The sequence below is a fragment of the Achromobacter aegrifaciens genome (assembly GCF_902859965.1).
Taxonomy (GTDB): domain Bacteria; phylum Pseudomonadota; class Gammaproteobacteria; order Burkholderiales; family Burkholderiaceae_B; genus Achromobacter; species Achromobacter aegrifaciens.
Map to the genome: position 1 here is coordinate 965,233 of NZ_CADIKO010000001.1, position 111,930 is coordinate 1,077,162.

The following is a 111,930-nucleotide window of genomic DNA, read 5'->3' on the forward strand; positions in this document are numbered from 1 at the left end:
AGACAACTCCAGCCGCGTAGGCAAACTCCCGTCCGGATGCCGCGCCGCCAACGGCGGCAGGAACACCACTTCGACGGCCAGTCCGGTCACCCCCAGCACCCGCCAGAGATTCGCAACCAAGGACTCTTCCCCCACGAACGCCGCGTAACCGCTGCGCTTGCCATGCTGCAGGAAGCGCAAGGCCACGGGCTGGATCTCGACGGCGGCCGAACGCGCCGGTTCGAACAGGCTGGCGTGGAAGGGCAATAACTCGAAACCCTCGCTCGTCGTGCCTTCGGGGAACAGCCCCACCGCGTCGCCCTGCTTGAAGCGGGCTTGCATGGATTCACCCATGGCGTGCACCGCGTGGCGCTGGCCGCGTTCGATGAAGAGCGTACCGGCGCCGGCCACCAGCCAGCCGATGATCGGCCAACTGCGGATTTCGCTTTTGGCGACGAAGGACGTGGCGCGCGCCGAGTTCAGCACGAAGATGTCGATCCAGGACACGTGGTTGGCCACCAGCAGCACCGGACCGGTCAGGCGCGGCTCGCCCTTGAGGACGACCCGCAGGCCACAGAAAGCCATCAGGCAGCGCGACCAGCGGCGGTTCAGCCAGGCACGTGATTTGGGGCCGATCAGGGGATATACCAGGCCTACACACAAGAGGCCGAAGAGAATCCAGGGCACCACGAGGAACAGCCTAAGGACAAAGCGCAGCAGCTTCAAACCGGAGTCTCCCAGGCCAGGCTGCCACCTACCACGGTGGCGCGTACGCGGCCGGGCAGCATCATACCCGCGAACGGGGTATGGCCGCTGCGGCTTTGCAGCGCGCCGGGCATCACCAGCCATTCGGCTTCCAGATCGGCCAGGCACAGGTCCGCTGACGCTCCCACGCCCAGATGGCCGGCGGATGCGGCCAGCGGAGAAACGCTGGCCAGCACCGCGGCGGGGCCGCAAGTGACCCGCGCCAGTGCTTCGGGCAGAGGTCGGCGGTGGTCGCGCGCCCACTTCAGGGCCAGGGACAGCAGCAGCTCCAGTCCGGTAGCGCCGGGCTCGGCCAACGGGAACGGCACGGCTTTGGCGGCGTCGTCGATCGGATTGTGATCGGAGCACAGCGCATCGACAGTGCCGTCGGCCAACGCGGCCTGGATCGCGTCGCGATCGCGCTGGCCGCGCAGCGGCGGGTTCAGGCGGAAGTCCGTGTTGAAGAAGCCGATGTCCACGTCAGTCAGGTGCAGACTGTGGACGGACACGTCGGCCGTGACCGGCAGGCCCTCGCGCCGGGCGGCGCGCAGCAGTTCCAGGCCAGCGGCCGAGGACAGCCGCGTCAGGTGCACGCGCGCGCCGGTGGCGCGCTGCAGTTCAAAAATGGTGTGCAGGGCCACGGTTTCCGCCTGCGGCGGCAGCCCTTCGAGGCCCAGGCGCTCGGCGTAGGCGCCGCTTGCGGCGACCGCGCCGCGCGCAAGCCACGGATCCTGTGGTCGCAGCCACAGCGCCAGGCCCATGCCGCTGGCGTAGCGCATCGCGCCCCAGAACACGCGCGTATCGGCGATGCCTTGTTCGCCGTGCGTATAGGCGAGGCAGCCCGCCTGCGCCAGCAGGCCCATCTCGGCCAGCGTTTCGCCGGCCAGTCCCACCGTCATCGCGCCCAAGGGATGGACCCGGCATTGCCCGGCCTCGGCGTGGCGCATCAAGGCCTCGGCCTTGCCGGGTTCATCCAGCGGCGCGCCAGGGTCCGGTGGCAGCACCAGCCGGGTGACGCCACCGGCAAGCGCCGCGCGCAGTTCGGCAGCGGCGAAGGCCGCCGCGCCCGGTTGCGTGACGCGCGCGGACAAATCGATCAGGCCCGGCAACACCGCCAGCCCGCTGGCGTCCAGCGAGCGATCCGCTTGAAAACCGTCGGGCGCGCGGCCCACGGCGACGACGTGGCCGTCGGCGATGTAGAGGTCGTGCTGTCCGTCCACCGCGTTGGCGGGATCGATCAGCCGGCCATTGGCGATATGCAGCCTCACGACGCGTCTCCGGTCAGCAATTCCAAGGCGGCCAGACGCAGATGCTGCTCGATATCCTCCAGCCGCGCCTCGATGGGCGCCAGGCTGGCCGACACATCGCCGTCGACCTCGATGCCGGGCGTCAACACGCCCGCCGGCAGCAGCAGGGCATCGGAGCGGGCCGCGGCCAGGGCATCCGGCGTCAGGCCGTAGGCCTGCGCGTATTCGCGTGCGGAAGGGAGTTGCGCGCCGCTGATGCCTTCCACTTGCAAGGGCAGCGCGATGATGACGTCTGCATCCTGCAAGCCCTCGCGCAGCGAGGCGCAGGCGCGCACGCCGAGCTGCGGCAGTCCGTCGGGCAACAGGGTGCGCGGCGCGGCGGCGCGGACTTCGGGCACGCCCAGCGTGGTCATGGCATGGATGACGGGACGCGCCACGCGCGAGTGGCGGATGTCGCCCACCAGCGTCACGGCCAGGTTGGTCAGGTCCTGCCGCGCGTCGAGCATGGCTTGCACCAGCGCCAGCGCGGGCAAGGGATCGGCGTGGCAGCCGTCGCCTGCGTTGAGGATGCGCAGGCCCGGCGCCGCGTGCGCGGCCGCGCAATGCGCCGCGCCGCTGGCGCCATGGCGCAGCACCAGCAGGCCCGGGGCCAGGCGCGAGACGGTTGCGGCCAGCGCGTCGCCAGCCTGCGGATCCAGCATGACCGCAGACAGCGACACGCGCTGCGCGGCGGCGGCAAAGGCATCGCGGTCTTGCGTGGACTCATCGGGCAGGCACAGGAATACCGGCATCGCGGACGACGGGCCGGCTGGCGCCTCTCCCGTTGTATCGCCGCGCGCCGCCCAGGCGCGCGCCGCGTCCAGCAGCCGTTCGACGTGCCTGCGGGGCAGCCCTTCGGTGGTCAACAGGTGTATCAGTTCGCCGCGGCGATCGAGTTGCGGATTGAGCATAGGCAGTCCGGACCGCGTGCATCAAGCCGCAGGCAGGGTGTCCAGGTATCGTTGCAGGATAACAGCCGCCGCCATCGCGTCGTCCGCCGCATGGGTGCCCAGCAGGCGCTGCGCCTCCATGCTGGAACCGCGTTCGTCGACCAGTTCGACGGCGAGGCCGAAGCGGCCGTGCAATTGATTGGCAAAGCGGCGGCAGCGCGCGGTGGCGGGTTGCTCGCCGCCGTCGGCGTCCAGGGCCAGACCCACGACGACACGGTGGGGCTGCCACTCCTGCAAGAGCGCCGCGATGCGGCCGAAGCGCGCCTCGCGGACTTCGCTGAAGATGATTTCCAGCGGACGCGCCTGGCGCGTCAGCGTATTGCCGATGGCGATGCCGATCTTCTTCTCGCCGAAATCGAAGGCAAGCAGGGTCTCTTCAGGCATGTCCGGCATCGCCCGCCAGCATCACCGGATCGATGCCCAGCAGCTTCAGCGCGGCCGGATAGCGTTCCTCGGGGGGCACGTCGAAAATGATGTCGTCGTCAGCGCCCACGCTGAGCCAGGCGTTCTGCGCCATCTCGCTCTCGAGCTGGCCCGCGCCCCAACCGGCATAACCCAGCGTGACCAGCATGCGGGCCGGCCCCTTGCCGTCGGCCACGGCCTGCAGCACGTCGCGCGAGGTGGTCAGCGCCATGTCGCCCAGCTTGATGCTGGAGCTGTAGTCGCCGGCCGGCGCGTGCAGCACGAAACCGCGGTCGGTCTGCACCGGACCGCCAAAGAAGACCAGGGTGTCCTTCACGGGACCGATCTCGAGCGTCAGGTCGATGCGCTCGAACAAGGTGCCCAGCGTCAGGTCGGTGGGCCGGTTGATGACCAGGCCCAGCGCGCCACGTTCGGTGTGTTCGCAGACATAGATGACCGAACCCGCCAGGCTGCCTTCCACCATGCCGGGCATGGCGATCAGGAACTGGTTGGCAAAATTGGCTGCCTGCGTCGCGGCGTCTTCGTGATGTTTTTCCGTCATGGCAACCCCTACATGGGTAATCTGAAAGAACCGTGGGGAGGCCGCGCGTATCCAGCAAGCATCATGCCTGGCGGCAGTCGGGTCCACGGTTGCGAGGGATGGGGCCTAGCCCCATCTTACGAGCCTTGGCGGAATATGTCGGCGCTATGGCCTCAGATTTCCATCAATTCGAAGTCCTCTTTGCGGGCGCCGCATTCAGGACAGACCCAGTTCGGGGGCACGTCTTCCCAGCGGGTGCCGGGCGCAATGCCTTCGTCGGGCAGGCCGGCCTCTTCGTCATAGACCCAGCCGCAAATCAAACACATCCAAGTACGCATAGTTCTCTCTTACATCAATCCAGGCCCTTGCCCGGCATCAGGGCAAAGGTGAGGGGCTTCCATTAGAATGGGGACAATCTTACCGAAACCCAATAGGGGTTCCCCTGATTCACCGCAAATGAGTCCGGGCGCCCCCCCACTCTAACGCTGTCCAAGTGGCCCCCGTTACTCCCCCTCTCGTTTTGGTCTTCGGTCCGCTCGATCCCTCGGGTTCCGACGGCTTGCCGGCAGATGCCGTCACTTGTGCCGGCCTGGGTTGCCATGGCCTCGCGGCCGTGACCGCGCTGACCGTGCGGGATACCGCCGGCATCGAAGAAATCCATCCCGTTACACCCGACCTGCTGGACGATCAGGCGCGCTGCCTGCTCGAAGACATGTCCGTGCAGGCCATCAAGGTGGGCGGACTATACACCGCGGAAACCGCCAGCGTCGCAGCGCAGATCGCCGCCGATTACAGCCAGGTGCCGCTGGTCCTGCATCTGGGCCAGCGCGCCCAGCCGCCGGCCGACGCCGCCGACGAGGACGATGCCGACGACCTGCTGGCCGCCACCCTGGAGCTGGTGCTGCCGCAGACGGACCTGCTGATCATCGAGCACCTGCGTCTGGCGCAGTGGCACGCCGACGGCGACATTGATATCGGGGACGCACCGACACCCATGCACGCCCTGCTGGCGGCGGGCGCGGAATGGGTTCTGGTTCTGGGCAGCCCGCAGCGGCCCGGCCACTACGCCAACATGCTGCTAGGCCCCAACGGTCAGACCGCCACCCTGCCCTGGCAGGCGCCCCCGGACCGCAACGGCGACGCCGGCGGCGTGGCCGCCACTGCCATCGCGGCCATGCTGGCTCGCGGCCTGGAAATGCCGGAAGCCGTGCGCCAGGGGCTGGCGCACGCCGACGCGGCAGTCGCCGCCAGCTTCCTGCCGGGCATGGGCCGGCGCATTCCCAACCGGATTCCCTCCCAATGAAAGCGCTGCGCTTCCCCACTGGCCTGTATGGCGTCACCCCCGAATGGGACGACACCGATCGCCTGCTGCTGGCGGTGCGCCAGGCCGCCGCGGGCGGCATGCGCTCGCTGCAGCTGCGCCGCAAGAACGTGCCTGACGCCGTGCGCGCCGCCCAGGCCCGCGCGCTGGCGCCGCTGTGCCGCGAGCTGGGCGTAGTCTTCCTGATCAACGACGACTGGCGCCTGGCGCTGGAAGTGGGCGCCGACGGCGCGCACGTCGGCCGCGAGGACGAAAGCCTGGCGCGAATCCGCGCCGAGGCCGGTCCCGACCTGATCCTGGGCGGCTCCAGCTACGACGACCTGGGCCGCGCGCAGGAACTGCTGGCCGCGGGCGCCGATTACATCGCCTTCGGCGCCATGTATGCCTCCACCGTCAAGCCCGACACCGTGCGCGCGCCGCTGTCGGTGCTGACCGAAGCCCGCCGCCTGACGGACACCTGCGACGCCCCCCGGCCCGCGGTCGTCGCCATCGGCGGCATCACGCCCGACAACGCGCCGTTGGTGGCCCAAGCGGGCGCCGACGCCATTGCCGTCATCACCGCGCTATTCGAAGCGCCCAGCATCCGCGCCGCCGCGGCCGCATGCTCCGCGCCCTATTCCGCAAACCCCAACCGCAAGCCTTGAACGCCATGTCCAGTAACGCTCAGCTTTTCGAACGCGCCTGCCGCAGCATCCCCGGCGGCGTCAACTCGCCCGTTCGCGCCTTCCGCTCCGTGGGCGGCACGCCGCGCTTCATCAAGCGCGCGCAGGGCCCGTACGTGTGGGACGCGGAAGACAAGCAGTACATCGACTACGTCGGTTCCTGGGGCCCGGCCATCCTCGGCCATTCGCATCCTGAAGTGGTGCGCGCCGTGCAGGACGCGGCGGTCAACGGCCTGTCCTTCGGCGCTCCCACCGAAGCGGAAATCGAGCTGGCCGAAGTGCTGATCTCGCGCCTGCCCTCGCTGGAGCAGGTGCGCCTGGTCAGCTCGGGCACCGAAGCGACCATGACGGCCATCCGCCTGGCCCGCGGCGCCACCGGCCGCGCCAAGATCGTGAAGTTCGAAGGCTGCTACCACGGCCATTCGGACAGCCTGCTGGTGAAGGCGGGCTCGGGCCTGCTGACCTTCGGCAACCCCAGCTCGGCCGGCGTGCCGCCGGAATTCGTTTCGCACACGCTGACCCTGGAATACAACAACCTGGACGCCGTGCGCGAGGCTTTCGCCCAGCATGGCGCCGACATCGCCTGCATCATCGTCGAGCCGGTCGCCGGCAACATGAACCTGATCAAGCCGGCCCCTGGCTTCCTGGAAGGCCTGCGCGAGGTCTGCACGCAGCACGGCGCGCTGCTGATCTTCGACGAAGTCATGACCGGTTTCCGCGTCGGCCCGCAAGGCGTGCAAGGCCTGACCGGCGTCAAGCCCGACATCACCACGCTGGCCAAGGTGATCGGCGGCGGCATGCCGGTGGGCGCCTTCGGCGGCAGCGCCGAGATCATGAAGCACATCGCCCCGCTGGGCGGCGTCTATCAGGCCGGCACGCTGTCGGGCAACCCGGTGGCCGTGGCCGCGGGCCTGGCCACGATGCGCCTGATCGCCGCTCCGGGCTTCTACGACAAGCTGTCGGCCCAGACCGCCAAGCTGGCCCAGGGCCTGCAGGAACGCGCCCGCACCGCGGGCCTGGCCTTCTCGGCCGACTCGGTGGGCGGCATGTTCGGCATCTACTTCAGCGATAAGGTCCCGACCTCGTTCGCCGAAGTCTCGGCCTGCGACACGGCGGCGTTCAATCGCTTCTTCCATGCCATGCTGGACCACGGCGTGCACTTCGCGCCGTCCGCCTTCGAAGCGGGCTTTGTCTCGGCCACGCACGACGACGCGGTGATCAAGTCCACCCTGGACATCGCCGAAAAGGTCTTCGCGTCCATGTAACGACGCCGGGGAGCCGGCCCGCGGCCGCTCCCCTTCAAGGCGCCTTGTAGTGCTCGTACAAGGCGGTCACATCCCGCACGTACGCCTGGGTCTCCGCATAGGGCGGCACGGCGTCATATTTGCGCACCGCCCCTTCCCCCGCGTTATAGGCCGCCAGCGCCAGATCCAGCCGGCCCGGATACTGGTCGATCAGCCGGCGCAGATGGCGCGAGCCCGCGTTCACATTGGTCGCCGGATCCACCAGCGCCGTCTCCACGTCAGCCACTGAAAGCAGCGGCGCCGCGGTGGCAGGCATCAACTGCATCAGGCCCAACGCCCCCTTGGGCGAACGCGCATCGCTGCGAAAGCCCGATTCGATTGCGATCACGGCCCTGAGCAAGGCCTGGTCCACGCCCGACTCCCGGGCCGCCCGGGCAATCAGCCCGTCATGCGCCTGCGGCACCTTCAGGTCTTCCCAACGCTGCGCGCGCGAGGCAGAGGCCAGCGTCACCAGGCGCGCGCCATCGCCGGACTTGGGCTCGCAGTCCAGACAGACCTTCATGCTGCTGCCGCGCCAGGCGGTCCTGGCCTGCGCCCGCTTGTAATACTTGGCGTAACCCGTGGGCACCTTCATCGACCGCCACACGCCATACGGATCTTTGTAGCGATAGATGTCGGCCGCCTGGGCGGAACCGGCGGGCGCCAGGGCCAGAACGCCGCTCACCAGGGCCGCCAGCGCCGCCATGCCCGCGGCGCGCGCCGCGAAGGCGCGCAGGGCCGGCAGGACGGGACAGGGATGGCGGTGCATGGGCGGCTCCGGCGGCGTCCGAAGACGCGGAATCGAGCTCCTATGCTGCTGCGGCAACGCCCTTTTGTCGCTAGTACCGACGCCCTAGTCCTGCCCGGACGGTCGCCATCCCGGGCAAACAGGGGCAGAACTAGGGCATGCGGCGGAATTTGCCCCACCTACTTTCCAGTAGCCTATAACGCTTGGGATAGAATATGACTTAATATTTCCTATGATTACCAAATAATTTCACCTGGCAGAAACACCAGGCTGGAGAGAGGCAAGATGGACGCAGAAAACACGCTCCGGCTGACGCTGGACGCCACGACCAACGTCCTGACGGCGGTCTACACGCCGCCCGCGCGTCCCGACTCGGCGGATTCCGCCCTGGCGCCCGCCTCGCCAGCCGAGACAGACGGCGCAACCGCCCTGGACACCGAGGTCAGCGTCGCGGTCGACGACGACGAACCGCGTCCCAACGTCAATGCCGACCTGCCCAGCTGGGACACCCTGGCAGCGGCGGCCGTCGCTCAGGGCTGGGGTGCCGAGGCGCTGGACAGCCAGGCCGTCCTGACCTTCATCGACCTGTGCCGCCACGCCAACGAAACCGTGAAGGCCCCGGTCGGCCAGGTCATCGACGGCTCACTAGAGCTGGAACTGGACGCCGAGCGCATGTCTGCCCTGCTGACCCTGCTCCCGCCCAAGGGCGGCAAGCCCGTCACGTTGGAAGCCGTGCGCCAGGTGCTGGCCGAACGCGGCATTGTCCACGGGATCCTGGAACAGGAGCTGATCGACGCCGTCACGCAGGGCCGCCGCGAAACCACGCAGATCGCCCGCGGCACGCCGCCCACCCGCGGCACCCCGACGCGCTTCGAAAGCCTGCTGGACCGCCTCAAGCCCCGCGGCCAGGATATCGACGAACTGGCCCAGGTCGACTACCGCGACCTCGGCAGCCTGCTGCTGGTCACGCCCGGCATGCCACTGATGCGGCGCACGCCGCCCCTGCCCGGCGTGGACGGCAGCACCGTGCTGGGCGAACCGATCCTGCCCAACGAACTGCCTGACACGCCGTTCGCCAGCGACCTGTCCGGCGCCGCCGTCGACCCGGAAGATCCGCTGCTGCTGCGCGCCACCATCGCCGGCACGCCCACCCTGGTCAGCCACGGCGTGCAGGTGAATCCGCTGGTCGAAGTCGACGCCGTCAACCTCAGCACCGGCAACATCCATTTCGAAGGCTCGCTGCTGGTGCGCGGCGACATCGCCGCCACCATGGAAGTCCACGTGACGGGCGACGTGATGGTCAACGGCACCATGGAAGCTGCGCTGGTCGAGGCCGGCGGCAACGTCACGGTCAAGGGTGGCATCATCGGCCTGGCCGAAGCCCTGCAAGACGCCACCGCCGCCGCGCGCACCGCGCGCGTCGTCTGTGGCGGCGCACTGCGCGCCAAGTTCATCGAAAACGCCGTCATCAGTGCAGGCAAGGACGTAGACGTGGAGCGCGAAATCCGCCAGAGCAGCATCGCGGCCGGCGGCAGCGTCAACGTCGGCCCGCCCAACACCCAGCAAAGCGCCATCACCGGCGGCCAGACCCGCGCCATGCAGGCCGTACGCGCCGGCACCATTGGTTCGCCCTCGGGCATCCCGACGCTGGTGCAGGCCGGCCTGGATCCGCATGCCGACATCAAGCGTTCGGCATTGGCGCGCAAGCGCCAGAAGATGCACGAGGAAAAATCCAAGCTGGAGCAACTGCTGATGTTCCTGAAGGCCAATCCTCAACGCGCCCCGGGCGACGTAGCCGACCGCGCCCGCAACACCCACGTCAAGCTCAGCCAGGACCTGCTGGCGCTGGACGCGGAGGAAGCCCAGCTGGTGCTGGACCTGCAGCCCCTGGCCAGCGCCACCATCCAGGCCGCGCGCCGCTTCTGCGGCGGCGCGACGATTCAGGTGGGCAACAAGGTGCAGGAATTCCTGGAAGACCAGATCGGCGGCAAGGCCGCCGTCGAAGAAGGGCAGATCGTCATCCGCTGACCCTGCCCGCTGGCGCCCTCAGGGCGCCAGTTCCTTGAACCAGGCGCGCGGCGAAATGCCGCGGTCCGGCCCCAGGATGGAAAAGCCGCCGTCCACGGGTATGTCCACACCCGTCATCCACGAAGCCGCGTCGGAGCAGGCGAAGCACACCGCCGCGGCGATCTCCTCGCCCGACCCTACCCGCCCCAGCGGATGGAAATGCGCTCCCACCGCGTCCGCCGCTGGACGCGAACCGCCCGACAACTGTTCCACCGACGGCGACCAGGTCCAGGCCGGCGACACCGCCAGCACGCGCACGCCGGCCGGCGCCAGCTCCACCGCGAAGTTCTTGGTGATCTGCAGCAGCGCCGCTTTGGACGCCGGATAAAGCGCGCGCCCGGCCGCGCCGAACTTGCCGCCGGTGCTGCCCATGTTCACCACCACGCCGCCGCGCGGCAGCAGCGGCGCAGCCAGTTGCGTGAAGATGGCCGCCGACACCAGGTTGGTGTCCAGCGTGTTGTGCCATTCCTCGCGCGACGAGGCCAGGCCCCGGTCCGCGTACTGGCAAGCGTTGTTGACCAGGATATCCAGCCGTCCGAAACGCGCCACGGCAGCATCGATGCAGCGCTGTATCTGCGCGTCCTGCCCGATGTCGGTTTCGCAATACAGCGCACGGCCGTCCAGCTCGTCTTCGAGCTTGCGGCCGGCCTCGGCGTTGCGCCCGACCAGCACCACGTTGACGCCAGCCGCGGCCAGGCCGCGCGCGATGTCCGCGCCCAGTCCCTGGGTGCTGCCAGTGACGATGGCGGTCTTGCCGGCCAGCCCGGGAAAGCCTGTGAAATCCATGATGAATCCTTGATCAATGAGGCGCGGCGGCCCAGCGCACAGCTTCCGCCACCGGCCCGGTTTGCGCAATCAGGCGCATGCTGGCCAGCGACGCGTCATGCACCGCCGGGTCGGCGGACGCGCAGGCGTCCTGCGCCACCATGACCTCGAAGCCGATGTCGGCCGCATGGCGCACCGTGCCCTCCACCACCGAATGCGTGGCGACGCCTGCCACCACCAGCCGACGCGCGCCCAAGAGCCGCAGGGTCTCTTCCAGCGGCGTGCCGTAGAAGGCGCTGATGCGGGTGTGCTTCACCACGAACTCGCGCGCGCTGCCGGCCAGCGGCTGCAGCCCCTCGTAAAACGCGCTGCCCCACTGCCCCTCCGGCACCGCGCCGATGGCGGCCACGTTGCGGAAGATGGGGCAATTGGCCATCAGGTCGGCGTAATCCGGCCGGAATGCGATGCGCACGTGCACGATGGGCAGATCATGCGCCCGCGCCCCCGCCAGCAGGGCCGCCGCGTTGTCCAGCAGGCGCTGGCGCGCCCCGCTGTCCGCATCCAGGCCGACACGGATCTTGCCCTCGGGGTGCAGCACGTCGTTCTGGAAGTGCAGCGCCAGCACCGCGGCGTCGGTCGCAGTCACACGAACACCTCGAACACGTCGTGCACGTCGTCGCAATTGACCAGATCCACCCGCTTCATGCGGATACGCCAGCTGTCGCCCTCGGCGGCCAGCTTGTGGGTATAGCGGCCCGCCAATTGGCGCGGCTGGCGCTTGCGCCATTCGGTCATCTGGAAGGTGGAATGCACCACCAGATTACCGCCGGCGTCCACGCCCTCGATCTCCACCGCGCCCACCAGCCGCGCGCTGCGTGTGGGCGGCTGCTGCGACCAGTTGCGCGGATGCTCCAGCCGGCGGATGCGCACGTCGCGCAGCATGCGGTCTTCCCAGAACAGCGAGATGTGGTCGTAGGGGCTCTGCTGGCCCGCCGTGCGCGGCATCCAGTACATGCCGTCGGCGGTCCACAGCGCCTGCCAGTCGTCGTAGCGGCGTTCGTCCAGCAGGCGGGCCTCGCGGTACAGGAACTGCGCGATGCGGTGATAGGCGTCGGCCGGGACCTCGGCCGGCGACAGGCCTTCCGTGCTCACGTCGAAATCAAGGTCTAGCAGCATGAGCGGTCTCCGGTGGCGGCTTCGGCGGCGGCGGGGCCGGCTTCCATATAGGTCTTCCAGGCGTCGAACTGGTTGCGCATGGGCAGCTCGCTGGTGCCGTTGACCGACACCAGGCCTTCGCTATCGCTGCGGTCGCTGCCGTGGTAGCGGTGCATGCTGACCCATTCGCCGCCTCGCGTGGCGTTGCCTTCCTGGCAGCGGTTGTAGAGTTCGATGTCGTCTGGCATGACGTTGGACGAAGGCGAGTTGATGACGTTGGCGTACAGCATGGCGCGCTTGAAAACGCCGTCCGGCGCGCCCTTGCAGCGGAAGGTCTGAATCTCGATCATGGTGCGGTCGACGGCGATGGGTCGGATCACGCGGAACTGCTGGAACACCGTGTGGGGCGAGCCGCTGCCGTAGATCACCGTGTTGTGGCGGTTCATGCCCAGGATCTCGCGGGCGCGCGCCTCGCCGTAGGCGGCGGTCAGGGTTTCGAAATGCGCGCGCGACACCGGGTCGCGCTCGGCCGCGCCCGGATTGAAGATGCCTTCCATGTAGCCGTGGCCGTTGGGATAGGCGCGCAGCTCCAGCTTTTCCCAGAATTCGTAGGGTTCGCCGTTGCCGTCCATGATGTGCAGCTCCAGCGGCATCTCGCCCATTTCCTTGGCTTCGTCGCGGGCCGCGGCATACGACGATTCATGCGTGACGCGGGCATGCATGGTGTCGTGCAGGTTCTCGTAGAACACCTTCCAGTTGGAACGCTGCATGACGCGGAAGATGCCACCGGCCACTTCCACCTCGCCCACCGGCGAACGGTCGCAGAGATTGTCGATCGACGAGCGCACGCCGCCCAGGAAGTCTTCCAGCGCCGGGCCGTCCTTGGCCTGGCTGGCGAACACGAAGCCGCGATAGCTTTCCACGCGCGCCACCCGGCGCATCGAAAAGGACGGATCGGCGGGATCGTAGGCCGTACCCTCCAGCCCCTGCTTCAACGGCACGCCCAGATGGCTGCCATCCAGCTTGAAGGTCCAGGCGTGGTAGGGGCAGCGGAAGAACTTGCCGACGCAGCCCTCGCCGTCGGCCACTACCTTGGCGCCCTTGTGCGGGCAGCGGTTGTACAGCACATGCACGCGGCCGTCGGTGGCGCGCACCATCAGCACGTCCTGGTCGCCCAGGCGCGTGGTGTGGTAGTCGCCCGTCTTGGGCACCTGGCTTTCGTGCCCCACGTAGATCCAGGCGCGGCCATAGATCCGCTGCATCTCCAGGTCGAAGATGGCGGGGTCGGTGTAGACGCCGCGGTGCACGCTGTCGCCGCGCACCATCGCGGCCAATTGCTCTTCGGTGTATGACATGTCCGGCTCCTACTTGTTCTCGCTTTCTTTCCAGCGCGCCATCAACGTGTTCGACGGCAGGGTCTCGTCCAGCAGCTTGGCAGCGGTCTCGCGACCGGCCACGGGCAGGCCCTTGGGGTCCAGCAGGCCCACCTGCACCAGCACGCTGGCCTGGTCCCAATAGATGTGCTCGTGATAGAGCTTGTCGCCGCGGAACTTGACGATGGCGATCAGCGGAATCTCCACGTACTTGCCCGTGGGCTTCACGCCCGGCAGCAGCCAGTCGATCTCGGTGGTGTGCGTGAAGCAGAACAGCAGCTCGTCCACGATCTGCGTCGCGCCCACCGTGCGCGACAGCGGCACCAGGCGCGTATCCGGCGGATTGCTGTTGACGAAGTGATGCTGGTAGAAGCGGCTCAGCTCTTTGTGGCCCACGCCCCCGGTCATGGTGGGAATGTGGTTAACGTAGGGTTCGGCCACCATGGTCGCCATGGTCGCCGCCACATCGCGCGTGCCGAATTCGTACTCGCAGTGCTTGTCCCACAAGTACGAATAGTCGAACTCCGGCCCGATGGCGCGCTGCAAGGCCGCCATGCTGCGCTGATGCGCCATCAGCGCCGAAGGCTTGTCGTAATGGTCCCCGCCCGTGCGCGCGAACGCATGGTCCATGCCCGGGTAGACGTAGATCTGCACCCCGGGCTTGTTGCCCAGCGCTTCCAGGATGCGCTGACGCGCCTCGGGCGGACAGAAGCCGTCCTGCTCGGCGATGTGCAGCACCAGCCGGCCGCGCAGTTGCGCCGCTTCGTCCAGGCTGTTCTCGATGCCTACGCCGTAGTAGCCGATGGCCACGTCCACGTCGGTGCGGCAGGCGGCCAGGTAGGCCAGCTTGCCGCCCAGGCAGTAGCCCAGCACGCCCACCCCGCCCTGCTGTTCAGGCAGCCCGCGCAGCGCGGCGATGGTGGACGCGATGTCCTTCAGGCCCAGCTCTACGTCGAATTTCTGGTAAAGCTCGAAGGCGCGCGGCATGTCGGCCGGGCCATCGGTCAGCTGGATGCCCGGCTGCTGGCGCCAGAACAGGTCCGGCACCAGCACCACATAACCTTCCTCGGCCAACAGCTGCGCCGCGCGGCGCATGAAATCGTTCACGCCGAAGATCTCCTGGCACAGCACCAGACCCGGGCCATGCCCGGACGCCGGCACGGCCAGATAGGCGCCGAAGGACTTGCCGTCATGCGAGGCCACCGTCACTTCGCGCGTCGTAATGTTCTGGGTCATACGTATCTCCTTGTTGCGGATGTCCGCCCTACTTCATCTGGCAGGCTGCGGCGAAAGGGTCCTGATACTGGGTCAGCACCGTGCCCGACAGCTTATTGGACAACTTGCCCCCCGCCCCGGCCTCGACGATGCGCAGGTAATAGTTCTGCACCGGATATTGGTTGCGGTTGAACTTGAAATCGCCGCGCACCGACTTGAAGTCCGCGCGCCGCAGCGCCGGACGCAGCGCGTCCGCCTCCAGCTTGCCGCCGGTCTGGCGCACCGCGCTGTCCAGCAACATGGCCGCGTCATAGCCCTGCGAGGCATACAGCGTGGGGCTGCGGTTGTAGGTCTTCCGGAAGTCCTCGACGAACTTGCGGTTGGCGGGGTTGTCCAGGTCCGAGGCCCACTGCGAGGTATTGCGCATGCCCTCGATGGGCGCGCCCACCGCCGCGATGGTGTCCTCGTCGCCCGAGAAGCCCGGCGCCAGCAACGCGATCTCCTTGGACAGGCCGGCGCCGTTGAACTGCTTGATGAAATTCACGCCCATGCCGCCGGGCAGGAAGAAGAACACCGCGTCCGGCTTGCTGGCGCGCAGGCGCGTGATCTCCACGCCATAATCCAACTGCCCCAGCTGGGTGTAGATCTCTTCGGACAGCCCGCCCTTGTACAGGCGCTTGAAACCGTTGAGCGATTCGCGTCCGCCCGGATAATCCGGCGCGATCAGCGCCACGCTCTTGTAGCCCTGGTCTGTGGCGTACTTGCCCATCGCGGCCGGGATGTCCTCGTTCTGCCATGCCACCGCGAAGAAATTCGGATTACAGCCTGCGCCCGCATAGTTCTCCGGGCCAGTATTGGTGCTCAGGTAGATGGTGCCCGACTGCAGGATGGCCGGCATCACCGGCAGCAGCACATTCGAGAACACGATGCCCGTCATGACGTTCACGCGGTCGCGCTTCAACAGCCGCTCCACTGCCTGGCGGCCCGTGTCCGCCTTCTGCTGGTCGTCCGCCACCACGACTTCCGCTGGCAAGCCGCCGAGCTTGCCGCCCGTATGTTGCAGCGCCAGGTTGAAGCCGTCGCGGATCTCGTTGCCCAGCGCCGCGCCCGGCCCCGACAGCGTGGTCAGCAAGCCGACCTTGACCTTGTCCGCCGCCGTCGCGCCCGCCGCCGCCGTCATGCACACCAGCGCAGCCAGCGCGCGCCGGCTCCATAGATTCCGATTCATGAGCCACCCCGTTATCCCCGCCTGGCCATGCCGGCGGAAAGCTGACAGAACCCGTCTGCCGTCGGTTAACGCATGCTGCCGAACAACGCCGCCAGCTTACGCGCCGCGGCGGCGCCCTCCAACCTGCACGCGAAGGGCCTGCCGGCTAGATTAGGCCGCGCCAGGGGGCCGCTCTATCCGGATTCCGTCAACCTTATCCGGGAATCACTTAATTCCAAGTCCTTGACGTTTAAATTACCCTCGGCAGTGACACGGGAGCGTTCCCGTCCCGGAGGCATCCATGCACGGCTGGTCCCGACTTACGCTTGCGCCGCTGTTCAAGCGGCGCGTCTTCAGCTCCACCCAGCAGGACGAGACGCGCACCCTCGTATCTGAAGCCCTGAAGGAACACCGTCTCACCTGGAAGGGTGGCCGCGTCGATGCCGAACTGAACCGGGGCCGCTTCGGGTCGCTGACGGTCTGTACGCTGCGCTACGGCGCCGAAGTCCACATCGAACCCGACCGCCTGCAGGATTTCATGCTGGTCCAGGTCCCCCTGAGCGGCCGCGCCTGTATCGAATGCGGCAACGACCGCGTCGACGCCGACCCCGACTGCGCCGCGGTCATCGCCCCCAACCGCCCGCTCAAGCTGCACTGGGAAGCCGGCTGCGAACAGCTGCTGCTCAAGATCCCCCGCGGCAAGCTCGAAGCCATCGGGCAGCGCGCATTCGGCGAGGCCGCCACCAGGCCGCTGGATTTCAGCCCCGCCCTGCGCCTGGACAATCCCGTGGGCGCCGTCTGGCGCAGCATGGTCGAAAGCCTGATCCACCTGTTGCCCACCCTGGATGACGGCGCCCCCCGTCCGCCCGCGGCCTGGCTGGAGCACCTGGAAGACACGCTGGTGCTGCACCTGCTCTACAACCAGCCCAACAGCTGGCAGGCGCACGCCGGCATCGCCCCCGCCGTCCCGCGCCGCCTGAGCGCCGCCGAAGCCTATATGCGCGACCGCCTCGCTGCTCCGCTCACCCTGGCCGACATCGCCCGTCACGCCGGCGCCAGCGCCAGCGCGCTGACGCGCCTGTTCCAGGAACACCGCAACACCACGCCCATGAATGCGCTGCGGGCGCTGCGGCTGGACGAAGCCAGAAACCGGTTGCGCACGCAGACAGGCGCCAGCGTCACCGAAGTGGCGCTGGGCGTAGGGTTCGGACATCTGGGGAGGTTCTCGGAGTATTACCGGGAACGTTTCGGGGAACTGCCGCGCGAGACGCGGCGGGTCATGGAGTAACTCAAGCCACCCGCGCTCCTCCGATGGAAACCACCGTCGCGCTGAAGTCCTTCAGCAACGTCTCCCTGCGCGCCGCCACGCTCTCCATCGCGGCCTCCTTCACATGCCCGTACCCCCGGATGTCCTCGGGCAAGCTCGCCAGCGCCACTGCACGATCCAGATTCCCGCGATTCAATTTCGACAGGATCGCCGTGATCGTCTCCCGGTACTCGCGGATCAGTTCGCGTTCGGCGCGGCGCTCGGCCGTGTAACCGAACGGGTCCAGTTTCGTGCCGCGCAATCTCCGCATCCGCGCCAGCACCCGGAACACGCGCAACATCCCCGGGCCATAGCTGCGCTTGATCAGGCGGCCTTCCTGGTCGCGCCGCGCGAACAGCGGCGGCGCCAGGTGGAAACGCAGCTTCCAGTCGCCTTCGAACTGCGATTGCACCCGTTTGAGGAACTCTCCGTCCGAATACAGCCGCGCGACTTCGTATTCGTCCTTGTAGGCCATCAGCTTGAAGTAGTAGCGTGCCACCGCCAGCGCCAGCCGGTTGGTGCCCGTAGCCTCGCGCTCCGCGCGCGCCACCTTGTCCACCAGTTCGGTGTATTGCAGGGCGTAAGCCTGGTTCTGGTAGTCGGTCAGGAAAGCCTTGCGCACCGCCACCACCCGCTCCAGTTCGCCGGTCGGCTTCTTCAGTTCCATCACCGGACTGACGGCGCGCGGGCGCTTGAGTTCGATGATGCCTTCCGGCCGCGACGGCGCGCCGCCGTTGGCGATCAGGCGCTTCACGTCCGCCAGGTCGTGCGCGGCGCGGCGGCCCCAGGCAAAGGCTGCCAGGTTGTTCGGCACCTGCTGGCCGTTCAGTTCGATGGCGCGCAAGAGCGCCTGCTGCGACAGCGGGATCCAGCCCTTCTGGTAGGCGTAGCCCATCATCAGCGGATTCGAGTAGATCGCGTCGCCCAGCAAGCCCAGGGCCAATGCGGCGGCATCGACGGTGGCCAGGTGCTCCTTGCCGCAGGCGGACGCCAGGTCTGCGGTCAGGTTGGCGCCCGGCAGCGTCCAGTCCGGATTGCCGACGAAGGCCGCGGTCGGCGCGGTGTCGCTGTTGAGCAGCACGCGGGTGCGCTCCGGATTCACCCGCGCCATGGATTCGGCGCTGGTGGCCACGACCAGATCGCCTGCCAGCAGCAGGTCGGCCTCGCCCATGGCGACCCGCGTATTCAGCAGGCGGTCCGGCGTCTGCGCCAGCACCACGTGCGAGTACACCGCGCCGCCCTTTTGCGCCAGGCCCGCCATGTCCAGCACCGAACAGCCCTTGCCTTCCAGGTGCGCGGCCATGCCCAGCAACTGGCCTATGGTGACCACGCCCGTGCCGCCCACGCCGGCGATGAAGACGCCGTAGGGCTGATGCAGTTCGCGCGCCGCCGGATGCGGCACGTCGTCGTCGATGGCGCCGTCCTGCGTCAGGGCGTCCGGCTTCTTGAGCTTGCCGCCTTCCACCGTCACGAAGCTGGGGCAAAAGCCCTTCAGACAGGAGAAATCCTTGTTGCAGCTGGACTGGTTGATCGTGCGCTTGCGGCCGAACTCGGTGTCCAGCGGTTCCACCGACAGGCAGTGCGATTTCTGTGAACAATCGCCGCAGCCTTCGCACACGCGCTCGTTGATGAGCACGCGGCGGGCCGGATCCGGGTAGGCATTGCGCTTGCGGCGGCGGCGCTTCTCGGTGGCGCAGGTCTGGTCATAGATCAGCACCGATACCGCGGGATGCTCGCGCAGTTCGCGCATGACCGCGTCGAGTTCGTCGCGATGCCGCACCGGCACGCCTGGGGCCAGTCCCTCGACATGCTTGTACTTGTCGGGATCGTCGGTGACGACAATGATTTTCTCGATGCCCTCGGCCGCCACCTGGCTGCTGATCATGGGCACGTTCAAGGGGCCGTCCACCGGCTGCCCGCCCGTCATCGCCACCGCGTCGTTGAACAGGATCTTGTAGGTAATGGGCACCTTGGCCGCCACCGCCGCGCGTATGGCCAGCAAGCCCGAATGGAAATAGGTACCGTCGCCCAGGTTGGCGAACACGTGCTTTTCCTCGGTGAACGGAGCCTGTCCCACCCAGGGCACGCCCTCGCCGCCCATCTGTGTAAAGACATCGGTGCTGCGGTCCATCCAGCGGACCATGTAGTGGCAGCCTATGCCTGCCATCCCGCGCGAACCTTCCGGCAGGCGGGTCGAGGTGTTGTGCGGACAGCCCGAACAGAACCAGGGCTTGCGCTCTTCGACCACGCGCGGGCGCGCCAGCGCCTGTTCGCGGCCGCTGATGAAGGCCAGGCGCGCCTCGATGCCGGCGCGCACGTCCTCGGGCAGTTCAAAGCGCAGCAGGCGCGCGGCGATGGCGCGCGCGACCATCGCGGGCGAGAACTCGTAGTGCGCCGGCAGCAGCCAGTTGCCCTGCGGCACCGACCATTCGCCGCCGTCCTTGTCGTCGAACTTGCCGACCACGCGCGGAATCTTCTTGCCGCTGCCGATCCAGCTGAACAGTTCTTCCTTCAGCTGGTACTCCAGCACCTGGCGCTTTTCCTCGACCACCAGGATCTCGTCCAGGCCTTCGGCGAAATGCTGCATGCCGGTGGATTCCAGCGGCCAGACCATGCCGACCTTGAACAACCGCAGGCCGATGCGCTGGCATACGGACTCGGACAGCCCCAGGTCGGACAGCGCCTGGCGCGTGTCCAGATAAGCCTTGCCCGAGGTCATGATGCCGAAGCGCGCATCGCGCTGCGGCACGTGCCAGAGTTCGCGGTTGAGCTTGTTGGCGCGGGCATAGGCCAGCGCGGCATAGAGCTTGTAGTCCAGCAGGCGGGCTTCCTGCTGTAGCGGCGTGTCGGGCAGCCGGATGTTCAGGCCGTCGGCCGGCAGCAAAAAGTCCTGCGGCAGCAGGATCTCCACGCGATGGGGATCCACGTCCACGGAAGCCGAGACTTCGACGATGTCGGTGATGCACTTCATGCCCACCCAGACGCCCGCGTAGCGGCTCATCGCCCATCCATGCAGGCCGTAGTCCAGCACTTCCTGCACGCTGGACGGAAACAGCGCGGGAATCATGCAGGCCTTGAGGATGTGGTCGCTCTGGTGCGGCAGGGTCGAAGACTTTGCGGGGTGGTCATCGCCCGCCACCACCAGCACGCCGCCGTGGCGCGAGGTGCCGGCCGCGTTCGCGTGCTTGAAGACATCGCCGCAGCGGTCCACGCCAGGTCCCTTGCCGTACCACATGCCAAACACGCCGTCGTACTTGGCGCCGGGGAACAGGTTGACCTGCTGCGAACCCCACACAGCGGTGGCGGCCAGGTCTTCGTTGATGCCGGGCTGGAACTCGACGTGATGCGCCTTCAGGTACTTGGCCGCCTTCCACATGTTCTGGTCCACGCCGCCCAGCGGAGAGCCGCGATAACCCGACACGAAGCCCGCCGTGTTCAGGCCGGCGCGCGCATCGCGCACGCGTTGCATCATGGGCAGGCGGACCAGGGCATGGATGCCGCTCATCCAGGCGCGCCCGGATTCCAGGGTGTACTTGTCGTCCAGCTGGACGGATTCAAGCGCGGCACGCAAGGCGGGCGAAACAGGAGCGTTCATGTCGACTCCAAGGGATCCAGGAACCCCGGCCGGCTACGCGCGACACCCTCTTGAAGCGCACGCGGGCGAGCAAGGGACGTGAATTGCGGGCGCTGGCGCGCTTCTGTTTCCATTGTTTGTAACCGCTAGCCCCAACCCGGGCAATAGGGCGATGCGATAATTGCCGCCATGGACTTCGCCCCTCGTATCGTCGACTGGCAGCGCCGCCACGGCCGCCACGATCTCCCCTGGCAAAACACCCGGGATCCTTACCGCATCTGGCTCTCCGAGATCATGCTGCAGCAGACGCAGGTGGCGACGGTCATTCCCTATTACGAACGCTTCCTGCAGCGCTTTCCGGACGTCGCCGCGCTGGCGGCGGCCGCGCAGGAAGACGTGATGCCCTACTGGGCCGGACTGGGCTACTACGCCCGCGCCCGCAACCTGCACCGCTGCGCGCAAGAAATCGCGCGCGACTGGGGCGGAAGTTTCCCGCCCACGGCCGAAGCCATCGCCACGCTGCCCGGCATCGGCCGCTCCACCGCCGCCGCCATCGCCGCGTTCGCCTACGGCGAGCGCTCGCCCATCCTGGACGGCAACGTCAAACGCGTATTCACGCGGCACTTCGGGATCGCCGGCGATCCCGCCAAGCGTGAAGTCGAACAGAAGCTATGGGCGCTGGCCGATGCGCAGGTCGAGGCCGCGCCCGGCCTGGACATGGCCGCCTACACGCAGGGGCTGATGGATCTGGGCGCCACGCTATGCACGCGCGGCAAGCCCGCGTGCGAGGCCTGCCCCGTGGCGGACAGCTGCGTGGCCAAGCGCGAAGGCCGCCAGGCCGAACTGCCCACGCCCAAGGCGCGCAAGGCGATCCCCGAACGCGAGACCTGTATGCTGGTCCTGCGGCACCAAGGTGCCTTCCTGCTGCAGCAGCGGCCCGAACCCGGCATCTGGGGCGGACTGTGGAGCCTGCCCGAATTCGACGTGTCGCAAGACCCCGACAGCGCTTCCCGCGCGCTGGGCCTGGAGCCCGAACACCGCTTCGAGCTGGCGGCCTTCGCCCACACCTTTACGCACTACCGCCTGCACATCCGGCCCTGGCTGGTGCCGGTGCGCGCAGCCGGGCTGCGCGAGTCCGCAAGGCCGGAGCGCTGGGTGCCGGCGGATGAACTGCCGTCGATGGCGCTGCCGGCGCCGGTGAAAAAACTGCTGCAAGGACTGGTCGACGCCGGGATGCAGGACAGCCTGTTCAAGGGCTGATCTTTCAGGGCTGCGCGCCTCCGCCCAACAAGATCACCAGCTTCAGGTCCGGATGCGTCGCCAGCCGGAACGTGATCTGCTGGTAAGCCAGCTTGCCGCGGCCCGGATGCTGGAACTCACGCAGGCCGCCTTCGCGCTCGACCACCGCGTGGCGCGTCCACCAGTGGGCGAACACCGGGCTTTGCCGGTTCAGGTTGTCCAAGAGCGCCAGCACGGCCGGCTCGTCCAGATGCGCGCCGGCGTCGGCGCGGAATTCCGCCACCACGCGGCGAGCGCGCTGGTCCCAATCCACCACCAGCTCGCGGGCGGCGGGGTCCAGGAAGATATAGCGCAGCAGGTTGGGCTCGGCATCGCGCGCCGGCCAGTTGTCGAACAGGTCGCGCAGCGGCTCGTTGTAGGCCAGCACATTCCAGGCGCGGTCCAGCACGTAGGCCGGGGCGTTGATCGCGTTCACGCATTCCTGCAAGGGACCCGGCGCGCCGGCGTCGTCGCGGGCATGCTGAGGGTCGGCGCAGTCGGCCAGGTCGAACAGATACGCGCGTTCGGCGCGGGCCAGTTGCAGCACGCCCGCGATGCGCGACCAGACCGAGGGCGATACCGACACTTCCCGCCCCTGTTCGATCCAGGTGTACCAGGTGACGCTGATGCCGCAAAGCTGGGCGACTTCCTCGCGCCGCAGTCCGGGGGTGCGGCGGCGCATGCCTTCGGGCAGGCCGGCCATCTGGGGCGTGATGCGGGAGCGGGCGCTGCGCACGAATTCGCCCAGCGCCTGGCGGCGCAGGGGGGAGCCTTCGTGACCGGCGGCGCCGGCTTGGGGGGAAGTAGTCATACCAGGATGAGCAATGGACTTGTACGTGTATGGGCGGCCGCCTATCTTAGCGCCTGGGCCGCCGCTTCCAAATGCTTTCCGCCCCTGTACCGGCCCCAGCCACCCAAGGATTCCCATGACCGCCAGTACCCATGACGCCGCCGTCGACCGCCAATTCAGCCCGCGCGCGACCGCCTATCTGACCAGCGCCGTACACGCGCAGGGCGAAGACCTGCTGCAGATGGCCGACATCGCCGCGCAGCATCCCGAAGCCCGGCTGCTGGACCTGGGCTGTGGCGGCGGCCACGTGAGCTTTCACGTGGCGCCGCAGGTCAAACACGTCACCGCCTATGACCTGTCGCAGCAGATGCTGGACGTGGTCGCCGGCGAGGCCGCCAAGCGCGGGCTGGCCAATCTGGCCACCCGCCAGGGCAAGGCGGAGTACCTGCCCTTCGGCGACGGCGAGTTCGACCTGGTGATGTCGCGCTACTCCACCCACCACTGGCAGGACGCCGGGCGCGGCCTGCGGGAAGCCTTCCGCGTGCTGAAGCCGGGCGGCATCGCCGTGTTCGCCGACGTGGTGTCGCCGGGCGAGCCGCTCCTGGACACCTGGCTGCAAACCATCGAGGTGCTGCGCGACACCTCGCACGTGCGCGACTACTCGGTCGCCGAGTGGACCCGCATGCTGACCGAGGCCGGCTTCACCCTGCAGGGTCTGACACCGCGCCGCCTGCCGCTGGAGTTCCAGTCCTGGGTTGTGCGCATGCGCACCCCGGAGACGCTGGTGGCGGCGCTGCGCCACATGTTCGGCATCGCGCCGGACGTGGTGCGCGCGCACTTCGAGGTGCAGGACGACGCATCCTTCACCAGCGACACGGCGACCATCGTGGTGAGAAAGCCGGGCTGATTCCTGCTGCGGCGGCGGGACCTGCTCGACAGCGCCCGCTTCCCCCTGTATAGGTACGGATTCGACAGAATCCCGCACAGGTAAGGAAGCGTCATGTCCGATACGTCCAAACAGTCATTGCCCGCCGCGTCCCCTGCGGACCTGACCGTCACCGAGGCCGCGGCCCTGATCCGGCAGGGCCGCCTCACCAGCGTTGCGCTGACCCAGGCCTGCCTGGACCGCATCGAGGCGCGCGCCGATCTCAACGCCTTCATCACCGTGGACCGCGCAGGCGCGCTGGCCCAGGCCCGCGCCCGGGATGCCGCCCGCGGCCAGGCGGACCAGGCCGCGCTGCCACTGGCGGGCGTGCCCATCGCCATCAAGGACAACATCCACGTTGCCGGCCTGCCCAACACGGCCGGCACGCCCGCTTTGAAGAATTTCCGTCCGGCCGAGGACGCGCCGGTGGTGCGCCGCCTGCGCGAGGCGGGCGCCGTCATCGTGGGCAAGACCAACATGCATGAACTGGCCTTCGGCGTGTCGGGGTACAACACCGCCTTTCCCGGCGCGCACGGCGAGGGCACGCGCAATGCCTATGACGCGCGCCTGATCGCTGGCGGCTCGTCCTCGGGCAGCGGCGCGGCAGTGGGCGCGCGCCTGACGCCGGCCGCGCTGGGTACGGACACGGGCGCCTCGGTGCGCCTGCCTGCGGCGGTGAACGGCGCGGTGGGCTTTCGCCCGTCGGTGGGCCGCTACGACGGCGCCGGCATCACGCCGATCTCGCACACCCGCGATACGCCGGGGCCCATCGCCAACAGCATGGACGACATCGTGCTGCTGGACGCGGTGCTGACGGGCGACCGCCAGCCCTTGTCCGCCCTGCCGCCTGCCGGCATGCGCCTGGGCCTGTGCGACTACTTCTGGAAGGACCTGGATCCGCAGGTGCAGGCCGTCACGGATGCCGCGCTGGCCAAGCTGCGCGCGGCCGGCGTGCAACTGGTCGAACTGGAAATGCCGGGCCTGGAAGCCAGCAACGCCGCGGTCGGCATGCCGGTCTGCCTGTACGAACAGAAGGGCGACCTGACCGACTATCTCAGCCGCTACGGCACGGGCCTCAGCTTCGAACAGGTGGTGGCGCAAATTTCCAGCCCGGACGTCAAAGGAATTTTCGACGGCCTCATCGTGCCTGGCGTGCTGCCCCTGCCCTCCGGCGAGGCGCTGCCGCTGCAGCCGCTTTATGAACGCGCCATGGCGACGCACCGCGACGAGCTCATCGGCGTGTACCGCCGCGCGTTCCAGGAGCATGCGCTGGACGGCCTGCTGTTTCCCACCGTGCCGATCCCGCCGATGGCCGCCACGCCCGAGGCCAGCAGCTTCGAGAGCTTCGGCCGCCTGGCGCGCAACGTCGATCCGGGCAGCAACGCCGGCCTGCCGGGGCTGAGCGTGCCTGCGGGCTTGGCAGCGGACGGACTGCCGGTGGGATTGGAAGTCGACGGGCTGCCGGGCGAGGACCGCAAGGTGCTGGCGGTCGGGTTGGCGCTGGAAAGCGTGCTGGGACGCTTGCAGGGGCCGGGACGTTCCGGCGGCTGAGAGGCGCTTCATGCAAAAAAATCGCCAGCCGGTTCACGGGCTGGCGATTTTTCTTCGCGAGATGACGCGTTGCGTCGGCATCAGCCTTTCAGGCAGGTGCTCATGAAGGTCTTGCGCTTGTCGCCGGTCAGTTGCTGCGAGGTGGCCTTGGCGTTGCAGTCCTTCATCTTCTGCTGCTGCGGCGTGAGTTCCTTGGCGGGCGCGGCGGTTTCGCCCTTCAGGCAGCTGCTCATGTAGGCCTTGCGGTCGTCGCCCTTCTTGCCTTCAGCGGACTTGTTGCAGTCGGCCATGCGCTGCTGTTGCGGCGTAGGCGTCTTGGCGGTGGCGGGAGCTGCGGGGGTCTGGGCAAGGGCTGCGCCAGCAAAACAAGCGGTCAACAGAAAGGCCGAGGCCAACTGGCTGGTACGGGAAAGCATGGGTTCCTCCCTTGGCGCCCGCGCGCCTGGACTCAGTCGCAAAGGCGGGCCGCACGATCCGCCGGCCCAATCGCCGGCCCGGTCATGATCGAACAAACCCGAACCCTGCGCAAGAGTGCGGAAAGTCAAGAATCGCCAAGGCCTTACATGCCCCTGAAACCACCGGCCGCTTCCCTCGTGGACAGGCCATCCACGCAGGCGAATTTGCGACCAATCCAAGCACCCTGTTACCCATTCATCCCTTTGCCCCGTTGTGTACACGGCGGGAAAGGTGTGAGATAAGCATGCCCCCAAGGTAGAGGAGGCATTGACCGCCCTGCGGACCCGAACGGCGTCCGACTGCGCGGCTGCACAGGAGACCATGATGAAACTTGCCCTTGCTTCGTTCGCGCTGCTTGCCGGCCTGTCCGGCGCCGCCGGCGCGCAGAGCCTGGTCTACGGCGTCACGCTGGGCAATGTCCAGGCCGTGCGCGACGTCAACCAGAACGTGTCGGCCATCACCGGCCTGCTGTCTAACCAGTCGGCGCGGCACATCAACAGCGCCATGCTGACCTTCGTGCTGTACGACTCGCAGGGCCGCGAGATCGGCCGCGTTCGCGACGACGTCATCGGCCCGCTGGCGCCCGGCCAGATCAAGCAGATCCGGGCCGTCACGCCGCTGCAATTCACCCGCGTCACCGCGCTGGACGTCGACGCCCGCTAGGCGCCCGTTATGGCCCGCCTGCCGGAAAAAACCCTGATTACTTCAGGGTTTAGACAGCGTGGCGCAAGGTCAAATATGGGAAAATTCCGTTCGTCGACTCAATAAAAGGGGCTTCCACACGAAGCCCCTTGTTGCGTGCGCCGACGCGCCAGCACGCCTGGCTCCAGCTACGAGGAAGAAAAGATCATGTTTCCAAAAAGACTTACCGAAGGCTATCAATCTTTCCTGGGGGGCCGTTTCCCTTCGGAAAGCAGCCGATACCAGAAGCTGGCCGAATCGGGGCAAAACCCGGAAATCCTGATCATCGGGTGCTGCGACTCCCGCGTGTCGCCTGAAGTCATCTTCGACGCCGGCCCCGGCGAAATGTTTGTCGTGCGCAACGTCGCAAACCTGGTCCCGCCCTGTGACCCTGACTCGGAATCCTCGTACCACGGCACCAGCGCCGCGATCGAATTCGCGGTCAACGGCCTGAACGTCAAGCACATCGTGGTGCTGGGCCATGCTTCCTGCGGCGGCATCCGCTCGTTCTTCGACGACGCCAAGCCCCTGACCAAAGGCGATTTCATCGGCAAGTGGATGTCGCAGATCGAACCCGTGGCCGAACGCCTGGGCCCCGGCACCGGCGACCGCCAGGCCAACCTGAAGCGCCTGGAACTGGCCGTGGTCGAGCACAGCCTGAACAACCTGATGACCTTCCCCTCCATCCGCCGCCGCGTCGAAAAGGGCGAACTGGAACTGCACGGCACCTACTTCGGCGTGGCCACCGGCCTGCTGTACCTGCGCGACCCCGCCACCGGCGAATTCAATCCCTGCCTCGAGGCGCCTGCGGCCGCAGCCTGAGGTTGGACCGCGGGCGGGCCTTACACCCGGTACGCCTGCGCCAGCCTCTCGTAGTTGTTCTTCAGGATGATGCCCGCGTAGTACACGTGTTCGCGCATCAGGTCCTCGGCCCGCGCGCCGTCGCGGGCGATGATCGCATTGACGATGCGGTGATGGTCGTCATGCGATCGCAGGATGATCCCGTGGTCTTCCCACAGGATGATCCGGTCCGAGGCGTAGGGGATAGCCTGCGCTTGCGTCGCGAAGCGCCGCACCCAGGGGTTGCCCGCCGCTTCCAGGATGCCGTTATGCAAGGTGATGTTCACCTGCTGATACGGCAGATGGTCCTCGGCCAGCAAGACCCCCTTGCCCAGGATCCGGTCCCCTTCGTCCAGGCAATTCTTCAGCACCGCCACGGCGTCGTTCGATAGCCCGCGCAAGGCCGCCTGCCGGCAGGCCAGCCCTTCCAGCGCCGCGCGCACCTCGTAGGCCGCCACGATTTCGCCGATGTCGTAGGCGCGCACCGTGTAGCCGCGCTTGGGCAGATGCTCCAGCAAGCCTTCATTGCCCAGCGTCGCCAGCGCCGCGCGCACCGGCGTGCGCGACACCCCCAGTTTTTCCGCCAGCGGGATTTCTTCCAGGCGGGCGCCAGGGCTGAACTTGCCGTGCAGCACCCAGTCCCGCAGCGTGTCGGTAACGTGTTGAGATAGCGTGTCCATAGCCGCATTGTATACATGAAGAATACATAGGGCGTCATACGCCTTATTAGTTTTCGGAACATCTCCGTAAAACACGATGTAAATCAAGCAACACTCCGGGTAAGCCCCTATACCTGCGAATCATTCATGTATACATAATCGCAAAAAATTCAAACCAGCGGCCAGGTCCCACCCTAGGCGGACAGCACGCTACCAGGAGACAGCATGTCCAATGTATCCACGCCGGCCGGCAAGGGCCCGGCTCCCCGTCTTGCGCTCGTCACGGGCGGCGGCGGCGGCATAGGCGCCCGCATCTGCCAGGAACTGGCCAGCGCCGGCTTGCGCGTCGTCGTCTCGGACGTGGACGCCGGGCGCGCCCGCCGCGTGGCCGACGAGCTTGGCGCGCCGCACGCGTCGCTCGCCTTCGACGTCAGCGATGAGTCCTCGGTCGAAAACGCGTTCGAACAGATCGAAGCGCAGCACGGCCCCATCGCCGTGCTCGTCAGCGCCGCCGGCCTGCTGCTGTTCCAGGAAAACGGCGAACGCCCGCTCATCAAGGACACCTCGCTGGACATCTGGGAACGCAGCTTCGCCGTCAACGCCCGCGGCGTGTTCCTGTGCGGCCGCGCCTACCTGCGCCGGCGCGAGGCCGCGCCGCTGGCGCACGGCCGCATCGTCACGTTCACCTCGGTTGCGGCGCAGCTGGGCGGCTACCGCTCCAGCGCGTCTTACATCGCGGCCAAGTCCGCGGTGCTGGGCCTGACCAAGGCCATGGCGCGCGAATCCGCGCACCTGGGCGTGACGGTCAACGGCATTGCCCCCGGCCTCATCGACACCGACATGCTGCGCAGCACCGTCACAAGCAGCGGCGCGCTGGCCGCCGCGGCGCAGGCCATTCCGCTGGGCCGCATCGGCACCGTGGACGATGTCGCGGCCGCCGTGCGCTTCCTGGCGTCCGAAGAAGCCGGCTACATCACCGGCAGCGTCATCGACGTCAACGGCGGCTACCGCATGCAGTAAGGCATTCCGGCGGCCAGGCCGGCAACGCAGCAAAGCGCCACACCCAAACAAAGGCGCGCAACAAAAAAGAACGGGAGACAAAGATGAAGAAAAGCAGTCGCTACGCAGCCGCCGCCGCGCTATGCGCATGGGCGCTGAGCACGGGCGCGCAGGCGCAGCAGGAACCGGGCATCACCGACAAGACCATCAAGATCGGTCTGTTCGCGCCCTTGTCCGGCAGCGGCATGGCCTACGGCTTTGACGTGCTGAACGCCGCCAAGATGTGGTACGCCAAGGTCAACAAGGAAGGCGGCGTGCACGGCCGCCAGATCGAACTGGTGATCGAGGACGACCGCTGCAACGCCAACGACCTGGTCGCCGCGGTGAAGAAGCTGAACGAACAGGACAAGGTGTTCCTGCTGAACGGCGGTTCCTGCTCGGCCGCGGTGGTGGCCTCGCGCGAATACGTGGAACGCGAAAAGGTGCCGCTGGTCATGCTCAACGCCTCGGGCGACGGCGCGCTGTATCCGCCGTCCAAGTACATCTACGGAGCCTTCTCCATCTCCCAGCACGCCGTGGGCGGCTCGATGGTGCAGTTCGCCGCCGAGCACCTTAAGGCCAAGAAGATCGGCTACATCAACCATGACGACGCCTACGGCGGCTGGAACCTGGAGGCCGCGCAGGCCCAGGTCAAGCAGCTGGGCGACGCATCGCTGCAAGTCCAGTCGGTGAACCCGAACATCACCGACGTGACCGCGCCCATGCTGAAGATCCGCGCCGCCAACGCCGACGTGCTGCTGCTGACGACATACGCCCGCCCCGCCGCGCTCATCATCAAGAAGGCACAGGAACTGGGCTGGAACAAACCTATCGTCCTGGCGGTGAACGGCACGGCCGACCTGAAGCAACTGGTGGAAAACGTGGGCAACAAGGACGCCTTCAAGAACGTCTACATCCAGGAAGTGCTGTCCGACGTGCCGGGCGGCGCCAAGCTGACCTGGGTGTACGACATGTACAAGCAGGCCTACCCCGACCTGGCCGCCAAGCCGGGCCATCCGCAGACCTACATGCCTTACGGCCTGCCGCCCGCGATGGCGGTGGTCAACGCGCTCAAGGCCGCCGGCCCGCAGCCCACCCGCGAAAAAGTGCTGCAGGCGCTGGAAACCATGAAATTCGACTCCGGCGTCATGGCCGGTCCGATCGAGTTCGGCCCGAACGACCGCGCGGCGCAGGAATCCGCCATCTACATCAAGTTCGACGGCACCAACATGTCGCTCGTGCCCGGCGCCTTCAAGAGCGTCTGGCAGTACCAGAAGTAAATCAGCGGCCCGCCTGGGGCCTGGCCCGCGCGCTGGCGCAGCAGCGCGCGGGCTGCCGGAGAACATCATGAGCTTTGCCGATATCTGGCTGTTCCTGCAGCAGGGGGTGCTGTCGGGACTGGTGACGGGCAGCGTGTACGCGCTGCTGGCGGTCGCCGTAGTGATCATTTTCAAGACCACCGACGTGCCCAATTTCGCCCAGGGCGAGATCTTCATGGTCGGCGGCTACATCGCCCTGTTCCTCACCCTGGTAATGGGCTGGCCTTATCTCGTCGTCATTCCCATCACGCTCGCCGCCGTGGCCATCCTGTCCGGCCTGTTCCAGCGCGTCGTGATGGAGCGCGTCATCGCCTCCAAGGGCGTGGGCGTGCAGATGGTGATCGCCACGCTGGGCCTGGCCTATGCGCTCAAGGGCCTGGTGCGCCAGACCGGCCTGGGCGACACGCCGCGCTCGTTGCCGCCGCTGGCATCAACCGACGCCATCATCATCGGCGACGCGGTGCTGACCCAGCTGGACCTTGTGATCTTCGCGGTCGCCGTGACGGTGATGCTGCTGCTTTTCGGCATGTTCACCTATACCCGGGTCGGCCGCGCCATGCGCGCCGTGGGTATGAATCCCAAGGCCGCCCGGCTGGTGGGCGTGAACCTGACCCGCATCCGCATGCTGGTGTGGGCGCTGGCCGGTCTGATATCGGCGGTCGCGGCGCTGCTCATCACGCCCAAGATCCTGATCACTCCCGACATCGGCCACATCGCCATCCTGGCCTACGCCGCGGCCATCGTGGGCGGCATCACCAGCCTGCCTGGCGCGGTGGTCGGCGGCTTCGTGATCGGTGTGGCCGAGAACCTGGTGGGGCTGTTCATTTCGACCAATGCCATCGTGGTTGCGCCTTTCGTGGCCATCATGGTCGTGCTGCTGCTGCGTCCGCAAGGGCTCTTGGGCGGCAAACTGCAGGTGAAGAAAGTATGAGCAAGAAAATAGACCATGCGCTGCTGGCGCTGATGGCCATCGTGCTGGCGATCCTGCCCTTCGCGGCCAGCGGCTATGTCATCTACGTGGTGAACCTGCTGATGGTGTTCGTGGTGTTGGCGCTGGGCCTGCATCTGGTCATCGGCGAAACCGGACAGTTCGCGCTATCGCACGCCGCCTTCTACGGCGTGGGCATCTATACCGCGGGCCTCATCAACAATCTGTGGCATCCGCCCTTCTTCATTTCGATCATCGCGGGCGGGCTGCTGGCCGCCGTGCTCGGCTATGTGATCGGCGCGCTGGCGCTGCGCATGCGCGACATCTACCTGGCGCTGTCCACCTTCGCCTTCGGCGAAGCGATGCAGTGGGTGTTCCTGAACTGGCAATCGGTCACCAACGGCTCGAACGGCTTCCGGATCTCGCCGGCCACGCTGTTCGGCTACGAACTGGTGTCGGACGCCAAGGCCTATCCCTTCGTGGTGCTGATCGCCGCGCTGTTGCTGTGGGCCACCATTGCGCTGTCGCGCTCGCAACTGGGCTCGGCCTTTCGCGCCGTGCGCGAGAGCGACGTGGCGGCCCAGGCCATGGGCGTGAACGTCAACGCCATCAAGCGCACGGCCTTCACGTTGTCCGCGGCCTATGCCGGCATCGCCGGCGGCATGTACACGACCTTCGCCTCGTTCATCCACCCGGAGAGCCTGGGCTTTCAGACCACCATCCTGATCCTGACGATGGTGGTGGTTGGCGGCATCGGGTCGGTGCGCGGCGCCATCGCGGGCGCGTTGGCCTTCGGCCTGATCTCCGAGCTGCTGCGCCAGGCACTGTCGTTCCAGGAAATCATCTACGGCGTCATTCTGATGGGCTTCATGATGTTCGCGCCCAAGGGCTTGTTCGCCGGCCGAGGTGCGCGCGGACGGGCACCGGCGCCGGCTGCGCCCTTGCCTTCCGCCACGCGCCCGGCCGCGGCCAAACCGACCCAAAGGAGCGCCGCATGAGCAGCCATCCCTATCTGGACGTGCAAGGCCTGACCGTCAAGTTCGGCGGCCTCACCGCCATCAACGGCCTGTCCATGCAGGTCGAGCGCGGCCGCATCCACGCGCTGATCGGCCCCAACGGCGCGGGCAAGTCCACCACCTTCAATTGCATCTCGCGCTATTACCGTCCCAGCAGCGGCAGCATCCGGTTCGACGGCGCGGACATCACCCGCAAGAAGCCGCATGAAATGGCGGCGGTGGGCGTGGCCCGCACCTTCCAGAACCTGGAGCTGTTCGGCGCGCTGAGCGTGCGCGAAAACGCCCTGCTGGGCACCTATGCGCATGGCGCCGACAGCGCAGGCAAGCTGCTGCGCCCCGCTGCCGCGCAGACGCGCGAGCGCGTCGAGCACCTGCTGGAGCGCGTCGGACTGGCCGACTTCCTGGACACGCCGGCGTGCAGCCTGGACTTCGGCCGCCAGAAGATGCTGGAGCTGGCGCGCGCCCTGGCCATATCGCCCAAGCTGCTGTTGCTGGACGAACCGGCGGCCGGCCTGCGCAACCGCGAAATCGAAACGCTGGACCGCCTGCTGACCGAACTGTGCGAACGCGACGGCATCACGGTGCTGCTGGTGGAGCACGTCATGCAGCTGGTGATGTCGATCTCGCATCGCATCACCGTCATGTCCTTTGGCGAGAAGATCGCCGAAGGCACGCCCGCCGAGGTGCGCAGCAACCCGCGGGTCATTGAAGCCTATCTGGGCAAGGGAGCGGCCGGTGGCTGATTATTTGCTTGAAGTCGATGCGGTATCGGCCGCCTACGGCAATATCCGCGCGCTGCAGGACGTATCGCTGAAAGTGCCGCAGGGCGCCATCGTGGCGCTGCTGGGCGCCAACGGCGCCGGCAAGTCCACCACGCTGAACGTGATCTCGCGCCTGGTTGCGCCCACCGCGGGTAGCGTGCGCTTTGCGGGCGAACCCATACACCGCCTGGCGGCGGACGCCATCGTCGGACGGGGCATCGTGCAGGTGCCGGAAGGCCGCGAGATCTTCCGCGAAATGAGCGTGCGCGAGAACCTGGAGATGGGCGCCTACCTGCGCACCGACCGGGCCGCGGTGCGGCAGGACCTGGACATGGTGTGCGACACCTTCCCGCGCCTGCGCGAACGCTACGAACAGAAAGCCGCGACGCTGTCCGGCGGCGAACAGCAGATGCTGGCCACGGGCCGAGCCATGATGGCGCGCCCGCGCATGATCCTGCTGGACGAACCCTCGATGGGTCTGTCGCCGCTGGTGGTCGAACAGATCTTCGACATCGTGCTGCGGCTGAACCGCGAGCAAGGCATCACCATCCTGCTGGTGGAGCAGAACGTGAAGCTGGCGCTGTCGGTGTCCAGCTATGCGTACATCCTCGAAAACGGCGAGATCGCGCTGGAAGGCGAGTCCGCCGCGCTCGCCAGCGACGAAGGCGTGCAGCGCGCCTATCTGGGCGCCTGACGCGCCGAAAGGACCGACCATGATATCGATGCAAGACAAGCGGGTGCTCGTGACGGGCGCGGGCCGCGGCCTGGGCGCGGCCATCGCACAAGGCTTCGCCAGGCAAGGCGCGGCAGTCATCGTCGCAGATGTGGATGCGGCGCTGGCCGCAGCCACGGTGCAAGCCATCCGCGCCGCGGGCGGCAAGGCCGCTGACGCGGTGCTGGACGTGACGGATGCCGCCGCCGTGCGCGACTTTGCGCAACGGTCCGCCACCGAACACGGCAATCTGGACATCCTGATCAACAACGCTGGGATTTCGGCGCGCGCCCCGTTCGACGATCCCCAGACGCCCGAGATCTGGGACCGCCTGATGAGCGTGAACCTGCAAGGCACGTTCAACGTCACCCACGCCTTCGTCGAACAGCTGAAAGCCACGCGCGGCGCCATCGTCAATCTGTGCTCCATCGTGGCCTACGGCTGCAGCATCTCGACCGCCGGCTATGTGGTGTCCAAGGGCGGCGTGCGCTCGTTCACCGAGGTACTGGCGCGCGACCTGGCGCCGCATGGCGTGCGCGTGAACGCCGTGGCTCCCGGCCTGATGGAAACCGAGATGACGGCGGGCCAGCGCGCGCAGGCGCAGGGCACGGACTGGTACATGCAGCGCGCGCCCATGGCCCGCGCGGGGCGGGCCGACGAGATCGTGGGTCCGGTCCTTTTCCTGGCCTCGGACATGGCCAGCTACGTGAACGGCGTGGTGCTGCCCGTGGACGGCGGCTACCTGGCCGTGTGAGGAAACATCATGAATCTGGGCACGGCATTGGTTACGGGCGGCGCTAGCGGCATGGGTCTTGCCATCGTGGAGCGGCTGGCGCGCGATGGCTTTCGCGTCGTGATGGCCGACCGCAACGCGGAACTGGCCGAAAAAGAGGCCGAGGCGCTGCGGGCGCAAGGGCTGGACGTGGAACACCGCGTGGTGGACCTGACGGACGAAGCCGCCACGCGCGCGCTGGCGCGTTCGCTTGCGCCGCTGGCCGCGCTGGTCAACAACGCGGGACTCTTCGACGAGCGCAAGTTCTTTGAGGTGGACAGCGCCGACTACCGCCGCGCCTTTGACGTCAACCTGCTGGCGGTCGCGACCTTGACGCAGGAGGCCGCGCGCGACATGGCGCCGGGCGCCAAGATCGTCAACATCGCCTCGCGCGCCTACCTGGGCGCAAAGAACCACCCGCACTACGTGGCCTCGAAAGCGGCCTTGGTCGGCTACACGCGCGCTTCGGCCATGGAACTGGCCCCGCGCGGCATCCTGGTCAACGCCATCGCCCCCGGCCTCATCGACACCCCGCTCTTGCGCAACCTCACGCCCGAACGCCTTGCGGCGCAACTGGCCCTGCAGCCCACCGGCCGCGCGGGCCAGCCGCAAGACATCGCCTATGCCGTGTCCTTCCTGGCCGCGCCGCACATGGACTTCATCACCGGCCAGGTCATCTTCGTGGACGGCGGAAAATCGCTGGGCGGCTCGGGAGCATAGGCAGCATGGAAGGCATTACTTGGGACAAGGAAGTCGACGCGCTGGTCGTCGGCTCGGGCGCGGGCGGCATGGCCGCGGCGCTGACGGCGCGCGAGGAAGGACTGGACGTGCTGCTGGTGGAAAAGACCGGCCGCATCGGCGGTTCCACCGCGATCTCAGGCGGCGCGCTGTGGATACCGCTGAACGCGCAGACAGAAGCCGCCGGCCATCCGGACAGTTTTGAAAAGGTCTGGACCTATCTGGAACAGACCGTGGGCGCGGCGGCCCCCGACGACATGAAGCGCGCCTATCTCGAAGCCGGCCCGCGCATGATGGATTACCTGGTGTCGCGCGGCATCCTGGATCTGGCGGCGCGCACGGCCTCGCCCGATTACTACCCCGACCTGCCCGGCGCCGCGATGGGCGGCCGTTCGCTCGACCCGCTGGAGTTCGACGGCCGCAAGCTCGGCGGCGATTTCCGTTTCCTGCGGGATCCCCTGAAGGAATTCACGGTGCTGGGCGGCATGATGGTCAACATCACCGACGTGCGCCATCTGCTGCGCGCCACGCGTTCGTTCGCGGCCTGGCGCCACAGCATGAAGCTGGTGCTGCGCTATGCCGCCGACCGCGCGCGCGGCTATCGCCGCGGCACCCGGCTGCTGCTGGGCAATGCGCTGGCCGCGCAGCTGTTCCACGGCATGCTGGCTCGCAAGATCGAATACTGGCTGGACACGCCGGCGCTGGCGCTGCACCGCGATGCAGCGGGCCGCGTGCTGGGCGCCGCGGTCCGGCGCAATGGCAAGTCGTTGAACATCCGCGCGCGCCGCGGCGTGGTGATGGCCACGGGCGGCTTTCCCTGGGATCCGGCGCGCCGCGCGCAGAGCTATCCTCAGCCCACGGGTCTGTGGTCCATGTCGCCGCGAGACAACGCCGGCGACGGCATCCGCCTGTCGGAAGCCGCCGGCGCCGCGCTCGGCTCGGGCCACGCCAGCCCCGCGTTCTGGGCGCCGGTCTCGCTGCTGGAATCCGCGGACGGCAAGCCCCTGCATTACCCGCACCTGGTGTGGGACCGGGCCAAGCCGGGCCTCATCGCGGTCAATGGCGCGGGCCGGCGTTTCGTGAACGAATCCGCCTCGTACCATGAGTTCGTGCAGGCCATGTACCGCAGCCATGGCACGACGCCCAGCATTCCCGCTTTCCTGATCTGCGACCAGCGCTTCATCGACACCTGGGGCCTGGGCCTGGCGCTGCCAGGGGGCCGGCCGCGCCAGCATCTGATCGACGCCGGCTACCTGCTGCAAGCCGGCACGCTGGCGGCCCTGGCTGCCCGGCTGGGCGTGCCCGCCGATGCGCTGCAGGCCACGGTGGAACGCTACAACACCCACGCCGCCCAGGGCCAGGACCCGGACTTCGGCAAGGGATCGACCGCCTACAACCGCTACCTGGGCGATCCGGAACACGCTCCCAATCCCTGCCTCGCGCCGCTGGCGGCGGGCCCCTACTACGCCGTCAAGGTCTATCCCGGCGACATCGGCACCGCTTGCGGCATCGCCGCCAATCCGCATGCCCAGGCCCTGGACGCCACGGGCGCGCCCATTGCTGGCCTCTACGTGGCCGGCAACGACATGCAGTCGGTGATGGGCGGCGCCTATCCCGGCCCCGGCATCACGCTTGGTCCCGCCCTGACCTTCGGCTGGATCGCTGGACAACATCTGGCCCATGCACAACACTGACGCCTCTCCACCGACAAGGATCCCCATGAAAATCTTCTACTCGCCCGCCTCGCCCTTCGTGCGCAAATGCATGGTCATCGCCCATGAGCTCGGCCTGGCCGACCGCATCGAGAAGCTGCCGAGCGCAGCCGGCCCCGTGGCCCGCGACCAGACCATCATCCCCACCAATCCGCTGGGCCAGGTGCCCACCTTCATCACGGATGACGGCCAGGCGCTGTACGACAGCCGCGTGGTCTGCGAATACCTGAACGACCTGGGCGGCGGTTCGCTGTTCCCGTCGGGCAAGACCCGCTGGCAGGTGCTGACGGAACAGTCCATGGCCGACGGCATGCTGGGCGCGGCACTGCTGGCCCGCTACGAAACCGTGCTGCGTCCGGAAGCGCTGCGCTGGGACGGCTGGGTCGAGGGCCAGCTGGGCAAGGTCCGCGACGGCCTCGCGCTGGTGGAAAAGAACGCCGCCGCGCTGGCAGGCCGCCTGGACATCGGCACCATCACCATCGGCTGCGCGCTGGGCTATCTGGACTTCCGCTTCCCCGACCTGGACTGGCGCGCCGAACATCCGGCCACCGCCGCCTGGTACGAGACCTTCAGCCAGCGTCCGTCCATGCAGGCCACCAAGCCCTGATCCGGTTTGGGCAGGCGCAGGGCCGGGAGAACCCGCCGGGCTCCCTGGCCATCACCTGCCCTGGTACGGCGCGGCCCCGAGCCGCGTCGCTAGGCCCCTGACGCGTGCAGGGGCCTTTTTTTCGCCCGGATCGCCCCCAGCTGTTACAGTGAAGTCGGCAGGCGGGCCGATCCGCCGGCCATCACCAGAAGGGGCCCAGCATGAACGTCGCTGCGATCTCCGCCATCCACCGGGCTGATGCGCCCTATCCCGCGCGCTCGGCCGCGCTGGACGCCACCCGCGCATTTCCCGAAACCCAACGCGTGGCCCACGTCCACGCGGCCCGGGCAACGGCTGCCGCCCACGCGCTGCGCGTCGAACGCGACCGCGACAGTCTGCCATTGGCGCTGGCCGTCTTTGACGCCTCGAATGCGGACGCGCTACGCGACCTGCACGCGGCATCGCGCATGCGCCGCGCCGTTGAGGATTTTGCCGCGCAGCCCGACCCCGCGGCCCAGCGCGCCGGCTCCGCCAACGACCTGGGCACCATCGAAGGCCTGATGCCGCTGCAGGCCTACCGCGTCGCGATGGGCAATCCGCAAGTGCAGGAACTGCAGACCGCAGTCGCCATGAAGGCGGCGGGCCTGGGCGTTCCCAAGGTCGCCAACATCGGCGCGACCGAGAATGTCACTGACAACGCGCGCTACCGGCCGGGTTTCGCGCCCTGACCAAAAAAAACCGCCTGACGCATCAGGCGGTTCTTGATTCGGGAACGAACGGCGATCAGTGGAAGAATTCCGCGATCATGGTCGCGCCCAGGAAGGTGCCGGCGTTGGCGGCCAGGGACACCACCACAATCTTCCAGCCCAGCTTGCGGAACGCCGGCAGGTCCTTGAGGATCGACAGGCCGGCCATGGCCAGGATCACGGTCGTGAACGGCAGGAAGTTCACCTTGCCTACCATGGCGATGATCTGGTCCGAGTACGGCAGCACGCCGGGGCAGCCCGCGGTCATGGCGATCAGCGACAGCACGAACACGGCGGGCAACTTGGGCACCACGCGCAGCACCAGGTCGGTGATGACGACCAGCAGGATGATGATGCCCATGCCCGGCAAGGCGTCGGCAAACGGCACGTTGTAGCCCAGGCGGTTGCCCACCAGCGCGAACAGGCCGCAGATGACATAGGCGGTCAGGCGGTCGCCGAAGCCCATCTTGACGCCGTGCGCGGGCGCGTCCTGCGTGACCTCGTCATCAGCGGCGACGGTCTCGGCCTTGCCGCGCGAGAAGCGGCCCAGCACCGGTTCCAGCTTGCCGTACAGGAAGATGGTGGTCGGCAGCGAAATGAACAGCGTGAAGTACACGCCCACCACCGTGGTCAGCAGATTGGCGGCGGCGGCCAGCGCGGCCACCTGGTGCGCGACTTCGGGCGTCTGCTGGGATGCGATCGCGCCCACGCCGGCGGCCATCATGCTGCCCGAGCCCACCCCGGCGCCCATGGCGAGCGAGCGCGGATCGAAGATGTTCAGGCTGGTGATGAAGCCGGCCATCAACGCCACGAACAGCGCGCCGATCACGGTGCCGGTGATGTACTCGGCCATCACGCCGCGGCCTTCGGGCGAGTTCATGCCGTAGCGTTCGCCGATGATGGCCAGGCTGGGCTCGCGGCCCACCGAGAAAGTGGCGCCGATGGCCTCGCGCTTGATGCCCAGCAGCAGCGCCAGCGGCAGGCCGACGGCCATGGTGCCGAAGAAGTGGCCGAATTCCTGGAACACCAGGGCCCAGCCGGCTTCGCGCACCTGCGGCAAGGCGCCGCCCACCATCAGGCCCAGCTTGGCCAGGAAGGGCAGCAGCGCGTATTGCAGATAGCCGCTGATGCGGGTCTGCATGGCGGTGTCGATGTTCAGGCCCGCCGGCAGGCGCTGGCCCAAGGCGGCCACGATGGCGCCGATGAAGATGGCCCACAGCATCGGCTGCAGGATGATCTTGCCCGGGCCTACGTTGAAGGTGGCGCTGCCGATCGCCTCCGAAACGACAACCACCAGCAAGATGGCGGCGAGCATGCGGATGCGCCCGGATAGCGGCATGGAAGGCGCGGCCAGGCTGGCGCTGGCGTGTGACATCGGATTCCCCTGAGTACGTGAATAGTCGTCGTGGCTGCCCGCCGCGATCCCGGCCGGCCGGCGCCCGCAATGGGCGTCGCAGCGCGGCGGCGGCGACGGCGCGCGCAGCAGGGCCGATTTTCGCCGGGGGCCCGGCGCGCAACCATGACAGGGCTGGCGCATAAACGTTGCGTAAAATGCAACGGACAGGCTTTTCCAGGGAAAATTTTGCATGATCTCGATTCATGCAAGGGTAAACCCTAGATTGTATCTGTGGATCTGCCGCCGCACTCCCCGCCACGGAGCCCCGCCATGGACGAAAAACTCGACGCCCGCCGCACCCACTATTTCATGCAGGTCATGAGCCGCGGCTCGGTGCGCGGCGCCGCCGAAGTGCTGGACATGGACCCGTCCGCCGTCAGCCGCGCCATAGCCGCCCTGGAACGCGACTGCGGCATCGCCCTGTTCGAACGCCGCGGACGGGGCGTAGTGCCGACCGACGCGGGCCACATCCTGGCGCGCTACATCAAGCGCCAGCAGGACATCCAGGAGAGCTTCTTCTCCGAGATCGACAGCTTGCGCAAGGCCGAACGGGGACACATAGACCTGGTGCTGGGCGAGGGCTTCGTGGAGCTGATGTTCGAGCGCGTGCTGCCGGGCTACTGGCGCAGCCACCCGGAGGTCACGCTGGACATCGACGTCGCGCGCACGTCCGAGATCGTGCAGCGCATCGTCGATGACCGCGCCTATATCGGACTGGTGTTCCAGCCGCCCAACGACGCCCGCCTGCGCACCCATTATTCGCGGCCCGAACCCATCCGCGCCATCGTGCGCGAGGACCACCCGCTGACCCTGCTGAGCCGTCCCCTGCTGCTGACCGACCTGGCCGAGTATCCCGGCGCGTCCATGCAGGAGGGGTTCGGCGTGCGCCAGCACATCCAGGCCGCCGAAATCAGCGAACAGGTCAGGCTGCGCAACGTGCTCACCACTTCGTCCTTCAAGGCGCTGTGGCAATTCGCCGCCGCCGGCATCGGCTATGCGCTGACGCCGCCCATCGCGGTCACGGCCGACCTGCGCGCCCAGCGCCTGGCCAGCCTGCCGCTGGCCAATCCCATCCTCAATCAAGGCAGCCTGCACGTACTGAGCCGTGCCGGCCGCCATGTGTCCCCCGCCGCGCGCGAACTGCTGGACCACATCGTGCGCGGCATCGGCGCCCCGGCCGGTTCGGCGTCTGATACGGTCAGGTAAGGCGGATCTGCATCTGTTTCCCCGACGTCCGGCAGCCTACATTGGCGCTATCCGCCACGACGCCAGGAGAGACAACATGCTGAGTTTCTTGCGCACGGTCAAATCCGTGCTGTGGGGATTCTTCGGCGTGCGCCGCGGACGGGGCTACGATGCCGACATCGCCAACAACAAGCCGGCGCCATTGATATTGACCGGGCTGCTGATGGCGGCTTGTCTGGTGGTCATTCTGGTGCTGGTCGCGCGCTGGGCGGTGAACGCCGCGTTGTAAATCCACCGTCCCGCAAGAATGGCCGTCCCGCCGCCGGGCCGCCCCAAGGCGGGACAGCCCCCTCGGGGGGCAGCAAGCGCGCGCAAGCGCGTGCAGCGTGGGGGCCCCATTATCTTATTACCAGAATGACTTAGACGGTCGCTACAGCTGCCTGTTACGGTTATGAACCCCTTTCTCCTGCCGCATTGCGCCGGGCGACCGCCGGGATCCAGACCGAGAAGACTTCAAGGGCAGTAGACATGTACGTGTATGACCCCGTCGACCAGCAGCTAGTCGAGCAACGCGTGGCGCAATTCTCCGACCAGACGCGCCGCTTCCTCGATGGCCAACTAACGGAAGATGAATTCCGCGTTTTGCGCCTGCAGAACGGCCTGTACATCCAGCGCCACGCGCCCATGCTGCGCGTCGCCATTCCCTACGGCATCCTGGCGTCGCGCCAATTGCGCACGCTGGCACACATCGCCCGCAAATGGGACCGCGGCTACGGCCATTTCAGCACCCGCCAGAACATCCAGTTCAACTGGCCCAAGCTGGAAGACGTGCCGGCCATCCTGGCCGAACTTGCCACGGTGCAGATGCATGCCATCCAGACCAGCGGCAACTGCATCCGCAACACCACCACCGACCACTTCGCCGGCGTCGCGCCGGACGAGCTGGTGGATCCGCTGGTTTGGTGCGAGATCATCCGCCAGTGGTCCACGCTGCACCCGGAGTTCGCCTTCCTGCCGCGCAAGTTCAAGATCGCGGTCAGCGGCGCCGTGCAGGACCGCGCGGCCGTGGGCGTGCACGACATCGGCCTGCAAGCCGTCGAACGCGACGGCAAGCTGGGCTTTCGCGTCTGGGTGGGCGGCGGGCTGGGCCGCACGCCCATCGTCGGCAAGCTGATCAATCCCTTCGTCGAATGGCAGGACCTGCTGACCTATCTGCAGGCCGCGCTGCGGGTCTACAACCTGCACGGCCGCCGCGACAACAAGTACAAGGCGCGCATCAAGATCCTGGTCAAGGACCTGACGCCGGAAGTCTATGCGCAGCAGGTGGATGAACAGTGGCAGCTCATCAAGGGCGGCCCGGACACCATCACCCAGGAATTCGTCGACAGCATCAAGGCCCGTTTCGTCTGGCCGCAATACGATGCCGCTGCCGCGCAGGATGTGGACAACACCGCCGCGCTGGCCGCCGCCGATCCGCGCTTTGCGCGCTGGCTGCGCACCAACGTGCATCCGCACAAGGTGGCCGGCTATGCCGCCGTCACCGTGTCGCTCAAGCCCACCGGCGTGCCCCCGGGCGACATCACCGCCGACCAGATGGACGCGGTGGCCAACCTGGCCGACGACTACGGCTTCGGCGAACTGCGCGTCTCGCACGAGCAGAACCTGATCCTGGCCGACGTGCGCCGCGCGCGCCTGCACGAGCTCTGGACCACGTTGCAGGCGCTGAACCTGGCCACGCCCAACATCGGCCTGCTGACCAACATCATCGCCTGTCCGGGCGGGGATTTCTGCGCGCTGGCCAATGCCGTCTCCATCCCCGTGGCCGAAGCCATCCAGCGCCAGTTCGACAACCTCGACTACCTGTTCGAGATCGGCGAGCTGGACCTGAACATCTCGGGCTGCATCAACTCCTGCGGCCACCATCACGTGGGCCACATCGGCATCCTCGGGGTCGATAAGGCCGGCGAAGAGTGGTATCAGGTCACCATCGGCGGACGCCAGAACGGCGCCGCCAAGCCGTTGCCCGATATCGAATCCACGCGCGGCGGCGGCGCCGCCATCGGCCGCATCATCGGCCCGTCGTTCGCACGCGAGCAGGTCGCTGGCGTGGTGGACCGCCTGATCCGCACTTACCTGGGCCTGCGCGACAGCGAAGAGGAACGCTTCATCGACGTGGTGGACCGGGTCGGCATCGACCCCTTCAAGCAGGACGTCTACTCCGATCCCGCCTTCGCCAAACCCGCGCAGCAAGCCGAGGCCGCCCATGTCTGAAATCTATCCGCACGACGCCCCCGGCCCGCACCTGATCCGCAACGGCCGCCTGGAAGCCGACGCCTCGCGCGTCTTCACGCCTGAACCCGAGGTCCCCGCCGAAGGCCAGGTGCCTGGCGACGCGCCGGGCTGGATCGTGCCGCTTTCCGTCTGGAAGACCTCGCGCGCCACCTTGCGCCGCCACCAGCATCCGGTCGCGGTGCTGCTTGACCCGGACGCCGATCTGCGCGACCTGGCCGAAGCCGACGGCACCCTGGACCCCGCCGGCATCGCCTTCATCGCCGTCGACTTCCCGGTCTACACCGATGGCCGAGGCTATTCGCTGGCGCAGCTGCTGCGCACGCGCTACCAGTGGCAAGGCGAACTGCGCGCGGTCGGCGACGTGATGATCGACACCATCCACTACCAGGCGCGTGTCGGCTTCGACAGCTTCCTGGTCAAGCCGGGTCACGATCCGCACAAGGCGCTGGACGCGTTCAAGACCTTCACGGTGCACTACCAGAAGACCTACCGGGTGCCGACGCCGGCAGCCGCCTAAGCCGCGGGAAACCCCGGCAGCGCCCAGCGCTGCATCCTGACCTCATCCTGCGCCAACTGGGCGCGGATCAGGTCGGCGATATTGCGCTGGCGCGCCGCCTGCATGCGGCTGATCAGGCTGGACACGCTGACGGCCAGGCGCGGATAGCCGCCCGCGTCGCACAAGGCCACACCCACCCCCAGCACGCCCGGCACCGCGGCATTGCCCACCACCGACCAGCCGCGCCCGCGCGTGTTCTCCACCAGGCGCCGCATCTGCGCCACCGTCATGCCGCCATAGGCGCGCAGCGCCTGCTCGTTCTGCGCAATTACCTCTTCCGACTCGTCCGGCGGCAGCGCGGCCAATAGCGCCAACCCGGCCGCCCCCACGCCCAGCGGCTGGCGGTGCCCCACCGTGACCGCCAGCACCTGCACGGGATAGTTGCCCACTTCACGGTGCAGGCAGAGCGAATCGTTGCCGGCGCGGCAGATGAGAAAGGCGGAATCGCCGCTGACGTCGCTGATCTGCCGCAGCACCGGCCGCAGGCCGCGCACCGCCTGCGCATGCGGATCGCCCGCCATCATCACGCCCAGCTCGGCCACGCGCCAGCGCGGCGCGTCTGACTCGCGCAAGGCGTAGCCCTCCTGCACCAGCACGTCGAGATAGCGATAGGCCGTGGTCCGCTGCATGCCCGCCGCGCGCGCGATGTCGACCACGTGCATGCCCGCCGCACCCGCCTGCCGCAGCACGCCCAACACGCGCAGACCGCGGCGCAATACGCGCGGCCCCGAGCCTTCGGATTCTGGTTTGTTCATTTTTTGGACAGCTTGCGTTGATGAGGCCCCTATCAAAGCCCAATATGAATCCGGGCAGACGCAGAGCTGTCCAAATATTAGACAAACAGGACGGAGACAACAATGAAGATGCAAAGCAAGCGGTGGGCCGCCGCGGCGGCCGCCCTGGGTGCGCTGCTCGCGGCCCCGGCCCTGGCGGCCAAGCCCTATCCCGAGCGTCCCGTGACGCTGGTCGTGGGCTACGCGGCGGGCGGCGCCACCGACATCGTGGCGCGCCTGATGGCGAAGTCCCTCTCGGAAGAATTGGGCCAGACCATCGTGGTCGAGAACAAGACCGGCGCCAACAGCAACATAGGCGCGGAAATCGTCTCGCGCGCCGCGCCAGACGGCTACACGCTGTATGTGGGTTCCATCGCCAACACCATCAACCGCACGCTGTACAGCCAGCTCAACTATGACTTCGTGAAGGGCTTCGAGCCCGTGGGCCTGCTGGCGACCATTCCGAACATCCTGGTCGTCAACCCCAAGCTGCCGGTCAAGACCGTGCAGGAATACGTGGCCTACGCGAAGAAGAATCCGGGCAAGCTGACCTGCGCCTCTTCCGGCAGCGGCTCGTCCATCCACCTGTCGTGCGAGCTGTTCAAGATGCAGACCGGCACCGACATCCTGCACGTGCCGTACCGCGGCAGCGGCCCGGCCGTGGCCGACTTGCTGGGCGGCCAGGTGGATTCCATGTTCGACAACCTGCCCTCGTCGCTGCCGCACGTGCAGGCCGGCAAGCTGCGCGCCATCGGCGTGACCTCGCCGCAGCGCCTGCCCTCCGCGCCCGACACGCCCACGCTGGCCGAATCCGGCCTGCCCGGCTTCGAGGTGGAATCCTGGTTCGGCGTGATGGCGCCGGCTGGCACCCCCAAACCCGTCGTCGAGCGCTTGAACCAGGCCATCAACAAGGCGCTGGCCAGCCCGGCGCTGCAGGCGTCCTACCAGCAATCCGGCTTCTACGCGCCGCAGCAGCCCAACACCCCCGAGACCTACGCCCAGAAGATCGCCAGCGAGATCGACAAATGGGGCAAGGTCGTCAAGAGCGCCAACCTCAAAGCCAACTAGGAACACCAGGATGTACCCGATAGATTTCTTCTTCCGCGCCGCCGAGCAGTATCCGGAGCGCATCGCGCTGGACGGTCCCGAAGGCCAGGTCACTTACTCGCAATTGGCCGCCGATACGCGGGCGCTGGCCGCGGCCTTGCAAGAACTGGATCCCGCGCCGCAGACGCGGGTGGCGATCTGCGCCGGCAACTCCGCGCGGCACATCCTGGCGCTGCTGGCCGTGCTGGCCAGCGGCAAGGTGTGGGTGCCGCTCAACTACCGCAGCACGGAGCGCGAGATCGGGCGCATCCTGGACGCCACCGAGCCGTCCATCGTGATCGTGGACGGCGTGGGCGCGCCGCTGGCGCCTCCGGCCCAGGCGCCGCAAGGCCGCCGCCACATCCATCTGGACGACGCATCGGCGCCGCTGGCGCTGGATAAGCTGCTGGCCCGCTGCGCCGGACGCGAGCCGCAGCGCCACGCGCTACCGCGCGACGCCACCCAGGCCATCAAGTTCACAGGCGGCACCACCGGCCTGCCCAAGGGCGTGATGCAGCCGTACCACGCGTGGAACGCGGGCATCATCAACCAGATCATGAGCTGGGGCCTGACCCACGAAGACCGCTATGTCGTGGCCGCCCCCATCACGCACGGCACCGGCACATACCTCTTGCCGGTGCTGGCGCGCGGCGGCGCCCATCTGCTGTTGGATGGCGTCACGCCGGCCAGCATCACCGCCGCCTTCCGCGAGCGCGGCGGCACGCTGAGCTTCATGCCGCCTACCCTGATCTACATGATCATGGCGCAGCCCGGCGTCTCGCGCGCCGACTTCCCGCGGCTGCGCAACCTGATCTACGGCGGCGCGCCCATGCCCGTGGAAAAGATCGATCGGGCGCGCGAATTCTTCGGCCCTGTGCTGGGCACCACCTACGGCCAGACCGAGGCGCCGCAGATCATGACGGTGCTGCGCCCCGCCGACCTGGAAGCGCCGGAGAACCGCGCCTCGGTCGGACGCGTCACCTGGCTCAGCGACGTGGCCATCATGTCGCCCGACGGCGCGCTGCTGCCGCGCGGCGAGATCGGCGAGGTCGTGGTGCAGGGCGACCTGGTCATGTCGGGCTACTGGCGCCTGCCCGAAAAAACCGCCGAAACGGTGGTGGACGGCTGGCTGCATACCGGCGACACCGGCCTGATCGATGCGCGCGGCTATCTGTTCCTGAAGGACCGGCTGCGCGACGTGATCATCACCGGCGGCTTCAACATCTACCCGGTGGACGTGGAGAACGCGCTGTCCGCGCATCCCGCCGTCTACGAGTGCTCGGTGTTCGGACTGCCCGACGACAAGTGGGGCGAAGCGGTCCACGCCGCCGTGCAGTTCCATCCCGGCGCGCAGGCCGACGCGGACGAGTTGAAGACGCACGTGCGCGCCCTGCTCGGCCCCGTGGCCACGCCCAAGCAATTCCACATCCATGACAGCCTGCCGCGCTCCAGCGTGGGCAAGGTACTGAAAAACGCCGTGCGCGACGCGGCCCTGAAGGAGACCTCATGAAAACGCCCGAAACCCGCCTCTGCGCGCATCACCTTACCGGCATGTCCTACCGCGACGTGGATCTGGTCGAAGACCTGATCGGCAAGAAGACCTTCACCGAAGTCATGATCATGCAGATCCTGGGCCGCGAGGCGCGCCCAGTGGACCTGCGCATCGTCGACGCGGTGCTGGTCACGCTGATGGAGCATGGCCTGACGCCCAGCGCCATCGCCACCCGGCTGATCTACATGAGCGCGCCGGAAAACCTGCAGGGCGCGGTGGCGTCCGGCCTCATGGCGGTAGGCAGCCAGTTCGTCGGCACCATGGAAAACTGCTCGCGCCTGCTGGACCGCATCCGCCAGGCCGACGACGGCCGCGCAGAAGCCCTGGCGATCGCCCGCGAGTTCCGTGAATCGCGCAGCGCGTTACCCGGCTTCGGCCACCATCTGCACAAGCCCGACGACCCGCGCTCGATCAAGCTGCTGGCGCTGGCCGAGGCCGAACCGGAACTCAAGGGCGACTCGCTCAAGGCGCTGCGCCTGCTCTCGGCCGCGATCGACGAGACCTACGGCAAGCACATCACCATCAACGCCACCGGCGCGGTGGCCGCGCTGCTCAGCGAGATCGGCGTGCCGACCGAACTGATGCGCGGCTTCGCCGTCATTTCGCGCGCGGCCGGCCTGGTGTCGCACGTGGCCGAGGAACAGCAAAGTCCATCGGGACGCTACATCTGGGAAACCATAGACCAGGCCATTCCCTATGTCGGCAAAGGCAAGACGCATCAAGACGGAGAGCAGGCGTAACGGCGCAGCCGCATGGACGGGGGAATGGCCAGCGAGTACGCCTGACCGCTCCCCCGCAGCGCTCAACCCAGGTTCGGCGCCAGGGTACGCTTCAGGTCTTCGATGCTGCGGCCACTGCGGGCGGCGTAGTCCTGCAACTGGTCTTCGCCGATCACGCCCACGTTGAAGTATTGCGACTGCGGGTGGCTGAAGTAGAAGCCGGACACGCTGGAGGCCGGGTACATGGCATAGCTGTCGGTCAGCATCATGCCGATATCGGCGCCGTCCAGCACGCGGAACATGTCGGTCTTGATGACGTGTTCGGGGCAGGCCGGGTAGCCGGGCGCGGGGCGGATGCCCACGTACTTCTCGGCGATCATGTCGTCATTGGACAGGGCTTCGTCGGGCGCATAGCCCCACAGATCCTGGCGCACGCGGGCATGCAGGCATTCGGCGAAGCCTTCGGCCAGGCGGTCGGCCAGCGACTTCAGCATGATGCTGGAGTAGTCGTCCAGGGCCTTTTCGAATTCCGCCTCCTTCTTTTCGATGCCCAGGCCCGCCGTGACGGCGAACATGCCGATGTAGTCCAGCTTGCCGCTGGACTTGGGCGCGATGAAATCGGACAGGCACTTGTTGCTGACGCCTTCGCGCTTGGCGCCCTGCTGGCGCAGATTGCGGTAGGTGAACAGCACTTCGCTGCGGGTCTCGTCCTTGTAGACCTCGATGTCTTCGTCGTTGATGCTGTTGGCCGGATAGAAGCCCACCACGCCGTTGGCGGTGAGCCAGCGGCCTTCGATGATGCGTTTCATCATGGCCAGGCCGTCGGCGTAGACCTTGCGCGCCTGCTCGCCCACGACCTTGTCGTCCAGGATGGCGGGGAACGGGCCGAACAGGCTCCAGGTCTGGAAGAACGGGCCCCAGTCCACGTACTTGGCGATTTCGGCCAGGTCGTAGCTCTTGAATGTGCGGCGGCCGATGAACTTCGGGCGCGGCGGCGTGTAGTTGTCCCAGTCGATCGCGGGACGCGAGGCGCGCGCTTCCGCCAGCGGCAGGATGGGCGTGGCCTTGCGGTTGGCGTGGCGGCGGCGCACCTCTTCGTATTCCTCGGCCAACTCCGCCAGATACGTTGCGGACTGGTCCGACATCAGGTTCGTCGCCACGCCCACGGAACGGCTGGCGTCCGGCACGTAGATCACCGGGCCTTCGTAGTTGGGCGCGATCTTGACGGCGGTGTGCACGCGGCTGGTGGTGGCGCCGCCTATCATCAGCGGCAGCTTGCGGCTGCGGAAGTACTCGTCGCGCTGCATTTCGCTGGCCACGTAGGCCATTTCTTCCAGGCTGGGCGTGATCAGGCCGGACAGGCCGACGATGTCGGCGTTCTCTTCCTTGGCCTTTTCCAGGATCTGGGCGCAGGGCACCATCACGCCCATGTTCACGACTTCGAAGTTATTGCACTGCAGGACCACCGATACGATGTTCTTGCCGATGTCGTGCACGTCGCCCTTGACGGTGGCGATGACGATCTTGCCCTTGGCGCGCACGTCGCCGCCCGCGGCCGCGATCTGGCGCTTTTCTTCCTCGATGAAGGGAATCAGGTGGGCCACGGCCTGCTTCATGACGCGGGCCGACTTCACCACCTGCGGCAGGAACATCTTGCCTTCGCCGAACAGGTCGCCCACCACGTTCATGCCGTCCATCAGCGGGCCTTCGATCACTTCGATCGGACGGCCGCCGCGCGCGGCGATCTTCTGGCGCACTTCCTCGGTGTCCTCGACGATGAAGGCGGTGATGCCGTGCACCAGCGCATGCGACAGGCGCGCCTCGACCTCGGCATTACGCCAGGTCAGGTCCTCTTCCTTCTTGGCGCCAGAGCCCTTCACGCTGTCGGCGAACTGCACCAGGCGCTCGGTCGGGGTGCGCTCGTCGTCGGCTTCCGTCTTGCCCACGGGCTCGGCGCGGTCCAGCACCACGTCCTCGACCAGGTCGCGCAGCTTGGGATCCAGGTCGGCGTACACGCCCAGCTGGCCGGCGTTGACGATGCCCATCGTCATGCCTTCCTTGACGGCGTAATAGAGGAACACCGTGTGGATGGCCTCGCGCATGGGCTCATTGCCGCGGAACGAAAAGCTGACGTTGGACACGCCGCCCGAAATGCGGGCGTAGGGCAGGTTCTCGCGGATCCAGCGCGTGCCTTCGATGAAGTCCACGGCGTAGTGGTTGTGTTCGTCGATGCCGGTGGCGACCGCGAAGACGTTGGGATCGAAGATGATGTCTTCCGGCGGGAAGCCTTCTTCCTCGACCAGGATCTTGTAGGCGCGGCCGCAGATTTCCTTGCGGCGCTCCAGCGTGTCGGCCTGGCCCTGTTCGTCGAACGCCATCACCACCACGGCCGCGCCGTAGCGGCGGCACAGGCGCGCATGGTGGCGGAAGGGCTCCAGCCCTTCCTTCATGGAGATCGAGTTCACCACGGGCTTGCCCTGCACGCACTTCAGGCCTTCTTCGATGACTTCCCACTTGGAGCTGTCGATCATGATCGGCACGCGCGCGATGTCGGGCTCGGAGGCGATCAGGTTGAGGAAGCGCCGCATGCAGGCCACCGAATCCAGCATGGCCTCGTCCATGTTGATGTCGATGATCTGCGCACCATTCTCGACCTGCTGGCGGGCCACGGCCAGCGCCTCGTCGTATTTCTCTTCGCGGATCAGGCGGGCGAACATCTTGCTGCCCGTCACGTTGGTGCGTTCACCGACGTTGACGTACAGCGTGTCTTCGTCGATGTTCAGCGGCTCCAGGCCCGACAGGCGGGTCTTGACCGGAATGTCCGGCACGGCGCGCGGAGTCAGCGACATGACCTTGGCCGCGATCTCGCGGATGTGGTCCGGGGTGGTGCCGCAACAGCCGCCCGACATGTTGACCAGCCCGGCGCGGGCGAATTCCTCCAGCAGCGCCGAGGTATCGGCCGGGGTTTCGTCAAAGCCGGTCTCGGCCATGGGATTGGGCAGGCCGGCGTTCGGATAGACGCAGACGTAGGTGTCGCAGATGCGGGCAAGCTCGGCCACGTAGGGCCGCATCAGCGCCGCGCCCAGCGCGCAGTTCAGGCCGATGGTGATGGGGCGCGCGTGGCGCACCGAGTTCCAGAAGGCTTCCACGGTCTGGCCGGAAAGGATGCGCCCGGACGCGTCGGTCACCGTGCCCGAGATCATCACGGGCAGGCGCACGCCGCGCGCCTCGAACACTTCCTCGGTGGCGAAGATGGCCGCCTTGGCGTTCAGGGTGTCGAAGATGGTTTCGATCAGGACGATGTCGATGCCGCCGTCCAACAGGCCGTTGAGCTGCTCCACATAGGCGACGCGCAATTCCTCGAAGGTGACGTTGCGCGCGCCCGGATCGTTCACGTCCGGCGAGATCGACGCGGTCTTGGGCTGCGGTCCCAGCGCGCCGGCCACGAAGCGCGGCCGCTCGGGCGTGCTGTAGGCGTCACAGGCCGCGCGCGCCAGGCGCGCGGACACCAGGTTCAGTTCGTAGGCCAGTTCCGGCAGTTCATAGTCGCCCTGCGCGATGGTGGTGGCGCCGAAGGTGTTGGTCTCGATGACGTCGGCGCCGGCTTCCAGGTACTGGCGATGGATCTCGGAGATCACGTCCGGACGCACCAGCGACAGCAGCTCGTTGTTGCCCTTGACGTCCTTGCCGTGGCCGGCGAAGCGCTCGCCGCGGAAATCCGCCTCGCCCAGCTTGTAGCGCTGGATCATGGTGCCCATGGCGCCATCCAGGATCAGGATGCGCTTGCCCAGCAGGCGGGCGAATTCGCTGCCGTGGGTATAGGCTTCGGGCGGGTAAGGCAGGCGGGGATACGACACGGGCAGGTCCGGATGGAGTTGGCGATGGCGGCGCTATGTGGCGAAAAAGCGAAAAACGCCGCAAAAACAAGCCCTGATCGTAACAAAATGGGCCTATCCGCGCCTCCCGGTGATACAGTTTCGGCCCCGAACCGGTGCTTTCGGCGCACTGGGCAGGCAAGAACGCAACACTTGCCAGCCGCGCGCGAAAGGTAAACGGGAAACAGGAAGAACCTCCCAGGACTGCCGCCCCACAAGGCGCCGGCAAACCCTGGCTCCAGCCTGTGCTGCCCCCGCAACGGTCCCCATGCGCGCAATGCGCCCATGGCAGCCCGATACCGGCCTGTTCGATCGCCAGGAAGTCCATGCAATGCCGCCAGGCCCTCACCGGCCCGCCGCGGCTTGGGCATCCTCCCCATCGTGAATGGCCTGCGGGGTCGCGGGTCGCATCGAGGTTACGTAGATGAAAACCCGCTCCATCCGGCGCTACGCCGGCGCCCTGCTCTGCTCCGCCCCGGCCGTCGCCGCCGCCCAGCAAGCCGCCCCCGACACTCCCCAGTTCGACGCCATCACGGTCACCGCCCAGCGCGTGCCGACCGACGGCCGCACGCTGCCGGTGTCGATCTCGATCATCACCGCCGAGGACATCGCCGCGTCCAGCGCCCGCACCATGCAGGACGTGCTGTCGACCCAGGCCGGCATCCATCTGATCAACACCAGCAGCTCCAGCGACAACTCCATCGTCGACCTGCGCGGCTTCGGCATCACCGGCGCCAGCAACACGCTGATCCTGATCGACGGCGTGAAGCAGAACACCAACGACCTGTCGGCCCCCAGCCTGGGCGTGGTGCCGCTGGACCAGGTCGAGCGCATTGAAATCGTGCGCGGCAGCGGTTCGGTGCAATATGGCGGCGGCACCACCGGCGGCGTGATCAACATCATCACGCGCCCTGATTTCGCCAAGGAACCGGTAAGCGCCCGCGCCACCGCCACCTTCGGCAGCTACGGCCTGCGCCAGTATGACGCCGCCGTGGCCATGAACAATGAAAAGGTCGGCATCGACGCCTACATGCAGTCGCTGCACAGCGACGGCTACCGCGATCACAGCGGCGAGCGGCGCGAGGGCGGCGGCGGCGGCATCACCTTCCGCCATGACGACGGCTCGATCCGCCTGTACGGCCGCACCACCACCCAGAAGCTGGAACTGCCCGGCCCGCGCACGATCAACCCCAAGACCGGCCTGAACGAATACCAGGACGATCCGCGCGGCTCGAAGAACGACGTCGATTACGTCAAGACCACCACCACCACCTTCGGCCTGCAGCTCGAGCAGGCCATCGGCGCCGGCACCTTGTACGCCGACCTGTCGACCCGCGAAAAGAAGCTCGACGGCCTGACCTACGACGGCTTCGGCGACATCCTGCGCGACCAGAAGCTGGAAGAGAACATCGCCAGCGTGCGCTACCGCCTGCCGATCAACGGCGGCCACAGCATCGTCTTCGGCGCCGACGGCCAGGAAGCCAAGACCACCGCCAACCAGAACGCCTACTACGACTTCCAGCCCTCGAAGTGGCAGTCGCGCCAGCACCAGTACGGCCTGTTCGCCGAAGGCCAGGTACGCGCCACCGATACCACCTACGTGACGGCCGGCGTGCGCCGCCAGTACGCCTCCGACGACCTCGACGTGATTTCCGGCTCGGGCACGGCGTCGGACCGCAGCAACCACCTGACCGCCTGGCAGCTGGGCGTGCGCCAGGACCTGCCCGCCGGCTTCGGCGTGTATGGCAAGGTCGGCCGCAGCTTCCGCCTGCCCAACGCCGATGAACTGCTGTCGGTGCAGACCCCGCTGGCGCCGCAGACCTCCACCGACAAGGAAATCGGCGTGACCTGGCAATCGGCCAGCAGCAGCGCCCGCCTGTCGTACTTCCGCTATGACCTGACCAACGAGATCCAGTACAACCCGCTGGCCGACGGCATCTGGGGCCCGGGCACGGGCGCCAACACCAACCTGGATCCGACCCGCCGCCAAGGCATCGAACTGGAAGGCCACACCGCCATTTCCAGCAGCGTGTCGCTGGACGCCAACCTGACCTGGATGGAAGCGCAATTCCGCTCCGGCACCTACGCCGGCGTGGACCTGGCTGGCAAGACCGTGCCGCTGGCGCCCAAGTGGCTGGCCAACGCCGGCGTGACCTGGCGTCCCACCGATGCGTTCCTGTGGAACGTGACGGCGCAATACGTGGGCAAGTCGCGCATGGACAACGACCAGGCCAACCAGTTCGCCAAGGAACTGGACGCCTACGTACTGTTCAACACCAAGGTGGCGTACAAGTTCACGCGCAACATCGAAGGCGCCATCGGCGTGAACAACATCTTCGACCGCCAGTACGCCACGTACGGCATCCGCGGCGGCAATGCTTCGTTCGAGATGCTGGGCCCGGTCGCCAACTACAGCCTGTACCCCGCGCCTGGCCGCAACTTCTACGCGTCGCTCACGCTGCGCTACTGATCGCGGCATTCCGATATAGTCGGCGTTCCCCGCTGGCTATATCGGTCTCCTGCATGACCCGCGCACGCACCCTCCCTCGCATCGCTCCGGGGCTGTTCCTGGCCCTGGGCGCGCTGCTGTCTGCGGGACCCGCCGCGGCAAGTTCCCTGGCAGGTCCGGCAACCCGTGCCGCGGCCGGCGCGGCCATCCAGGTCCGCGACGACCAGGGACGCCAGGTCTCGCTGGCCGCCCCCGCGCAACGCGCCGTCACCCTGGCCCCGCACGCCACCGAACTCGTCTTTGCCGCCGGCGCGGGCGACCGGCTCATCGCCACCATCCGCGGCAGCGACTATCCGCCCGCCGCTCGCCAGCTGCCCGTCATCGGCGACGGCACCCAGCCCGATCCCGAACGCGTGGCGGCCGTGCGTCCGGACCTGCTGATCGCCTGGCAGCCCGCCGCCGCCGCGCCGCTGGCGCGGGTGATGGACAAGCTGGGCGTGCCGGTGTTCTACAGCGATCCGCAGACCCTGGCCGCCATCCCCGATGCAGTCGAACGCATGGGTGCCCTGTTCGGCACCGAAGCGCAGGCGCGGCCCGCGGCCCAGGCCCTGCGCGCGCGGCTGGACGCCCTGGCCGCCCGCTATGCCGGCCGCCGCCCCGTGCGCGTCTTCGTGCAGGCGGGGCTGGATCCCATCTACACCCTGAACGACAGCAGCATCGTCAGTGACGCCCTGCGCGTCTGCGGCGGCGTCAATGTCTTCGGCCAGGCCCCCGTGGTGGCGCCCCAGGTCACGCTGGAAAGCGTGCTGGCGGCGCGGCCCGAGGCCGTGCTGGCCGGCACGTCCCGACCCGAGGACGGCGCCCGCAACCTGGCAGCCTGGCAGGCGCTGGGGCTGCCCGCCGCGCGGCTGGGGCACGTGTACGGCGTGGACGCCGACGCCCTGTACCGCCCGGGTCCGCGCCTGATCGACGCCGCCGAGGCGATCTGCGCCGATCTGGACCGCCTGCGCTGAACCGCGTCCGCGCCGCGATCTGCAAATAGTGGAACGCTACATTTCACCGGACGGGTCTGCCGCGCGGCGCCGTGCTTTATCATTCGTCCAACGAATCGCCAGTCCCCGCGGGTCTCGCATCGTGCGCACCCGCCCTTTGAACCTCCGCCATGACCACTCAAGACACCCTCACCATCGCCGGCCGCGCCTACTCGTCGCGCCTGCTCGTCGGCACCGGCAAGTACAAGGACTTCGAACAGACCCGCGCGGCGTTGGACGCCAGCGGCACCGAGATCGTCACCGTCGCCATCCGCCGCACCAATATCGGCCAGAACGCCGGTGAACCGAATCTGCTGGACTACGTCCCTCTGTCCAAATTCACGCTGCTGCCCAACACCGCCGGCTGCTACAGCGCCGACGAGGCCGTGCGCACGCTGCGCCTGGCGCGCGAACTGCTGGACGGCCACGACCTGGTGAAGCTGGAAGTGCTGGGCGACCCGCAGACCCTGTTCCCCAACATGCCGGAGACGCTCAAGGCCACCAAGACCCTGGTGGACGAAGGCTTCAAGGTCATGGTGTATTGCACCGACGATCCCATCCAGTGCCGCATGCTGGAAGACCTGGGCGCGGTCGCCGTGATGCCGCTGGCCTCGCTGATCGGCTCGGGCATGGGCATCCTGAATCCCTGGAACCTGCGCCTGATCATCGAACAGGCCCGCGTGCCCATCGTGGTGGACGCCGGCGTGGGTACCGCGTCGGACGCCGCCATCGCCATGGAACTGGGCTGCGACGCCGTCCTGATGAACACCGCCATCGCCGGCGCGCGCGATCCCATCCTGATGGCCAGCGCCATGAAGAAAGGCGTGGAAGCCGGCCGCGAGGCCTTCCTGGCCGGCCGCATGCCCAAGAAGCTGTACAGCGGCGCTCCCAGCTCGCCCAACGAAGGCCTGATCACGGCAGGCGCCCCCAAATGAACGGTCGCCAGCAGGCCGCGAGCGGCCGCCCCATCCCCAACGCGTTGACCATCGCCGGCGTCGACCCGTCCGGCGGCGCCGGCATCCTGGCCGACGTGAAGGCCATGAGCGCGCTGGGCGCCTACGGCTGCGCGGTGATCGCCGCGCTGACGGCGCAGAACACCCAGGGCGTCACCGGCATCTCTGCGGTGCCGCCCGCTTTCGTCGGCCAGCAGATCGACACGCTGTTCGCAGACGTGCGCATCGACGCGGTCAAGATCGGCATGCTGGGCCAGCAGCCGGTGATCCAGGTGGTGGCCGAGAAGCTCGCCAAGTGGACCCCCGCCCACGTGGTGCTGGACCCGGTCATGGTGGCCAAGAGCGGCGACCTGCTCCTGGAGCGCGACGCCGTGGGCGCCATGCGCGAAGCCCTGCTGCCGCAGTCCACCCTGCTGACGCCCAACCTGCCCGAAGCCGGCGTGCTGCTGGAAGAGCGCCCGGTCGAGACGGTCAAGGAAATGCGGCGCGTGGCCGAACGCCTGCGCAACAAGCTGGCCCATTCGGGCGAGCGCTGGGTGCTGGTCAAGGGCGGCCACCTGCCCGGCAACGAGACCATCGACCTGCTGCACGACGGCGACCGCATGATCGAGCTGCCCGGCCACCGCATCGAAACCGCCAATACCCACGGCACCGGCTGCACGCTGTCGGCGGCGCTGGCCGCCCTGCTGCCGCAAACCGGGGACGTGCCCGAGGCGGCGCGTCGCGCCAAGGCCTACCTCACGGAGGCCATCCGCCACGCCGAGCGCCTGTCGGTGGGGTCGGGCCACGGCCCGGTGCACCACTTCCACGCCTGGTGGTAGATCCGGACGTCTGAAACATCTGTCGGCGGGGCCGGGCGTCACAGTACGCTACGAATCGGTACAATGGTCTGTTGATTCCTCTGTTTTTTCTGACCGTCATGAACGCTTCGACCCTGCCCGACGTAGAACAAGCCCGCTTCAACATGGTGGAACAGCAGATCCGCCCGTGGGACGTTCTGGACGCCAACGTGCTGCAAGCGCTGTTCGATGTGCGCCGCGAACAATTCGTTCCGCCGGCCCTGCGCGCGCTGGCGTTTTCCGACCTGGAACTGCCGCTTGAGATCAACGCGGTCAACACCCGCCAGAACATGCTGGCGCCCAAGGTGGAAGCCCGCCTGGCGCAAGAGCTGCAGCTGACCAAGTCCGACTGCGTGCTGGAGATCGGCACCGGCTCCGGCTACCAGGCCGCGCTGCTGGGCTACCTGGCGCAGCAGGTCACCTCGGTCGAAATCGACAGCCGCCTGGTGACGTTCGCGCAGCAGAACCTGCAGATGAACAACGTCACCAACGTCAAGGTCGAAACCGGCGACGCCCGCAACGGCTGGGGCTCCACCGAATACGACGCCATCCTCGTCACGGGTTCCGTGCCGACCGTCCCCGACGCGCTGAAGTACCAGCTGCGCGTGGGTGGCCGCCTGGTCGTGATCGTGGGCCAGGCGCCCGTCATGACGGCCTGTCGCATCACCCGCACCACCGCGGCCAGCTTCGAAACGGTGAACCTGTTCGAAACCGTCATCAAGCCGCTGCGCGGCGTCACGGTCTCCCAGTTCAAGTTCTGATCCCCAACCCTGCCGCCCGGCGCCTGCCTCCTTGACGGGGCCGCCGCGCCCCGGGCGGCCCGGCGTATCGTTGACCACCATGCGTTTCCGATTGCTAACGGCTTTACTGGTTTTTACCTGCGCCGCAAGCGTCGGCCCGACGCTTGCCCGCGCGCAGAACCTGATCCAGATCTGGCAATCGGCGCTGGGCAATGACCCGATCTACGCCGCAGCGCGCGCCAACTATCGCGCCGGCCTGGAAAAAGAACCCCAGGCCCGTTCGCTGCTCCTGCCCTTGATTTCCGCCGAAGCCGGCGGCGCCTACCAGGAAACCCGCAGCACTCGCGGCATGGGCATCGCCTATAGCGGCGGCCGCGGCGTCTGGGACCTGTCCCTGACCCAGCCGCTGTTCGACTGGGGCCGCTGGCAGAACTTCGAGCAGTCCAAGCTGATCGTCGCCGACGTCGAAGTGCAGCTGCAACAGGCTTACCAGGACTTGCTGCTGCGCGTGGCCGATGCCTATTTCAACGTGCTCTACGCCCAGGACACGCTGACCGCCACCGAGGCCGAGAAGGCCGCCGTGGCCGGGCAGCTGGAATCCGCCAAGCGCAACTTCGAACTCGGCAACGCCACCATCACCGACACCTACGAGGCGCAGGCGCGCTACGACCTGGTGGTGGCGCAGGAACTGCGCCTGCAGAACGATCTGGAAGTCCGCCGCGATGAACTGGCCAAGATCATCGGCATGCCTCCCGGCGCCTTGTCCGAACTGCCCTATGGCGTGCAACTGCCCGCGCCGCAGCCCGCCCGCGTGGCCGACTGGAGCAACCAGGCCGAGTCCTCCAGCCTGGACGTGCTGCGCGCGCAGCTTCTGACGCGCATCGCCGGCCGCGAGATCCAGATCGCCAAAAGCGGCCACTATCCCACCCTGAACCTGCGCGCCAGCAGCGGCAGCGCCAGCGACGCCGTGATGCGCAATGCCGCGCCCGGCAAGCCCATCGACAGCACCATCGGCGTGGTGCTGTCGATCCCGCTGTACTCGGGCGGCGGGGTGTCGTCGCAAGTGACCGAAAAGGTCCAGCTGGAACAGAAGGCGCGCCATGACTATGAGGCAGCGCGCCGCCAGGCCGTGCAGGCCGCGCGCCAGTACTACACCGGCGTCACCAGCGGCCTGGCCCGCATCCAGGCGCTGGAGGCAGGCGAAAAATCCAGCCGCGCCGCGGTCGAGGCCAACCGCACCGGCTACGAGGTCGGCGTGCGCATCAACCTGGACGTGCTCAACGCCCAGCAGCAGCTCTATGCCACCCAGCGCGACCTGGCGCTGGCGCGCTACAGCACGGTGCTCGCCAGCCTGCGCCTGAAGGCCACCAGCGGCATCCTGGCCGAAGCGGACCTGGAAGCAATCAACCGCCTGCTGCGGGAACCGCGCTGAGCCGCTACGGGGCCCGGTTTACTTGTTCTGGATTTTCTTCACGAGCGCCGTGGTCGAGCGCTCGAACTCGAATGGAATCGCCACCGCGCGGCCGCCCCAGCTCTTGACCATGGCGGTCTCGGGCAGCTTTTCCATGTCGTAGTCGCCGCCCTTGACGATCAGGTCAGGCTTGAGCTGGCCGATCAGGGCTTCGGGCGTGTCTTCATGGAAGGACGTGACCACGGTCACGAAGCCCAGCGCCGCCAGCAAGGCGGCGCGGTCTTCCATGCGATTCAGCGGACGCTCGGCGCCCTTGCCCAGGCGCCGCACCGACTCGTCGGTGTTCACCGCCACCACCAGGGTCGCGCCCAGTTGGGCGGCCTGGTCGAGGTAGGTCGCGTGGCCCCGGTGCAGGATGTCGAAGACGCCGTTGGTGAACACCAGCGGCCGCGGATAGCGGCCGTCGGCGACGGCAGCGACGCATTCGTCGCGGGACAGGACCTTGGATTCGAAACGGGCGGCAGGCATGCGGCGATTGTATCGCCCCGGCTCAGGCGCCGCCCAGGATGATCTGCTTTTCCTTGGGCACGATCAGGGCCGTCATTTCCTTGCGGTAGCGGTTCAGGTCCTTCACCGTTTCGAAGCTGCGGTCCATCAGCTTGGACAGGATGTGCAGGATACGGGTGGCGACCTTCTGCTCCCACACGCCGTCAAAGCGGATCTGCGTGTCCAGCCAGTGCTCCAGCCAGCCGGGTTCCGGCAGGCGCGACTGCACCGTGTCGTTGGGGAACAGGTCCTTGTTCACGTGCAGGTTGGTCGGATGCAGGGCCTGCTGCGTGCGGCCGGCCGACGCCATCAGCACGCCGATCTTGGAGAACGCCAGGCGCGCCTGCTCGCTCGTGTCCTGGCCGCGGTCGTGCAGCGCGCGGCGCATGTATTGCAGGTAGGCGCCGGCGTGGCGGGCCTCGTCCTGGGCCACGGTCTTGTAGATGGCCTTGATGACCGGTTCCGTGTGCCATTCGGCGGCGCGGCGGTACCAGTGGTTCAAACGGACTTCGCCGCAGAAATGCAGCATCAGGGTTTCGAGTTCGGGCGCGGCGTCGAACTCGAAGCGCACGTTGTGCAGCTCTTCCTCGGTGGGCACCAGGTCCGGACGGAAGCGGCGCAGGTATTCGATCAGCACCAGCGAATGCTTCTGCTCTTCAAAGAACCACACCGACATGAACGCGCAGAAATCGCTGTCGCCGCGGTTGTCGCGCAGGAACATTTCGGTGGCCGGCAAGGCGGCCCATTCCGTGATGGCGTTCATCTTGATCGTGTGTGCCTGCTCGTCCGAGAGCTTGCTGCGATCGAAGTCGCCCCAGGGAATGTCATGCGCCATGTTCCAGCGCACGGCTTCCATGGTCTTGAAGAGTTCAGGATAAAGCATGGTCTGCCCTTGTATTCGTCCCGCTAGTGGGGCTATAGATATAGAGATTAAGAATGGCGCGCGCGCTGCCGGCGAGGGCGCTGCATTCATCCACCGCAGCGCTATTTTTCGCCGTGTACCGCGAAGCTATGATGACCGTTTCATGAATGAAACATGACAGATACCGTCTAGATCATCGCGCCGCCTATCGGGTCAAGGCCCATATCGCGACCCCGATGGCAACCGCGGCCACCCCAACCAGCGCTGCAACCAGCCGGTTGTTCTGTTCCTGGGCCCGCCGCAACTGGATCATCTCGGCCAGCAAGGCGGGCGAGACGTTGGGACGGCTCAGGTGGTCATGGACCAGCCTGGGCAAAGCAGGCAGCATTTGCGACCACTGCGCGGCTTCTTTTTCCAGGCTCTGCCGCAGCCCCTTGAATCCGACGCGCTGACGCATCCAGCGTTCCAGATAGGGCTTGGCGGTCTTCCAGAGATCCAGGTTGGGATCGAGCTGGCGGCCCAATCCTTCAACGTTCAGCAGGGTCTTCTGCAACAGGACCAGCTGCGGCTGGATCTCCACATTGAACCGGCGCGAGGTCTGGAACAGCCGCAAGAGCACCTGCCCCAGCGAGATCTCCGACAATGGCCGGTCAAAGTACGGTTCGCAGACGGCGCGCACGGCGCCCTCCAGTTCTTCTTCGCGCGTATCGGGCGGCACCCAGCCCGATTCAATGTGCAGTTGCGCCACGCGGCGGTAATCGCGGTGGAAGAAGGCCAGGAAATTCTGCGCCAGGTAATTCTTGTCGAACTCGGACAGCGAGCCCACGATGCCGAAGTCCAGGGCAATGTAGCTGCCCAGCGTTTCCGGACGGTCGGACACGTAGATGTTGCCCGGGTGCATGTCGGCGTGGAAGAAGCCGTCGGTGAAGACCTGGGTGAAGAAGATCTCCACGCCGGTGCGCGCCAGCGTCGGGATGTCGATGCCGGCCTCGCGCATGCGCTCCACCTGGCCCACCGGCATGCCGTACATGCGCTGCATGGTGAAGACCGTGGATGCCGTGTATTCCCAGATCACCTCGGGCACGATCAGCATGTCGCCGCGGCCGGACTCGGGGCCGAAGTTGCGGCGCAACTGGCTGCAATTGGACGCTTCTCGCACCAGGTCCAGCTCGTCGTGCAGGTACTTGTCGAATTCGGCCACCACTTCGCGCGGTTTCAGGCGGCGGCCGTCGGCGCCCAGGCGCTCGATGATGCGCGCCACCACTTTCAGCAGCGACAGGTCTTTCTCGATGATGCTGAGCATGCCCGGGCGCAGCACCTTGACCGCGACCTCGCGGCCGTCGTGCAGCACGGCAAAGTGCACCTGCGCGATCGAGGCCGAGGCCACCGGATCCACTTCGAACTGCGCGAACAGCTTCTCGGGCGGCGCGCCCAGCGCCGCCTCGATGCAGGCCGCGGCCTGCGCCGAGGGGAACGGCGGCACGCGGTCCTGCAAGAGCGCCAGTTCGTCGGCGATATCGGCGGGGATCAGGTCGCGGCGGGTGGACAGCACCTGTCCGAACTTCACGAAGATGGGGCCCAGCGACTCCAGCGCCAGGCGCAGCCTCAAGCCGCGCGGCTTGCGCGGACGCGTGCCCAGGCGGATGACGCGCAGCAGGCAGGTGGCCAGCGGATGGTTCAGGCTGGAGAGCACCAGCTCATCCAGGCCGTAGCGCAGCGAAACCAGAATGATGCGGAAAAGGCGCAGCAGGGGAAACATGTATCAGGCGCCCCGCTTTGCGCTGGCGGATGCCAGGCGGGTTTGAAGCGCGGCGGCCGAACGGGCCAGCGCCTCGGCACGGGCGTTCAGCTCGGCCAGGTCCAGCCGCCACTGTTCCAGCGCCGGTCGGCTGGCCAGCATGCCGCTTTCCTCGGACAGGTACTCGGACACGTTCTCGGCCAGTCTCAGGCTGGCCGTGCGCGCGCCGCCGGCGGCCGCGCGCGCGCCACCCACCAGGCGCAGCGCGGCGATGTCGCCCACCACCCGGGCCAGCGCGTCCTCCGGATCCCAGCGCAGCTGCTTGGACAGGTCCGACACCACCTGCGCCAGCGCCGCGTCGCCTGAGATATGGGTGGCCTCGGCGAAATCGGGGCGCTCGCGGTCCGCGCCCAGGCGCGGCAGCGGCAGTTTTTCGGGCGCGACCGTCAGGGTCACGTCGGGCACCACGGCCGCATCGGCCTGGGCCGCCAGGCCTTCGCTATCGATGGTGAGGCCCAGGCTGAAGCCGCCCAGCGCGAAACGCACCGTCTTGCCCGCATGCCGGACCAGGCGCGCGCGCGCCCAGTCCTCGCGCCGCAACAGGGCGTTGAGCGCGCTTACAGCCAGTCGCGAGGGGGTGGGCAGGAACGGAAGAGGCAGCATGGCGGTCTGCAACGGCCCCGATTGCGGGGGTTGCGGAAGTTAATGGGTAAATCGGGAGTGTAACGGGTTAGATGGCTGGGTGTTTTGCGCAAGCACATGGAAAAACCGGCCCTGTAAGGGCCGGTTCAAACAGATGCCTTGCGGCATCCGCAACGGAGGTGGGGATCGGCCCCGGCCGGCCAGGCTTAGCTGGCGAGATCCACCGGGATCTGCTGGATGCCTGCCAGCAGCCAGCCGCCATTGGCGGGCTTGAACAGGTTCCAGACTTCCTCGAAGCGGAAGGCCTCGGCGCCCGGCGCTTCGCGCAGCATGCCGGAGAAGCGCACGCTGGCCAGGTGGCCGTCGGACACGGTTTCGATGCCCAGCATTTCAGCGTTCAGCAGGACCACTTCGGTCTTGTTGGGCGCCGCGCCGCGCTCGGCCAGCTGCGGCTTGAGCTCGGTGATCAGGTCGTCGGTCAGGAACTCGCGCAGGCCATCGGTGCTGCCGCTGTCCCAGACGGCCTGGATGCGCACGAACTGCTCCTTGGCCTGCTTCAGGAAGTTGGGCGTATCGAAGTCACCCGGCACGAACCAGTTGTTGTCGTCGCCCATCTTGGGCATCGCGGCCGGCGCCGCGGCGGCGGCAACCGGAGCCGCTGCAGCAGGAGCCGCCGGCTTCAGCGTTTCACGCCACATCGGCTGCTGTTGCTGCTGGCCCGGCGCGTTGTTGGCGCCACCGAACGCGCCCTGCGTGGCAGTGCGCGGACCGGAGCCGCGCAGGCGGCGGATGATGAACATGACGGCGAACACGACCGCGGCGATCAGCAGCGCGGAGCCGAGGAACTCGGCGAAAGCGCCCGACAGGCCCATGCTGGAGAGCAGCGCGGCGATACCCAGGCCAGCGGCGATGCCGGCGATGGGGCCGAGCCAGCGCGAAGCGCCGCTCTTGGCGGCGGCGCCCGCAGTGGCAGCGCCGGCCGTGGCCGCGCCGGCGGCTGCCGGAGCGGCGGTAGCGCCCGCCGTGTTGCTGGCGGCGGTCGGCGGCGTGGTCGCCTGGCGCTGCTGGGTCACGTTGGAGGATTGTCGGCCGACGCTGCTGCCGCCGCCCGCACGGCGGGCTTCGGCGTCAAAAGACGCCGTCACCAGTGCCGCGCCGGAAACGGCGATCAGCGCCGCGGCGACAAACCGCGAAAGACAGAATTTGGACATAGGTTTGCTCCCTCGTACTCGCGCTCCTGCCGCCCCGAGCAGCAGGAAGTCCCACGGACCGCGGGACCTTCGTCGCGACTTTTCTTACATTAATCTGAATACCGTAAGAATAACGGACAAGACGCCGCCCCACAAGTTCCCGCAGGGCGGCGAAAAATCCGGATGGCCGGGGCGGATCAGCCCAGCTTCACGCCTTCGTGCAGAGCGGCGATGCCGGCGGTCAGGTTGAAGTACTGCACCCGTTCCAGCCCGGCCGTGCGCAGCATGTCCGCCAGGGTTTCCTGGTCGGGGTGCATGCGGATGGATTCGGCCAGATAGCGGTAGCTGGCTTCGTCCTTGGCGACCTTCTTGCCCAGCCAGGGCAGCACATTGAAGGAATACCAGTCGTAGGCGGGGGCCAGCGGCTTGGCCACGCGCGAAAATTCCAGCACCAGCAGTTTGCCGCCCGGCTTCAGCACCCGGGTCATTTCAGCCAGGGCGCGGTCCTTGTGGGTCATGTTGCGCAGACCGAAAGCCACGCTGACGCGGTCGAAATGGCCGGTGGGGAACGGCAGGCGCTCGGCGTCGCACACGGCGGTGGGGACCAGCAGGCCGGCATCGGTCAGGCGGTCGCGGCCCACGCGCAGCATGGAGTCGTTGATGTCCGTGAGCCAGACCTCGCCCGTGGGGCCGGCGCGCTTGGCGAAGGCCTTTGCCAGATCGCCCGTGCCGCCGGCAATGTCCAGCACCTTCATGCCGGGGCGGATGGCGGCGCGGCCAATGGTGAACGCCTTCCAGACGCGGTGCAGCCCGGCCGACATGAAATCGTTCATGACGTCGTAGCGCTGGGCGACCGAATGGAATACTTCGGCGACTTTGCGGGCCTTTTCGCCTTCCGGCACCGTCTGGAAGCCGAAATGGGTCGATTGCGAGGCGGAATCCGCGGAATGTTGCGATTCGGAGGGGTTTTGCATGGTGAATTCCCGATATATCGTTCAATGGTAGCCTATCGGGCTCCCGCGGGCGGCCGGCGGACGCGGACAATGACGCCCGGCGGTCACATACCTGAAATATTGCGGCCATACTATCGCAATGTTCGCGCCGCGCCGGCGCTCAGAAGTGTGCCCAATCCGCCATGTCCAGCACCATCCTCGTCGTCGAAGACGAACCCGCCATCCAGGAACTGATCGCCGTCAACCTGTCCTTCGCCGGACACAAGGTGCTGCGCGCCTTCGACGCCGACCAGGCCCAGACCCTGATCCGCGCCGAACTTCCCGACCTGATCCTGCTGGACTGGATGCTGCCCGGCACCTCCGGCCTGGCCATGGCGCGCAAACTGCGCAACGACGAGCGCACCCGCGCCGTGCCGGTGATCATGCTGACCGCCAAGGGTTCCGAGCAGGACAAAGTCGACGGCCTGGAAGCCGGCGCCGACGACTACATTACCAAGCCCTTCTCGCCCAAGGAGCTGATGGCACGCATCAAGGCCGTGCTGCGCCGCCGCGCCCCCCAGCTGACCGACGACGTGATCGACGTGGGCGGCCTGAAGCTGGATCCGGTGACGCATCGCCTGTCGGGCAACAGCCAGTCGCTGCAGATCGGCCCCACCGAATTCCGCCTGCTGCACTTTTTCATGACGCACCCCGAACGCGTGTTCTCGCGTTCCCAGCTGCTGGATCAGGTCTGGGGCGACCACGTCTTCGTGGAAGAGCGCACGGTCGACGTACACATCCGCCGCCTGCGCAAAGCGCTGGAACCCAGCGGCCACGACGCGCACGTGGAAACGGTCCGCGGCAGCGGCTACCGGTTTACTGCCCAGCTCCCGACGCGGTAAAAACTCCCGCACGATGATCTGGCTGCGCACTCTTTTCCTGGTCGCCCTGTGGGCGGTTGCCGCATTACTGGCCCAATGGCTCATAGGAGACCCGGCGGGCTGGATACTGTTTTCCTTCGCGCTGGCCGCCATGCTGCTCTGGCGCAGCTGGCGCCTGCACCTGGTGTCCCACTGGGCCAACCACCCCGATACCTCGCCGCCCGCTTCGGTCGGTCCCTGGGACGACATCCTCGCGCCGCTGTACCGCTACACCCGCGCCCGGGCCCGCGAACTGAACGAAACCCAGAACACCATGCAGGGCATGCTGGCCGCGGCGCAAGCGCTGCCGGACGGCGCGGTGACGCTGAACGAGGATTTCCAGATCGACTGGTGCAACCGCATGGCGCGCCAGCACCTGGGCCTGCGCCTGCCGGCCGACCGCGGCCATAACCTGCTGAACCTGCTGCGCGCGCCCGAATTCGTCGAATATGCGCACCGTCCGTCCTGGCCCGAGCCCATACTGGTGCGCCTGGGCCAGCAAGGCCAGGAGCGGCTGATGATGATGCAGCTGACGGCCTACGCCAGCAACCAGCGCCTGCTGATCACGCGCGACGTCACCCAGATCGAACGCCTGGAAACCACGCGCCGCGACTTCGTGGCCAATGTCTCGCACGAATTGCGCACGCCTCTGACGGTACTGGCGGGTTTTCTGGAAACCCTGCGCGACATGCCCGCCGACGCCCTGCCCGCCGAACAACGCGAGCAGTACATCGACATGATGCACGAGCAGGCCCAGCGCATGCAGGCCATCGTCGAAGACTTGCTGACCCTGTCCACGCTGGAATCCTCGCCGGGCAGCGACCCGCGCGCGGTCAACATGGGCGCGCTGCTGCAGAAGGCGCGCCAGCAGATCGAGGCCCTGTCGGGCGGCCGCCACGTGCTGGAGTGGCACATCGATGAATCCCTGGACGTGCTGGGCGCCGAAACCGAACTGACCTCGGCCCTGTCCAACCTGCTGACCAACGCGGTGCGCTACACGCCGGACGGCGGCACCATCACCGTGCGCTGGGAGCGCGAGGAAGACGGCGGCGCGCGCTACAGCGTGCAGGACACCGGCATCGGCATCCCCGCGCGCCACCTGCCCCGCCTGACCGAGCGTTTCTACCGCGTGGACCGCGGCCGTTCGCGCGCGGTGGGCGGCACCGGCCTGGGCCTGGCGATCACCAAGCACATCGCCATGCGCCACGACGCCGAACTGCTGATCACCAGCGAACCCGGCAAGGGCAGCGTGTTCGCCCTGCGCTTTCCGCCCGACCGCATCGCCATCGACAGCCCGGCCTGAGCCGTCCGCCGGACCTGACGCAGCGCGGATGGTAAATTTCCTGCCATGCGCATCCTGGTCATCGAAGACGAACCCAAACTGGCCGACTACCTCAAGAAGGGCCTGTCGGAGCAAAGCCACGTCGTGGACCTGGCTCGCGACGGCGTGGACGGCCTGCATCTGGCGCTGGAAGGCGTCTACGACCTGATTGTGCTGGACGTGATGCTGCCGGGCGTGGATGGCTTCGGCGTGCTGGCCGCGGTGCGCGAACAGAAGGACACGCCCATCCTGATGCTGACCGCGCGCGACGCCGTCGAGGACCGCGTGCGCGGATTGGAAGGCGGCGCCGACGACTACCTGGTCAAGCCTTTCGCCTTTTCGGAACTGCTGGCGCGGGTGCAGGCGCTGCTACGCCGCGGACGTTCTCAGGAACCCACCCTGCTGCGCCTGGCGGACCTGGAACTGGACCTGGCCCGCCGGCGCGCCCAACGCGGCGGCCGCCGCCTGGACCTGACCGCCAAGGAATTCAATCTGCTGGCCCTGCTGCTGCGCCGCCAGGGCCAGGTGCTGTCGCGCACCACCCTGGCCGAGCAGGTCTGGGACATGAACTTCGACAGCGACACCAACGTCATCGACGTGGCGGTGCGGCGGCTGCGCAGCAAGCTGGACGACCCCTACGACACCAAGTTGCTGCATACAGTGCGCGGCATGGGCTACGTGCTGGAATCGCGCCCCGCGGATAGCCGCCCGGCATGAAGCCGCTGCGCATGCGTTCCATGCAGGCGCGGCTGACGCTGCTCCTGGGCGCCATCGCCCTGCTTGTGTCCAGCCTGGCGGGAGCCACGCTGTTCTGGGCGCTCAAGCGCGAAGTGGAACGGCAGGAAATCACCGAAGTCAGCGGCAAGCTGGAATTGATCGATCACCTGATCGACATGCAGAACAACGCCCGCGGCCTGAAAGACCTGGCCGCCACCTTCGACGAGATGCGCGCGGGCGAAGGCCAGCTGGGCATCTGGATCGTGGATGCGCACGGCCACTCCGTGTACGGCGGCCCCGCTCCCGAAACGCTGGCGACCGGCGACGGCAGGCAGGTCGTGCTGCAGACCGCCGACGGCGGCCGCATGCGCGGCCTGCGGGTCGCCATGAACGACCGCATCCTGCCCGGCGCGCAACTGACCGTGGCGGTCAGCACGCGCACCAGTTCGCAGTTCCTGTATGCCTATGGCACCGCGCTGGTGCTGATCTGCGCGCTGTGGGTCGGCGCGACCGTGGTGTTGGCGGCCTGGGCCGTCAGGCGCAGCATGGCGCCGGCGCGCAGGCTGTCCGAGCAGGCGGCCAGCATCCAGCCCGACAATCTGGCGCGGCGCCTGCCGCTGGAAGACACCGACCGCGAATTGCACGAGCTGGTCCGTTCCTTCAACCGCACGCTGGAACGCCTGCAGGCCGCCTACCAGCAGATGGAAGGCTTCAATGCCGACGTGGCGCACGAGCTGCGCACGCCGCTGGCCACGCTGATCAACGGCACGCAGGTCATGCTGTCGTCGCCGCGCGACGCGGCAGAACTGCGCGATGCGCTGGAATCCAACCTTGAAGAGCTGGAAGACCTGAAGACCCTGGTCAACGACATGCTGTTCCTGGCGCGCGCCGACCGCGGCGAACGGGCCGCGGACCTGGCGCCAGTATCGCTGGCCGCCGAAGCGCGACGCGTGGCCGAATACTACGAAGCCACGCTGGAAGAAAGCGGCGTGCATCTGCGCTGCGCAGGCGACGCCACCGTGGCCGCCAACGCCGGGTTGGTGCGGCGCGCGCTGGCGAACCTGATTTCCAACGCCATCAAGGCCACGCCCCGGGGCGGCGAAATCGTGCTGACCTGCTCGGCCTCGCCCGCGGGCGCGCGGGTGGAAGTGCGCAACCCAGGCCCGCCCATCCCGCCGACGGACCTGCCCCGCATCTTCGACCGCTTCTTCCGCTCCAGCCAGGCGCGCGCGCCGCGCAGCGAAGGCCACGGCCTGGGCCTGGCCATCGTGCGCGCCATCGCGCGCATGCATGGCGGCGAGGTCGACGCGGCCTCGGGCGCGCATGGCACCGTGGTCGGCATCACGCTGCGCGCGCCGGAGGGCCATGCCACCGCGGACAACATTACAAAATCGTAATGTGCGGGACAGAATGGGGTCACCCCCGTTCCTCTACAGTACGCTTGCAATCACATCGTCCCGCAACGGAGCATCATGAACCTTTCCCGTCTTACGCGCCGCCTGGCCCTTGCCGCGGCCCTGTGCGCGCCCGTTTTCGCCACCGCCCAGACGCCCGTCAAGGTCGAGGTCTGGAAGACCCCGACCTGCGGCTGCTGTGAAGACTGGGTCAAGCACATGCGCGACAACGGCTTCGCCGTCACCACCCACGACGTCCAGGACACTGGCCCCATCCGCCGCAACGCCGGCATGGCCAACTACGGTTCGTGCCACACCGCGGCCGTCGAAGGCTACGCGATCGAAGGCCACGTCCCGGCCAGCGACGTGCGCCGCCTGCTGCTCGAAAAGCCCGACGCAGCCGGCCTGGCCGCGCCAGGCATGCCGCTGGGCTCCCCCGGCATGGACGGCCCCGAATACGGCGGCCGCAAGACGCCGCATGACGTGGTCCTGGTGGACAAGCAGGGCGGCGCCAAGGTGTTCCAGGCCTACCGTTAACGCGCGAACCTTCAGGTTCTGTCCGGGCATCGCTCTTTGTGGCGATGCCCGTATCGTTTGTGCGCCTGAAACAATTCATCCATGCCGCCTCAATGGCTACTCCTTGCACTGCAGCAAAAATGGGCCACAATCGATAAAACGGATTCCTCACCCACCCCTCAGGCTGTCATGGCACAAATCGTCCTGTTCGAGAACATCCACCCGAGCGCCCGCGCTGTTTTTGAAGCCGCCGGCTACTCCGACATCGTCACGCATGCGGCCGCCTTGCCGGCGTCGCAATTGAGCGACGCCCTGCGCGGCGCTCAGGTGGCGGGGATCCGTTCTCGCACTCACCTGGATGCCGCCCTGCTGTCCGGCAACCCCGACCTGCGCGTCGTGGGCTGCTTCTGCATCGGCACCAACCAGGTCGACCTGGACGCGGCCATGCAGCGCGGCATCCCGGTGTTCAACGCACCGTTCTCGAACACCCGCTCGGTGGCCGAACTGGTGCTGGGCGAAGCCATCCTGCTGCTGCGCCGCATTCCCGAAAAGAACGCCCGCGTGCACCTGGGCCACTGGGACAAGAGCGCTGCCGGCGCATTCGAGACCCGCGGCAAGACGCTGGGCATCGTGGGCTACGGCAACATCGGCTCGCAGATCAGCACGCTGGCCGAAGGCCTGGGCATGCGCGTCGTCTATCACGACGTCGAAGCCAAGCTGCCGCTGGGCAATGCCCGGCCCGCGGCCACGCTCAACGAGCTGCTGGAGCAGGCCGACGTGGTGACCCTGCACGTGCCGGGCGGCAAGACCACCGAAAAGATCATGAACGCGGAAACCATCGGCCGCATGCGCCGTGGCGCCATCCTGATCAACGCCTCGCGCGGCACGGTGGTGGATATCGACGCGCTGCATGCGGCGCTGAAATCCGGCCATCTGGCCGGCGCCGCGCTGGACGTGTTCCCGACCGAGCCCAAGGGCGCGGACGAGCCGCTGGCCAGCCCGCTGATCGGCCTGCCCAACGTGATCCTGACCCCGCACATCGGCGGCAGCACGCAGGAATCGCAAGAGAACATCGGCCGGGAAGTGGCCGAGAAGCTGGTGCGCTTCCTGCAGGCCGGCACCACCAAGGGCGCGGTCAACTTCCCCGAACTGCCGTATCTGGAGCCCGCCGGCGGCACGCGCATCCTGCACGTGCACCGCAACGCCCCGGGCGCGCTGGGCACGCTGGACAACCTGATGGCGCAGCATGGCCTGAACATCGTCAGCCAGACCCTGCAGACCCGCGGCCAGATCGGCTATGTGATCACCGACGTGGAAGGCGAAGTCAACGACGTCGTGATGTCCACGCTGCGCAGCCACCCCATCACGGTCCGCTGCGACCGGCTGTAAGCCACCGCCGCCGTGGCGGGCAGCGCGTCATGCGCCGCCCGCCAAACGGCTCAAGACTCTGCCGCGGCGGCCGCCAGGCATTCCGCCATCTTCTCCTGCACGCTGCCGGCATCGAACGGCAGCCGGCCTATCAGGCCGATCTCGCGGTGGAACGCCGCCTCCCCCAGCGGCAACAGCCGCAAGCCGGTCATGTCCAGCCGCCGCAGCTGCGGCAACAGCGCCACGCCCAGCCCCAACCGCACCATGTTGGCGATGGCGTCGATCTCGTCCAGCTCCACAGCCTCGCGCACCGGGATGCGCTGCTTCTTCAGGAACAGGTCCACCACGCGCCCGCCGAATGACGCGCGGTCGTAGCGGATGAAGGGCTGGCTTGCCAGCAGTTCGCGCCAGGGCGCGATGGGCATGGAAGCGGGCATGGCCAGCATCACCGGTTCACGCAGCAGGGGCTGCCAGCCGAGTTCGGGCGGCAGAGCGAAGGGCGGCTTGATCAGCATGGCCATGTCCACCTCGCCCGCATCCACCTGCCCCAGGAGCGACAGCGACACGCCTGGCACGATGCGCACCCGCACATCCGGATAGACCGCGCGAAATCCGCCCAGCGCGCGCGCCAGCAGGTCCTGCTGCACCGACGCGATGGCGCCGATGCGCAGCAAGCCGCTGACATGGCCCGCCCCGCCAGCGGTAATCATCCGCTCGGCCATGGCGACCAGCTCTTCCGCCTGCGGCAGCACTTCGCGGCCGTGCGCATTCAGCACCGCGGCGCGCGCGCTACGGTCGAACAGCGGCCCGCCCAGGTAATCCTCCAGGCGCTTGATCTGGGCGCTGACGGCAGACTGGGTCAGGCCCAGCCGGGCGCCGGCGCCGGTAAAGGTGCCGTCCCGCGCCACGGCGATGAAGGTCTTGAACTCTTTGATCACGATCAATTATTTCGATGCTAAGTAGCAAAAAATATCGTTTTTCAATCAAAAAAACAATACCTAAACTACCCATCGATGCTAGGCCGTCCAAGCTTGCGATGGCCTGCAATCCGACTGATCATTTTTTCTTTGCCTGACCCGGAGCCTTCCATGACCGCTCAAACCAACCTGCCGCCGTTCCACCTCGCCTTCCCGGTCCGCGACCTGGCCGAAGCCCGCGCCTTCTATGGCGAAAAACTGGGCTGTCCGGAGGGCCGCAGCTCGCCCGAATGGATCGACTTCAACTTCTACGGCCACCAGATCGTCGCCCACCTGGCTCCCGGCGAATGCGGCCACAAGGCCACCAGCGCCGTGGACTCGCACAATGTGCCGGTGCGCCATTTCGGCGCGGTGCTTTCCATGGAACAATGGGAAGCGATGGCGAAGCGTCTGACCGACGCCGGCACCGAATTCGTCATCGAGCCCTACATCCGCTTCAAGGGTGAAGTGGGCGAACAAGCCACCATGTTCTTCCTGGATCCGTCGGGCAACGCGCTGGAATTCAAGGCGTTCAAGAACCTGGATTCCCTGTTCGCCAAGTAATCCGTCTCTACAGGTTTCGTGTCGTTGAACGCAAATTCAGAACCTCCTTCTCCGGCCGAAACCTCCTGGCGCATCCTGCCCCAGGGTGACCGCTGCCTGATCGTTTCCTTTGGCGACCAGATCGACGCCGATGTCGGCAGGACCTGTCTGGCCGCGGCCGGCAAGCTGCGCGACGCGCGGCTTGCCGGCGTGACCGATGTGGTGCCTTCCTTCGTCGCGGTGGCGGTGCATTACCGCCCCGGCGCCAGCGGCGGCCCCACCTACCCGCAACTGGCCGAGCGCATCGGACAACTATTGTCCGAAGGCATCGCCGCGGACGCCCTGGGCGGACGCGAGATCGACATCCCGGTCTGCTACGGCGGCGAACATGGCCCCGACCTCACCGAAGTGGCCGCCGCCGCCGGCCTCACTCCCGAAGGCGTCATCCAGCTGCACAGCCAGCCGCGCAGCATGGTCTTCATGCTGGGCTTCGCGCCCGGCCACGCCTATCTGGGCGTGCACGACGAAAAACTGAATATCCCGCGCCGCGCCTCGCCGCGCACCGCGGTGCCGCCCGGCGCCGTGGCGGTCGCCAACCGGCAGACCGTGATCTACCCGAACCGCCTGCCCGGCGGCTGGAACATCATCGGCGCCACGCCGCTCACCATGTTCGACCCGGCCCGCGAACCCGCCGCCCTGCTGCAACCCGGCGACTCGGTCCGCTTCGTGCCCATCAGCCCCGAGGACTTCAACCGCATCCGGGGAGCCCGGCCATGAGCGTGACCGTGATCAAGCCCGGCATGCTGTCCAGCTTCCAGGACCGCGGCCGCGAGGGCTACCAGCATCAGGGCATCCCCGCCGCGGGCGCCATGGACGAGCGCGCGCACCGGCTGGCCAACGCGCTGGCCGGCAATCAAGACGAACACGCCACGCTGGAAATAACCCTGACGGGTCCTACCCTGCGCTTTGACGCCGCGGCCTGCTTCGCGCTGGCTGGCGCCGACCTTGGCGCCACGCTCAACGGCCAGGACATTCCCGTCCACCGCCCGCTGGTGGCGCGGACGGGCGACACCTTGGCCTTCGGCGCCAGGCCGGCCGTGGGCGTGCGCGGCTATCTCGCGGTGCACGGCGGCTTTGCGCTGCCGCGCGTCATGGGCAGCGAAAGCACCTACCTGCGCAGCGGCTTCGGCGGCTTCCAGGGACGCGCGCTGGCCAAGGGCGACCAGGTGCCATTGCATGCGCCGCTGGCCGCTGGCCGCGACCTCGACGCCTTGCAGGAAGCGCTGTGGAACCAGCGCGTCTACCTGCCGGCGGCGCTGGGCGCCAAGCGCCGCGAGTTCATCCGTTTCCTGCCCGGCATGCACTGGGAGGAATTCTCCGAGGCCACCCGCCAGGCCTTTGGCGGCGGCGCGGAGTTCCGCATCAGCCCGCAGTCCGACCGCATGGGCTACCGCCTGTTGGGCCCCGCGCTGGCCATGAGCCAGCCGCGTCAGATGCTGTCGGAAGCCGCGTGTTTCGGCACCGTGCAGGTGCCTTCGGGCGGCGAGGCCATCATCCTCATGGCCGACCGGCAGACCACCGGCGGCTACCCCAAGATCGCGCAGATCGCCACGGTGGACCTGCCCGTCCTGGCGCAGTGCGCACCGGGCCAGACGCTGCGCTTCCAGCTGATCGAACTGGAAGAAGCGCAGCGCCTGGACGGCGAACGCGAGCGCGCCTTCACGCAATTGCAGGACGCGCTGGCGCCGTTGCGCGCGCTCCTCGCCTAGAAAGGAATTTGCCATGACCACCCGCATCGACATGAACTGCGACATGGGCGAAAGCTATGGCGCCTGGACCATGGGCAACGACGCCGCGGTGCTGCAGTTCGTCAGCTCCGCCAATATCGCCTGTGGCTTCCATGGCGGCGACCCGGCCACCATGCGCAAGACCGTGGCGGCCGCGCTGGCGCGCGGCGTGGCGCTGGGCGCGCACCCCAGCCTGCAGGATCTGGCCGGATTCGGACGCCGCGTCATCCAGATCAGCCCCGACGAAGCCTACGACATCGTGGTCTACCAGATCGGCGCCTTGGCCGGCGTGGCCGCCTCGCAAGGCGCGCGGCTGCACCATGTGAAAGCGCACGGCGCGCTTTACAACATGGCCGCCAAGGACGAAGGGCTGGCGCGCGCGATCTGCCAGGCGGTCAAGGACGTGGACGCCTCGCTGATCCTGTACGGACTGGCCGGCAGCAAACTGATCGACGCGGCCCGTTCCATCGGCCTGGCCGCCGCCAACGAGGTCTTCGCCGACCGCTCCTACCAGGACGACGGCTCGCTCACGCCGCGCAGCCGCGCTGGCGCGATGATCGAAGACCTGGATCAGGCGGTGGCGCAGGTGGTGCGCATGGTGCGCGAAGGCAAGGTGCGTTCGGTGGACGGCAAGGACGTGGCGGTGCAGGCCGACACGCTGTGCATCCATGGCGACCAGCCGAACGCGTTGATCTTCGCCGACGGCATCCGCAAGGCGCTGGAACAGGCCGGCATAGAAGTCCGCACCCCACCGAGGGAATAGGCGCGGCCGGCTCAGGCGCGTGCGTAGCGCGGCTGCGGTTCTTCCGCGTCCTGCAGCGCGGCATGGCGATACGCCTGCGCCACGCTGGGCAGCACGTCCGCCAGATAGCTGCGCGTCAGATTGGCAGCGCGCTCGACGTCGCGGCCGGCCAACGCTTCGATAACGCCGCTGGTGCAGGCCTGGATGCCGGTGAACGGCAGCGCCTGCCTGGCCAACAGGTAGCGCAACGGTTCGATCTGCTCGTAAAGCTTGCTGAGCATGCCCGCAAGCGGGGTATTGCCCGTGCTGCGGGCCGCAGCCAGATAGAACGCGCAGGCCGAGGCAATGGCGGCGCGTCCATCACCCGACGCCAATGCCGCCCCGATGGCGGCGTCATGAAGGCGCAGCTCAGCCAGCAGCGGCGCCTGGTCGGCCGCTTCCGCCGCCTGGCGGATGCAATAGGCCTCGAGTTCGGCGCGCAGTTGGTACAGATGACGGATCTGCGCCTCGGTGTACAGGGTGACCCTGAAACCCTTGCGCTGGATATGGGTGACCAGGCCGCTCAGCTCCAGCAGGCGCAGCGCTTCGCGGATCGGGCTGCGGCTGGTGCCGAAACGCTGCTCCAGCTCCTGTTCGCGCAGCGGCTGGCCGGGACGGATGGTGCCGTCCACGATCAATTCACGAATCTGTTCCTGCAGGAAATACGGAATCGTGGCGGGCGCTTTGACGTCCAATCGGCTCCCCTTGTACTGCGCAATGCATGGTATGAGACTTCGTGAAGATACTAGAAATCTCTTGAAACATAAATAAGAAAATTGTTGCAGAGCGCCCTGCCGCCCTGCTTCAGTCCCAGTCGTCCCGATACACGAACTTCGGCATCTGCCAATTGAAGCGCAGGGCCAGCAGGCGCACCGCCAGGCCCGCGGCCAGCGCGATCGGCACCGCGGCGTTGGCGGACAGGCCCAAGGCCTGCGAGCCCAGGTACAGCCCGCCGGTCACGAAGGACACGCTGGCATAGAGCTCCTTGCGGAACAGCAGCGGCACCTCGTTGCACAGCACATCGCGCAGCACCCCGCCGGCGCAGCCGGTGATCATGCCGCTGATCAGCACCACCGTGATCGGCAACTGCATCAGCTGCGCCACCTGGCAGCCGATGACCGTGAACGCCACCAGGCCCAGCGCATCGGCCAGCAGGAACAGGCTGCGCAGGCGCCGCATGACGGGCGCGATCAGGGCCGTAAAGATCGCCGCGCCCGCCGTCATCCACAGGTATTCGGGATGGACCACCCAGGTCAGCGGGTAATGACCCAGCAGCACGTCGCGCAGGGAACCGCCGCCCAGGGCCGTCACGCAGGCAATGATGCAGACGCCCATCCAGTCCATGTCGCGCCTGCCGGCCGAAAGCGCCGCGGTCATCGCTTCCGCCACGATGGCGACAAGATACAGCGTGTGCAGCAAGGCGGGAGACAGATCCGGAAACATGGGCAGGCAGGGAGTTGAACTGGCCCCATTGTATTAAGGCGGCGGGGTAGCGGACGGCCATTGCCTGCGCGCCCGCCATCCCTTACCCTCGACTTTGCGTTGATATCTATCAAGTCCCCTTCCGCGCAGCCGCGCGAGAATGGGGATAAGGCCCGCGAGGGCGGAACGGCTGGAGCGACGCACGCGGGAGTCGGCGGTCCAACCACAACCGGGAGAGAACGTATGACACAGCAAACTGGCCCCATCCTGTTGGCGACCGACCTGAGCGCGCGCGGCGACCGCGCCCTGGACCGCGCGCTGCAGCTGGCCAAGGAACTCAACACCAAGCTCATCGTCCTGCATGTCATGGAATCCCATGCCACGCCGGCTCGCCTGACCACGCCCGTGTGGCGGCGCCTGTCGACGGACCACAAGGCGCTGGCCGAGCGCGAGCTGGCCGAGGACCTGGCCGCCGCCGACGTGGCGACCGAAGTGGTGGTGGTCAGCGGCGATCCGCTGGTCCGCATCATGGAAACCGCCGACAGCTACGGCTGCTCGCTGATCGTCACCGGCACCGCGCGCGATGAAACCCTGGGCCGCCTGCTGCTGGGCACCACGGTCGAAAAGCTGGCCCGCCAGGCACGCCAGCCCGTACTGGTGGTCAAGACCCGTCCGCGCCGGCCCTACCGCGACGTGCTGGTCGCCACGGACTTCTCTGCCGGCTCGCGCCAGGCGCTGCGCGCCGCGCTGCACCTGGTGCCGAACGCGGACCTGACCTTGTTCCACTCCTACGACGTCCCCTTCCAGGGCAAGAACACGCCGGATGACGCCATCACGCGCAGCTTCTACAAGGCGGCCGAGCAGAGCGCCCAGGACTTCATCGCCGAAACGCCCGAACTCGCCCAGGTCGCCGCACCCAAGGTGGTGCTGGAATGCGGCCAGCCGGAAACCGTGCTGTCGGAATACTCCTTCAACCACCGTTCCGATCTGGTCGTGACGGGCACCCATGGCCGCACCGGCATCCTGCGCACCGCCATCGGCAGCGTGGCCGAACGGCTGCTGGAGTCGCTGCCCAGCGACGTGCTGATCGTCAGGTTGCTCGGCGAGGAATAAACCCCGGTCCGGCCATGAAAAAACGGCGCCTCGGCGCCGTTTTTTTTGGACCCGCCGGCTTCAAGCCGGGGCCTGATCGCCCTGCTTCTCCATGGTTTCTATCGTGCCGCGCAGCAGATGCAGCAGCACCAGGCCCGGCAACGCGATGGCCACGGTCAGCAGGAAGAAACCCGGCCAGCCCATGGCTTCCACCAGCGGCGGCGTGAGAGGGCCGGCCAGGTAGGTCCGGCCCACCGCCGACAGCGCCGACAGCAGCGCGAACTGGGTCGCCGAAAACTGCTGGCGGCACAACGCCATAAGCAGGCCAACGAAGGACGCCGTGCCCAGGCCGCCGCACAGGTTTTCGATCCCCACGCCCGCGGCCATCAGCCAGAGGTTCTTGGGACTGACGGCGATCAGCCAGTACGCCAGATTCGACACCGCCTGCAGCAGCCCGAACGCCATCAGCGACCGGTACAGGCCCCAGCGCGACATGAGCGACCCGCCCGCCAGTGCGCCGATGATGGTGGCGGCCAGCCCCAGCACCTTGTTCACCGTACCCACTTCCGTCGGCGTGAAGCCCGCGCCGCGGATCAGGAAGGTGGTGGACAAAGCCCCCGCGAACGCGTCGCCCAGCTTGTACAGCACGATCAGCAGCAACACCGCCAGCGCGCCGCGCCGCGTGAAGAATTCCCGCAAAGGCTCGCCCACGGCCTCGCGCAGCGTACGCGGCGGTCGGGCGACGTGCTCGGGTTCGGGCGCCCAGAAGGTCGCCAACGCGCACAACAGCATCAGCCCGCCCATCAGCACATAGGTATTGCCCCAGCCTATCCACTGGTCCGCCAGGATCAGCGCCAGCCCGCCCGACACGATCATCGCCAGCCGGTAGCCCATGACCTTGATGGCCGCGCCGGCGCCGCGCTCATCCTTGCGCAGCACGTCCGTGCAATAGGCGTCGAAAGCAATGTCCTGCGTGGCCGACAGAAACGCCACCAGCACGGCCAGCAGAGCCAGCGTCTGCAAGGCGGACGAAGGCGACAAGGCGCCCATCGCCATGATGGCCACGGCAAGCAGCAACTGCGTCAGCAGCATCCAGCCGCGCCGCCGCCCCAGCAAGGGCGGCGCATAGCGGTCCACCAAGGGAGCCCACAGGAACTTGAGGGTATAGGCGCTGCCCACCAGGGTCAGGAAACCGATCTGCTGCAGCGGCACGTTTTCCACCGTGGCCCAGGCCTGCAAGGTGCCGCTGGTCAGGGCCAGAGGCAATCCGCTGGCAAATCCCAGGACCAGCAAGGGGGCCACGCGGGGGCTGGTATAGACGTTGGATGCAGCGGTAATGACGGTCTCCTAAAACAACGCGCCAGCGCACCGCTGGCGGCCGCAGGCTTGCGGCATTTTAGGGCCTATGCGCCCGCGCCGCAGGCAGCAGGCGTGTCGGAATGTCAGGGCGACGCGAAGCGGTACACCGCCAGGGTGCTGCGCCAGCTGGGCAGCAGCTTGACCTCGCGTCCTTCGTTGAAGGTGGCGCGTTCCAGGATGGACAGGCGCAATTCGCCGGCCAGCTGCTCGAAGTCGCGCAGCGTGCACAAGTGAATGTTCGGCGTGTTGTACCACTGGTAGGGCATCTGGCCCGTCACCGGCATGCGGCCGCGCAGGATGGCCCAGCCGTGCGGCCAGTAACCGAAGTTGGGAAACGACACCACGCCGTAGCGCGCCACCCGTGCCATTTCGCGCAGGATGTGCTCGGTGCGATGCATCGATTGCAGGGTCTGCGACAGCACCACGGTATCGAACTGCTTGTCGTCGAACAGCGCCAGCCCGTCTTCCAGGTTCTGCTGGATCACTTCAACGCCGCGCCGCACGCAGGCGATGACGCAGTTGTCGTCCAGTTCCACGCCCGCGCCCCGCACCTGCCGGTGGTCGCGCAGATGCGCCAGCAGCGCGCCGTCACCGCAGCCCAGGTCCAGGACGCGGCTGCCGGGCTCGATCCAGCTGGCGATGCGCGCCAGGTCGGGCCGCAAGACGCTGTGCGCGGGTCGGGGAGTCACGGGAGTCATGCGGAACGTCCTTCGGTCTGGGCGGCAACGCCGAGCCCGAGCTCGCGCGCGATGCGTTCGTAATAGCCGCGAACCACGGCATGGTAGCGCGCGTCTTCCAGCAGGAAGGCGTCGTGGCCGTGCGGCGCGTCGATCTCGGCGTAGGTCACGGGGCTGGCGTTCTTCAGCAGCGCCCGCACGATTTCGCGCGAACGCTCCGGCGGGAAGCGCCAGTCGGTCGAGAACGACACCAGCAGGAAATCGGCCTTGGCCGGAGCCAGCGCGCGGGCCAAATCGCCGCCGGTGGTGCGCGCCGGGTCGAAGTAGTCCAGCGCGCGCGTAATCAGCAGATAGGTGTTGGCGTCGAAATAACGGGTGAATTTCTCACCCTGATAGCGCAGGTACGACTCCACCTCGAACTCGACGTCGTAGCCGTAGTGGTACGCGCCGTTCTCGGCCGGCGCGCGCTGGGCGCGGCCGAACTTCTCGGCCATGTCGTCGTCGGACAGGTAGGTGATGTGGCCAAGCATGCGCGCCACCGACAGGCCGCGGCGCGGCACGGTGTCCTGCGCGTAGTAGTCGCCGCCGTGGAAATCCGGATCGGTGATGATGGCGCGGCGCGCCACCTCGTTAAAGCCGATGTTCTGCGCCGACAGGCGCGGCGTGCTGGCGATGACCACGCAATTGGCCACGCGCTCGGGCAACGTAATGGCCCAGCTGAGCGCCTGCATGCCGCCCAGCGATCCGCCCATCACGGCGGCGAAACGTTCGATGCCGAAATGGTCCGCGACCCTGGCCTGCGCCCTTACCCAGTCCTCGACGGTCAGCACCGGAAAAGCGGCGCCCCAGGGCTTGCCGGTTTCCGGATTGATACTGGCAGGGCCGGTCGAGCCGAAGCAGGAGCCCAGGTTGTTGACGCCGATGACGAAGAAGACGTTGGTGTCCACCGCTTTGCCGGGCCCCACCATGTTGTCCCACCACCCCACGTCGCTGGGATTGTCGGCCGCCTGCCCCGCCACGTGGTGCGAAGCGTTCAGCGCGTGGCAGATCAGCACCGCGTTGCTGCGCTGGGCATTGAGCGTGCCGTAGGTTTCGACCGCCAGTTCGTAGGCAGCCAACGACTGGCCGCTCTGCAAGGACAGGGGCTCATCGAAACGGATGAAGGTGGGGGCAACGAGACCGACCGAACCGGGATCAGCGGAAGCGGAAGTCGTGACGGTTGCGGGTACGAACCCGCTGGCCGAATCACCGGCCAAATTTTGGGCAGGAGTGGTCATACGGACCTCTTTAGCTGGATTTATTGGAAGGCGCCCGCAAGCGGATCAGGCAAATCGGCGCCGAAAAATTTTGTACTGCGGCAGGAATTCTAGCACTGCTGACGCGCGCCGCAACGGCGGGCGGCCCATCCGGCCCGCCTGGCGCGCGCGGCGGCCATTCAGGCGCCAGCCTCCCAGGGCTCCTGGCCCAGGTACTCGTAGCGTTCGGTGTTGACGCGCGAGATGCGCCATTCCACCGCCTGCCGCTTGTAGGAAAACGCCACGCGGCGGATCTCCAGCAAGGGGCTGCCTTCGGCCACGCCCAGCGCCCGCGCCTGCGTGCGTTCGGCCACGCAGGTGCGCAGCCGCTCGTCGGTGGCGATCACATTGACGCCGAATACGTCCTGGTACAGCGCATACAGCGTGCTGGCGCGGTCGCGCAGGTGCGCTTCGGTCATGCCCGGAAAGCATGCTTCCGGCAGGCAGATCTCATCCATCATCACCACGTCGCCATTGAGCGACAACAGGTTGAGGAACTCGAACACCATGGCGCCAGCGGGCAGGTTCAGCTTCTCGCGCGCGATGGCCGAGGCCCGCACGCGGCGAAATCGCAGCAGCTCGGTCGCGGGATAGGACTTGTCGCCGTCCTGCCGCACGATGCGGAAGAACTTGAAGAAATGGTGGTTGCGCGTGTGCACGGCCACAAAGGTGCCGCGGCCCTGATGCCGCACCAGGATGTTCTCCGCAGCCAGTTCGTCGATGGCCTTGCGCAAGGTGCCGATGGAGACGCCGAAACGTTCCGCCAGCAGCTTCTCGGGCGGGATCGCCTCGCCCTGCTTCCATTCGCCCTGCGCCAGCGCGGCCAGCACGGCCTGCTTGACCTGCGCGTACAGAGGACTGCCCAAAGGCACGGTCGAGGACAGGCTGGTGTTCATGGGTGCATCGCAAAAATCAGGAGCCCACAGTGTAGCGGCGGGGAAGGAACCTGCTCAAGTCATACAATTCATATATATGATTTAGTTGACACGCACGAAGCGCGGTCCTAAGATTTCCTGGCCGTAGCGATCCGCGCCCTGCCGCCGCACCAGCCGGGCGCCCCCAAGCCCAAGAGAGGAAGACAAATGATTCACGCCGTATTGCACGATGCCAAGGACACGGTGGCGGTCGCCGTCGTGGAAGGAGTCACCGCCGGAACGGAACTGAACGCCTGGATCATGGATGAAGACAAGATCATCCACGTGCGCGCATCGCAGGACATCCCCATCGGACACAAGGTGGCGATGAAGGACATGGCCGTGGGCGACACCGTCTTCAAGTACGGCGTCGACATCGGCCGCGTGGTGGAGCCCATCAAGGCCGGCCAGCACGCCCATGTGCACAACATCAAGACCAAGCGCTGGTAAGCCCCCACCCCGCACAGGAATCCGCCATGTCCATCATCACCGCCTCGACCACCTTCCAGGGCTACCGCCGCGACAACGGCCGCGTCGGCGTCCGCAACCACGTCATCGTCCTGCCCGTGGACGATATTTCGAATGCCGCAGCCGAAGCCGTGGCCAACAACATCAAGGGCACGATGGCCCTGCCTCATCCCTATGGCCGACTGCAATTCGGCGAGGACCTGGAGCTGCACTTCCGCACCCTGATCGGCACCGGCTGCAATCCCAACGTCGCCGCAGTGGTGGTAATCGGTATCGAGGAAGGCTGGACCAAGCGCGTGGTGGACGGCATCGCCGCCACCGGCAAGCCGGTCATGGGCTTCAGCATCGAACTGCACGGCGACCACGACACCATCATGCGCGCCTCGCGCTGCGCCAAGGAATTCGTGCACTACGCCACGGCCCTGACGCGCAGCGAATGCCCCATCGCCGACCTGTGGGTGTCGACCAAATGCGGCGAATCCGACACCACCTCCGGCTGTGGCGCCAACCCCACCGTGGGCAACGCTTTCGACAAGCTGTACGCGCTGGGCTCCACGCTGGTCTTCGGTGAAACCTCGGAACTCACCGGCGGCGAACACATCGTGGCCGAGCGCTGCGCCAACGACGCGGTGCGCGAGCGCTTCATGTTCATGTTCAACCGCTACCAGGCCATGATCGACCGCTGGAAGACCAGCGACCTGTCCGAATCCCAGCCCACCAAGGGCAACATCGCGGGCGGACTGACCACCATCGAGGAAAAGGCGCTGGGCAACATCCAGAAGATCGGCAAGCAATGCCGCGTGGACGGCGTGATCGACAAGGCCGAGATCCCGGACGGCCCGGGCCTGTGGTTCATGGACTCGTCCTCCGCCGCGGCCGAAATGGTGACCTTGTGCGCGGCCTCGGGCTACGCCGTGCACTTCTTCCCCACCGGCCAGGGCAACGTCATCGGCAACCCGATACTGCCGGTCATCAAGATCTGCGCCAATCCGCGCACGGTGCGCACCATGTCCGAACACATCGACGTGGACACCAGCGGCCTGCTGCAGCGTGAAATCGACCTGAACCAGGCCGGCGACAAGCTGCTGGAATGCATGCTGGCCACCGCCAACGGCCGCTGGACCGCGGCCGAAGCGCTGGGCCACCGCGAATTCGTCCTGACCCGCATCTTCGAAAGCGCTTAATCGCGCCTGTCGTCCCTGGCAACGGCGCGTCCGCAAGCAGGATTGCGGACGCGCCGTCCTGCCGCCAGCATTTCCCCGCAGCATCGTCTCAGAACCACACCAGCAGACCCGGGCGACATCCGCCACGGCAGCACAGGCGGTTGCATTCCTACCCGGGCGTCCCCCAAGGAGGAAGACAGATGAACAGCGAACACGATCACCATCCCGCCGCCGCGCAACGCCGGCGCCTGCTTGCCGCCCTGGGCGCCGCCGGCCTCTGTGCCCTGACGCCCTGGCAGCGCGTGCTGGCGCAGAAAGCCTGGCCCGAACGTCCGATCAATTACGTGGTGCCCTTTCCGCCCGGCGGCCTGACCGACGTGGCCGCGCGCCAGGTCGGCAAAGCGCTAAGCGACGCCGAGCGCTGGAACGTGGTGGTGGAAAACAAGCCCGGCGGCAGCGCCAACATCGGCGCCGCCCACGTTTCCCATGCCGCTCCGGACGGCTACACCTGGCTGGCGATCACGCTGTCGCACGCCGCCAACGCGACGCTCTTTGCCGGCAAGGCGGGCTACGACCTGACGCGCGACCTCACGCCGCTGGCCGGCCTGGCTTCCTCGCCCATCATGGTGGTGGTCAACGCCAAGAGCGACATCAAGAGCATGGCCGATCTGGCCAAGGCCGCCCGCTCGAAATCGCTGTCGGCCGGCTCCAGCGGCAACGGCACGCCGCCGCACCTCACCCTGGCGCTGTACCAGAAGCTCACCGGCGTACCGATGATGCACATTCCCTACAAGGGCGGCGCGCCGTCCCTCACCGACCTCATAGGCGGCCACCTGGACGTGGTGTTCTCCAACTATCCGGAATCGCTCTCGCACGTGAAGAACGGCTCGTTGCGGGCGCTGGCCATCACCACCCGCGAACGCAGCGCGGACCTGCCCGACGTGCCCACCGTGAAGGAAGCCGGCCTGCCGGACCTGATCGTCGAGAACTTCACCGGCGTGCTGGCACCCGCGGGCACGCCGCCGGAGCTGGTGCAGCGCATCGGCGACGCCATCGTGCGCCAGGTCTCGCAGCCCGCCATGAAGCAGGCGCTGCTGCAGCTGGGCTTCGTGCCGCAGCCGCGCGGCCCCGCGGAGTTCGGCGCCTACCTGAAGTCCGAGGTCGACCGCTGGGCCAAGATCATCCGCGACGCCAACATCCAGATCGCCTGAGCACCGTGGAGTCCCAACCGATGCATATCCTCATTTCCGAGTTCATGGACGCGCCCGCGGTCGACGCGCTGCGCCAGCGGTTCAAGGTGCGGTACGAGCCCGAACTGGTGGAGCAGCGCGATGCCTTGCTGGCCGCGGCGGCCGACGCCGACGCCCTCATCGTGCGCAACCGCAGCAAGGTCGACGCCGCCCTGCTGCAGGCGGCCCCGCGGCTGCGGGCCGTGGGCCGCCTGGGCGTAGGGCTGGACAACATCGACCTGGACGGTTGCGCCGCGCGCAACATCGCGGTGATACCGGCCACCGGCGCCAACGCGCGCGCTGTCGCCGAGTACGTCGTGGGCGCCATGCTGATGCTGCTGCGCGGCGCCTACGGGTCGACGGCCGAGGTCGCGGCGGGCGCATGGCCGCGCAACGCGCTCTCGCAGGGGTTGGAGGCGCACAACCGCATGCTGGGCATCGTGGGCTTCGGCGGCATAGGCCGGCTGACCGCAAGCCTGGCGCAAGGACTGGGCATGCGCGTGGCCGGCTGCGACGCCGCGCTGCCGCCAGACCATCCCGCGTGGCGGGAGACCGGCGTCACCGCCCTGCCGCTGGACGAGCTGCTGGCCCAGGCCGATGCCATCACCCTGCACCTGCCGCTCACGCCCGGCACGCGGCGGCTGATGGACGCCGGCCGCATCGCGCGCATGCGGCCCGGCGCCGTGTTGATCAACACCTCGCGCGGCGGCATCGTGGACGAGGCCGCGCTGGCGGATGCCCTGCGCACGGGCCATCTGCGCGGCGCGGCGCTGGACGTGTTCGAACAGGAACCCCTGCCCGCCGGCAGCCCGCTGGCGGGCGCGCCCAACCTGATCCTGACGCCGCATATCGCCGGGCTGACGCAGGAAGCCAACACCCGGGTTTCCGACATGGTGGCCGCCGGGGTGACAATGGCGCTTACCGGCGGCGACCGATGAAGCCACACGGCCCGGCGCGCGCCCTTGAAGAGAAGGATATGGCTCACATCTATCTGGACGAACTGCAACTCCTGGCCGCGGCCGGCCTGGCCGCCGCCGGCGCCAACCCGGCCATGGCCGACAGCACGGCGCGCGCGCTGGTCTTCGCCGAAAGCCAGGGACTCAGCTCCCACGGCCTGTCGCGCGTGCCTTTCTATGCCGGACACCTGCGCGCCGGCCGCGCCATCGGTACGGCGGTGCCGCGCATCGTGCATGAGCGCGGCGGCGCCGCGCTGATCGATGCCGGGTCCGGCCTGGCCTTTCCCGCCTGCGCCATGGCGATCGAACAGGCCGGCCTGCGCGCCCGCGAGCATGGCGTAGCCTTCATCGGCGTGGCCAACAGCCACCACTTCGGCGAAGCCGGCTACCACCTGGAAGCCCTGGCCGACCTCGGGCTGGTGGGACTGGCGCTGAGCAACTCGCCCGCCGCCATGCCCGCCTGGGGCGGCAAGCGTCCGTTATTCGGCACCAACCCCATCGCCGCGGTCTTTCCGCGGCGCGGCGGCGCGCGCCTGGTGATCGATCTGTCGCTGTCGCAGGTCGCGCGCGGCAAGCTCATGATCGCGGCCCGCGACAACCAGCCCATCCCCCTGGGCTGGGCGCTGGACGCCGACGGCCAGCCGACCACCGATCCCAAGGCCGGCCTGGCGGGCAGCATGCTGCCCGCGGGCGGCGTCAAGGGCGCGATGCTGGCGCTGATCATCGAACTGCTGGCTTGCGCGCTGACCGGCTCGCACTTCGGTTTCGAGACCGAGTCCTTCTTTGTCGACGAAGGCGGCCCGGCGCGGCTGGGCCAGGCCTTCATGGCGATCGACCCCGGCGCCCTGGCGGGCAACAACGCCTATCTGGATCGCGTCGAGGTCCTGGTCGACGCCATGCTGGAAGATGAAGGCGTGCGCCTGCCGGGTGATCGCCGCCGCAAGCTGCGCGACGAAGCGCTCAAGCATGGCGTGGAGATTCCCGATGCGTTGATGGCGCAATTGCGCGCGATGTCGGGCGCGGGGTAGGTCAAACCCCGCGGCTGAACCAAAGTATCACCGGCGCCAGCAATAGGAACGCCACGGTCGACACCAGCACCGCGCCAGCCGCGGTATCGCCCTGCGTCGTGTAGCGCTTGACGTACATGTAGCTCACCACGGCGCAGGGCATGGCCATCTGCAGGCTCAGCGCCCCGGCCAGCACCGGTTCCAGATCCAGCGCCCACACCACCGCCAGCCCCGCGCCCAGGCCCACGGCCAGGCGGATGGCGGCGACCTTGGCGCCGTCGCGCAAGCCGTTGGACGGAATCAAGGCCAGCGCGTGACCCAGGCTCAGCAGCATCAGCGGCACGGTTACCGCGCCCAGCATGCGCGAGGTCTCGATCAGCCATGCGGGCACCGGCACGTGCATGAGACGCAGGGCCACGGCGACCAGCGAAGCCAGCAAAATCGGACTCTTCCAGCTGCCCTTGGTGTTGACGCCCGGCAACAGGCGCACCGCGATGGTGTGCATGACAAAGGAACTGACCGCGAAGAACGCGACCGCCACCGACAGGCCCGCGTCGCCAAAGGCCATCTGCGAAATCGGCAGCCCGAGGTTTCCGGCGTTGGGCAGGAAGGCCGTGGGCAGCAGCGTACGCACGGGCAGCTTCCATGCCTTCAGCAACAACGCGCACACCAGGGCGCACAGCAGCAGCGCCAGCAGGGTCGCCACCGCCACGTCGGCCAGCGCGCGGTCGTCCAGGTGGGTGGTGACGAAAGTGTGGAACACCAGGGCCGGCGTGGTCACCGACGTCACCAGCATGGTGATGAAGGAACCGCCGAACGGCAGGTCCCGCTTGCCCCAATACACCCCTATCCCCGCGCAAAAGAGCAAAGGCAGCATCAGCACGATCGATGAAAAATAGAACTGCACGACGGCAGACATGCGCTTATTCCGTTAGAGATAAGAGGTTTGATGCATGAAGGCATCATCGCTTGCCGGGCAACGCGCCCGGGCGGCAGCATGGAGCAACTCGTCAATCGCCGGGCTTCTGCCCCCAACCGCCATGTCAGCCACCGCACATTCCGCCACGCCCCCGCATCTGGCCACACACGTGGCCACAAACCCGGCCGCGAATCCCACCTTGAACGCCGCGTCTGGTCCGGCCCGGCCCATCAAACCCCTGTCGGAACGCCAGGCCAGCTGCCTGCACTGGGCCGCCATGGGCAAGACCAGCTGGGAAACCGCCCGCATCCTGGGCGTCAGCGAAAGCACGGTGAATTTCCATCTGTGCAACGCCTGCGAAAAGCTCGGCGTGCGCGGCCGCCGCGCCGCAGTGGTCGCGGCATTGAGACTGGGCCTGATCGCGCCCGTCACGGCTTGATGACAACGGAACGCAGGAACTCATGCGCCCGCTCGGCCGGCAGGCTTTCCACGGTGCCGGCTGCCACGGCCTCGATCAACATGGTGTCGGTCACCCAGACCCTGGCGCGCAGCCAGCCCGGCTTGCCCATGGCCTTGCCCTGGACCTCGATGTCCTGCCCGTAGGCAGGCCATTCATTGGGCGGCGGCGATTGCATGTTGGCGTAGAGCGAATGCATCAGCGCCATGCCCAGCGCCCGCTTGGCGGCCGGATCCTTCGCGATGTCGGGTGGCAGCGGCGCCGATCCCACGGCGAAGACCGCCTCGCCCACGGTGGCGCTGGCCAGGGTAAAACGCAAGGTATGGGTATCCAGCTTCAGGTCGCGGGTGTCGGTCGTAACCCGGTCCGGAAACGCGGCGCGCGCGTGGCCGTCGGCCACGTCGACTTCGCGCCAGTTGTAACTGGGCGAGCAGGCCGTGATCAGCAGGGCCAGCGCGACAATTGCGCCGGCTTTCTTGAACATGAAACGAAACAGCGATGAAATCGTCATTACCCGAGGACCTGGACTGTCTATTCATTTCGAGGAAGCCAGAAATTGTCGCCGATTTCGATGACCCCCGCGCCCGACGGCACGCCACTGGCCAACTATGTGTGGCCAGCCGCGCCCAACGTGCCCCCGCCGATCGCCGGCCTGGGCACCCCCAGTATCTACCTGCTGCACGGACTTAGCGAGCATGCCGGGCGCTATGACCGCCTGGCGCGCTGGCTGACCGCGCGCGGCTGGACGGTGGGCGCCCATGACCACCGCGGCCATGGCCGCTCCGGCGGGCGGCCCGCCACCCTGAACCATGAGGACGATCTGGTCGTCGATGCGGTCGACCGCCTGCGGGCCTGGACCGCGGCCCATGGACGGCCGCCCATCCTGCTGGGCCACAGCCTGGGCGCGCTGGTCGCGGTGCGGATCGCCCTGCGCCGCCTGGCCGAGATCGACGGCCTGGTGCTCAGTTCGCCGCCGTTCGTGGTGCACGTGCCGCCGTGGGTGCGGCGCACCCTGACCTGGATGTCGCTGCATGCGCCCGACCTGCGCGTGCCCCACGGCCTGGCGCCCGCCCGCATTTCCCACGACCCGGCCGTGGTCAAGGCCTACCGCAGCGATCCGCTGGTGCGGCGCCAAATGACAGGACGCCTGGCGCGCTTCGTGGACGAAGGCGGCCGCGAGTCCCTGCGTGAAGCCCCGCTGCTGGCCTGCCGCACCCTGCTGATGGTGGCGGGCGACGATTCCATCGTCGCTGCCGAAGGCAGCCGCCAGTTCGCCCAGCGCGCACCCGCCGAACTGCTGACGCTGCGCTGGTACGACACCGCCTGGCACGAGATTTTCAATGAAACCGCCCCCATCGCCGATCCGGTCTACGCAGACCTGGACGAGTGGCTGGCGCGCACCGCTCAGGCATTGTCCCTGTCCCCAGTATTGACTCCCTCGGCACAGGAGGCCGGCACCCCGTAAAATCCGGCGACAGACCCAAACGAGAAGAACCCGTGACTGATACTGCCGCCAACCGCCTCTCCCGCCTGGAGGCCAACCGATCGCTGCTGACCCAGACCCTGCGGGGCATCGAAAAGGAAGGCCTGCGCGTGGACGAACAGGGTGTCCTGTCCCGCAAGCCGCACCCCGCCGGCCTGGGATCGGCGCTGACCAACGAACACGTCACCACCGACTACTCCGAATCCCTGCTTGAACTCATCACAGGCACGCACAAGGACGTCGACGCGCTGCTGGCCGAACTGACCAACACCCATCGCCACGTCTACAGCGTGCTGGACCATGAACTGATCTGGAATCAGTCCATGCCCGCCACGCTGCCGCCCGAAGCCGACATCCCCATCGCCTGGTACGGCAAGTCCAACACCGGCATGCTCAAGCACGTGTACCGCCGCGGCCTGGCCGTGCGCTACGGCAAGACCATGCAATGCATCGCCGGCGTGCACTACAACTTCTCGCTGGCCGAAGACCTGTGGTCCGTGCTGGACACGCAGCCGGGTAGCCCCCAGGACCGCCGTTCGCGCGGCTACATCGGCCTGATCCGCAATTTCACGCGCTATTCCTGGCTGCTGATGTACCTGTTCGGCGCCGCCCCGGCCTTGTCCAGCGACTTCCTGCGCGGGCGCGAACATCCGCTGAAAAAGCTGGATGACAGCACGCTGTACCTGCCCTACGCCACCAGCCTGCGCATGAGCGACCTGGGTTACCAGAACAAGGCGCAGTCGCAGCTCAAGCTCTGCTACAACGACCTGGACACGTTCCTGGGCCGCTTGTACGACGCCGTCAGCCAGCCCTGGCCCGACTACCAGAAGATCGGCACGCACCGCGACGGCGAATGGATCCAGCTCAACACCAACGTGCTGCAGATCGAAAACGAGTACTACTCGAGCATCCGCCCCAAGCGCGCCACCGGCCGCTGCGAACGCCCGATCACGGCGCTGGCGGAACGCGGCGTGCAGTACGTTGAAGTGCGCTGCCTGGATATCGACCCGAACTCGCCGGTCGGCATCGACGCCAGCACCAGCCGCTTCGTCGATGCCTTCCTGCTGTTCTGCACCGCGTCCGACAGCCCCTTCTTCCCCGCCAACGGCTACTGTCAGCGCAGCGCCGACAACTTCTCGACCGTGGTCAAGGAAGGTCGCAAGCCCGGCCTCATGCTGGATCGCGAAGGCCAGCCCATCGGGCTGGCGCAATGGGGCCACGAACTGCTGGACCAGATCGCGCCCTACGCCGCGCTGTTCGACTCGGCCATGGGCGGCAGCGCCTATGCCGAGGCCCTGGCGGCCCAGCGCGCCAAGCTCGATCAGCCCGACTCCACGCCGTCGGCGCGCCTGCTGGCTTCGCTGACCGACAGCGGCCTGTCGTTCCATGACTATTCGCTGGACCTCAGCCGCAAGCATGCCGACGCGCTGCGCGCCCAGGCCTTGCCCGCCGACCTGGCGGCAGCCTATGAACAGGCCGCCGCGCAGTCCACGGCGGAACAGCTGCGCCTGGAGCAATCGGACACCGAGGATTTCGATACCTATGTGGCCCGCTACCACGCCGCGCTGAAGGCCCCGCGCAAATAAGGCGTATCGTTAGGGTTTTGATCCGCGCCGCCGGCCCTCCGGCCGGCGCGGACCGCTCTGTCACATCAGGAGGTTTCCCCCATGCGCCGCACCGCAACATTCCTGTTGGCCTTGGCCACCAGCGTGGCGGGGATAGTCCATGCCGCGCCGCCGCCCATGCAAACCGTGGAATCGGTGGACCTGAAGCGTTACGCAGGCATGTGGTACGAAATCGCGAATTTCCCCATGTTCTTCCAGCGCGACTGCGTGGGAGACACCACCGCCGAATACACCGCACATGCCGACGGCACGGTCGGCGTGAACAACCGCTGCCGCACCAAGGATGGCGACATCGATTCGGCCTCGGGCACCGCCACCGTGGTGGAAGGCAGCAACAACGCCAAGCTCGAAGTTTCGTTCTTCAAGCCGTTCAAGGGCGATTACTGGGTGATCGGCCTGGACCCCGAATACCGCTGGTCGGTGGTCGGCACCCCGGACCGGAAATACCTGTGGATCCTGTCGCGCTCGCCGCAGTTGCCCAAGGAAGAACTGGACAAGGCCCTGGATGCGGCCAAGGCCCAAGGCTATCAGCTGGATGAATTGCGGTTCACGCCGCAGAAATAAGACGCGCCGCAGCGCTTAACCGGCGTAGTCCCGCGCCAGCCGCACCACCGTCACGCCCGGCTTCAGCTGGCGCAAGGACGGCATGACCAGCGTGCACTGATCGTACGGCGTCACGATGGGTTGGCCGTCGGCCCAGCCTATCGTCGATCCGGCGTGCTCGAACGTTTCCAACCCGGTCCAAAGCTGCGAGAAGCGCAAGTCCATGGATGGCGCGACCACCGCGTCCGTCACTTCCAGCACGCGCTGGTTTTCGGCATCCGGCAACAGCCAGCCCGCCGGCACGTCCGCCGCATCCGCCACGCCCGACTCCAGCAGCATGCGCGCCACCATGTCGCGCGCCACGTCGCGCGCAGCCAGCTCGCCATGGAAACCGCATTCGATCAGCAAGGCGCAGGCGTCTTCTCGGGCGGGATCGCCGAACTGGCCGAAGTCGCGCATGCGCACGCCGTCCTTATGCCCCGCGTCCACGATCACGTGCTGCGGCGCCTTCAGGCGGCGCGCCAGCGCAATGTTGCGCGGCAGGACGCCGGTCAGCAGCAAGGGCGCACCCGGCTCATGCATGGAATGCAGGTCCAGCAGCCAGTCCGCGCGCTCCACCCAGGGACGCAGCTCGGCGCCGCGCCGGCGGTCCGGCGTCGTGGGATTGTCCAGGCGTTCGGCACTCCAGACGCGGTTCATGTCTTCGGCGACGAAGCGCGAGGCGTCGTGGTTGGCGTGGTCGAAGCGGTCGAACGCATCCAGATTGCAGAATGCCAGCGTCAGGCTGCCGCGGCGCGGCCGCACGCCCGCCGCCAGCAGGTCCTTCAAGGCCCAGGCGCCGCACAACTCGTTGCCGTGCACCAGCGCGGACACCATCAACGCGCGCCCCGGAAGGCCTGAATCGAAATGCCACACGCCAGGGGTGCCGGTATTGCCGGCGCGCTCGGCGCTCAGGTCGGGTACGGGAAGCTTGAATTCCATGGATGTCGTCCGCTGCGGTACTAGGGTGTTGCGATGATCCGGTTTCGGATCACTGGGCTTCGATCTTGGCGGCCTTGACCAGCGCGCCGTATTTCCTGGTTTCCTCGGCCTGATAGGCCGCCGGGTCCAGGCCCGGTTGCGACAGCACGCCGCCGGCTTCCTGCATCTTGGCGCGGAACTGCTCCGACTTCAGCGTGTCGGCCAGCGCGCTGCGCAGCTTGGCGGCCACCGGCTCCGGCAAGCCGGCCGGGCCATAGAGCGCGAACCAGACGCTGATGTCCACGGACTCGAACCCCGGGGTTTCCGCCAGGGCCGGCAGGTCCGGCGCCACCGGCGAACGCTTCTTCTCGGTCACGCCCAGCGCCACGATCTTGTCGGCGCGCACTTGCGGCAGGCCCGAGGACAGCACCAGCATGCCGTAGTCCAGTTGACCGCTCATCAAGTCCGTCACCAGCGGCGCCACGCCGCGGTACGGCACGTGCTCGGCGCGCGTGCCGGTCGACTGGTTGATCATCTCGCCGGCCAGGTGCAGGGTCGTGCCCACGCCGGAAGAACCGTAGTTGAAGCTGCCGGGCGCGGAGGCGCGCAGCTTCTGCAGGTATTCGGCGGCGGTCTTCACGCCGGAATTCTTGCTGGCGGCCAGCAGCATGGGCTGCGAGGCGATCACGCCCAGCGGCGAAAAGTCCTTCACGCTGTCGTACTTGACCGCGTTGTTGATCATGCTGGCGATGACCATCTCATTGGTCGAGCCCAGCAGCAGCGTGTAGCCGTCAGGCGCGGCGCGCGCCACGCGCTGCGCCCCGATGGTGCCGCCGGCGCCGCCCACGTTCTCGACCACCACGCTCTGGCCCAGGCGCTTGGCCAGTTCTTCGCCAAACAGGCGGGCGGTCAGGTCCACGCTGCCGCCCGCCGGGTAGCCGACCACCAGAGAAATGGCGCGTTCGGGATACTCGGCGTGGGCGGAAGGCGCCGCGGCCAGCGCCGAGACGGCACAGATAGCGGCGAGCGCGCCGCGCAATGGATGCAGGACGGATTTCATGTTTTCTCCCTGGGGTGCTGAGGCGGACGGCGGCGCCGTCTCATTTAATGTTTCGGGAGCTATTCTCGGGCGTACACCAGGGATATTTCGTGCTGAATCGACACATGGCCGTGCGGATTCGGCACACGCCGGACGCGCGGCTGACGGATTTCACGCCTTGCGACTGGCGGTCGCTTCCCAGGCCGCTTCGGCCAGGTCCGCCAGGCGCGCCCGCGAACGGTACAGCCGCACCTCGAACGAGATTTCCTCGCTACGGCCGCCCAGGGCTGCCAGCGCGCCGCGGCGGCAGTCCGCCGCCACCATGGACCACGGCAGCCAAGCCACGCCCAGCCCCTTGGCGACCGCGCCATGCGCCGCGTCCAGCGAATCGCTGCGCAAGAATGGCGCCAGGGCGTACGGCGTGGCCTCCAGGCGGTCGCCCACAATGCGTTCCATCGCGAGGCCGCCCGCATAGGTGATCAAGGGCACGGACGGACCGCCTTCCTGCAGCACGTAACGGGGCCGGCCGCGGGAATCCGCCTGGCTGACGGGCACGAGCTTGTCTGTGCCCAGGGTCATGTAACGGTAGCGCCCCGGGCTCAGCTGCACCGACAGGGCCGGATGCTCGTAGCAGCACAGCAGGTCCACCCGGCCCTGCTCCAGCCGCGCCGCCATGTCCTGCATCATGCCGGTGGACAATTCGACCTGCGTGCCCTCAGTCAACACCTTGGGCGTGCGGTGGCGCAGGCGCGCGATCCAGTCGGCCACCAACGTGCGGGCCAGGCTGCGGCCGGTGGCGATGCGCAGCACCGCCTCCCCGCCTGCGCCGAAACTGCGGATGCGATGGCGCACCTGCCCCATCTGCTCCACCACCTGCGTCGCGGTCTTGAGCAAGGCCTCGCCTTCGGCGGTCAGGACCACCGGCAGGCGCTGGCGTTCGATCAACGGCGCGCCGGCCCAGGCCTCCAGCGCGCGGATGCGTCGGCCGAACGCCGGATGAGTGACGTGGCGCAGCTCGGCCGCGCGCACGAAGCTGCCGGTCTGCGCCAGGGCAATCAGGTCTTCAAGGAGTTTCAGGTCGGCCATGGACGTCAAGCTTACGCCATCGGCCGGCCGTTCACTTGGCGCCCAGCCCCATCATCGCCAGGGTGGCGCGGGTCAGATCGCTGTCCGGATTTTCCAGTTCATTGACCAGGTCAAAATGATTGCAGTGCGGCGTCGGAATACGGGTGGAGGCCAGCCCCGCAGCATTCCACGCCGCTTCGTACGCCGCCGTCTGGTTCTTGAAACCCTGCGTCTCCAACCCGCCCACGGCCAGCAGCATCGGGCCAGCACGTTCCGGCAGATGGAAGATCGGGCTTTGGTGCGCGGCCTGCTCTGGCGTCAGCTGCAGCCAGGTGTTGGGCAGGATATCGCACAGCGGCCGCAGATCGAACAGCCCGCTCAATGCCAGCGTGCCCTTGATCACGTCGTCCGGCACGCCGTAGCGTGCCTGCCATTCGGGCGCGACCAGCATGCCGGCCAGATGGCCGCCCGCCGAACTGCCGCTGACGTAGATCCGTTCAGGGTCCACGCCATAGGCCGCCACGTTGCGGTACAGCCAGGCCACGGCGGAGCGCACTTCGCGCACCACTTCGCCCAGGGTCGCCTCGGGCACCAGCGTGTATTCCAGGGTAGCCACGGCGGCGCCCGCGGCGTTGAAGGCCTCTGCCATCACGGGCGCGTCTTCCTTGCGCTGCGCGCGCCAATAGCCGCCATGGATGAACACGAACAGCGGCGCCCGCGCCTGCGAGGCGGCGGGCAGGAACAGGTCCAGCCTTTCATCCTGGCCCATGCCGTAGCGCAGGTCCAGCACGCCCGGGCGGCGCGTGCGCACCCGCGCCGAGGACTCGGCATAGCGGCGCACGCAGGCGTCGAAATCCGGCACCGATTCGCGCGCGTTGTATTGCACCTCGCGCTCGGCGATGGTGGGAAAGAAGAGATCGATGTCGCTGTTATGCATGCCTGGCCTGCGATGTTGGCTGCGATTGGGGCTGGGAGATGATGCGTTCGATGAACTGCGCGGTCTTGCGGTAGTGCGCGGCGAGCATGGCGACCGAGCCTTCCACGTCGCGCGAGATGGCGGCGTCCAACAGCTGGCGGTGCTCGTCGTCGACGTTGCGTTCAGGCCCGTAGGCGGTCGCGCCGGCGCGCGCCGGACGGCGGTAGCGCTCGGTCTGCGCGTAGAGCTGGGTGGACAGGTCCAACAGCCAGTTGGAACGGCACGCGCCGATCAGCGCGTGATGGAACTCCAGGTGGCGCGCCTCCAGCAGCTCGTCCAATTCTTCCGACGGCTCGGCGGCCTGGTCGGCCCGCTGCGCGGCCAGCGTCAGCGCATGGTACGCGCCGACCAGGCGCGTTTCCCAGGCGTCGTCGGCGTTGGCCAGCGAGCGGCGCAGCGCGTCGCAGTCGATCAGGATGCGGGTTTCACAGGCGTCCCACATTTCTTCGACCGACAAGGGCGCGATGCTGAAGCCGCGCGACGTGGTGCTGATGACCATGCGCTCGCTGCGCAGGCGGTTGAGGGCTTCGCGGATGGGAGAGAAGCTGCTGCCGTAGCGCTGCTTCAGCAATTCCAGCCGCAAGGACTGGCCCGGCGCGAAGGCGCCGCGCATGATGTCGCGCCGAAGCAGGCGGTAAACCTGCTCGGACAGCGTGATTTCCTCTATGCCGGCGCTCCCGTCCGATCCGGGATCGTCCTGGCGGGAAGCTTTTATTCTAGGCTTCAAGATGGTCTCCAGATGTCAGCGGCCGGGGCGCGTATCCGCGCACAGGCGGCTCATTCTACCCGCGCGGCCTGTTCATATGCCCAGGTAGCGCTGCGCCAGCTCGGGCTGGGCGGACAGCTCGGCGGGCTGCCCCGACCAGGCCACCCGGCCCTTGTCCACGATGTAGTGGCGGTCCACCAGCGTCGCCATTTCGGGCAGGTTCTTGTCGATCACCAGGATGGTCTGGCCTTCGGCCTTCAGCGCCCGCAGGCAACGCCAGATCTCCTGGCGGATGAGCGGCGCCAGCCCCTCGGTGGCTTCGTCCAGGATCAGGAGCTTGGGGTTGGTCATGAGGGCGCGCCCCACCACCAGCATCTGCTGTTCGCCGCCCGACAGCGTGCGCGACGACTGGCCGCGGCGCTCTTTCAAACGCGGGAACAGCGTGTAGACCCGCTCCAGATCCCATCCGCCCGGCGCGGTGCGCGAGGTCGCCACCAGGTTTTCCTGCACCGTCAGCGAACCGAACACGCGCCGGCCCTCCGGCACCAGCCCCACGCCCAGCCGCGCCACGCTGCTGGGCGCGGAGCGGCCCAGCGTGCGGCCGCGAAACTGCACCGCGCCGCCGGTGGCTGGCAGCATGCCCATCAGGGTCTTGATCGTGGTGGTCTTGCCCATGCCGTTGCGCCCGATCAGCGAGATCACCTCGCCTTCACTGGCCTCGAACGACATGCCGAACAGGACCTTGCTGGACCCGTAGCCGCCAGTCAGCCCTTCAACCTTCAACATGTTCTTCTCCCAGATACGCCGCGCGCACCTCCGGATGGCGGCGCACCTCCTCTGGCGAACCACTGAACACCACGCGGCCGTAGACCAGCACGCTGATGCGGTCGGCCAGCGCGAAGACCGCGTCCATGTCGTGTTCCACCAGCAGGATGCCGTAGTCGCCCTTCATGCCTTGCAAGAGCCGGGTCATGCGCGCCGATTCCTCCGGCCCCATGCCGGCCATGGGCTCGTCCAGCAGCAACAGCCGCGGCGAACGCGCCAGCGCCACCGCCAGCTCCAGCTGCCGTTTCTCGCCGTGCGCCAGGTCCGACGAACGCACGTGGCGGCGGTCCTCCAGCCCCACGTGCGTCAGCCACTGCATGGCCTCGGTCTTCAAGGCCGCGTCATGACGCGGATTGGACCAGGCCTGGAAGGCGCGGCCGCCCTTGAGCATGCGCGACAGGATCACGTTCTCCAGTGCGGTGTACTCCTGGCACAGCTCGGTGATCTGGAACGAGCGGCCCAGCCCCAGGCGCGCACGCTCGAAGGCGCGCAGCGCGGTCACGTCCTGCCCATCCAAATGGATGGTCCCGGAGTCCGGCCGGATCTCGCCGCAGATCTGCGCGATCAGGGTGGACTTGCCCGCGCCGTTGGGGCCGATGATGGCGTGGATCTCGCCGGCGCGCACGTCCAGGTCCACGCCGTTGGTGGCCACCACCGCGTCGAAAGCCTTGCGCAGCTGCGTCAGGCGCAACAGGCTGGCGCTTGCGTCAGTCGGCATGGCGCGTCTCCAGCAGCTTTCCGAACAGGCCCTTCTGGCCCCACAGCACCACCAGCACCAGGATGGGCCCCATGTACAGCAGCCAGTGCTCGGTCAGGGACGACAGCATCTGCTCCAGCCCCAGGAATACCGCCGCGCCCGCGATCGGCCCGAGCAAGGTGCCCACGCCGCCCAGGATGACGATGGCCATGAGTTCGCCGGACTTGGTCCAGGCCGCCATGTCGGGCGTCACCAGCCCGGCATAGTTGGCCCACAGCACGCCGGCCAGCCCCGTGCCCACCGCCGACAGCACGAAGGCGCTGAGCCGGTAGGGCGTGGGCGCCACGCCCAGGTTGGTGGCGCGCCGCTCGCTCTGGCGCAGCGCCTGCAGCACCATGCCGAAGCGCGAATTGGTCACGCGGATGCACAGCAGCGTCCAAAGGGTCAGCAGCGCCAGGCACAGGTAGTAGAAAACCATGGGGCTTTCCAGATTGATGCCCGGCAGCTCATTGCGCTGCGGAATCATCAGGCCATCGTCCCCGCCGTAGAACTGCAGCGACACCAGCACGAAGTACACCATCTGGCCGAACGCCAGCGTGATCATGATGAACTGCACGCCGCGCGTGCGCAGCGCCAGATAGCCGAACAGCCAGCCGGCCAACGCGCACACGATGAGCGCTATCGGCCACACCACAAGCGCCGCGTTGCTGCCAGCCCAGCCGAAGATCGGACCGGCTTCCGAAGTATGGAAGGCGATGATGCCGACCGCATAGCCGCCCAGCCCGAAGAACATGGCATGGCCGAAACTGACCATGGCGCCATAACCGATCACCAGGTCCAGGCTGACCGCGGCCAGGCCGTAGATCAGAAAGCGCGTCACCACGCCGATCAGGAACGGCGAACCCGAGGCCAGCGCCGCGGCCGGCAGCAGGATCAGCACCGCCAGGCCGCCCAGCCCCCAGCGGGCGCGGTTCGTAAGTGTGTATGCCATCTTCATCCTCGCGCCGGGAACAGCCCGCCCGGCTTGGCGATCAGCACGATCGCCATCAGTACATAAATGCTTGCCGAAGCCATGCCTGCGGCCAGCGGGTCCGCGGTGGCGGGCGAGAACATCGTCGACAGCAGCTGCGGCAGGAACGCGCGCCCCAGGCTGTCCACCATGCCCACCAGCAAGGCGCCTGCCAGGGCGCCGCGCACCGAACCGACCCCGCCGATCACGATGACCACGAAGGTGGTGATCAGGATGCGTTCGCCCATGCCGATTTCCACCGCCAGCAAGGGCGCGGCCATCACGCCGGCCAGCCCGCACAGCAAGGCGCCCAGGCCAAACACCAGCGTGTAGAGCTTGCGGATGTCTATGCCCAACGCGTCGACCATCTCGCGGTCGTCGGCGCCCGCGCGGATCAGCATGCCGATGCGCGTGCGGTTGACCAGCCACCACAGGCCCACCGCCACCAGCGCGCCAATGGCGATGAACGACAGGCGGATCAGCGGATACTGGAATCCCGGCGCCAACGTCACCGCGCCTTCCAGGAAGCTTGGGATGCCCACCAGCGGCGGACGCCGGCCGAAGATCAGGCTGACCGCTTCGTTCGAGAACAGCAGCAGGCCGAAGGTGGCCAGGACCTGGTACAGGTGATCCCGCTTGTACAGTTTGCGTATCACCACCACTTCGACCGAAATGCCGTACAGGCCCGCCCCCAGCAGCGCCGCCAGCACGCCCGCGAGGAACGAGCCGGTGGTGCCGATGGCGTAGGCCGCGCAGTAGGCGCCCACCATGTAGAACGAGCCATGCGTCAGGTTGACCACGCCCATGATGCCGAAGATCAGCGTTAGTCCGGCCGCCAGCATGAACAGCATGGCGCCGAACTGCAGCCCGTTGAGCAGCTGTTCAAACAGGAGCGTCATGACGGCATCTTGCAGAGTTGCGCGTAGGCGTCCTTGTCATCGGACACCAGCTTGCGGACCAGCTTCGGCGACAGGCTGCCGTCGCTGCCTTTCTCGATGCGCATCAGGTACAGATCCTGGATCGGATGCTGGTTGGTGTTCATGCTGAACTTGCCGCGCAGCGACGTGAACTCGGGCTTGCGCAGCGCGGCGCGGAACTCAGCCGCCTTGGACAGGTCGCCGCCAGTAGCCTTCAGGCCCGCGCCAATCAGCTGCGCGGTGTCGTAGGCCTGCATGGCGTAGTCCGTCGGCACACGGCCATAGGCGTCCTTGAACGCTTGCACGAAGGCCTTGGATTGCGCGTTGTCGAAGTCCTGCGACCAGATGCCGGTGATGTAGGCGCCGGCCGACGCGTCACCCGTGGCCTGGATCATGCGCGCATCCATCGAGAAGCTGGGCATCAGCATCGGGATGCTCTTGTTCAGCCCGGCCGCCGCGTACTGCTTGACGAAGTTGATGCCCGTGCCGCCCGGATGGAACTGATAGATGGCGTCGGGCGCCAGCGAACGCAGGCGCGCCAGCTCGACCGAGAAGTCCGACTGGTCGAGCTTGGTGTAGATTTCGGCGACCACTTCGCCCTTGTAGGTGCGCTTGAAGCCTTCGATGGCGTCGCGGCCCGCCTGGTAGTTGGGCGCCAGCAGCACGACCTTCTTGTATCCCAGTTCGTTGGCCGCCACGCCGCCGGCCGTATGGAAGGCGTCGTTCTGGTAGGACGCCACGAAGTAATTGGGATCGCACTTTTCGCCCGCGAAGTTCGACGGGCCGGGATTCAGGCTGACATAGAAGGCGCCGGACTTCACCACGCTGGGCACGACCGCTGCCAGCACGTTGGAGAAGTTCACGCCGGTATAGAGCTTGACGCCCGACTGCAGCAGGCGGTCGGCCGCCTGTTTGGCGTTGGCGGGCTTCAGGCCGTCGTCCTCGATCACCAGCTGCACCGGCACGCCGCCCAGCTTGCCGCCGCCCTGCTTGATGGCCAGGTTGAACGCATCGCGCTCGTCCTCGCCGATATAGCCCGCCGGCGTGGACAAGGTGGCGATGAAGCCGATCTTGACCGGTTCCGCGGCATGGGCCGCTCCCATGGACGCCGCGGCGCCCAGCGCGACGGACAACGCGCCGCCCAGTATCTGTTTCTTGATCATGTTTTTCCCCTTGGAGACTGCGTTGCCCGCCGCGGCGCGGCCAGGCGTTTTCTAGACCGCCACCACCGGATGGCGCAGCGTGCCGATGCCTTCGACGCAGGCCACCACCACGTCGCCAGGCCACAGCCATTCCTGCGGCTTGCGGCCCGCGCCCACGCCTTCAGGCGTGCCGGTGGCGATGATGTCGCCCGGCTCCAGCGTGATGCCCGCGCTGATGTCCGAGATCAGGAACGGCACCTTGAACAGCATGTGGCGCGTGTTCGAGCCCTGCTTCTTCTCGCCATTGACCGTCAGCCACAGATCCAGCACCTGCGGATCCGGGATCTCGTCGGCGGTCACGATGCACGGGCCGAAGGGCGCATAGGTGTCCTGGCCCTTGGAATAGATCCACTGGCCGGCGCGGCGGCAATCGCGCGCGCTCATGTCCAGCATCACGCTGTAGCCGAACACATAGGACAGCGCATCGGCTTCGGCCACGCGCGAGGCGCGGCGGCCCATGATCACGGCCAGCTCCACTTCCCAGTCCAGCTGTTGCGTGATCTTGGCGTTGTGCTCGATGGCGTCGCCCGGGCCGATGACGGTGGTGGGCGGCTTGGAGAAGATCACCGGCTGCTTGGGCAGGTCGGCCGAGGTATCCAGCGTACGGCTGGATTCCGCCACGTGCTCCACGTAATTCAGCCCGATGCCGAAGATGTTCTTGCGCGGACGCGGAATCGGCGCCAGCAGGTTGACGTTTTCCTGCGGCAGCGCGCTGCCCACGGGCCAGTTGCCGCGATAAGCCTCCATCAGCTTGCTGGCCTGCGCCACCGCCACGGGGCCCAGGTCGATGAAAGCCAGCATGTCGTCGGGCAGGTCCACGCCGCCTGCGCGGCCCAGCAGGGCCAGGTCAATCACATAGCCTTCGGCCAGCGCGCCCAGGCGGGCAGCGGCGGTGGGATGGGCGCGAAAAGTTACCAAGCGCATAAGAACTCCATAAATTCAGGACGAGTTGAGTCAGGCGCGCGGGCCCGGCCCGCGCGGCGGATGAAAAATTCAAGAGGGATCGGGCAGCGCTAGATCAGCACTTGATGGCCGTCGTTTTCCTTGACCGCTTCTTCGCGGTAAAGCGCCAGCGCGCGCATCACGGGCAGGTCGTTGAAGCTGAACAGGCAGGCGTCGTCGTTCGATGAAAGATTGACGTGTTCATGGATGGCCCACGAGGGCACGCAGAAGATGTCGCGTTCGGTCCAGTCGTAGCGCTTGCCGTCGATGATGGAATAGCCGCTGCCCTTGGCCACCTGGTAGATGAAGCTGCCGGTATGGCGGTGGGCCTTGGTGTGCTCGCCGGGCCGCAGCAGCTGCATGCTGGCGCCGATGGTGGGCATGACCGGGCCGCCCGTGGCCGGGTTGACGTATTCGAGCAGGATGCCGTCGTAGGGGCTGCCGGCGGTAGTGCGCGCATAGCGGCGCAGCGCCTCGTAGGTGGGCTCCCATTCGTACTTGAAGAGCGGCGAATACGGCTTGGTCCAACCGGACACCTGAGGCCTTAGCGCCGGGTTGGCCCAGGCGGCGGTGGTGTCGTCCACCGGATAGGTCACAGTCTGGTTCAGGTCCGGATGCACGGCATAGAAACCGGCCTCCATGGCGTTGACCAGCGGAATGTCCAGGCCGTCCTGCCAGATGCAGGTAGTGCCGTCTTCGGCCACGCCGTGCTCGTGCCAGGTGCCATTGGGCGTCAGCACGAAATCGTTCGCGCCCAGTGTCATCTTGTGGCCGTCGACCACGGTGAAGGCGCCCCGCCCTTCCATGATGAAGCGCAGCGCCGAATGCGAATGCTTGTGGGCGGAAGCCAGTTCGCCCGGCTTCATGACCTGCAGGCCCGAATACAGCCAGCCCACGGCGGCGGCCACGTCGCGCCGGCCCGGGTTGTTCAGGTAGATCACGCGCCGGCCAGCCTCTTCGGGCGAAACCAGCTCGGAAGAACGCAGCACGTGGCCGCGCAGGTCCTGGTAGCGCCACACCACCGGCACCGAGGCCGACCGCGGCGCCCACGGTTCGATCTTGTTCGCCACCGTCCACAGGGCGCCGGTCTCCAGGCGGGCCAGCTCCTGGTAGTAGGCGATGAGCTCGGGCGAGTCGGCCACATTGGCGCGGCCTATGGTGTCCTCGCGGTACGCGTCATAGCGGTTCGCTTCCATCCCTTGCCTCTTTTTATAAAAATTTAAATATTTTCGAAAATAATAGAGGCCGGCGGAAAATCGGGCAATGAATGCGCGCTAGGGGTTTTCCCAGGCTGATTGAAAATTGTTGGCGCGGTGTCAAACAATACTGTACAAAAACACAGTACAACGTGATACATTTCGCTCGCCCAAAAACTGTCGTCCAGGAGAACCCTGTGTCAGAAGCTGCCCATCTCGTTCAGTACATCGTCGTTCCCTACCGCGCCGCCGCCGATGGCGTCGCGCCTGGTGAAATCCGCGCCGCCAGCAGCGAGTTCGGCGCCATCCGCATCGCCAACTCCATGGCCTCCAAGTTCGCCGGCGTTGCCGCCTACGAAGTGCTGGTGGACAAGGAAACCGGCGACATGGAATCGCCGCGCATCCTCGCCCAGATCGGGACCGTACCGGCGTTGGACGATTGAACGCGTATCCGCCGTGCCGGGCCCAATTCGGCCCGGCGACGACGCCTGCTCGTCAACGAGTCAGGTTATGAATTTTCTTTGATTTGAATAAGTATTTTCTAGCTTCATTAACGCAAGGATGTCCGGCAGCATGCGGGGTTGCGCGCAATTCGCCCACCCACTCTTGCCACCAAGAAGCAGCATGATCCGCCGACTCCCCTTGCACGGTTCCGCCATTGCCGGGCTTCTGTTCCTTGCTTGCGCACTGACGCCCGCTGCGCACGCGGCCGAATCCCCCGACTGGCCAAGCAGACCCGTGACGCTGGTGGTGCCTTTCCCCCCCGGCGGCGGCAATGATGCAGTGGCCCGGCAGATCGCCGGCCCGGTGGGCCAGGCACTGGGCCAACCGCTGGTCATCGAAAACCGGCCGGGCGCAGGAGGCACCATAGGCTCGGCGGCCGTCGCCCGGGCACGCCCCGATGGATATACCCTGCTGCTCTGCTCCACCAGCAGCCTGGTCATGGCGACAGCGCTTTATCCCGGCTTGCCGTACCGCGTCGAGGATCTGGCTCCCGTCGTCCACATCGCCGATACGCCGACTATCTGGGTGGCCGATCCGGCCGTATCTGCCAACAATCTCCAGGAATTCATCGCGGCGGCCAAACAGGCGCCCGGCAAATACGGCTACGCCTCGGGCGGCAAGAACACCATGCCCCACCTTGCGGGCCAGACAGTCAGCGCGCGCCATGGCCTGGACATGCTGCATGTGCCCTACCGCGGATCCACGCCGGCTTATGCGGATCTCGCCACGGGGCGCGTGAACGTGATGATGGACAGCATCATTTCAGCGTTGCCCTTTATCGAGTCTGGCCGTGTCAAGGGATTGGCCGTCAGCACGGATCAGCGCCTGCCGCAGATGCCGTCCGTACCGACCTTGGCCGAACAGGGCCTGGACGATTTGGGCTTCGAAGGCTGGGTCGGCATTTGCGCGCCGCGCAACACCCCGCCCGAGATCAGCGCCAAGGTCGCCCGCAGCGCGCAGCTGGCCTTGGCCCAACTCGCATTGCGGGAAACATTCGCCAGGCAGATTGCGGAACCGGTAGGAAACGGCCCCGAAGCGTTTGCGCAGACGATACAGCGCGATGCCATCGCGTGGCGGCAGATCATCGCGGCGTCCCCCAACGAACCGGACTGAGGGGCAGACAGCGCAGACCGAAGCGCGGCTGCGCTCAGGCGGCAAAAGTTGTCTCGTCCGCCACGCCATCCGAGACCAGCCGCGCTACCTCGCAAATGCAGTCGGCCATGGCTGCGCGCAACGGAATCGCAGGCTGGTCGACATAGGCGGCGAAGTAGGTCTGCTTCGGAAAGGGCCTGGGAAATGGCAGCCGCACCAGCTTTCCCGAATCGAGTTCGCCGCGGATGAGTTCGAGCGGCAGTACCGCGTAGCCCGCACCCGCAACGGCCAGCCGCAGCATGACCGTCAGCGACCTCACGACGATCAACTTGAAGCCTTGCATCTGCGGAGATGAGAAATAGCTGGCAATCGAGGAGTACAGCAGCGAATCCACCGGATAGGACAGCAGAGGCAGCCGCTTCAACTGATTCATCGACGGCTCGACCTCGCCGCGCATCAGGCTCGGGCTGCAGACCCAGACGTAATCCAGCCCCAGCAATTGCCGGTTGACCACCGTCGGCTCTTCGATGCTGCCCAGCAACAGTCCGATGTCGAGCGCCCCCCCAAGCAATTGCTGCCGTATATCCGTACTGGTCAACGATTGCAGGTGCACGGTGACGTTCGGCCATTGTCTGCTCAAGGCGGCGGCCATAGGCTCGAGTATGGCTTCCGCGACGGTTCCGCTCAGGCCGATGCTGATCTGGGTAAGCCGTACGTCCGTGGTCGCGAACCGGCTGGTGAAGGCTCTCGCATGAGCCAGCAGTTCTTCCGCGGGTCCAAGCATTTCAGCGCCGACTGGCGTCAAGCTCAGTTGCTTGCCCTTCTCCCGCACAAAGACCCTCACCCCCAGTTCTTCCTCGAAGGCTGCGATGCGGGCAGAGATGGCCGCCTGGGACGCGTGCAGTTCTTCCGCGGCCAAGGTCATTTTCTTGAGCCTGGCGGCTCGGACAAACGTTTCCAGAAACCGGAGATTCATGCGTGGATATCCTAAGCCTGAGACGCAACCCAAGCCCCCGGCCGGCATCAGGACAATCCGCCAGGAATGGGATAGGCCATCAGAATCAGAATCTGCAGGGAGCTGGGCTTCGTTGTTGCGATGCTGCAATGCATCAAAATGCTGACTGGATTAGCCAGCAAACGCTGATTCCAGAAAAAAATACGGCCGGTCAACCCATTTTTTTCGTGGACCGCAGACGCGGGTGGCGACCTGCGGATCTGAACACAAAGCGGGAGACAAGGCTCCCGCTCATAATCCCAAGCAATTGATTTTAACGAATTTTCCGAGATTTCCACATAAATGGACCCTATCAGAACTTCGTGTTTTTTTGTGTGCTTCAACCTTGTAAGAGTTTGCCAATTGAGGCGGGACCAGGATGCTGGATAATCGAAATATTCCGCGTGTTTCACTGCAACAAAATTAATCCACATTGCCGTCGCCCAGACGGGCGCATACCTGGTCAGATCCAGTACCTGCGGGTAGACAGCCGCGTATGGCGCTGGAACGTCTGCACAGGATCGGTTGTTCAAATCATGAAGAATCGGCAATAAACAATCGTTGCCTGAATTTGAAATCCGCCACGCGCAGAGGCAATCAAACGTTTCCGATCCAGCGCCTGCCATCGTCCGCCCGCGTTCTGCCAGGCAGTGATGATCCAGTTAAGTCAGCGCGATGCCGCCGTCGACGCGCAGATTGACCCCAGTAATGAACCCGCCGTCGTCCGAAGCGAGAAACAATGCGGCGCGCGCCAATTCCGCAGATTGCGCCAGCCGCCCAAGCGGAATCAATGAGGCCATGCCCTGTTCGAATGCGGGCCGATGCGCCGCGCCCACGCCCAGCTTTTCCAGAATGGGCGTATCCGTAGGACCGGGGCTCAATACGTTGAAACGAATCTTGCGCGACTTGAATTCCAGCGCCCAGGCGCGCGCAAACGCCTCGATGGCGGCTTTGGAGCCGGCATAGACCGCATGGTTTTCCAGCACTTTGGCGCTGGCGATGGAGCCAGTGATGATGATGGAACCACCGTCGCGCACCAGCGGCAGGACCTTGGTGACGCCGAAGAACACGGCGCGCGTGTTGGTGTCGAACTGGACGTCATAGCTGTCCACGCTTACCGCGGTCGAAGGCTCGATGTTATTCATGCCGGCGTTGGCCATGTAGATGTCGACGGCGCCGAACCGTTCACGGACTTCTGCCGCCACGCGGTCATGCGTGGCCAGGTCGGCAACGTCCCCAACCATGCCGAAGGCGGACGCTCCAAGTTGCGCCACCGCCGCGTCGACGGCATCTTTCCTGCGCCCGAGGATGGCCACGCGCGCGCCTTCGGCAATGAAGGCCTCGGCCGCGGCATAGCCTATGCCGCTGTTGCCGCCGGTGACGACGGCAGTCTTGCCCAACAGTTTTTTCATGATGATGTTCCTTCGTACAGGTAAGACGCCGGCCGACGCGACAGGCCTCGTCGGCCGGCATCGGCGCGCTTAAAAGTCCCAGATGACCGGCACCCAGCGGAACGCGTCGCCGTCGACCGCCACACGGCCCAGGGACGGGAACGGCAGATGGGCGGCGACCAACAGCCCGCGGTTCTGCGCCAGCTCCTGGAACAGACCGAGGCGGACGCGGGCCGACTCCTCGGGGTCGTGCTCGAAACCGTTTTGCCATTCGGGATGGTCGAACGCGACCGGGAACATGGCGTCGCCAGCAAACGTCAGCCTTTCGCCGCCCGAGACCAAGTCGACCACGCTGTGCCCGGGAGTATGGCCGCCGGTCATGCGCACGATGACGCCCGGCGCCACCTCATGCCGATCGTCGAAGAGGCGCAGCCGGTCGCGGTACTCGTTGTAGAAGCTGGTAGCCGTCGACTTCAATACCGCAGGCACAGGCTTGGGCATGACGGTGTGCGAGAAATCCGGCGAGGTCCAGAACGCCACTTCGGTCGCGGACACGTGGATGCGCACGTCGGGACGCAAGCGCTCCTTGACGTCCGGCACGAGCAGCCCGCCCACGTGGTCCATGTGCATGTGCGTGATGATCACGTCGGTCACGGATTCCAGCGCGATGCCGGCGGACTCCAATCTCTGCGGGAACATCCCGGCGCGCGGAAAGCCCGCGAACTGCCCGCCCAGCCCCGCATCGATGAGGATGGTCTGGTCGCCGCTGCGGGCCACCATCACGTTCAGCGGCCAGTCGAACGCGTCCGGAGGCATGAACATGTGTTCCAGCCAGGCCGCGAGATCGGCAGGATCGGCATTGGTGGCCATGGTCGAAGTTGGCAGCGGCAGCACGCCGTCGCTCACGACCAGGGCGTCGATGTCGCCGATCTGCAGCGCGTAGCGCGACGGGACCAGGTCGAGGGATTCGGTGTTTTCAATGGCAAACATGGCGGTAACTCCAGGTAGGTGCGCCGTTCAGGCGGTGGCGCGGATGAAGGCGAGCAGGTCGTCGTTGATGCGGTCCTGCATGGTGGCGGTCAGGCCATGCGGCGCGCCGGGGTAATAGATTTCCCTGGCGTTCTTGACCAGGCGCGCGGCCTTCTTCGCCGAGTCGTGCACCGGCACGATCTGATCGTCTTCGCCGTGCATGAACAGGGTCGGGACGTCGATCTTCTTCAGGTCCTCGGTGAAGTCGGTCTCGGAAAACGCCTTGACGCATTCGTAGGCGTTCTTCTGGCCGCTTTGCATGCTCCACAACCAGAACTGGTCCAGCATGCCTTGCGAGACCTTGGCATCGGGGCGGTTGGCGCCGTAGAACGGAACCGCCAGCTCCTTGTAGAACTGTGAGCGGTCTCCCGCCACGCCCGCGCGGATGCCGTCGAAGACCTCGACAGGCAAGCCTTCGGGATTGGCAGCGGACTTCAACATCACCGGCGGCACCGCGCCGATAAGCACCGCGCGGGCCACGCGCTTGCTGCCGTGGCGGCCGATATAGCGCGCCACTTCGCCGCCGCCGGTGGAATGGCCAACCATGGTGATGTTCTTCAGATCGAGCGCCTCGATCAACTGCGCCAGGTCATCGGCATAGCCGTTCATGTCGTTGCCGGCAGACGGCTGCGAAGAACGGCCATGGCCGCGCCGATCATGCGCGATGACGCGAAAGCCATTGCGCGCCAGGTAGTGCATCTGCCCGTCCCAGGCATCCGCGTTCAGCGGCCAGCCATGCGAAAAGGTGACCACGGGGCCCTGGCCCCAATCCTTGAAGTAGATCTGCGTACCGTCGTTGGTGGTGAAGGTATTGCGGGTCATGGTCGTGCTCCGGTTGGATTGCGCGTTGCTCTGCGCGGCTGCTTCGGCGCGGATGGCGAATGCCCCCGTCGCCAGGACGGCGCTGCCGGCAAGAAGACTGCGGCGGGCCGGGTTGTGCGAGTCGTTCATGGGAACTCCTGTTTCGGCAAAGTGAGTGAGGGCATGGTAGGTATGCGGTCTGGTCCGCGGTAGGCACGCGGCGGGAAGCACGCTGTTGCGCGACGGGCACCAATGCGCCGCGGCATGGACATGACGCGCGCCACACAGGCCCACGTCACGCGGGCCGCACTTGTTCGGAAGGAGAAACGATGATTGGTGTCGCGCCGGCAACACCATGCGTCCTTGCATGGCCCTACCGCGTCACGCGCGACGCTCTTAGGATGAGCGCACCCATACACACCAGACGCGCCGCCGCGCGCCGACCGGGGGGCCGACATCATGCATCTGGGAAAATCCTATCGCCTGGGCGAGTTCATCATCTGGACCCGCAGGAAGATCTACGTCCTGCTGGCGCTGGGCTTCGCGCCAGTGCTGCTCCATCAGCTGGCTGGCCTGAAATGGCTGACCTTGCCCTTGTCGGTGGTTTCGCTACTGGGCACCGCCACCACCTTTGTCGTCGGCTTCAAGAACGTGCAGACCTACGCGCGCACGGTCGAAGCGCAGAAGGTCTGGATGAGCATTGTCAGCGCCAGCCGCTACTGGGGCGTGATCAGCCGCAACTACGTCGGCGACGCCGAACGCGGCACGGCCTTGGTGCAGCGGCATCTGGCTTGGTTGACGGCGTTGCGCTACCAGCTGCGCGAGGCCCGCGTATGGGAGACCGTCGGCAACCGTCCCAATGCCGAATACCGCAGGCAGTACGTGATCCCGGAACGCGCCGAGCCCCTGGAGTCCGCGCTTTCCCGCTACCTGCCGGCACAGGACATTGCCGGTTTGATGCAGACCGATGACAAGGCCGCGCAAATGCTGGCAATGCAAGGCCGGGCGGTCCGCGGACTGCTGGATGCAGGCGCCATCACCGCGGCGGAATACGCCGAGCTCAACAGCCGCATCCGGGAACTGCTGGATCTGCAGGGACAGGCCGAGCGCATCAAGAATTTTCCGTATCCACGCCAGTACGCCATCATCAACACCTTGTTCGTGCGCTCTTTCTGCGTGGCGCTGCCGTTCGGACTGACGGGCCAATTCGCCCAGCTGGGCCAGGATATCGGCGGCTACATGCAAGGCCAGATGGCGTGGCTGGCGGTGCCGTTCAGCGTAATCATCTCGTGGATCTACACCTCGCTCGAGCAGGTGGGCGAAAGCACGGAGAATCCCTTCGAGGGCAGCGCCAACGACGTACCCATCAGCCGCCTGAGCGTCATGATCGAAAGGGATCTGAAGCTGATGGCAGGCAGCGCCAACCTGCCCGCGCTGCCTGCCTCGGTGATCGCGCTGTAGCGCGCGCGGCACGCGGCGCGCCCCTCCGCCCGGGACTGGCTGGCAGAGGCTTGCGCAGCTTGTCCTGCCCGGGCCGCTGCGGCAAAATACCCTGCCCTCCCGCCCCCCCATTTCCGCTAGGCATTGGCCCATTCCATGACCGGCTCCGTGACCCTGTTCGACCGCCATCGCCCGCGCCTCTACGCGATCGCCTATCGCATGCTGGGCTCGGTGGCCGAGGCGGAAGACGTGGTGCAGGATGCGTGGCTGCGCTGGCATGGCGCCGACCGCTCCACGCTGGAGAACCCCGAGGCCTGGCTCGTCACCGTCACCACCCGTCTGGCGATCGACCGCCTGCGCGCTGCCCGTACGGAACGGGAAAACTACGTGGGCGTCTGGCTGCCGGAACCGATGCTGATGGCCGCGCCGTCCACGCCCGAACAGATCCATGAACTGGCCGACGATGTGTCAGTGGCATTTCTGTTCATGCTGGAGCGCCTGTCGCCGGACGCCCGCGCGGCCTTCCTGATGCGCGAAGTGTTCGACGCCGACTACGAGGACATCGCGCAGACCCTGGACAAGACCCAGGCCGCGGTCCGCCAGCTGGTGCGGCGCGCCAAGCAGCAATTGCGCCAAGGCACCCCGCGCGAGGCCGTGCCGCGCGCGACGCTGCATCGGCTGCTGCTGACCTTTGCCGATGCGATGGACCGCAGCGACTTCCACGGCCTGCATGCGCTGCTGAGCGACGATGCCGAACTTATCGGCGACGGCGGCGACAAGGTCACCGCCTTTGCCAGCCTGGTGGGCGGCAAGCGGCTGGCGCAGCTGTTCTACGCCGGCAAGCGCCGCTACCGCGACGCGTTGCGCACCGAGGTGGTCCAGGTGAACGGCCAGTGGACCTTGCTGCGCTTCATCGATGGCGATCTCGAATCGGTGCAGTCCTACGAAACAGACGGCAAGCGCCTGACCCGGGTGCTGGTGCAGCGCAATCCGGACAAGCTGGCCCGCATCGCGGCCGCCCTGGCGCAACGCTGAGACCGCCCGCACCGGCGTTGGTGCATCGCGGGCAACATGGTGGTCCCTTGCGCGGACCTACCGCCGCGCCGCCCTCGCTTCTACGATGGACCTGTCACCACTCCACTCAGGACAGGCCATGCCGAAACTCACCAAACTCGCGTTGTCTTTCATCGCCGCCGGCGCGCTGCTGGGCCAGCCCGCCCATGCTGCATCGCACCACGGCGCGCCTGCCGGCAAGCCGGCCGATCCCATCGTCACGGAAGTGATGAGCAAGGACCTGCCCGACATTCCCGGCCGGGATGCCGTCATGCTCGTCGTCGACTACCCGCCCGGGGCCGCCGACCCCTTGCACCGCCATGACGC

The 111,930-nt window shown here is 67.2% G+C and carries 110 protein-coding genes and 1 riboswitch (2 of these 111 cut by a window edge); of the genes, 59 read left to right on the top strand and 51 right to left on the bottom strand.

Annotated features, from left to right (window positions below):
* From HV793_RS04465 to HV793_RS04490, 6 genes are all read right to left on the bottom strand, one after another.
* Window positions 1-705, bottom strand: the 5' portion of a protein-coding gene (locus HV793_RS04465; RefSeq protein WP_054459385.1) for a lysophospholipid acyltransferase family protein. 36 nt of this gene lie to the left of the window's left edge; only the first 705 of its 741 coding nucleotides appear in the window; it begins with the start codon at window positions 703-705; its stop codon lies off the left edge, out of view.
* Window positions 702-1,991, bottom strand: a complete 1,290-nt coding sequence (locus tag HV793_RS04470) for a dihydroorotase (protein WP_175212745.1) — start codon at window positions 1,989-1,991, stop codon at window positions 702-704. The genes HV793_RS04465 and HV793_RS04470 overlap by 4 nt, the downstream gene beginning before the upstream one ends.
* On the bottom strand, window positions 1,988-2,920 hold the full coding sequence (locus HV793_RS04475; protein WP_175212746.1) for an aspartate carbamoyltransferase: 933 nt from the start codon (window positions 2,918-2,920) through the stop codon (window positions 1,988-1,990). The genes HV793_RS04470 and HV793_RS04475 overlap by 4 nt, the downstream gene beginning before the upstream one ends.
* A gap of 21 nt (window positions 2,921-2,941) precedes the next feature.
* A complete protein-coding gene (gene ruvX / locus HV793_RS04480; RefSeq protein WP_054459420.1) occupies window positions 2,942-3,343 on the bottom strand; it encodes a Holliday junction resolvase RuvX in 402 nt (133 codons plus the stop codon).
* On the bottom strand, window positions 3,336-3,923 hold the full coding sequence (locus tag HV793_RS04485) for a YqgE/AlgH family protein (RefSeq protein WP_054459390.1): 588 nt from the start codon (window positions 3,921-3,923) through the stop codon (window positions 3,336-3,338). Before HV793_RS04485 ends, ruvX begins: the two co-directional genes overlap by 8 nt.
* Window positions 3,924-4,075: 152 nt before the next feature.
* On the bottom strand, window positions 4,076-4,240 hold the full coding sequence (locus HV793_RS04490; RefSeq protein WP_003814980.1) for a rubredoxin: 165 nt from the start codon (window positions 4,238-4,240) through the stop codon (window positions 4,076-4,078).
* A 155-nt stretch (window positions 4,241-4,395) separates the two neighbouring features.
* On the opposite strand from HV793_RS04490, the gene HV793_RS04495 reads away from it, so the two are divergent.
* From HV793_RS04495 to hemL, 3 genes are read left to right on the top strand one after another with little or no spacing between them, the layout of a single operon-like run.
* Window positions 4,396-5,205 carry a bifunctional hydroxymethylpyrimidine kinase/phosphomethylpyrimidine kinase gene (locus tag HV793_RS04495; protein ID WP_119452196.1) on the top strand — a complete coding sequence of 270 codons (810 nt, stop codon included), beginning with the start codon at window positions 4,396-4,398 and terminating at the stop codon, window positions 5,203-5,205.
* Window positions 5,202-5,867 (top strand): thiamine phosphate synthase, encoded by a 666-nt coding sequence (gene thiE, locus HV793_RS04500; protein WP_054459393.1) that lies wholly within the window; start codon window positions 5,202-5,204, stop codon window positions 5,865-5,867. Before HV793_RS04495 ends, thiE begins: the two co-directional genes overlap by 4 nt.
* Window positions 5,868-5,872: 5 nt before the next feature.
* Complete coding sequence (gene hemL / locus HV793_RS04505; protein WP_175212747.1) at window positions 5,873-7,150, top strand: glutamate-1-semialdehyde 2,1-aminomutase; 1,278 nt, start codon at window positions 5,873-5,875, stop codon at window positions 7,148-7,150.
* Between the two features lie 34 nt (window positions 7,151-7,184).
* Here hemL and HV793_RS04510 read toward each other — a convergent pair whose 3' ends face one another.
* Window positions 7,185-7,937, bottom strand: a complete 753-nt coding sequence (locus tag HV793_RS04510; RefSeq protein WP_054459396.1) for a lytic transglycosylase domain-containing protein — start codon at window positions 7,935-7,937, stop codon at window positions 7,185-7,187.
* 264 nt (window positions 7,938-8,201) lie between these two features.
* Here HV793_RS04510 and HV793_RS04515 point away from each other — a divergent pair, with 264 nt between their 5' ends.
* Entirely contained in the window at window positions 8,202-9,944 is a 1,743-nt protein-coding gene (locus tag HV793_RS04515) for a flagellar assembly protein A (protein WP_119452195.1), read from the top strand.
* A gap of 18 nt (window positions 9,945-9,962) precedes the next feature.
* Here the strand turns inward: HV793_RS04515 and HV793_RS04520 are convergent, their stop codons facing one another.
* Genes HV793_RS04520 through HV793_RS04545 form a run of 6 tightly spaced genes read right to left on the bottom strand, consistent with a single transcriptional unit; the run spans window position 9,963 to window position 15,719 of the window.
* Window positions 9,963-10,769, bottom strand: a complete 807-nt coding sequence (locus HV793_RS04520) for an SDR family oxidoreductase (RefSeq protein WP_054459400.1) — start codon at window positions 10,767-10,769, stop codon at window positions 9,963-9,965.
* Window positions 10,770-10,782: 13 nt separating this feature from the next.
* Complete coding sequence (locus tag HV793_RS04525; protein WP_054459402.1) at window positions 10,783-11,394, bottom strand: cysteine hydrolase family protein; 612 nt, start codon at window positions 11,392-11,394, stop codon at window positions 10,783-10,785.
* Window positions 11,391-11,924 (bottom strand): aromatic-ring-hydroxylating dioxygenase subunit beta, encoded by a 534-nt coding sequence (locus HV793_RS04530; protein ID WP_175212748.1) that lies wholly within the window; start codon window positions 11,922-11,924, stop codon window positions 11,391-11,393. Before HV793_RS04530 ends, HV793_RS04525 begins: the two co-directional genes overlap by 4 nt.
* The gene (locus HV793_RS04535) at window positions 11,915-13,258 is read right to left on the bottom strand and encodes an aromatic ring-hydroxylating dioxygenase subunit alpha (protein WP_175212749.1); all 1,344 of its coding nucleotides are present in this window, start codon (window positions 13,256-13,258) and stop codon (window positions 11,915-11,917) included. Before HV793_RS04535 ends, HV793_RS04530 begins: the two co-directional genes overlap by 10 nt.
* A 9-nt stretch (window positions 13,259-13,267) precedes the next feature.
* Window positions 13,268-14,512: a dienelactone hydrolase family protein gene (locus tag HV793_RS04540; protein ID WP_054459407.1), complete on the bottom strand. Its 1,245-nt coding sequence runs from the start codon at window positions 14,510-14,512 to the stop codon at window positions 13,268-13,270.
* Between the two features lie 28 nt (window positions 14,513-14,540).
* Window positions 14,541-15,719 (bottom strand): ABC transporter substrate-binding protein, encoded by a 1,179-nt coding sequence (locus tag HV793_RS04545; protein WP_054459409.1) that lies wholly within the window; start codon window positions 15,717-15,719, stop codon window positions 14,541-14,543.
* A 280-nt stretch (window positions 15,720-15,999) separates the two neighbouring features.
* Here HV793_RS04545 and HV793_RS04550 point away from each other — a divergent pair, with 280 nt between their 5' ends.
* A complete protein-coding gene (locus HV793_RS04550; RefSeq protein ID WP_119452194.1) occupies window positions 16,000-16,986 on the top strand; it encodes an AraC family transcriptional regulator in 987 nt (328 codons plus the stop codon).
* Window position 16,987: 1 nt separating this feature from the next.
* Here the strand turns inward: HV793_RS04550 and HV793_RS04555 are convergent, their stop codons facing one another.
* A complete protein-coding gene (locus HV793_RS04555) occupies window positions 16,988-20,599 on the bottom strand; it encodes an indolepyruvate ferredoxin oxidoreductase family protein (RefSeq protein ID WP_175212750.1) in 3,612 nt (1,203 codons plus the stop codon).
* A gap of 168 nt (window positions 20,600-20,767) precedes the next feature.
* On the opposite strand from HV793_RS04555, the gene mutY reads away from it, so the two are divergent.
* Window positions 20,768-21,838 carry an A/G-specific adenine glycosylase gene (gene mutY, locus HV793_RS04560; protein WP_175212751.1) on the top strand — a complete coding sequence of 357 codons (1,071 nt, stop codon included), beginning with the start codon at window positions 20,768-20,770 and terminating at the stop codon, window positions 21,836-21,838.
* Between the two features lie 4 nt (window positions 21,839-21,842).
* Here mutY and HV793_RS04565 read toward each other — a convergent pair whose 3' ends face one another.
* Complete coding sequence (locus HV793_RS04565) at window positions 21,843-22,667, bottom strand: helix-turn-helix transcriptional regulator (RefSeq protein WP_054459416.1); 825 nt, start codon at window positions 22,665-22,667, stop codon at window positions 21,843-21,845.
* 115 nt (window positions 22,668-22,782) lie between these two features.
* Here HV793_RS04565 and HV793_RS04570 point away from each other — a divergent pair, with 115 nt between their 5' ends.
* Window positions 22,783-23,553, top strand: coding sequence for a class I SAM-dependent methyltransferase (locus HV793_RS04570; protein ID WP_054459418.1), 771 nt, complete (start codon window positions 22,783-22,785; stop codon window positions 23,551-23,553).
* 93 nt (window positions 23,554-23,646) lie between these two features.
* Entirely contained in the window at window positions 23,647-25,122 is a 1,476-nt protein-coding gene (iaaH, locus tag HV793_RS04575; RefSeq protein ID WP_175212752.1) for an indoleacetamide hydrolase, read from the top strand.
* An 80-nt stretch (window positions 25,123-25,202) separates the two neighbouring features.
* Here the strand turns inward: iaaH and HV793_RS04580 are convergent, their stop codons facing one another.
* Window positions 25,203-25,538, bottom strand: a complete 336-nt coding sequence (locus HV793_RS04580) for a PsiF family protein (protein ID WP_059377545.1) — start codon at window positions 25,536-25,538, stop codon at window positions 25,203-25,205.
* Window positions 25,539-25,902: 364 nt separating this feature from the next.
* Here HV793_RS04580 and HV793_RS04585 point away from each other — a divergent pair, with 364 nt between their 5' ends.
* A complete protein-coding gene (locus HV793_RS04585; protein ID WP_054454928.1) occupies window positions 25,903-26,241 on the top strand; it encodes an FxLYD domain-containing protein in 339 nt (112 codons plus the stop codon).
* A 186-nt stretch (window positions 26,242-26,427) separates the two neighbouring features.
* Entirely contained in the window at window positions 26,428-27,081 is a 654-nt protein-coding gene (locus HV793_RS04590; protein ID WP_054455866.1) for a carbonic anhydrase, read from the top strand.
* Window positions 27,082-27,101: 20 nt separating this feature from the next.
* Here the strand turns inward: HV793_RS04590 and HV793_RS04595 are convergent, their stop codons facing one another.
* Complete coding sequence (locus tag HV793_RS04595; protein WP_013391284.1) at window positions 27,102-27,779, bottom strand: GntR family transcriptional regulator; 678 nt, start codon at window positions 27,777-27,779, stop codon at window positions 27,102-27,104.
* Between the two features lie 204 nt (window positions 27,780-27,983).
* Between HV793_RS04595 and HV793_RS04600 the strand changes: the two genes are divergently transcribed.
* The 11 genes from HV793_RS04600 to HV793_RS04650 all read left to right on the top strand — a co-directional run bounded on the left by HV793_RS04600 (window position 27,984) and on the right by HV793_RS04650 (window position 38,068).
* The gene (locus tag HV793_RS04600) at window positions 27,984-28,778 is read left to right on the top strand and encodes an SDR family NAD(P)-dependent oxidoreductase (RefSeq protein WP_054454930.1); all 795 of its coding nucleotides are present in this window, start codon (window positions 27,984-27,986) and stop codon (window positions 28,776-28,778) included.
* Between the two features lie 83 nt (window positions 28,779-28,861).
* Window positions 28,862-30,076 carry an ABC transporter substrate-binding protein gene (locus tag HV793_RS04605; protein ID WP_054454932.1) on the top strand — a complete coding sequence of 405 codons (1,215 nt, stop codon included), beginning with the start codon at window positions 28,862-28,864 and terminating at the stop codon, window positions 30,074-30,076.
* A gap of 67 nt (window positions 30,077-30,143) precedes the next feature.
* Window positions 30,144-31,046, top strand: coding sequence for a branched-chain amino acid ABC transporter permease (locus tag HV793_RS04610; protein WP_054454934.1), 903 nt, complete (start codon window positions 30,144-30,146; stop codon window positions 31,044-31,046).
* The gene (locus tag HV793_RS04615; RefSeq protein WP_054454937.1) at window positions 31,043-32,041 is read left to right on the top strand and encodes a branched-chain amino acid ABC transporter permease; all 999 of its coding nucleotides are present in this window, start codon (window positions 31,043-31,045) and stop codon (window positions 32,039-32,041) included. The genes HV793_RS04610 and HV793_RS04615 overlap by 4 nt, the downstream gene beginning before the upstream one ends.
* Window positions 32,038-32,802, top strand: coding sequence for an ABC transporter ATP-binding protein (locus HV793_RS04620; RefSeq protein WP_175212753.1), 765 nt, complete (start codon window positions 32,038-32,040; stop codon window positions 32,800-32,802). The genes HV793_RS04615 and HV793_RS04620 overlap by 4 nt, the downstream gene beginning before the upstream one ends.
* Window positions 32,795-33,514, top strand: coding sequence for an ABC transporter ATP-binding protein (locus HV793_RS04625; RefSeq protein WP_119452187.1), 720 nt, complete (start codon window positions 32,795-32,797; stop codon window positions 33,512-33,514). Before HV793_RS04620 ends, HV793_RS04625 begins: the two co-directional genes overlap by 8 nt.
* Window positions 33,515-33,533: 19 nt before the next feature.
* Window positions 33,534-34,286, top strand: a complete 753-nt coding sequence (locus HV793_RS04630) for an SDR family NAD(P)-dependent oxidoreductase (protein WP_175212754.1) — start codon at window positions 33,534-33,536, stop codon at window positions 34,284-34,286.
* 9 nt (window positions 34,287-34,295) lie between these two features.
* Window positions 34,296-35,024, top strand: coding sequence for an SDR family NAD(P)-dependent oxidoreductase (locus tag HV793_RS04635; RefSeq protein ID WP_175212755.1), 729 nt, complete (start codon window positions 34,296-34,298; stop codon window positions 35,022-35,024).
* Between the two features lie 5 nt (window positions 35,025-35,029).
* Window positions 35,030-36,736: an FAD-binding protein gene (locus HV793_RS04640; protein ID WP_119452185.1), complete on the top strand. Its 1,707-nt coding sequence runs from the start codon at window positions 35,030-35,032 to the stop codon at window positions 36,734-36,736.
* A gap of 25 nt (window positions 36,737-36,761) precedes the next feature.
* Window positions 36,762-37,361 carry a glutathione S-transferase gene (locus tag HV793_RS04645; protein WP_054454949.1) on the top strand — a complete coding sequence of 200 codons (600 nt, stop codon included), beginning with the start codon at window positions 36,762-36,764 and terminating at the stop codon, window positions 37,359-37,361.
* Window positions 37,362-37,561: 200 nt separating this feature from the next.
* Window positions 37,562-38,068, top strand: a complete 507-nt coding sequence (locus tag HV793_RS04650) for a hypothetical protein (protein ID WP_054454952.1) — start codon at window positions 37,562-37,564, stop codon at window positions 38,066-38,068.
* 55 nt (window positions 38,069-38,123) lie between these two features.
* Here the strand turns inward: HV793_RS04650 and HV793_RS04655 are convergent, their stop codons facing one another.
* Window positions 38,124-39,461 (bottom strand): DUF3100 domain-containing protein, encoded by a 1,338-nt coding sequence (locus tag HV793_RS04655; protein ID WP_054454954.1) that lies wholly within the window; start codon window positions 39,459-39,461, stop codon window positions 38,124-38,126.
* 291 nt (window positions 39,462-39,752) lie between these two features.
* Here HV793_RS04655 and HV793_RS04660 point away from each other — a divergent pair, with 291 nt between their 5' ends.
* The 4 genes from HV793_RS04660 (at window position 39,753) to HV793_RS04675 (ending at window position 43,476) form a co-directional block, all read left to right on the top strand.
* A complete protein-coding gene (locus tag HV793_RS04660; RefSeq protein ID WP_119452184.1) occupies window positions 39,753-40,688 on the top strand; it encodes a LysR family transcriptional regulator in 936 nt (311 codons plus the stop codon).
* A gap of 76 nt (window positions 40,689-40,764) precedes the next feature.
* Window positions 40,765-40,956, top strand: a complete 192-nt coding sequence (locus tag HV793_RS04665) for a DUF2970 domain-containing protein (RefSeq protein ID WP_013391270.1) — start codon at window positions 40,765-40,767, stop codon at window positions 40,954-40,956.
* A gap of 239 nt (window positions 40,957-41,195) precedes the next feature.
* Entirely contained in the window at window positions 41,196-42,938 is a 1,743-nt protein-coding gene (locus HV793_RS04670) for a nitrite/sulfite reductase (RefSeq protein ID WP_125472773.1), read from the top strand.
* The gene (locus HV793_RS04675) at window positions 42,931-43,476 is read left to right on the top strand and encodes a DUF934 domain-containing protein (RefSeq protein WP_054454960.1); all 546 of its coding nucleotides are present in this window, start codon (window positions 42,931-42,933) and stop codon (window positions 43,474-43,476) included. The genes HV793_RS04670 and HV793_RS04675 overlap by 8 nt, the downstream gene beginning before the upstream one ends.
* Here the strand turns inward: HV793_RS04675 and HV793_RS04680 are convergent.
* Window positions 43,473-44,270, bottom strand: a complete 798-nt coding sequence (locus tag HV793_RS04680) for an IclR family transcriptional regulator (RefSeq protein ID WP_175212756.1) — start codon at window positions 44,268-44,270, stop codon at window positions 43,473-43,475. The genes HV793_RS04675 and HV793_RS04680 overlap by 4 nt on opposite strands.
* Before the next feature lie 102 nt (window positions 44,271-44,372).
* Between HV793_RS04680 and HV793_RS04685 the strand changes: the two genes are divergently transcribed.
* From HV793_RS04685 to HV793_RS04695, 3 genes are read left to right on the top strand one after another with little or no spacing between them, the layout of a single operon-like run.
* Complete coding sequence (locus HV793_RS04685; RefSeq protein WP_175180443.1) at window positions 44,373-45,356, top strand: Bug family tripartite tricarboxylate transporter substrate binding protein; 984 nt, start codon at window positions 44,373-44,375, stop codon at window positions 45,354-45,356.
* Window positions 45,357-45,366: 10 nt separating this feature from the next.
* Window positions 45,367-46,884: a class I adenylate-forming enzyme family protein gene (locus tag HV793_RS04690; protein WP_175212757.1), complete on the top strand. Its 1,518-nt coding sequence runs from the start codon at window positions 45,367-45,369 to the stop codon at window positions 46,882-46,884.
* Complete coding sequence (locus HV793_RS04695) at window positions 46,881-47,666, top strand: citryl-CoA lyase (RefSeq protein ID WP_054454971.1); 786 nt, start codon at window positions 46,881-46,883, stop codon at window positions 47,664-47,666. The genes HV793_RS04690 and HV793_RS04695 overlap by 4 nt, the downstream gene beginning before the upstream one ends.
* Before the next feature lie 62 nt (window positions 47,667-47,728).
* On the opposite strand, the gene metH is transcribed toward HV793_RS04695, so the two are convergent.
* Complete coding sequence (gene metH / locus HV793_RS04700) at window positions 47,729-51,502, bottom strand: methionine synthase (protein WP_175212758.1); 3,774 nt, start codon at window positions 51,500-51,502, stop codon at window positions 47,729-47,731.
* A 442-nt stretch (window positions 51,503-51,944) separates the two neighbouring features.
* On the opposite strand from metH, the gene HV793_RS04705 reads away from it, so the two are divergent.
* From HV793_RS04705 to HV793_RS04730, 6 genes are all read left to right on the top strand, one after another.
* Entirely contained in the window at window positions 51,945-53,990 is a 2,046-nt protein-coding gene (locus HV793_RS04705; protein WP_054454975.1) for a TonB-dependent receptor, read from the top strand.
* 53 nt (window positions 53,991-54,043) lie between these two features.
* Window positions 54,044-54,982 carry a cobalamin-binding protein gene (locus HV793_RS04710; RefSeq protein ID WP_175212759.1) on the top strand — a complete coding sequence of 313 codons (939 nt, stop codon included), beginning with the start codon at window positions 54,044-54,046 and terminating at the stop codon, window positions 54,980-54,982.
* A gap of 149 nt (window positions 54,983-55,131) precedes the next feature.
* Window positions 55,132-55,935, top strand: a complete 804-nt coding sequence (locus HV793_RS04715; protein WP_175212760.1) for a thiazole synthase — start codon at window positions 55,132-55,134, stop codon at window positions 55,933-55,935.
* Entirely contained in the window at window positions 55,932-56,774 is an 843-nt protein-coding gene (thiD, locus tag HV793_RS04720) for a bifunctional hydroxymethylpyrimidine kinase/phosphomethylpyrimidine kinase (protein ID WP_054454982.1), read from the top strand. Before HV793_RS04715 ends, thiD begins: the two co-directional genes overlap by 4 nt.
* Window positions 56,775-56,872: 98 nt before the next feature.
* The gene (locus tag HV793_RS04725; RefSeq protein ID WP_054454984.1) at window positions 56,873-57,553 is read left to right on the top strand and encodes a protein-L-isoaspartate O-methyltransferase family protein; all 681 of its coding nucleotides are present in this window, start codon (window positions 56,873-56,875) and stop codon (window positions 57,551-57,553) included.
* A gap of 79 nt (window positions 57,554-57,632) precedes the next feature.
* On the top strand, window positions 57,633-58,964 hold the full coding sequence (locus tag HV793_RS04730) for a TolC family outer membrane protein (protein WP_054455867.1): 1,332 nt from the start codon (window positions 57,633-57,635) through the stop codon (window positions 58,962-58,964).
* An 18-nt stretch (window positions 58,965-58,982) separates the two neighbouring features.
* Here the strand turns inward: HV793_RS04730 and rfaE2 are convergent, their stop codons facing one another.
* From rfaE2 to ubiE, 6 genes are all read right to left on the bottom strand, one after another.
* Window positions 58,983-59,471 (bottom strand): D-glycero-beta-D-manno-heptose 1-phosphate adenylyltransferase, encoded by a 489-nt coding sequence (gene rfaE2 / locus HV793_RS04735; protein WP_175212761.1) that lies wholly within the window; start codon window positions 59,469-59,471, stop codon window positions 58,983-58,985.
* Window positions 59,472-59,493: 22 nt separating this feature from the next.
* Window positions 59,494-60,372, bottom strand: coding sequence for a ferritin family protein (locus HV793_RS04740; RefSeq protein ID WP_054454988.1), 879 nt, complete (start codon window positions 60,370-60,372; stop codon window positions 59,494-59,496).
* A gap of 184 nt (window positions 60,373-60,556) precedes the next feature.
* Window positions 60,557-62,110: a ubiquinone biosynthesis regulatory protein kinase UbiB gene (gene ubiB, locus HV793_RS04745; protein ID WP_054454990.1), complete on the bottom strand. Its 1,554-nt coding sequence runs from the start codon at window positions 62,108-62,110 to the stop codon at window positions 60,557-60,559.
* A gap of 3 nt (window positions 62,111-62,113) precedes the next feature.
* The gene (locus HV793_RS04750) at window positions 62,114-62,752 is read right to left on the bottom strand and encodes a ubiquinone biosynthesis accessory factor UbiJ (protein ID WP_054454992.1); all 639 of its coding nucleotides are present in this window, start codon (window positions 62,750-62,752) and stop codon (window positions 62,114-62,116) included.
* A 185-nt stretch (window positions 62,753-62,937) separates the two neighbouring features.
* Window positions 62,938-63,942 (bottom strand): Tim44 domain-containing protein, encoded by a 1,005-nt coding sequence (locus HV793_RS04755; RefSeq protein ID WP_054454993.1) that lies wholly within the window; start codon window positions 63,940-63,942, stop codon window positions 62,938-62,940.
* A gap of 176 nt (window positions 63,943-64,118) precedes the next feature.
* The gene (gene ubiE / locus HV793_RS04760) at window positions 64,119-64,895 is read right to left on the bottom strand and encodes a bifunctional demethylmenaquinone methyltransferase/2-methoxy-6-polyprenyl-1,4-benzoquinol methylase UbiE (RefSeq protein ID WP_054454995.1); all 777 of its coding nucleotides are present in this window, start codon (window positions 64,893-64,895) and stop codon (window positions 64,119-64,121) included.
* Between the two features lie 161 nt (window positions 64,896-65,056).
* Here ubiE and phoB point away from each other — a divergent pair, with 161 nt between their 5' ends.
* The 6 genes from phoB (at window position 65,057) to serA (ending at window position 71,110) form a co-directional block, all read left to right on the top strand.
* On the top strand, window positions 65,057-65,755 hold the full coding sequence (gene phoB / locus HV793_RS04765) for a phosphate regulon transcriptional regulator PhoB (RefSeq protein ID WP_006227196.1): 699 nt from the start codon (window positions 65,057-65,059) through the stop codon (window positions 65,753-65,755).
* A gap of 13 nt (window positions 65,756-65,768) precedes the next feature.
* Window positions 65,769-67,076, top strand: coding sequence for a phosphate regulon sensor histidine kinase PhoR (phoR, locus tag HV793_RS04770; RefSeq protein ID WP_054454997.1), 1,308 nt, complete (start codon window positions 65,769-65,771; stop codon window positions 67,074-67,076).
* A gap of 45 nt (window positions 67,077-67,121) precedes the next feature.
* Window positions 67,122-67,811, top strand: a complete 690-nt coding sequence (locus tag HV793_RS04775) for a heavy metal response regulator transcription factor (protein WP_054454998.1) — start codon at window positions 67,122-67,124, stop codon at window positions 67,809-67,811.
* Complete coding sequence (locus HV793_RS04780; RefSeq protein WP_119452175.1) at window positions 67,808-69,208, top strand: heavy metal sensor histidine kinase; 1,401 nt, start codon at window positions 67,808-67,810, stop codon at window positions 69,206-69,208. Before HV793_RS04775 ends, HV793_RS04780 begins: the two co-directional genes overlap by 4 nt.
* Before the next feature lie 75 nt (window positions 69,209-69,283).
* Window positions 69,284-69,742: a DUF411 domain-containing protein gene (locus tag HV793_RS04785; RefSeq protein WP_054455004.1), complete on the top strand. Its 459-nt coding sequence runs from the start codon at window positions 69,284-69,286 to the stop codon at window positions 69,740-69,742.
* Between the two features lie 168 nt (window positions 69,743-69,910).
* A complete protein-coding gene (serA, locus tag HV793_RS04790; RefSeq protein WP_054455006.1) occupies window positions 69,911-71,110 on the top strand; it encodes a phosphoglycerate dehydrogenase in 1,200 nt (399 codons plus the stop codon).
* Window positions 71,111-71,160: 50 nt separating this feature from the next.
* Here the strand turns inward: serA and HV793_RS04795 are convergent, their stop codons facing one another.
* The gene (locus tag HV793_RS04795) at window positions 71,161-72,027 is read right to left on the bottom strand and encodes a LysR family transcriptional regulator (RefSeq protein WP_054455868.1); all 867 of its coding nucleotides are present in this window, start codon (window positions 72,025-72,027) and stop codon (window positions 71,161-71,163) included.
* A gap of 150 nt (window positions 72,028-72,177) precedes the next feature.
* On the opposite strand from HV793_RS04795, the gene HV793_RS04800 reads away from it, so the two are divergent.
* Genes HV793_RS04800 through HV793_RS04815 form a run of 4 tightly spaced genes read left to right on the top strand, consistent with a single transcriptional unit; the run spans window position 72,178 to window position 75,138 of the window.
* A complete protein-coding gene (locus HV793_RS04800) occupies window positions 72,178-72,609 on the top strand; it encodes a VOC family protein (RefSeq protein ID WP_054455008.1) in 432 nt (143 codons plus the stop codon).
* 24 nt (window positions 72,610-72,633) lie between these two features.
* Window positions 72,634-73,365, top strand: a complete 732-nt coding sequence (gene pxpB, locus HV793_RS04805) for a 5-oxoprolinase subunit PxpB (RefSeq protein ID WP_175212762.1) — start codon at window positions 72,634-72,636, stop codon at window positions 73,363-73,365.
* On the top strand, window positions 73,362-74,357 hold the full coding sequence (locus HV793_RS04810; protein ID WP_054455012.1) for a 5-oxoprolinase subunit C family protein: 996 nt from the start codon (window positions 73,362-73,364) through the stop codon (window positions 74,355-74,357). The genes pxpB and HV793_RS04810 overlap by 4 nt, the downstream gene beginning before the upstream one ends.
* A 13-nt stretch (window positions 74,358-74,370) precedes the next feature.
* Window positions 74,371-75,138, top strand: coding sequence for a LamB/YcsF family protein (locus tag HV793_RS04815; RefSeq protein WP_054455014.1), 768 nt, complete (start codon window positions 74,371-74,373; stop codon window positions 75,136-75,138).
* 11 nt (window positions 75,139-75,149) lie between these two features.
* Here the strand turns inward: HV793_RS04815 and HV793_RS04820 are convergent, their stop codons facing one another.
* Entirely contained in the window at window positions 75,150-75,851 is a 702-nt protein-coding gene (locus tag HV793_RS04820; protein ID WP_175212763.1) for a GntR family transcriptional regulator, read from the bottom strand.
* Between the two features lie 109 nt (window positions 75,852-75,960).
* Entirely contained in the window at window positions 75,961-76,599 is a 639-nt protein-coding gene (locus HV793_RS04825; RefSeq protein WP_054455018.1) for a trimeric intracellular cation channel family protein, read from the bottom strand.
* A 222-nt stretch (window positions 76,600-76,821) separates the two neighbouring features.
* Between HV793_RS04825 and HV793_RS04830 the strand changes: the two genes are divergently transcribed.
* Window positions 76,822-77,691 carry a universal stress protein gene (locus HV793_RS04830; protein ID WP_054455020.1) on the top strand — a complete coding sequence of 290 codons (870 nt, stop codon included), beginning with the start codon at window positions 76,822-76,824 and terminating at the stop codon, window positions 77,689-77,691.
* 60 nt (window positions 77,692-77,751) lie between these two features.
* Here HV793_RS04830 and HV793_RS04835 read toward each other — a convergent pair whose 3' ends face one another.
* The 4 genes from HV793_RS04835 to HV793_RS04850 all read right to left on the bottom strand — a co-directional run bounded on the left by HV793_RS04835 (window position 77,752) and on the right by HV793_RS04850 (window position 81,897).
* On the bottom strand, window positions 77,752-79,008 hold the full coding sequence (locus HV793_RS04835) for a muropeptide transporter (RefSeq protein ID WP_119452172.1): 1,257 nt from the start codon (window positions 79,006-79,008) through the stop codon (window positions 77,752-77,754).
* Window positions 79,009-79,112: 104 nt separating this feature from the next.
* Entirely contained in the window at window positions 79,113-79,727 is a 615-nt protein-coding gene (metW, locus tag HV793_RS04840) for a methionine biosynthesis protein MetW (protein WP_054455023.1), read from the bottom strand.
* Window positions 79,724-80,983 carry a homoserine O-succinyltransferase MetX gene (gene metX, locus HV793_RS04845; RefSeq protein WP_175161146.1) on the bottom strand — a complete coding sequence of 420 codons (1,260 nt, stop codon included), beginning with the start codon at window positions 80,981-80,983 and terminating at the stop codon, window positions 79,724-79,726. The genes metW and metX overlap by 4 nt, the downstream gene beginning before the upstream one ends.
* Window positions 80,973-81,054: riboswitch (SAM riboswitch) on the bottom strand. (Overlaps the previous gene by 11 nt.)
* Before the next feature lie 87 nt (window positions 81,055-81,141).
* Complete coding sequence (locus HV793_RS04850) at window positions 81,142-81,897, bottom strand: GntR family transcriptional regulator (RefSeq protein WP_054455025.1); 756 nt, start codon at window positions 81,895-81,897, stop codon at window positions 81,142-81,144.
* Window positions 81,898-82,083: 186 nt separating this feature from the next.
* Between HV793_RS04850 and HV793_RS04855 the strand changes: the two genes are divergently transcribed.
* The 5 genes from HV793_RS04855 (at window position 82,084) to HV793_RS04875 (ending at window position 86,759) form a co-directional block, all read left to right on the top strand.
* On the top strand, window positions 82,084-82,365 hold the full coding sequence (locus HV793_RS04855; protein ID WP_042795507.1) for a UxaA family hydrolase: 282 nt from the start codon (window positions 82,084-82,086) through the stop codon (window positions 82,363-82,365).
* Between the two features lie 26 nt (window positions 82,366-82,391).
* Window positions 82,392-83,567: a UxaA family hydrolase gene (locus HV793_RS04860; protein ID WP_054455027.1), complete on the top strand. Its 1,176-nt coding sequence runs from the start codon at window positions 82,392-82,394 to the stop codon at window positions 83,565-83,567.
* A 179-nt stretch (window positions 83,568-83,746) separates the two neighbouring features.
* Window positions 83,747-84,757: a Bug family tripartite tricarboxylate transporter substrate binding protein gene (locus HV793_RS04865; RefSeq protein WP_175212764.1), complete on the top strand. Its 1,011-nt coding sequence runs from the start codon at window positions 83,747-83,749 to the stop codon at window positions 84,755-84,757.
* Window positions 84,758-84,777: 20 nt separating this feature from the next.
* Window positions 84,778-85,713, top strand: a complete 936-nt coding sequence (locus HV793_RS04870; RefSeq protein ID WP_054455031.1) for a hydroxyacid dehydrogenase — start codon at window positions 84,778-84,780, stop codon at window positions 85,711-85,713.
* Between the two features lie 38 nt (window positions 85,714-85,751).
* The gene (locus tag HV793_RS04875) at window positions 85,752-86,759 is read left to right on the top strand and encodes an Ldh family oxidoreductase (RefSeq protein WP_054455033.1); all 1,008 of its coding nucleotides are present in this window, start codon (window positions 85,752-85,754) and stop codon (window positions 86,757-86,759) included.
* Window position 86,760: 1 nt separating this feature from the next.
* On the opposite strand, the gene HV793_RS04880 is transcribed toward HV793_RS04875, so the two are convergent.
* The gene (locus HV793_RS04880) at window positions 86,761-87,657 is read right to left on the bottom strand and encodes an AEC family transporter (RefSeq protein WP_054455035.1); all 897 of its coding nucleotides are present in this window, start codon (window positions 87,655-87,657) and stop codon (window positions 86,761-86,763) included.
* 199 nt (window positions 87,658-87,856) lie between these two features.
* Between HV793_RS04880 and HV793_RS04885 the strand changes: the two genes are divergently transcribed.
* A complete protein-coding gene (locus HV793_RS04885) occupies window positions 87,857-88,096 on the top strand; it encodes a helix-turn-helix domain-containing protein (RefSeq protein WP_082401106.1) in 240 nt (79 codons plus the stop codon).
* On the opposite strand, the gene HV793_RS04890 is transcribed toward HV793_RS04885, so the two are convergent.
* Window positions 88,086-88,625, bottom strand: coding sequence for a hypothetical protein (locus HV793_RS04890; RefSeq protein WP_175212765.1), 540 nt, complete (start codon window positions 88,623-88,625; stop codon window positions 88,086-88,088). The genes HV793_RS04885 and HV793_RS04890 overlap by 11 nt on opposite strands.
* Before the next feature lie 60 nt (window positions 88,626-88,685).
* Here HV793_RS04890 and HV793_RS04895 point away from each other — a divergent pair, with 60 nt between their 5' ends.
* The 3 genes from HV793_RS04895 (at window position 88,686) to HV793_RS04905 (ending at window position 91,786) form a co-directional block, all read left to right on the top strand.
* A complete protein-coding gene (locus HV793_RS04895; RefSeq protein WP_054455043.1) occupies window positions 88,686-89,579 on the top strand; it encodes an alpha/beta hydrolase in 894 nt (297 codons plus the stop codon).
* Between the two features lie 32 nt (window positions 89,580-89,611).
* Entirely contained in the window at window positions 89,612-91,183 is a 1,572-nt protein-coding gene (gene gshA / locus HV793_RS04900) for a glutamate--cysteine ligase (protein ID WP_054455045.1), read from the top strand.
* Window positions 91,184-91,264: 81 nt separating this feature from the next.
* Window positions 91,265-91,786: a lipocalin family protein gene (locus tag HV793_RS04905; protein ID WP_054455046.1), complete on the top strand. Its 522-nt coding sequence runs from the start codon at window positions 91,265-91,267 to the stop codon at window positions 91,784-91,786.
* 15 nt (window positions 91,787-91,801) lie between these two features.
* On the opposite strand, the gene HV793_RS04910 is transcribed toward HV793_RS04905, so the two are convergent.
* The 12 genes from HV793_RS04910 to HV793_RS04965 all read right to left on the bottom strand — a co-directional run bounded on the left by HV793_RS04910 (window position 91,802) and on the right by HV793_RS04965 (window position 103,299).
* Window positions 91,802-92,746: a M14 family metallopeptidase gene (locus HV793_RS04910; RefSeq protein ID WP_175212766.1), complete on the bottom strand. Its 945-nt coding sequence runs from the start codon at window positions 92,744-92,746 to the stop codon at window positions 91,802-91,804.
* A gap of 49 nt (window positions 92,747-92,795) precedes the next feature.
* On the bottom strand, window positions 92,796-93,785 hold the full coding sequence (locus HV793_RS04915; protein ID WP_054455051.1) for a Bug family tripartite tricarboxylate transporter substrate binding protein: 990 nt from the start codon (window positions 93,783-93,785) through the stop codon (window positions 92,796-92,798).
* Window positions 93,786-93,935: 150 nt separating this feature from the next.
* Complete coding sequence (locus HV793_RS04920; RefSeq protein ID WP_013391216.1) at window positions 93,936-94,850, bottom strand: LysR family transcriptional regulator; 915 nt, start codon at window positions 94,848-94,850, stop codon at window positions 93,936-93,938.
* Between the two features lie 31 nt (window positions 94,851-94,881).
* Entirely contained in the window at window positions 94,882-95,766 is an 885-nt protein-coding gene (locus tag HV793_RS04925; protein ID WP_054455052.1) for an alpha/beta hydrolase, read from the bottom strand.
* Entirely contained in the window at window positions 95,759-96,532 is a 774-nt protein-coding gene (locus HV793_RS04930; protein WP_119452167.1) for a GntR family transcriptional regulator, read from the bottom strand. Before HV793_RS04930 ends, HV793_RS04925 begins: the two co-directional genes overlap by 8 nt.
* A gap of 72 nt (window positions 96,533-96,604) precedes the next feature.
* Complete coding sequence (locus HV793_RS04935; protein ID WP_175212767.1) at window positions 96,605-97,297, bottom strand: ABC transporter ATP-binding protein; 693 nt, start codon at window positions 97,295-97,297, stop codon at window positions 96,605-96,607.
* Window positions 97,284-98,054, bottom strand: a complete 771-nt coding sequence (locus HV793_RS04940; RefSeq protein WP_119452166.1) for an ABC transporter ATP-binding protein — start codon at window positions 98,052-98,054, stop codon at window positions 97,284-97,286. The genes HV793_RS04935 and HV793_RS04940 overlap by 14 nt, the downstream gene beginning before the upstream one ends.
* Window positions 98,044-99,030 carry a branched-chain amino acid ABC transporter permease gene (locus HV793_RS04945; RefSeq protein ID WP_175212768.1) on the bottom strand — a complete coding sequence of 329 codons (987 nt, stop codon included), beginning with the start codon at window positions 99,028-99,030 and terminating at the stop codon, window positions 98,044-98,046. Before HV793_RS04945 ends, HV793_RS04940 begins: the two co-directional genes overlap by 11 nt.
* Entirely contained in the window at window positions 99,027-99,941 is a 915-nt protein-coding gene (locus tag HV793_RS04950; protein ID WP_054455060.1) for a branched-chain amino acid ABC transporter permease, read from the bottom strand. Before HV793_RS04950 ends, HV793_RS04945 begins: the two co-directional genes overlap by 4 nt.
* Complete coding sequence (locus HV793_RS04955; protein ID WP_054455062.1) at window positions 99,938-101,122, bottom strand: ABC transporter substrate-binding protein; 1,185 nt, start codon at window positions 101,120-101,122, stop codon at window positions 99,938-99,940. The genes HV793_RS04950 and HV793_RS04955 overlap by 4 nt, the downstream gene beginning before the upstream one ends.
* Before the next feature lie 51 nt (window positions 101,123-101,173).
* Entirely contained in the window at window positions 101,174-102,085 is a 912-nt protein-coding gene (locus HV793_RS04960) for a fumarylacetoacetate hydrolase family protein (RefSeq protein ID WP_175212769.1), read from the bottom strand.
* 89 nt (window positions 102,086-102,174) lie between these two features.
* Complete coding sequence (locus tag HV793_RS04965; protein ID WP_054455064.1) at window positions 102,175-103,299, bottom strand: cupin domain-containing protein; 1,125 nt, start codon at window positions 103,297-103,299, stop codon at window positions 102,175-102,177.
* A gap of 197 nt (window positions 103,300-103,496) precedes the next feature.
* Here HV793_RS04965 and HV793_RS04970 point away from each other — a divergent pair, with 197 nt between their 5' ends.
* Together HV793_RS04970 and HV793_RS04975 are read left to right on the top strand one after the other, a co-directional pair.
* Window positions 103,497-103,742 carry a hypothetical protein gene (locus tag HV793_RS04970; RefSeq protein ID WP_054455066.1) on the top strand — a complete coding sequence of 82 codons (246 nt, stop codon included), beginning with the start codon at window positions 103,497-103,499 and terminating at the stop codon, window positions 103,740-103,742.
* A 181-nt stretch (window positions 103,743-103,923) separates the two neighbouring features.
* On the top strand, window positions 103,924-104,916 hold the full coding sequence (locus HV793_RS04975; protein WP_244958587.1) for a Bug family tripartite tricarboxylate transporter substrate binding protein: 993 nt from the start codon (window positions 103,924-103,926) through the stop codon (window positions 104,914-104,916).
* 34 nt (window positions 104,917-104,950) lie between these two features.
* Here HV793_RS04975 and HV793_RS04980 read toward each other — a convergent pair whose 3' ends face one another.
* The 4 genes from HV793_RS04980 to HV793_RS04995 all read right to left on the bottom strand — a co-directional run bounded on the left by HV793_RS04980 (window position 104,951) and on the right by HV793_RS04995 (window position 109,131).
* Window positions 104,951-105,871: a LysR family transcriptional regulator gene (locus HV793_RS04980; RefSeq protein WP_166738350.1), complete on the bottom strand. Its 921-nt coding sequence runs from the start codon at window positions 105,869-105,871 to the stop codon at window positions 104,951-104,953.
* A 680-nt stretch (window positions 105,872-106,551) separates the two neighbouring features.
* Window positions 106,552-107,301: an SDR family NAD(P)-dependent oxidoreductase gene (locus HV793_RS04985; protein WP_054455070.1), complete on the bottom strand. Its 750-nt coding sequence runs from the start codon at window positions 107,299-107,301 to the stop codon at window positions 106,552-106,554.
* Window positions 107,302-107,370: 69 nt separating this feature from the next.
* Window positions 107,371-108,270: an MBL fold metallo-hydrolase gene (locus HV793_RS04990; protein ID WP_054455072.1), complete on the bottom strand. Its 900-nt coding sequence runs from the start codon at window positions 108,268-108,270 to the stop codon at window positions 107,371-107,373.
* Window positions 108,271-108,297: 27 nt separating this feature from the next.
* On the bottom strand, window positions 108,298-109,131 hold the full coding sequence (locus HV793_RS04995; RefSeq protein ID WP_217481772.1) for an alpha/beta fold hydrolase: 834 nt from the start codon (window positions 109,129-109,131) through the stop codon (window positions 108,298-108,300).
* 438 nt (window positions 109,132-109,569) lie between these two features.
* Here HV793_RS04995 and HV793_RS05000 point away from each other — a divergent pair, with 438 nt between their 5' ends.
* The 3 genes from HV793_RS05000 to HV793_RS05010 form a co-directional block, all read left to right on the top strand.
* Window positions 109,570-110,571 (top strand): bestrophin family protein, encoded by a 1,002-nt coding sequence (locus HV793_RS05000; protein WP_175212770.1) that lies wholly within the window; start codon window positions 109,570-109,572, stop codon window positions 110,569-110,571.
* Window positions 110,572-110,706: 135 nt separating this feature from the next.
* The gene (locus HV793_RS05005) at window positions 110,707-111,585 is read left to right on the top strand and encodes an RNA polymerase sigma-70 factor (RefSeq protein ID WP_054455078.1); all 879 of its coding nucleotides are present in this window, start codon (window positions 110,707-110,709) and stop codon (window positions 111,583-111,585) included.
* A 118-nt stretch (window positions 111,586-111,703) separates the two neighbouring features.
* On the top strand, window positions 111,704-111,930 hold the 5' portion of the coding sequence (locus HV793_RS05010; protein ID WP_054455081.1) for a cupin domain-containing protein. 208 nt of this gene lie beyond the right edge of the window; the window shows 227 of its 435 coding nt (coding positions 1-227); the start codon lies at window positions 111,704-111,706; its stop codon lies off the right edge, out of view.

Excerpts from the sequence above, each read along its gene's own strand:
- HV793_RS04475 (WP_175212746.1), bottom strand. The coding sequence starts at position 2,920 with ATGCTCAATCCGCAACTCGATCGCCGCGGCGAACTGATACACCTGTTG.
- ruvX (WP_054459420.1), bottom strand. The coding sequence starts at position 3,343 with ATGCCTGAAGAGACCCTGCTTGCCTTCGATTTCGGCGAGAAGAAGATC.
- HV793_RS04485 (WP_054459390.1), bottom strand. The coding sequence starts at position 3,923 with ATGACGGAAAAACATCACGAAGACGCCGCGACGCAGGCAGCCAATTTT.
- HV793_RS04490 (WP_003814980.1), bottom strand. The coding sequence starts at position 4,240 with ATGCGTACTTGGATGTGTTTGATTTGCGGCTGGGTCTATGACGAAGAG.
- thiE (WP_054459393.1), top strand. The coding sequence starts at position 5,202 with ATGAAAGCGCTGCGCTTCCCCACTGGCCTGTATGGCGTCACCCCCGAA.
- hemL (WP_175212747.1), top strand. The coding sequence starts at position 5,873 with ATGTCCAGTAACGCTCAGCTTTTCGAACGCGCCTGCCGCAGCATCCCC.
- HV793_RS04510 (WP_054459396.1), bottom strand. The coding sequence starts at position 7,937 with ATGCACCGCCATCCCTGTCCCGTCCTGCCGGCCCTGCGCGCCTTCGCG.
- HV793_RS04515 (WP_119452195.1), top strand. The coding sequence starts at position 8,202 with ATGGACGCAGAAAACACGCTCCGGCTGACGCTGGACGCCACGACCAAC.
- HV793_RS04520 (WP_054459400.1), bottom strand. The coding sequence starts at position 10,769 with ATGGATTTCACAGGCTTTCCCGGGCTGGCCGGCAAGACCGCCATCGTC.
- HV793_RS04530 (WP_175212748.1), bottom strand. The coding sequence starts at position 11,924 with ATGCTGCTAGACCTTGATTTCGACGTGAGCACGGAAGGCCTGTCGCCG.
- HV793_RS04535 (WP_175212749.1), bottom strand. The coding sequence starts at position 13,258 with ATGTCATACACCGAAGAGCAATTGGCCGCGATGGTGCGCGGCGACAGC.
- HV793_RS04540 (WP_054459407.1), bottom strand. The coding sequence starts at position 14,512 with ATGACCCAGAACATTACGACGCGCGAAGTGACGGTGGCCTCGCATGAC.
- HV793_RS04545 (WP_054459409.1), bottom strand. The coding sequence starts at position 15,719 with ATGAATCGGAATCTATGGAGCCGGCGCGCGCTGGCTGCGCTGGTGTGC.
- HV793_RS04550 (WP_119452194.1), top strand. The coding sequence starts at position 16,000 with ATGCACGGCTGGTCCCGACTTACGCTTGCGCCGCTGTTCAAGCGGCGC.
- HV793_RS04555 (WP_175212750.1), bottom strand. The coding sequence starts at position 20,599 with ATGAACGCTCCTGTTTCGCCCGCCTTGCGTGCCGCGCTTGAATCCGTC.
- mutY (WP_175212751.1), top strand. The coding sequence starts at position 20,768 with ATGGACTTCGCCCCTCGTATCGTCGACTGGCAGCGCCGCCACGGCCGC.
- HV793_RS04565 (WP_054459416.1), bottom strand. The coding sequence starts at position 22,667 with ATGACTACTTCCCCCCAAGCCGGCGCCGCCGGTCACGAAGGCTCCCCC.
- HV793_RS04570 (WP_054459418.1), top strand. The coding sequence starts at position 22,783 with ATGACCGCCAGTACCCATGACGCCGCCGTCGACCGCCAATTCAGCCCG.
- iaaH (WP_175212752.1), top strand. The coding sequence starts at position 23,647 with ATGTCCGATACGTCCAAACAGTCATTGCCCGCCGCGTCCCCTGCGGAC.
- HV793_RS04580 (WP_059377545.1), bottom strand. The coding sequence starts at position 25,538 with ATGCTTTCCCGTACCAGCCAGTTGGCCTCGGCCTTTCTGTTGACCGCT.
- HV793_RS04585 (WP_054454928.1), top strand. The coding sequence starts at position 25,903 with ATGAAACTTGCCCTTGCTTCGTTCGCGCTGCTTGCCGGCCTGTCCGGC.
- HV793_RS04590 (WP_054455866.1), top strand. The coding sequence starts at position 26,428 with ATGTTTCCAAAAAGACTTACCGAAGGCTATCAATCTTTCCTGGGGGGC.
- HV793_RS04595 (WP_013391284.1), bottom strand. The coding sequence starts at position 27,779 with ATGGACACGCTATCTCAACACGTTACCGACACGCTGCGGGACTGGGTG.
- HV793_RS04600 (WP_054454930.1), top strand. The coding sequence starts at position 27,984 with ATGTCCAATGTATCCACGCCGGCCGGCAAGGGCCCGGCTCCCCGTCTT.
- HV793_RS04605 (WP_054454932.1), top strand. The coding sequence starts at position 28,862 with ATGAAGAAAAGCAGTCGCTACGCAGCCGCCGCCGCGCTATGCGCATGG.
- HV793_RS04610 (WP_054454934.1), top strand. The coding sequence starts at position 30,144 with ATGAGCTTTGCCGATATCTGGCTGTTCCTGCAGCAGGGGGTGCTGTCG.
- HV793_RS04615 (WP_054454937.1), top strand. The coding sequence starts at position 31,043 with ATGAGCAAGAAAATAGACCATGCGCTGCTGGCGCTGATGGCCATCGTG.
- HV793_RS04620 (WP_175212753.1), top strand. The coding sequence starts at position 32,038 with ATGAGCAGCCATCCCTATCTGGACGTGCAAGGCCTGACCGTCAAGTTC.
- HV793_RS04630 (WP_175212754.1), top strand. The coding sequence starts at position 33,534 with ATGATATCGATGCAAGACAAGCGGGTGCTCGTGACGGGCGCGGGCCGC.
- HV793_RS04635 (WP_175212755.1), top strand. The coding sequence starts at position 34,296 with ATGAATCTGGGCACGGCATTGGTTACGGGCGGCGCTAGCGGCATGGGT.
- HV793_RS04640 (WP_119452185.1), top strand. The coding sequence starts at position 35,030 with ATGGAAGGCATTACTTGGGACAAGGAAGTCGACGCGCTGGTCGTCGGC.
- HV793_RS04645 (WP_054454949.1), top strand. The coding sequence starts at position 36,762 with ATGAAAATCTTCTACTCGCCCGCCTCGCCCTTCGTGCGCAAATGCATG.
- HV793_RS04650 (WP_054454952.1), top strand. The coding sequence starts at position 37,562 with ATGAACGTCGCTGCGATCTCCGCCATCCACCGGGCTGATGCGCCCTAT.
- HV793_RS04655 (WP_054454954.1), bottom strand. The coding sequence starts at position 39,461 with ATGTCACACGCCAGCGCCAGCCTGGCCGCGCCTTCCATGCCGCTATCC.
- HV793_RS04660 (WP_119452184.1), top strand. The coding sequence starts at position 39,753 with ATGGACGAAAAACTCGACGCCCGCCGCACCCACTATTTCATGCAGGTC.
- HV793_RS04665 (WP_013391270.1), top strand. The coding sequence starts at position 40,765 with ATGCTGAGTTTCTTGCGCACGGTCAAATCCGTGCTGTGGGGATTCTTC.
- HV793_RS04670 (WP_125472773.1), top strand. The coding sequence starts at position 41,196 with ATGTACGTGTATGACCCCGTCGACCAGCAGCTAGTCGAGCAACGCGTG.
- HV793_RS04675 (WP_054454960.1), top strand. The coding sequence starts at position 42,931 with ATGTCTGAAATCTATCCGCACGACGCCCCCGGCCCGCACCTGATCCGC.
- HV793_RS04680 (WP_175212756.1), bottom strand. The coding sequence starts at position 44,270 with ATGAACAAACCAGAATCCGAAGGCTCGGGGCCGCGCGTATTGCGCCGC.
- HV793_RS04685 (WP_175180443.1), top strand. The coding sequence starts at position 44,373 with ATGAAGATGCAAAGCAAGCGGTGGGCCGCCGCGGCGGCCGCCCTGGGT.
- HV793_RS04690 (WP_175212757.1), top strand. The coding sequence starts at position 45,367 with ATGTACCCGATAGATTTCTTCTTCCGCGCCGCCGAGCAGTATCCGGAG.
- HV793_RS04695 (WP_054454971.1), top strand. The coding sequence starts at position 46,881 with ATGAAAACGCCCGAAACCCGCCTCTGCGCGCATCACCTTACCGGCATG.
- HV793_RS04705 (WP_054454975.1), top strand. The coding sequence starts at position 51,945 with ATGAAAACCCGCTCCATCCGGCGCTACGCCGGCGCCCTGCTCTGCTCC.
- HV793_RS04710 (WP_175212759.1), top strand. The coding sequence starts at position 54,044 with ATGACCCGCGCACGCACCCTCCCTCGCATCGCTCCGGGGCTGTTCCTG.
- HV793_RS04715 (WP_175212760.1), top strand. The coding sequence starts at position 55,132 with ATGACCACTCAAGACACCCTCACCATCGCCGGCCGCGCCTACTCGTCG.
- thiD (WP_054454982.1), top strand. The coding sequence starts at position 55,932 with ATGAACGGTCGCCAGCAGGCCGCGAGCGGCCGCCCCATCCCCAACGCG.
- HV793_RS04725 (WP_054454984.1), top strand. The coding sequence starts at position 56,873 with ATGAACGCTTCGACCCTGCCCGACGTAGAACAAGCCCGCTTCAACATG.
- HV793_RS04730 (WP_054455867.1), top strand. The coding sequence starts at position 57,633 with ATGCGTTTCCGATTGCTAACGGCTTTACTGGTTTTTACCTGCGCCGCA.
- rfaE2 (WP_175212761.1), bottom strand. The coding sequence starts at position 59,471 with ATGCCTGCCGCCCGTTTCGAATCCAAGGTCCTGTCCCGCGACGAATGC.
- HV793_RS04740 (WP_054454988.1), bottom strand. The coding sequence starts at position 60,372 with ATGCTTTATCCTGAACTCTTCAAGACCATGGAAGCCGTGCGCTGGAAC.
- ubiB (WP_054454990.1), bottom strand. The coding sequence starts at position 62,110 with ATGTTTCCCCTGCTGCGCCTTTTCCGCATCATTCTGGTTTCGCTGCGC.
- HV793_RS04750 (WP_054454992.1), bottom strand. The coding sequence starts at position 62,752 with ATGCTGCCTCTTCCGTTCCTGCCCACCCCCTCGCGACTGGCTGTAAGC.
- HV793_RS04755 (WP_054454993.1), bottom strand. The coding sequence starts at position 63,942 with ATGTCCAAATTCTGTCTTTCGCGGTTTGTCGCCGCGGCGCTGATCGCC.
- ubiE (WP_054454995.1), bottom strand. The coding sequence starts at position 64,895 with ATGCAAAACCCCTCCGAATCGCAACATTCCGCGGATTCCGCCTCGCAA.
- phoB (WP_006227196.1), top strand. The coding sequence starts at position 65,057 with ATGTCCAGCACCATCCTCGTCGTCGAAGACGAACCCGCCATCCAGGAA.
- phoR (WP_054454997.1), top strand. The coding sequence starts at position 65,769 with ATGATCTGGCTGCGCACTCTTTTCCTGGTCGCCCTGTGGGCGGTTGCC.
- HV793_RS04775 (WP_054454998.1), top strand. The coding sequence starts at position 67,122 with ATGCGCATCCTGGTCATCGAAGACGAACCCAAACTGGCCGACTACCTC.
- HV793_RS04780 (WP_119452175.1), top strand. The coding sequence starts at position 67,808 with ATGAAGCCGCTGCGCATGCGTTCCATGCAGGCGCGGCTGACGCTGCTC.
- HV793_RS04785 (WP_054455004.1), top strand. The coding sequence starts at position 69,284 with ATGAACCTTTCCCGTCTTACGCGCCGCCTGGCCCTTGCCGCGGCCCTG.
- serA (WP_054455006.1), top strand. The coding sequence starts at position 69,911 with ATGGCACAAATCGTCCTGTTCGAGAACATCCACCCGAGCGCCCGCGCT.
- HV793_RS04800 (WP_054455008.1), top strand. The coding sequence starts at position 72,178 with ATGACCGCTCAAACCAACCTGCCGCCGTTCCACCTCGCCTTCCCGGTC.
- HV793_RS04810 (WP_054455012.1), top strand. The coding sequence starts at position 73,362 with ATGAGCGTGACCGTGATCAAGCCCGGCATGCTGTCCAGCTTCCAGGAC.
- HV793_RS04815 (WP_054455014.1), top strand. The coding sequence starts at position 74,371 with ATGACCACCCGCATCGACATGAACTGCGACATGGGCGAAAGCTATGGC.
- HV793_RS04825 (WP_054455018.1), bottom strand. The coding sequence starts at position 76,599 with ATGTTTCCGGATCTGTCTCCCGCCTTGCTGCACACGCTGTATCTTGTC.
- HV793_RS04830 (WP_054455020.1), top strand. The coding sequence starts at position 76,822 with ATGACACAGCAAACTGGCCCCATCCTGTTGGCGACCGACCTGAGCGCG.
- metW (WP_054455023.1), bottom strand. The coding sequence starts at position 79,727 with ATGACTCCCGTGACTCCCCGACCCGCGCACAGCGTCTTGCGGCCCGAC.
- metX (WP_175161146.1), bottom strand. The coding sequence starts at position 80,983 with ATGACCACTCCTGCCCAAAATTTGGCCGGTGATTCGGCCAGCGGGTTC.
- HV793_RS04850 (WP_054455025.1), bottom strand. The coding sequence starts at position 81,897 with ATGAACACCAGCCTGTCCTCGACCGTGCCTTTGGGCAGTCCTCTGTAC.
- HV793_RS04855 (WP_042795507.1), top strand. The coding sequence starts at position 82,084 with ATGATTCACGCCGTATTGCACGATGCCAAGGACACGGTGGCGGTCGCC.
- HV793_RS04860 (WP_054455027.1), top strand. The coding sequence starts at position 82,392 with ATGTCCATCATCACCGCCTCGACCACCTTCCAGGGCTACCGCCGCGAC.
- HV793_RS04865 (WP_175212764.1), top strand. The coding sequence starts at position 83,747 with ATGAACAGCGAACACGATCACCATCCCGCCGCCGCGCAACGCCGGCGC.
- HV793_RS04870 (WP_054455031.1), top strand. The coding sequence starts at position 84,778 with ATGCATATCCTCATTTCCGAGTTCATGGACGCGCCCGCGGTCGACGCG.
- HV793_RS04875 (WP_054455033.1), top strand. The coding sequence starts at position 85,752 with ATGGCTCACATCTATCTGGACGAACTGCAACTCCTGGCCGCGGCCGGC.
- HV793_RS04880 (WP_054455035.1), bottom strand. The coding sequence starts at position 87,657 with ATGTCTGCCGTCGTGCAGTTCTATTTTTCATCGATCGTGCTGATGCTG.
- HV793_RS04890 (WP_175212765.1), bottom strand. The coding sequence starts at position 88,625 with ATGACGATTTCATCGCTGTTTCGTTTCATGTTCAAGAAAGCCGGCGCA.
- HV793_RS04895 (WP_054455043.1), top strand. The coding sequence starts at position 88,686 with ATGACCCCCGCGCCCGACGGCACGCCACTGGCCAACTATGTGTGGCCA.
- HV793_RS04905 (WP_054455046.1), top strand. The coding sequence starts at position 91,265 with ATGCGCCGCACCGCAACATTCCTGTTGGCCTTGGCCACCAGCGTGGCG.
- HV793_RS04910 (WP_175212766.1), bottom strand. The coding sequence starts at position 92,746 with ATGGAATTCAAGCTTCCCGTACCCGACCTGAGCGCCGAGCGCGCCGGC.
- HV793_RS04915 (WP_054455051.1), bottom strand. The coding sequence starts at position 93,785 with ATGAAATCCGTCCTGCATCCATTGCGCGGCGCGCTCGCCGCTATCTGT.
- HV793_RS04920 (WP_013391216.1), bottom strand. The coding sequence starts at position 94,850 with ATGGCCGACCTGAAACTCCTTGAAGACCTGATTGCCCTGGCGCAGACC.
- HV793_RS04925 (WP_054455052.1), bottom strand. The coding sequence starts at position 95,766 with ATGCATAACAGCGACATCGATCTCTTCTTTCCCACCATCGCCGAGCGC.
- HV793_RS04935 (WP_175212767.1), bottom strand. The coding sequence starts at position 97,297 with ATGTTGAAGGTTGAAGGGCTGACTGGCGGCTACGGGTCCAGCAAGGTC.
- HV793_RS04940 (WP_119452166.1), bottom strand. The coding sequence starts at position 98,054 with ATGCCGACTGACGCAAGCGCCAGCCTGTTGCGCCTGACGCAGCTGCGC.
- HV793_RS04945 (WP_175212768.1), bottom strand. The coding sequence starts at position 99,030 with ATGAAGATGGCATACACACTTACGAACCGCGCCCGCTGGGGGCTGGGC.
- HV793_RS04950 (WP_054455060.1), bottom strand. The coding sequence starts at position 99,941 with ATGACGCTCCTGTTTGAACAGCTGCTCAACGGGCTGCAGTTCGGCGCC.
- HV793_RS04955 (WP_054455062.1), bottom strand. The coding sequence starts at position 101,122 with ATGATCAAGAAACAGATACTGGGCGGCGCGTTGTCCGTCGCGCTGGGC.
- HV793_RS04960 (WP_175212769.1), bottom strand. The coding sequence starts at position 102,085 with ATGCGCTTGGTAACTTTTCGCGCCCATCCCACCGCCGCTGCCCGCCTG.
- HV793_RS04965 (WP_054455064.1), bottom strand. The coding sequence starts at position 103,299 with ATGGAAGCGAACCGCTATGACGCGTACCGCGAGGACACCATAGGCCGC.
- HV793_RS04975 (WP_244958587.1), top strand. The coding sequence starts at position 103,924 with ATGATCCGCCGACTCCCCTTGCACGGTTCCGCCATTGCCGGGCTTCTG.
- HV793_RS04980 (WP_166738350.1), bottom strand. The coding sequence starts at position 105,871 with ATGAATCTCCGGTTTCTGGAAACGTTTGTCCGAGCCGCCAGGCTCAAG.
- HV793_RS04985 (WP_054455070.1), bottom strand. The coding sequence starts at position 107,301 with ATGAAAAAACTGTTGGGCAAGACTGCCGTCGTCACCGGCGGCAACAGC.
- HV793_RS04990 (WP_054455072.1), bottom strand. The coding sequence starts at position 108,270 with ATGTTTGCCATTGAAAACACCGAATCCCTCGACCTGGTCCCGTCGCGC.
- HV793_RS04995 (WP_217481772.1), bottom strand. The coding sequence starts at position 109,131 with ATGACCCGCAATACCTTCACCACCAACGACGGTACGCAGATCTACTTC.
- HV793_RS05000 (WP_175212770.1), top strand. The coding sequence starts at position 109,570 with ATGCATCTGGGAAAATCCTATCGCCTGGGCGAGTTCATCATCTGGACC.
- HV793_RS05005 (WP_054455078.1), top strand. The coding sequence starts at position 110,707 with ATGACCGGCTCCGTGACCCTGTTCGACCGCCATCGCCCGCGCCTCTAC.